66 protein-coding genes are annotated in these 81,834 nt (G+C 69.0%); 32 read left to right on the forward strand and 34 right to left on the reverse strand.

Features of this window, described 5'->3' with window-relative positions:
* Positions 1–410 precede the first annotated feature (410 nt).
* The 8 genes from AC0IZJ_RS25650 to AC0IZJ_RS25685 all read right to left on the reverse strand — a co-directional run bounded on the left by AC0IZJ_RS25650 (position 411) and on the right by AC0IZJ_RS25685 (position 13,918).
* Complete coding sequence (locus AC0IZJ_RS25650; RefSeq protein ID WP_471854639.1) at positions 411–1,076, reverse strand: hypothetical protein; 666 nt, start codon at positions 1,074–1,076, stop codon at positions 411–413.
* Between the two features lie 8 nt (positions 1,077–1,084).
* Positions 1,085–2,908, reverse strand: coding sequence for a rhamnogalacturonan lyase B N-terminal domain-containing protein (locus AC0IZJ_RS25655; protein WP_471854641.1), 1,824 nt, complete (start codon positions 2,906–2,908; stop codon positions 1,085–1,087).
* A gap of 208 nt (positions 2,909–3,116) precedes the next feature.
* A complete protein-coding gene (locus tag AC0IZJ_RS25660) occupies positions 3,117–4,364 on the reverse strand; it encodes a serine hydrolase domain-containing protein (RefSeq protein WP_471854643.1) in 1,248 nt (415 codons plus the stop codon).
* 7 nt (positions 4,365–4,371) lie between these two features.
* Positions 4,372–5,625, reverse strand: coding sequence for a rhamnogalacturonan acetylesterase (locus AC0IZJ_RS25665; RefSeq protein ID WP_471854645.1), 1,254 nt, complete (start codon positions 5,623–5,625; stop codon positions 4,372–4,374).
* Between the two features lie 34 nt (positions 5,626–5,659).
* Positions 5,660–7,324, reverse strand: a complete 1,665-nt coding sequence (locus tag AC0IZJ_RS25670; protein WP_471854647.1) for an MFS transporter — start codon at positions 7,322–7,324, stop codon at positions 5,660–5,662.
* 637 nt (positions 7,325–7,961) lie between these two features.
* The gene (bglB, locus tag AC0IZJ_RS25675; protein ID WP_471854649.1) at positions 7,962–9,125 is read right to left on the reverse strand and encodes a beta-galactosidase BglB; all 1,164 of its coding nucleotides are present in this window, start codon (positions 9,123–9,125) and stop codon (positions 7,962–7,964) included.
* 21 nt (positions 9,126–9,146) lie between these two features.
* Complete coding sequence (locus AC0IZJ_RS25680) at positions 9,147–9,995, reverse strand: alpha/beta hydrolase (RefSeq protein WP_471854651.1); 849 nt, start codon at positions 9,993–9,995, stop codon at positions 9,147–9,149.
* An 11-nt stretch (positions 9,996–10,006) separates the two neighbouring features.
* Positions 10,007–13,918: a beta-galactosidase gene (locus AC0IZJ_RS25685; protein WP_471854652.1), complete on the reverse strand. Its 3,912-nt coding sequence runs from the start codon at positions 13,916–13,918 to the stop codon at positions 10,007–10,009.
* A gap of 124 nt (positions 13,919–14,042) precedes the next feature.
* On the opposite strand from AC0IZJ_RS25685, the gene ftsY reads away from it, so the two are divergent.
* A complete protein-coding gene (gene ftsY / locus AC0IZJ_RS25690) occupies positions 14,043–15,188 on the forward strand; it encodes a signal recognition particle-docking protein FtsY (protein ID WP_471854653.1) in 1,146 nt (381 codons plus the stop codon).
* 69 nt (positions 15,189–15,257) lie between these two features.
* Positions 15,258–17,309: a S9 family peptidase gene (locus AC0IZJ_RS25695; RefSeq protein ID WP_471854654.1), complete on the forward strand. Its 2,052-nt coding sequence runs from the start codon at positions 15,258–15,260 to the stop codon at positions 17,307–17,309.
* Between the two features lie 49 nt (positions 17,310–17,358).
* Here the strand turns inward: AC0IZJ_RS25695 and AC0IZJ_RS25700 are convergent, their stop codons facing one another.
* Positions 17,359–17,892, reverse strand: a complete 534-nt coding sequence (locus AC0IZJ_RS25700; RefSeq protein WP_471854656.1) for a hypothetical protein — start codon at positions 17,890–17,892, stop codon at positions 17,359–17,361.
* 95 nt (positions 17,893–17,987) lie between these two features.
* Entirely contained in the window at positions 17,988–19,367 is a 1,380-nt protein-coding gene (gene ffh / locus AC0IZJ_RS25705) for a signal recognition particle protein (protein ID WP_471854658.1), read from the reverse strand.
* A gap of 57 nt (positions 19,368–19,424) precedes the next feature.
* Between ffh and AC0IZJ_RS25710 the strand changes: the two genes are divergently transcribed.
* The 7 genes from AC0IZJ_RS25710 to AC0IZJ_RS25740 all read left to right on the forward strand — a co-directional run bounded on the left by AC0IZJ_RS25710 (position 19,425) and on the right by AC0IZJ_RS25740 (position 29,304).
* Entirely contained in the window at positions 19,425–20,288 is an 864-nt protein-coding gene (locus AC0IZJ_RS25710) for a cytochrome C assembly family protein (RefSeq protein WP_471854660.1), read from the forward strand.
* Positions 20,285–20,530, forward strand: coding sequence for a PP0621 family protein (locus AC0IZJ_RS25715; protein WP_471854661.1), 246 nt, complete (start codon positions 20,285–20,287; stop codon positions 20,528–20,530). The genes AC0IZJ_RS25710 and AC0IZJ_RS25715 overlap by 4 nt, the downstream gene beginning before the upstream one ends.
* Positions 20,523–22,187 carry a sensor histidine kinase gene (locus tag AC0IZJ_RS25720; protein WP_471854663.1) on the forward strand — a complete coding sequence of 555 codons (1,665 nt, stop codon included), beginning with the start codon at positions 20,523–20,525 and terminating at the stop codon, positions 22,185–22,187. The genes AC0IZJ_RS25715 and AC0IZJ_RS25720 overlap by 8 nt, the downstream gene beginning before the upstream one ends.
* Entirely contained in the window at positions 22,184–23,629 is a 1,446-nt protein-coding gene (locus tag AC0IZJ_RS25725) for a sigma-54-dependent transcriptional regulator (protein WP_471854664.1), read from the forward strand. The genes AC0IZJ_RS25720 and AC0IZJ_RS25725 overlap by 4 nt, the downstream gene beginning before the upstream one ends.
* Positions 23,630–24,264: 635 nt before the next feature.
* Entirely contained in the window at positions 24,265–27,183 is a 2,919-nt protein-coding gene (locus AC0IZJ_RS25730) for a ribonucleoside-diphosphate reductase subunit alpha (RefSeq protein ID WP_471854666.1), read from the forward strand.
* Positions 27,184–27,340: 157 nt separating this feature from the next.
* Positions 27,341–28,513 carry a ribonucleotide-diphosphate reductase subunit beta gene (locus AC0IZJ_RS25735; RefSeq protein ID WP_471854667.1) on the forward strand — a complete coding sequence of 391 codons (1,173 nt, stop codon included), beginning with the start codon at positions 27,341–27,343 and terminating at the stop codon, positions 28,511–28,513.
* Between the two features lie 191 nt (positions 28,514–28,704).
* Entirely contained in the window at positions 28,705–29,304 is a 600-nt protein-coding gene (locus tag AC0IZJ_RS25740) for a histone (RefSeq protein ID WP_471854669.1), read from the forward strand.
* Positions 29,305–29,414: 110 nt separating this feature from the next.
* On the opposite strand, the gene AC0IZJ_RS25745 is transcribed toward AC0IZJ_RS25740, so the two are convergent.
* From AC0IZJ_RS25745 to AC0IZJ_RS25800, 12 genes are all read right to left on the reverse strand, one after another.
* On the reverse strand, positions 29,415–30,359 hold the full coding sequence (locus AC0IZJ_RS25745; protein WP_471854671.1) for a zinc-ribbon and DUF3426 domain-containing protein: 945 nt from the start codon (positions 30,357–30,359) through the stop codon (positions 29,415–29,417).
* Complete coding sequence (gene prmA, locus AC0IZJ_RS25750; protein ID WP_471854673.1) at positions 30,356–31,252, reverse strand: 50S ribosomal protein L11 methyltransferase; 897 nt, start codon at positions 31,250–31,252, stop codon at positions 30,356–30,358. Before prmA ends, AC0IZJ_RS25745 begins: the two co-directional genes overlap by 4 nt.
* A complete protein-coding gene (gene accC / locus AC0IZJ_RS25755; RefSeq protein WP_471854674.1) occupies positions 31,249–32,598 on the reverse strand; it encodes an acetyl-CoA carboxylase biotin carboxylase subunit in 1,350 nt (449 codons plus the stop codon). Before accC ends, prmA begins: the two co-directional genes overlap by 4 nt.
* 9 nt (positions 32,599–32,607) lie before the next feature.
* Complete coding sequence (accB, locus tag AC0IZJ_RS25760; protein ID WP_471854754.1) at positions 32,608–33,066, reverse strand: acetyl-CoA carboxylase biotin carboxyl carrier protein; 459 nt, start codon at positions 33,064–33,066, stop codon at positions 32,608–32,610.
* Positions 33,067–33,123: 57 nt separating this feature from the next.
* A complete protein-coding gene (gene aroQ, locus AC0IZJ_RS25765) occupies positions 33,124–33,573 on the reverse strand; it encodes a type II 3-dehydroquinate dehydratase (protein ID WP_471854676.1) in 450 nt (149 codons plus the stop codon).
* A gap of 108 nt (positions 33,574–33,681) precedes the next feature.
* Positions 33,682–34,203, reverse strand: a complete 522-nt coding sequence (locus AC0IZJ_RS25770) for a TlpA family protein disulfide reductase (protein WP_471854677.1) — start codon at positions 34,201–34,203, stop codon at positions 33,682–33,684.
* Entirely contained in the window at positions 34,200–34,787 is a 588-nt protein-coding gene (locus tag AC0IZJ_RS25775; RefSeq protein ID WP_471854679.1) for a hypothetical protein, read from the reverse strand. Before AC0IZJ_RS25775 ends, AC0IZJ_RS25770 begins: the two co-directional genes overlap by 4 nt.
* On the reverse strand, positions 34,784–35,497 hold the full coding sequence (gene mtgA, locus AC0IZJ_RS25780; protein WP_471854681.1) for a monofunctional biosynthetic peptidoglycan transglycosylase: 714 nt from the start codon (positions 35,495–35,497) through the stop codon (positions 34,784–34,786). Before mtgA ends, AC0IZJ_RS25775 begins: the two co-directional genes overlap by 4 nt.
* Entirely contained in the window at positions 35,497–36,312 is an 816-nt protein-coding gene (gene aroE / locus AC0IZJ_RS25785) for a shikimate dehydrogenase (protein WP_471854683.1), read from the reverse strand. Before aroE ends, mtgA begins: the two co-directional genes overlap by 1 nt.
* Before the next feature lie 75 nt (positions 36,313–36,387).
* The gene (locus AC0IZJ_RS25790; protein ID WP_471854684.1) at positions 36,388–37,242 is read right to left on the reverse strand and encodes a cell envelope integrity TolA family protein; all 855 of its coding nucleotides are present in this window, start codon (positions 37,240–37,242) and stop codon (positions 36,388–36,390) included.
* Position 37,243: 1 nt separating this feature from the next.
* Complete coding sequence (locus AC0IZJ_RS25795; protein WP_471854686.1) at positions 37,244–39,277, reverse strand: ribonuclease catalytic domain-containing protein; 2,034 nt, start codon at positions 39,275–39,277, stop codon at positions 37,244–37,246.
* Positions 39,278–39,295: 18 nt separating this feature from the next.
* Positions 39,296–39,886 (reverse strand): YqiA/YcfP family alpha/beta fold hydrolase, encoded by a 591-nt coding sequence (locus tag AC0IZJ_RS25800; RefSeq protein WP_471854688.1) that lies wholly within the window; start codon positions 39,884–39,886, stop codon positions 39,296–39,298.
* A 123-nt stretch (positions 39,887–40,009) separates the two neighbouring features.
* On the opposite strand from AC0IZJ_RS25800, the gene AC0IZJ_RS25805 reads away from it, so the two are divergent.
* The 6 genes from AC0IZJ_RS25805 to clsB all read left to right on the forward strand — a co-directional run bounded on the left by AC0IZJ_RS25805 (position 40,010) and on the right by clsB (position 46,798).
* The gene (locus AC0IZJ_RS25805; protein WP_471854689.1) at positions 40,010–42,697 is read left to right on the forward strand and encodes a zinc-dependent metalloprotease; all 2,688 of its coding nucleotides are present in this window, start codon (positions 40,010–40,012) and stop codon (positions 42,695–42,697) included.
* A gap of 84 nt (positions 42,698–42,781) precedes the next feature.
* Positions 42,782–43,192, forward strand: a complete 411-nt coding sequence (locus AC0IZJ_RS25810) for a PaaI family thioesterase (protein ID WP_471854691.1) — start codon at positions 42,782–42,784, stop codon at positions 43,190–43,192.
* 70 nt (positions 43,193–43,262) lie between these two features.
* Positions 43,263–44,063, forward strand: a complete 801-nt coding sequence (locus AC0IZJ_RS25815; RefSeq protein ID WP_471854693.1) for a CsgG/HfaB family protein — start codon at positions 43,263–43,265, stop codon at positions 44,061–44,063.
* A gap of 30 nt (positions 44,064–44,093) precedes the next feature.
* A complete protein-coding gene (gene nudB / locus AC0IZJ_RS25820; protein WP_471854695.1) occupies positions 44,094–44,567 on the forward strand; it encodes a dihydroneopterin triphosphate diphosphatase in 474 nt (157 codons plus the stop codon).
* 5 nt (positions 44,568–44,572) lie between these two features.
* Positions 44,573–45,364, forward strand: coding sequence for an endonuclease/exonuclease/phosphatase family protein (locus AC0IZJ_RS25825; protein WP_471854697.1), 792 nt, complete (start codon positions 44,573–44,575; stop codon positions 45,362–45,364).
* A gap of 174 nt (positions 45,365–45,538) precedes the next feature.
* The gene (clsB, locus tag AC0IZJ_RS25830) at positions 45,539–46,798 is read left to right on the forward strand and encodes a cardiolipin synthase ClsB (protein WP_471854699.1); all 1,260 of its coding nucleotides are present in this window, start codon (positions 45,539–45,541) and stop codon (positions 46,796–46,798) included.
* Here clsB and hutH read toward each other — a convergent pair.
* Together hutH and hutU are read right to left on the reverse strand one after the other, a co-directional pair.
* Positions 46,795–48,294 (reverse strand): histidine ammonia-lyase, encoded by a 1,500-nt coding sequence (gene hutH, locus AC0IZJ_RS25835; protein WP_471854701.1) that lies wholly within the window; start codon positions 48,292–48,294, stop codon positions 46,795–46,797. The two genes, clsB and hutH, sit on opposite strands and share 4 nt — an antisense overlap.
* Positions 48,291–49,952, reverse strand: a complete 1,662-nt coding sequence (hutU, locus tag AC0IZJ_RS25840; protein ID WP_471854703.1) for a urocanate hydratase — start codon at positions 49,950–49,952, stop codon at positions 48,291–48,293. Before hutU ends, hutH begins: the two co-directional genes overlap by 4 nt.
* 66 nt (positions 49,953–50,018) lie before the next feature.
* Between hutU and hutC the strand changes: the two genes are divergently transcribed.
* From hutC to AC0IZJ_RS25885, 9 genes are all read left to right on the forward strand, one after another.
* Positions 50,019–50,738 carry a histidine utilization repressor gene (gene hutC / locus AC0IZJ_RS25845; RefSeq protein WP_471854704.1) on the forward strand — a complete coding sequence of 240 codons (720 nt, stop codon included), beginning with the start codon at positions 50,019–50,021 and terminating at the stop codon, positions 50,736–50,738.
* A 60-nt stretch (positions 50,739–50,798) separates the two neighbouring features.
* Positions 50,799–51,347 carry a HutD/Ves family protein gene (locus AC0IZJ_RS25850; protein ID WP_471854705.1) on the forward strand — a complete coding sequence of 183 codons (549 nt, stop codon included), beginning with the start codon at positions 50,799–50,801 and terminating at the stop codon, positions 51,345–51,347.
* Entirely contained in the window at positions 51,332–52,540 is a 1,209-nt protein-coding gene (gene hutI / locus AC0IZJ_RS25855; protein WP_471854707.1) for an imidazolonepropionase, read from the forward strand. The genes AC0IZJ_RS25850 and hutI overlap by 16 nt, the downstream gene beginning before the upstream one ends.
* A complete protein-coding gene (hutG, locus tag AC0IZJ_RS25860; protein WP_471854709.1) occupies positions 52,537–53,337 on the forward strand; it encodes an N-formylglutamate deformylase in 801 nt (266 codons plus the stop codon). The genes hutI and hutG overlap by 4 nt, the downstream gene beginning before the upstream one ends.
* Positions 53,325–54,707 carry a formimidoylglutamate deiminase gene (gene hutF / locus AC0IZJ_RS25865; protein WP_471854711.1) on the forward strand — a complete coding sequence of 461 codons (1,383 nt, stop codon included), beginning with the start codon at positions 53,325–53,327 and terminating at the stop codon, positions 54,705–54,707. The genes hutG and hutF overlap by 13 nt, the downstream gene beginning before the upstream one ends.
* A gap of 63 nt (positions 54,708–54,770) precedes the next feature.
* Positions 54,771–56,324, forward strand: a complete 1,554-nt coding sequence (locus AC0IZJ_RS25870) for a methyl-accepting chemotaxis protein (protein ID WP_471854713.1) — start codon at positions 54,771–54,773, stop codon at positions 56,322–56,324.
* Positions 56,325–56,432: 108 nt separating this feature from the next.
* Entirely contained in the window at positions 56,433–57,461 is a 1,029-nt protein-coding gene (locus tag AC0IZJ_RS25875; RefSeq protein WP_471854715.1) for a L,D-transpeptidase family protein, read from the forward strand.
* A gap of 256 nt (positions 57,462–57,717) precedes the next feature.
* A complete protein-coding gene (locus tag AC0IZJ_RS25880; protein WP_471854716.1) occupies positions 57,718–58,209 on the forward strand; it encodes a M23 family metallopeptidase in 492 nt (163 codons plus the stop codon).
* A 60-nt stretch (positions 58,210–58,269) separates the two neighbouring features.
* Positions 58,270–58,545 carry a hypothetical protein gene (locus AC0IZJ_RS25885; protein ID WP_471854718.1) on the forward strand — a complete coding sequence of 92 codons (276 nt, stop codon included), beginning with the start codon at positions 58,270–58,272 and terminating at the stop codon, positions 58,543–58,545.
* 3 nt (positions 58,546–58,548) lie between these two features.
* Here the strand turns inward: AC0IZJ_RS25885 and AC0IZJ_RS25890 are convergent, their stop codons facing one another.
* Genes AC0IZJ_RS25890 through AC0IZJ_RS25905 form a run of 4 tightly spaced genes read right to left on the reverse strand, consistent with a single transcriptional unit; the run spans position 58,549 to position 64,858 of the window.
* Positions 58,549–61,665 carry an efflux RND transporter permease subunit gene (locus AC0IZJ_RS25890; RefSeq protein ID WP_471854720.1) on the reverse strand — a complete coding sequence of 1,039 codons (3,117 nt, stop codon included), beginning with the start codon at positions 61,663–61,665 and terminating at the stop codon, positions 58,549–58,551.
* 9 nt (positions 61,666–61,674) lie between these two features.
* Entirely contained in the window at positions 61,675–62,766 is a 1,092-nt protein-coding gene (locus AC0IZJ_RS25895; protein ID WP_471854721.1) for an efflux RND transporter periplasmic adaptor subunit, read from the reverse strand.
* Positions 62,767–62,771: 5 nt separating this feature from the next.
* Positions 62,772–64,214, reverse strand: coding sequence for an efflux transporter outer membrane subunit (locus AC0IZJ_RS25900; protein ID WP_471854722.1), 1,443 nt, complete (start codon positions 64,212–64,214; stop codon positions 62,772–62,774).
* Positions 64,211–64,858 carry a TetR/AcrR family transcriptional regulator gene (locus AC0IZJ_RS25905; RefSeq protein WP_471854723.1) on the reverse strand — a complete coding sequence of 216 codons (648 nt, stop codon included), beginning with the start codon at positions 64,856–64,858 and terminating at the stop codon, positions 64,211–64,213. Before AC0IZJ_RS25905 ends, AC0IZJ_RS25900 begins: the two co-directional genes overlap by 4 nt.
* 162 nt (positions 64,859–65,020) lie before the next feature.
* Between AC0IZJ_RS25905 and AC0IZJ_RS25910 the strand changes: the two genes are divergently transcribed.
* Entirely contained in the window at positions 65,021–65,641 is a 621-nt protein-coding gene (locus AC0IZJ_RS25910) for a hypothetical protein (RefSeq protein ID WP_471854724.1), read from the forward strand.
* A 109-nt stretch (positions 65,642–65,750) separates the two neighbouring features.
* Here the strand turns inward: AC0IZJ_RS25910 and AC0IZJ_RS25915 are convergent, their stop codons facing one another.
* The 3 genes from AC0IZJ_RS25915 to AC0IZJ_RS25925 all read right to left on the reverse strand — a co-directional run bounded on the left by AC0IZJ_RS25915 (position 65,751) and on the right by AC0IZJ_RS25925 (position 68,763).
* On the reverse strand, positions 65,751–66,335 hold the full coding sequence (locus AC0IZJ_RS25915) for an alpha-ketoglutarate-dependent dioxygenase AlkB (RefSeq protein ID WP_471854726.1): 585 nt from the start codon (positions 66,333–66,335) through the stop codon (positions 65,751–65,753).
* A complete protein-coding gene (locus AC0IZJ_RS25920; protein ID WP_471854728.1) occupies positions 66,313–67,347 on the reverse strand; it encodes an asparaginase in 1,035 nt (344 codons plus the stop codon). The genes AC0IZJ_RS25915 and AC0IZJ_RS25920 overlap by 23 nt, the downstream gene beginning before the upstream one ends.
* A gap of 204 nt (positions 67,348–67,551) precedes the next feature.
* Positions 67,552–68,763 (reverse strand): glycosyltransferase, encoded by a 1,212-nt coding sequence (locus AC0IZJ_RS25925; protein ID WP_471854730.1) that lies wholly within the window; start codon positions 68,761–68,763, stop codon positions 67,552–67,554.
* 149 nt (positions 68,764–68,912) lie between these two features.
* Between AC0IZJ_RS25925 and AC0IZJ_RS25930 the strand changes: the two genes are divergently transcribed.
* Positions 68,913–69,860, forward strand: coding sequence for a PEP-CTERM sorting domain-containing protein (locus AC0IZJ_RS25930; RefSeq protein ID WP_471854732.1), 948 nt, complete (start codon positions 68,913–68,915; stop codon positions 69,858–69,860).
* A gap of 46 nt (positions 69,861–69,906) precedes the next feature.
* On the opposite strand, the gene AC0IZJ_RS25935 is transcribed toward AC0IZJ_RS25930, so the two are convergent.
* Positions 69,907–70,980 (reverse strand): glycosyltransferase, encoded by a 1,074-nt coding sequence (locus AC0IZJ_RS25935; protein WP_471854734.1) that lies wholly within the window; start codon positions 70,978–70,980, stop codon positions 69,907–69,909.
* A complete protein-coding gene (locus AC0IZJ_RS25940) occupies positions 70,977–72,818 on the reverse strand; it encodes a glycosyltransferase family 2 protein (protein WP_471854736.1) in 1,842 nt (613 codons plus the stop codon). The genes AC0IZJ_RS25935 and AC0IZJ_RS25940 overlap by 4 nt, the downstream gene beginning before the upstream one ends.
* A gap of 85 nt (positions 72,819–72,903) precedes the next feature.
* Here AC0IZJ_RS25940 and AC0IZJ_RS25945 point away from each other — a divergent pair, with 85 nt between their 5' ends.
* Entirely contained in the window at positions 72,904–75,543 is a 2,640-nt protein-coding gene (locus AC0IZJ_RS25945; RefSeq protein ID WP_471854738.1) for a winged helix-turn-helix domain-containing protein, read from the forward strand.
* Here AC0IZJ_RS25945 and AC0IZJ_RS25950 read toward each other — a convergent pair.
* Positions 75,510–76,187, reverse strand: coding sequence for a hemerythrin domain-containing protein (locus AC0IZJ_RS25950; protein ID WP_471854740.1), 678 nt, complete (start codon positions 76,185–76,187; stop codon positions 75,510–75,512). The two genes, AC0IZJ_RS25945 and AC0IZJ_RS25950, sit on opposite strands and share 34 nt — an antisense overlap.
* Before the next feature lie 227 nt (positions 76,188–76,414).
* On the opposite strand from AC0IZJ_RS25950, the gene AC0IZJ_RS25955 reads away from it, so the two are divergent.
* From AC0IZJ_RS25955 to AC0IZJ_RS25975, 5 genes are read left to right on the forward strand one after another with little or no spacing between them, the layout of a single operon-like run.
* Positions 76,415–78,148, forward strand: coding sequence for a hypothetical protein (locus AC0IZJ_RS25955; RefSeq protein ID WP_471854742.1), 1,734 nt, complete (start codon positions 76,415–76,417; stop codon positions 78,146–78,148).
* A gap of 37 nt (positions 78,149–78,185) precedes the next feature.
* Positions 78,186–79,886, forward strand: coding sequence for a hypothetical protein (locus AC0IZJ_RS25960; RefSeq protein ID WP_471854744.1), 1,701 nt, complete (start codon positions 78,186–78,188; stop codon positions 79,884–79,886).
* Entirely contained in the window at positions 79,883–80,710 is an 828-nt protein-coding gene (locus tag AC0IZJ_RS25965) for an SRPBCC family protein (protein WP_471854747.1), read from the forward strand. The genes AC0IZJ_RS25960 and AC0IZJ_RS25965 overlap by 4 nt, the downstream gene beginning before the upstream one ends.
* Entirely contained in the window at positions 80,707–81,237 is a 531-nt protein-coding gene (locus AC0IZJ_RS25970; protein WP_471854750.1) for a c-type cytochrome, read from the forward strand. Before AC0IZJ_RS25965 ends, AC0IZJ_RS25970 begins: the two co-directional genes overlap by 4 nt.
* A gap of 29 nt (positions 81,238–81,266) precedes the next feature.
* Complete coding sequence (locus AC0IZJ_RS25975) at positions 81,267–81,710, forward strand: hypothetical protein (RefSeq protein WP_471854752.1); 444 nt, start codon at positions 81,267–81,269, stop codon at positions 81,708–81,710.
* Positions 81,711–81,834: the final 124 nt, after the last annotated feature.

Consider the following 81,834-nt stretch of genomic DNA (forward strand, 5'->3'; position numbering starts at 1 on the left):
TGCGGAGTCAGTTCTTGAAGCGTGCTGCGCACGCGGCCTCAAGCCTTTCCGTTCCTCGGCGGGGCTAAAGGGGGTAAGAGAAATACATCCACCGAACGGCTTCCGGGCTTGGCTGTTGGCTGTTGGGCTGTTCGGAGCCTCCCCTTCTAAACCGCCGAGAAGCGCAGAAGCCGGGGGCCCGAGCGAAGCGAGGTTCAAGCTCTGACTTCGCACCCCTTTGTCTGAACGCAGCGTAGCGAAGTGAGTTGGGTGCCGCCCCGGGGTTCGAGCATCGCAGGGCACCCACCCGCCTTTGGGGTGGGCGGTTTCGCAGGGGAGAGCTTTTTGCCTACTTTTTGGCGGCGCAAAAAGTAGGTCGGCCGCGGGACGAAACCCCGGCTGGGCCTTCCCTCAAACCAGCCGCTGGCTAATCAACCCCGCCGCCGACGGCGAACAACCGCCATGCTCAGGCCAGCCAGCGACGCCAGCAACAACGACCCCGGCTCCGACACCGTGAACGCCCTCACGCTGTCAATCGCCGGCGCGCTGTAGCCACTGTTGTCGCTGGCGCTGTCGAAGGCGTAGACACGCACTTCGCTGAAGCCCGCTGCATCGCTCAGGCCCAGCACGCCACCGATGCCGGTGGCACCCAGCGATACCTTGCCACTGCCGGTCAGCACACCATCCAGCAGCGTCTGCCACAGCACGTTGATGCCCAGATAGCCGGAGTCCATCGCGAACTCGATGCCGTGCAGCCTGGCGCCAGTGCCCTTGATGGACAGGTAGGCGTTGGTGCCCGCCGTCGCGAAGTAGTTGCCCGAGAAGGACTCGCTGTAGGCCTGGCCGGCCGGCACATCGACGCAGAACTCGCCGGCATAGCCGCAGCCGCCATTGTCATTGGCGAAACCGGTGTGCGTGAACAGCAGGCCGCCTTCGGCCCAGGGACTGACGAGGCCGGTGTTGGCCTCGAAGTCGGCTGCGTAGGTCAGGTGCGTCGCACCGGGCGTGGCACTGCCCGCGCCGGTGGTCTGCACGACGCCGGCGATGGCGGGGGCCGCGAGCAGCGCGGTCAGCAGGGGAATGAGCTTGTTCTTCATGATCTTGTTCAGTTCGCGGACACGAGGTCGATGGCGTCGAAGGACAGGGCCGGGCTGAGAAAGCCGGCGCCCGCCGTGCCGCTGACGGCGTTGATGGTCAGCACATTGGTGCCGACGACGAGCTGCGCGGCCGGGATATCGAAGGTGTAGGTGCGGTTGAAGCCGCGATACGTGCCCACTGTGAAGTTGCGCGAGACCTTGGGCGGCGCGGGCGGAATGGCCGAGCTCCAGCTGTTGACGGTCACCTGCGGGCGGGCGGCGGCGAAGTCGCCCGAGATGCCCACGCGCAGCCGCAGCGGCGCCGTGTTCTGGCCGCGCCTGAGCGTGAAACGCACCTGCTGGCCGTTGTTCACGTCCTTCCACAGATAGGACGGGAAGCTGGCCGCCGTGGACGTGCCGACGACGTAGGGTGCGCCCAGCCACGAGGCCATGCGCACGTCGGACGGGTGCATGAAGGTCAGCTTGTCGCCGTTGATGAACTCCTGCGGCGTGCCGTCCCAGCGGCCGATGCGCCAGAGGGCCGGCGTGGCTTCGGGGTCGGCCGTGATGGCCACCGGGTTCAGTGCGTAGTTGGCGTTGGCGGTGACCGTCACCGAGCCCGTCTGCACGGCCAGCTCGCCCTTGTAGACGGTCATCGTGTAGACGCCCGGGAGCATGCCGCTGGCCGTGGCGTGGCCGTCGACAGGGTCAGCGTCGGCCCAGTACTGCGCCTGCGCGTTGGCGAAACCCACCGTGTAGGGCAGGCCGGCAACGCGACCCGTCAGGCCGGCGACGCTGACCGAGCCGCGGCCCACCGGCGGCACGTAGCCGACCAAGCCCACCTGGCCATACCAGCTGGTGTCAGGCCTTGCCGTCGGCGCGCTGCCGTCGTTGAAGATCATCGTGTACGTGTTCAGCACGTTCAGGCGGAAGGGCTCCGTCTGCGCCTCGCCGTAGTTGACGATGTAGGTCAGCTCGTTGTTCGTGCTGGTGATCTGCTGCAGCAGGCTGCGATAGAACGGGCCGCTGGAGCCGCCCTCGTTGTTGTCGCGCCAGAACCAGATGCCTGCGGCGGGGCCGCTGCCGCCGACGAACTCCCAGTCCTTCAGGCGGCGGTTGGCGTAGTGCTTGGAGCGTGTCTGGCCATAGCGCGCGTCGGTGGCCGGGAAGCCGAACACGTCGCTGGCCTCAATGGCGCCGCTGGTGCCGCGCAGGTCCTCGGCCCAGAAGCTCTCGCCGTTGTAGGTGACCAGGCCGCCGGCCGCATGGGCCGGGCCGCCGTTGGGCAGCTTGCCGACGGGGATGCGGGCGATGAAGCGCACCAGGCCATGCACGTCGGGCTGCTCGGTGAAGTGCGTGCCCATGTGGATGTTGGACTCGCCCCGCTTCACCACGTAGTAGTGCGTCAACACGCCGCCCTTTGTGCTGGTGCTGGTGAGGGTGACGCGGATGTAGTCGGTCGCGTTGACGACGCCGCCGTTGTTGCTGGCGGCCGGGGTCACGGTGCCGTTGGCGCTGACCGCCTCGACCTTCAGGCCGACGGCGCTGACGCCGTTGTAGAGCCAGTCGGCACCGGAGTTGAGCTGCGTGCCGCGGCTGGCGTCGGCGTACTCCACGCCCTTGTAGACCATGCTGGACAAGTCGCCGATGGCCGTGGTGCTGCTGGCGTCCCAGCCCCGCACCTTGAACACGAGGCCGCCATCGGTGTCGATGACGTACTGCGGTCGCGCCGCGTTGTTGTTGTCGTGGACGGTGGTGATGCTGAATGCGGCCATTGCGGCCGGTGCCGTTGCGGCGAGAAGGCCTGCGGCCAGCCAGCGCGCCAGAGGCAGGCGCGTGCTTGTCGTGTTCATGAAGTCTCCTGGTCTTGTGTCTTTGTTCACGGTCTGCGAACCGCAAACCGGAGCGGAATGTAGGCAGTGCCTGCCTCCGCATGTACTCAACCAGATGAGCGTTTGGACAAGGCCGTACCCGCGGCCTCAGTGCCCTTGTATAGACAGCGCTGACAATGGATTTGCGATACCGAATGCGACATAGCGCGCGGGCTCGCAGCGCCTCAGATCACTTGATCAGCGCTTGATACGTGAGGCTGCGCACGCGCAGGTGCAGCGTCGAATTGCCGGCCGGCCGCAGCTGCGTCATGAACAGGATGACGAGGCGTTCCTTCGGGTCCACGGTGTACTGAGGGAAGTAGGCGCTGCCCCAGCCGAAGGCACCTTCGCTGCCCAGCTCCTTGAAGCCGCCGCGCTTCACGTTGACCCAGAAGCCCAGGCCGAAGCCATCGGCGTCGCCGCCCGACTTGGCGCCCAGGTGATCGGCCGTCATGAGCGCCACCGTGTGCGGCGCGAGGATGCGCGCGCCGTCGAGCTCGCCCTTGTTGAGCAACATCTGCAGGAAGCGCGTGTAGTCGCCCGCAGTCGACACCATGCCGGCGCCGCCGGACATCAGCTTGTGCGGGCCGTTGACGAAATCGCTCCTGGCCGACGTTTCCATCAGCTTGAGCTGGCCGCCCTCCAGGCCATAGACGTTGGCCAGGCGCTCGACCTTCTCGGGCGGCACGGCAAAGCCGGTGTCTGCCATGCGCAGCGGGTCGGTGATGCGGGCCTTGATGAATGCGTCCAGCGGCTGGCCGGACACGACCTCGACGAGGCGGCCCAGCACATCGGTGGCGTAGCCATAGATGAACTGCTCGCCCGGCTGGCTCTGCAAGGGCAGGGCGGCGAAGCGGTCGGTCCATTGCGCCAGGGTCTCGTCGTTGCCGACGAGATACCAATCCTTCATGCCGGCGGCGTCGTAGGCCGCCTTGGCCGGGCCGCCGCCGTAGCTCATGCCGGCGGTGTGCGTCAGCAGGTCGTGGATGGTCAGCGGGCGGCGCAGCTTCTCGGTGCCGCCGCCGGGCAGCGCCACCTGCTGGTTGGCAAAGGCCGGCAGGTAGCGCGAGACGGGGTCCTTCAGCAGGAAGCGGCCTTCCTCGTAGAGGATCATGGCCGCCACGGTGGTCAGCGCCTTGGTCATGGAGGCGATGCGGAAGATCGTGTCCGTGCGCATGGCCTTGGCGTTCTCGATGTCGCGCTGGCCGTAGGCCTTGAAGACGACCGGCTTGCCATCGCGCAGCACAGCCATCACGCCGCCGGCCAGTTGCTGCTTCGCGATCTGCTCGTCGATGGCGGCGTCCAGGCGCTTCAAGCGCTCGGGCGAGAAGCCTTGTGCGTTGACGGCCTCGGCCGGCTTGGGTGGCGCGGCGCTGGTGACGGGCGCGTGGGTCAGCGCGGCGCAGGCCAGCGCCAAGGCGAGAACGGTGGATTTCATGAGGAGGTCAGTCGCCGAGCGGTCGTTGCTGCGTGAAACCCGGACTGGCGGCCACGCGGTATTGCTCCGGCGGCTGCGGCGTGCTCGGGTCGATCGGGCCGAGATCATCGCGCAGCTGTGCGGCCAACGGAACGCGGGCTTGCCGCATGCCCAGCGCCACCAAACGCGCCAACTGCATGGCGCCGTAGTTGTTGTGGTGGGTGTTGTCGATCTTGCCGGCGTTGATCGGATGCGCCGCCTTGGAGCGCTCGACCCCGAGGGCCGCGTAGAACTGCTGGCTCATCGCGTTGAGGTCGATGAAGGCCAGCTTCATGTCCGTGGCCACGGCGCGTGCGGCGTCGGCGTACTCCAGCAGGCTGGGCCTCAAGCGGCCCTGCTCGTCGAAGTTGCGTCGCTCCATCGACGACAGCACGACCGGCACGCCGCCCCGCGCCAGGATGCGCTCGGCATGCGTGCGCAGCTCGGCCTTGTAGGTCTCGGCGTTGCCGCTGCCGTCCTTTTGCTGTTTCTGGTCGTTGTGGCCGAACTGCAGCAGCACCGTGTCGCCGGGCTGCAGCTGCGACAGGATCTTGTCGATGCGGCGGCGACCCAGCGAATCGCGGAAGGTCTCGCCCGACTGAGCGTGGTTGGCCACGGCCACGGTCGGCTTGAAGAGGGCGGTGAACATCTGGCCCCAGCTGCTGTAGGGCTCGCGCATCTGGTCGGCCACGGTGGAGTCGCCGAGCAGGAAGATGGTGGGCACCTGCACCGGCTCGATGACCAGCTTGCGCAGAGCGGGCTGGCTGCCGTTGATCTCCAGCGTGATGCGCTGGTCCCAGGCCCAGCTCTCGTCCTTGCTCTCGCGCGGCTCCTTGAGCTTGACGACGCCGGCCTCAATGCCGGGCACTGCGGCGATGCGCGCGGTGCGCACGTTGACGATGAAGCTGCGCGTCTGCGTGGCGCCTGCGGGCACCTGCACGCCGTCCAGCATCAGCCGGCGCAGCTCGGCCTTGATCGTCGTGTCGCTGTCTTTGGTCCCACCCAGCGTGGCGGTGACGCGGTAGTTGCCCTCGGCGGGCACGTCGACCGTGAAGAAGCTCGGCTGGCCGGCCGCGTTGCGCGGCGCACCGGGCTCGAAACCGCTGCCGCGTTCACGGCTGTAAGTGGGCTCGGGCGTGGCGGTGAGGTCGAAGCTGAGCGCGTTGGCGGCGGGCGGTGGCGGCGAAGCGCAGCCGCTGAGGCACAGAGGCGCGCAGAGGAGCAAGGGGAGAAGAAAGCGCATGTGTCAGTCCGTCAGGTGTTGCCCGCAGCGACGCTCAAGGGCGGGCTTGCAGCGGTTGCAGCGACGAGTCGGCCGCATGGCCGCTGCCACGGCCCCACAGGCGGTCATAGGACCAGCCGGTCAGGTCTTCGACGATGCGGCCGCTTTCGGGGGTCTCGGCTTCGGTCGCGCCATTGCGCAGGCGCTCGACCTCGTTGACGAGCACGGCATGCGTGCGCGCGTTGAGGCGGAAGGACCACGAGGCCACCAGGCCGAACAGCATCATCAGCAGCGGCCCGCCCACCATCAGCGCGGTGATGGTCTGGATGGCCTCGGCGCTCTGCACGATGACCTCGCCCGGCCGCGTCTTGGGCGAGATGTAGCCGCCCAGGTCGATGATCCAGCCGGTGGCGATGATGGCGGCGCTCTGGGCGACCTTGCGCACCAGCGTCATCACGCCGGCAAAGATGCCCTCGCGGCGCTGGCCGGTGACGGCCTCGTCGATGTCGGGCAGGTAGTTGTAGACCGACCAGGGCACGAAGTTCAGCGTGCCGCGGCCCAGGCCCGCCAGCACGATGGGCAGGAAGAGCCAGAAGATCAGGGCCGGGCTGAAGCTGTCGCGCGACGGGTCCAGCGCGGTGAACAGGTTGGCGCCCAATGCCTTGAAGCCTTCCTGGAAGCCTTCTGGCGTTGTCAGGAAGAAGCCGAAGTACAGCAGCAGTGCCGCGCCGAACAGGCTGATGGCGATGCGGTAGGCCAGCACGGGCCCGGTGCGGATGACGATCTGGATGGCCACCATCACCGAGATCAGCTGGGCCACATACATGACCGTCATCAGCTGCGAGATGACGAGGGTCGCGCCCATCAGCACGGTGGCGACGAAGATCGGGAACGCGGTGTTGAAGATGTCCTGCGACAGGTAGCCGCCCAGGTAGATGGACAGGTGCTGGCGGAAGGCGCGGATCTTCAGCGTGGAGAACAGGTCGCGGAACATCTTGGCGGGTATGGCCAGCGCCGCCTTGAGGTTGAAGCCGCCATAGGTCTGCGACAGCACGGCCTGCTCGCGCGGGCCATAGGGCCGCTCCCAGCTCGTCAGCACGACGATGGTGACGACGATGGAGAAGATGATGCCGAAGATGGCGGCCATCCAGAAGAAGGTGTCGGGCGAGTCCTTGCCGCCGAAGTGGCTGATGAGCAGCGTGGGCAGGTAGGAGGCCAGGATGGCCGAGCTTTGCGCCACGATCATGCGGGCGCCGGCGAACTTGGCCTTGGCCTTGTAGTCCTTGGTCATCTCGGCGGCCAGCGTTTCCCAGGGGATGAGAAACATCGTGTACAGCAGCTCGAAGAAGATGAAGGTGAGCAGGTAGTAGGTGAAGCTGTGGCCGGTGCGGAAGATCAGCGCGAAGCTGGGCAGCAGCGGGATGGTGATCAGCAGGAACAGCTTGCGCCGGCCGATCTTGCGGCCGACCCAGGTGTGGCGCAGGTTGTCCGACACGTAGCCGATCAGCGGGCAGGTGATGGCTTCTAAGAGTCTGGGTAGTCCCAGGATCAGGCCGGCTTCGACGGCGCTGAGGCCGCAGAAGGTGGTGAAGAAATAGAACAGCCAGCCCGTGATGACGGCCTGGGCGCCGGCGCCGAGCATGTCGCCACTGCCCCAACCCCAGTAGTTGATCCAGGTGGGTTCTTTGGCGGCGGGGTGGAGGTTTCGGGTGGGAGTCATGTCGGTGCTCTTTGAGCGCTTGTCTCAGCTGCTCTTGTTTTCTGCGGACAGTGGTGCCGGGATTTCGCCCCGGCGGGCGAGTCACTTTCTGGTCCGCCAGAAAGTAACCAAAGAGCTCCCCCCGACCGCGCCGCCCTACGCTGCGCTTCGGGTGCCCTGCGCTGCTCAGTCCTTGAGGGCCCGCGCGGAACTCCCTTCGCTACGCTGCGGTCAGACAACCGCGCGGAGTCAGTTCTTGAAGTGCGCTTCGCGCACGCCCTCAAGGCCTTGCGCTGCTCGGCGGTGCTAAAGGGGGTAAGAGGAATACCTCGTGGCAAACGGCTTCCGGGCTTGGCTGCTGGCTGTTGGGGCTGTTCGGGAACCTCCCCTTCTAAACCGCCGAGAAGCGCAGAAGCCCGGGGCGCGAGCGCAGCGAGCTTCGACATCTGACTTCGCACCCCTTTGTTTGAACGGAGCGTAGCGAAGTGAGTTGGGTGCGGCCCCGGGTTTCGAGCATCGCAGGGGACCCCGCAAGGGGCGGTTTCGCAGGGGAGAGCTTTTTGCCTACTTTTTGGCGGCGCAAAAAGTAGGTCGCCCGCGGGGGCGAAATCCCCGCTGGGCCTGGCCAAGAACCAACCGCAACGCATAGCCAACCAAATCAGATGAAGCGAACCAGCAATTCGCCCATTGCGAGCAAAGCCATCGCCTGCCCAAACGGCATCGACGTCAGCGGAATGTCCTTGTATTCCTGCAGCGTGTTGAACACCGGCGTCCCGAAGCTGACCTGCGTCAGCTCCCCCGCCTCGTTGATCTTCGACCGCACCGCCAGCGCCGCCTTCACGCCGAAGGCTTCGTAGTCACGAGAGATGTAGCCCTTGCGCACCGCCTTCAGGATGCCGTACGCGAACCCAGCCGAAGCCGCCGCCTCGTCATACGAGGTGGGGTCATCCAGCAGCGTCGGCCACAAGCCGGACGGCGACTGGAACTGAGCTAGCGCCTTCACCTGCGCCTCCAGCGTCGACACCAGGAACTGTCGGAACGCATCGCCCTCAGGCAGGTTCAGCAACTCGATGAATTCGGGAATGACGATGGTCACCCACGAATTTCCGCGCGCCCACAAGGCATTCGCAAAGTTGTGCCGCCCCTCAAACGTCCAGCCGTGGAACCACAGCCCCGTCTTGCGGTCCGCCAGGTATTTGATGTGAACCAGAAACTGCCGCTTCGCCTCTTCCACGTAATGCGGACGCCCAAGCAGCAGGCCGAACTTGGCCAGCGGCAGCACGGACATCATCAGCGTGTCGTCCCACAGTTGCTGGTGGTTCACGCTGTTGTAGACGATGTGCTGGAAGCCGCCTTCCTCGGTGCGCGGCAGCTCGTTGTAGACCCACTCGGCCCAGCGGTCGATGTAGGGCAGGAAGCGGCGGTCGCCGGTGCGGTCGAACAGGTAGGCCAGCGTCAGGAAGGGGGCCACCGTGTTGATGTTGCGGCTGGGCATGCCTTCCTTGAAGCGCGCCTCGAACCAACTGGTCATGATGTCCCAGGCCTTGGGGTCGCCCGTCAGCTCCCAGACCTTGTAGACGCCGTACAGGCCCACGCCGTGCGTCCACTCAAAGCCGTTCCAGCCCTTGGTGTCCAGCACGCGGCCGTCGTCCAGGCGCAGCAGGAACTTGCCGTCGGTGTCCTCGATGTTGATCAGGTTGTGGATCAGCCGGTCGATGGCGCCGCGGATGTCGTCGCGGTCCGCGCCGAGGTGTGCCGTGTGGTGGGCCAGCAGCGGGTGGATCTTGGACGAATCGACGGGCTTGAGGATCTGGTTGGACATGGTGTTGTCTCTATTCACTATTCAGAGGGACAGCGCAGCCGGGAAAAGGCCGGGAGCTGCGACGCGCAGACGCGCGAATTGGGTGGAGCCGGGCTGGCCATCGCCGAGCGCCTTGAACAGCGCGGCGCGGGTCAGCCGCTGCTGTTCGTCGCGGGAGACGGTGGCCTCGCCGTCAAGGAACTGATGGCCATAGTGGCCAAACTGCGAATGATTGCCACCCGGGATCGTGATCCATTCGGTACCGGCGGGCAGCAGGCGCTTGTTGGCAAGCACTTTGCTCGCCGCTGCGACCTCGTCATGTTCGGCATAGACCTTGGTGACCGGCAGTGCCAGCGCCGACAGGTCGTGCGACTTGGGATGCGTGGTGCCCACCAGCACCAGCGCCGCCACGCCAGGTTGCGCGGTTTGCAGCCACCGGGCGGCGATGGCCCCGCCCAGCGAATGCCCTGCCGCGACCCAGGCCGCGGTGTCGGGCTGGCCGGCCATCAGCGCGCGAGCGTGGGCGATGGCCTCGTCGCGTTGCGAGTCCAGCGGCGCAAACCGCCAGGGCAGGCGGACGATGAACACGCGGTGGCCGGCCTCGGCCAGCGGGCGCAGCAGCGGCACATAGGCCTCGGCAGCGACGCCGGAACCGCAAAAGAAAACCAGCCCACGCGGCTTCGGGCCAGCGGTGGGCTGCAGGGCCAGCGCCGTGCCGGTATCGAGCACCTGCACGCGGGCATCGCTTTGCAGCATCTCTGCGGGCACGCCCTGGGTGCGCAGCGAGTTCGCCAGCCACAGGCTGAAGCCAAGCGCCCAGACCAGCATGGCGGCACGCAACCAGCGGCGCAGCGGGCGTCGCGGATTCGTGTCGGCTGGGAGCTGGGCCATGGCTACGCCGATCAACGCTGCAAGGTGCGCGGCTGGGCCACGGCTTCCAGCGGCACGCCACCGCGCGCCACGGCCAGCGGCACCAGGCGAACGGCCTCCAGCGCGTTCGCCGCCAGGCCATCGGTCGTGACGGCCAGTGTCAGCGTGTTCTCGCCGTTCGGGTTCAGGATGCCGGGCGGCAGCACGAAGACGCGCTGCGGGCCGATGTGGGCAATGAACTGGCCCAGGTTCCAGCCGTTGACGAAGATCAGCGCGCGGTTCTCGACCTCGGAGCGCGGCTTGCTCGTGTCGCCAAAGGCCAGGCCCAGCTGCACGTCATGGCCTTGCGGCATGTCCAGCTTGAAGCTCGTGCGCAGCCAGTAGCTGCCGGGGGCGGAAGGCGCTGCGCCGGGCGTCGTGGCTTCCCAGCCGGCCTGGGGCTTTGCCGGGTCGACGGGCAAGTGCCAGCCCATGCGCTCGCCGTGCAGGCCGCCACTGTTCATCGGGCCGCGCACGAGGTCGGCGATGTCCTCGCCGCCCTTGTTGCCCTGGATCTTCCAGGCGATGGGCGTGCCGAAGCGCTGGCCGCCCCTGGGCGTGATGGACGCCGAGATCAGGCCGCGCGCCTCCTTGTGCACGTCGTCGGCGAACAGGTCCCAGTTGTGCGAGTTGTTGCGCACGACGACGGCCAGCACATGCTCGCCCGCAGGCAGGTCCTTCAGCAATTGCCGGAAGGTGTCGGTCGTCTCGGGGAAGGGCCGGCCGGTGTCGTGCTCCTGCTGACCGATGAACTTGCCGTCCAGCCAGACCTGGATCAGACCCGCGCCGCCGCCGCCGAAGAAGAGTTCGAGCTGCTGCGGCTTGGTGTCGGCGGTCGTGAAGCGGCCGCGATACCAGACGTCGCCGTGATGGAAGCCGTAGTCGCTCATCGCCAGCACCGGCTGGCCCTTGTCGGGCGCGGTGTAGACGTTGGCGGCCGAAGCGCCCGCATCGGTCTTGCGCCAGGCGCTGTCGTCGAAGCCCGGTGCGGCTTCGAGTGAATCGAAGCGGCGCGTCCAGGTCAGCTCCATCAGGTCGGGCAACTTGATGGCATCGGGGCCGGGCAGGGCGGCGCGGGCGGCGAGGCTGAAGTCCTGCGCCGCCGCGGCGACGGCCTGGCCGTTGAAGCTCAGCGCGCTGATGCCCTCCGGCGCCCAGGCGCGCAGCGTGCTCGGCTGCGTCGTGTCACCGCTCAGTTGCAGGGTTTTGCCTGCGATGGCTGCGGTGCGGACGAGGCCGGGGCTGCGCACCAGCACAGGCTGGTCGCCGGCCTGCAAGCGCCAGAACTCCCAGCCGGTCTTCTCGTCGGCCAGCAGCAGCAACAGCGGTGCGCGGCCGCCGCCGCTGATCAGCACCTCGATCAGCCCTTGATGGGCATAGTTCAGGCGCAGGTCGCCGCTCTTCGCGTCCCAGTTCACCTGGGCCTGGCCCCGCAGCAGCTTCACGGTCGGCTTGGCGGCGTAGCGCAGCACGGTCTCGCCGTCGTCGCCATTGCGGCCGTAGAGCAGCGCCACGTCACGCGCACCCTGCTGCAGCTGGGCCTGCAGTTCGCTGGTGCTGTAGACCAGGTGCTGGCGCTCCAGCGCGTAGGACGCGAGCAGCAGCTTGGCGTCCTGGCCTGTCAGCGTCAGTTTGCCGGCCTGCGGAACTTGGTAGCTGCCGTCGCGCGTCTGCAGCTTGAAGCCGAAGACCTCGCTGCCCGACAGGTGGTTGTGCTGGGCCAGCAGGACATGGCTGCCCAGTGCCTTGTTGACGTTGTGATACAGCCTGATCCTGGCGTTGCCCGCGTCGATGACGTCGCCCTTGTCCATCTGCGCCAACACCGGCGTGGCCGCCTGAACGAAGCCGCCCATCTGCTTGAGCACCAGCGCCTTGTCGCGCATCACGCGGGCTTCGCTGATGGGCGAGCCGTAGTCGTAGCTCGTGTAGACGATGGGCCCCGGCTGCCAGCCCCAGCTGGTGCCGCCAAACGCCATGTAGATGGAGTGGATGGTCAGCGAGTTGATGAGGCTGCTGCCGTAGAACACGCGCTGGTAGCCCGGGCCCTGGCGCTCCGCCGTGCATTCATAAGTGCCGTTAGAGCCCCAGTAGTCAAACCAGCCCGCGCCGATCTCGGCGACGAAGCCCGGCGTGTTGGGCGAGGCCAGCGAGCCGACCTTGGGGAAGTTCTTGCCGTAGATGCCCCAGTCCGGCGCCGGTGCGGGCGTGCCGGGCTTGGCGTCGACGCCGCAGACACCGCCTGGGTAGCCGTCAAAGGCATAGAGGTCGGTCGGGCCGGGGTTGGCAAACGGCGCGGTGGAGTTCTTGGGCGTCCAGTCCGGCAGGCGCGAGGCGGCGTTGTGGAACAGCGGCACGGTGATGCCGTCGGCCCGCGCCTTGTCCGCCAGGTTCTGCATGTGGCGGATGTTCTTGGGGTTCACCGCGAACAGCTCGTTTTCCAGCTGGTAGGCAATGACCTTGCCGCTGCCGTTGGTGATCTGGTGCCGAGCCAGGATGGCGTTGATCTGCGTCAGCCATTCATCGGCCGCAGCCTGGTATTCGGCGGCATCGGTGCGCGCCTCCGCGCGCTGGCGCAGCAGCCAGCCAGGGAAGCCGCCCGCCGTCAGCTCGGCGTTGACGTAGGGCCCCATGCGGGCGATGACGTAGAGGCCTTCCTCCTCGGCCATCTGGATGGCGCGCTCGATGTTGCGCACGCCGGTGAAGTCGTAGTGGCCCGGCTTGGCCGAGTGGTAGCCCCAGCTGAAGTAGAAGGACACGGCGTTCAGGCCGGACGCCTTCATCTTTTGCAGCACGTCGCGCCACAGGCTGGGCGAGGGCAGCCGGAAGGGGTGGAACTCGCCCGCGAAGATCATCTCCCGCTTGCCGTCGATGATGAGCGAGTGACGGTCCCAGGCAATCGCCTTGGGCTTGCCCTTGGGGGCCGTCACACGCGCCAGCTGTGCGGTGTCTTCCGAGATGACGGTGAAGTGGCGCACGGTCCCCGACACGCCGCCCAGCTCCTTCTTGGCCGTCCAGGTCTGCAGGCCGTCGAAGCTGTCGGAGTACCAGTAGCGCTTCGTCATGTAGTCGTCGAAGTAGATGCGCCAGCCATTGCGGCCGTCTGCACTCTTCACCGGCACCAGGGCCTGGCCTTCCGACGGGCCGCCCCAGCCGGCCCAATCGCCGGTCTTCTGGAAGGTCCATGGGCCGTCCAGCGACGGCGCGGTGGCCAGCTCGATGAACTTGGTCGTCTCGTTCTTCGTGAACGCGACGTAACGGCCTTCGTGCTGGATGACGAAGGTGTCGATGTAGTTCTTCTCCAGCCCCTGCATGGGCACCGGGTCGCCAAACTTCGTGAAGCTCGCGTCCAGCGCCTTCACGGTGTAGGCGCCGAACGGGCCTTGCGTACCGGTCGTCGACAGGCTGACGATGAGCTTCAGGCTGCCGTCGCTGTCACGGAACCATTCAGGCGCCCAGACGTTCTTGACCCCGGCCAGCTTCACCGGCACATCGGCTACATGCGTCCAGGTCTTCAGGTCGGCCGACTTGGCGATGCCGAACGTCGAGCCGTTCCAGTTGGTCGTGTAGGCGATGTAGTAGATGCCGTCCGCCGCGCGGATGATGGACGGGTCGCGCAGCAGCTCCTTGGCCGGCGTGTAGACCTCCGAACCCAGCGACGTGAAGTTGATACCGTCGTTGGAGCTGAACAGGCTCAGCGTGTTCTGCGACGTGGCCATGAAGGCCGACATCAGATAGGTGCGTTCGGTCTTGATGACCGGCTTTGTCGCCGGCGCCGGCGTGCTGACGGCAGTGGGCGCCTGCTGGCCGGGCAGGTCCTGCGCCTGCGCGGCTGCACACAGCAGCAGCGAAGCCAGCGAGACCATCCGGAGGGCGGGGCGGGGCGACAAAGCGGAAGCAGCGGGCATGAGCGGACCGGGAGTGCGGGGAGCCTCGGGCAGTTTCACCCGGTTCCATGCCGGAAAAAATCAAGCGCGTGCGAGAAGCGGTCAGGTCAGGGTTATCGCGACAGCAGGCGAAAATGCCCGCCATATGTTCAGTTTCTTCAAGAAGACGACTTCCGCTCCCGCCGAAGACGAAGCGCCCATCCTGCTGCCCGAAGGGTGGGTCACCAAGCCGGCCAGCCCGCCACCCCCGCCTGCTGCGGTTGCTGCGCCTGCACCCGCGCCTGTCGCGGTCCCGGTCGCGCCGGTTTCCGCTCCCGTCGCGCCAGCGCCTGTCCGGCTCAGCGCCCCGCCGCCGCCCGCGCCGGCTCCAGCGCCGGAACCCGTCGAGGCCCCGCGCCAGGGCTGGCTCGACCGCCTGCGCGCCGGCCTGCGCAAGACCGGCAGCAGCATTGCCGGCGTCTTCACCGGTACGCAGATCGACGACCAGCTCTACGAGGAGCTGGAAGAGGCCCTGCTGATGGCGGATGCCGGTGTCAGGGCCACGCAGTTCCTGCTCGACGACCTGAAGCGCCGCGTCAAGGACGCCAGGGCGAGCGACCCGCAGGCCGTCCGCGCGCTGCTGATCGACGCGCTGGCCGAGCTGCTGGCGCCGCTGGAAAAGGGCCTGGAAGTGGGGCGCCATTCGCCCACCGTCATGATGGTCGTAGGTGTCAACGGCGCCGGCAAGACGACCAGCATCGGCAAGCTGACCCGCCACTTGGCCGAGGCCGACCAGAAAGTGCTGCTAGCGGCGGCCGACACCTTCCGCGCGGCGGCGCGAGAGCAGCTCGGCGTGTGGGCCGACCGGGCCAAGGTCGAGATCATCAGCCAGGAGGGCGGCGACCCGGCGGCGGTGAGCTTTGACGCCGTCACCGCTGGCCGCGCACGCGGCGCCGATGTCGTCATTGCCGACACCGCCGGCCGCCTGCCGACGCAGGTCCACCTGATGGAGGAGCTGAAGAAGATCAAGCGCGTCATCAACAAGGCCCAGGAAGGCGCGCCGCACGAGGTGCTGCTGGTGGTGGACGGCAACACCGGCCAGAACGCGCTGAACCAGGTCAAGGCCTTTGACGAGGCGCTGGGCCTGACGGGGCTGATCGTCACCAAGCTCGACGGCACGGCCAAGGGCGGCGTGCTGGCGGCCATCGCGCGCGAGCGGCCCGTGCCGGTCTACTTCATCGGCGTGGGTGAGAAGCTGGAAGACCTGGAGACCTTCAGCGCACGGGAGTTCGCGCGAGCGCTGCTGGAGTAGGACCCTGACCGATGGCATGGGCCGTCGGACTGCCTATGCTGCCGGCTCGTCCAACCGTTAGAGGTCCGCATGTCCCGTACCCAGCTTCTGCTTCCGCTGACCCTGGCGCTCGCCGCCGCGCTGCCCATGAGCGCGCTCGCTGCCGACGCCCGCAAGACCGCCATCACCGTGGGCGACACGCCGTTGATCCCGCGCGCCGCGCTGTTCGGCAACCCGGTCAAGGCCGGCGCGCAGCTGAGCCCCGACGGCCAATGGCTGTCGTGGATGGCGCCGGTGAACGGCGTGATGAATGTCTGGGTCGCGCCGGCCGACAAACCGGAAGCCGCCAAGGCCGTCACCGATTCCAAGGACCGCCCCATCCCCGGCCATTTCTGGTCGGGCAACAGCGAGCAATTGCTGTTCGTCAAGGACACCGCCGGCGACGAGAACTTCCGCCTCTACGGCGTGGACGTGAAGACCGGCGCGCAGCGCGACTACACGCCCTTCGACAAGGTGCGCGTGCGCATGATGGGCGGCTCGCGCAAGCGCGTGGACGAAGTGCTGGTCGGCATCAACAACCGCGACCCGCGCTGGCACGATGTGCACCTGCTCAACCTGAAGACCGGCGAGCTGAAGCTGGTCATGAAGGGCGACGGCTTTGCCGGCTTCGAAACCGACGACGACCTGCAGGTGCGCCTGGGCGCCCGCCCCAACGCCGCTGGCGGCACGGACTACTTTCAGGTCAAGGACGGCGTGGTCGCCGACAAGGCCTTCCTGAGCACCAGCCTGGAAGACAACGCCACCGGCCCGATCGGCTACACCGCCGACGGCAAGACCTTGTACTGGCGGGATTCGCGCGACCGCGACACCACAGCCGTGTTCGCCGAGGACACCGCCACCGGCCAGCGCAAGCTGATCGCCCAGGACGCCCGAGCGGACCTCGGGCAGACGCTGCGCAACACCGTCACCGGCGAGGTGCAGGCCTATGCGGTCGACTACCTGACCACCGAATGGCACTTCGTCGACAAGGGGCTCAAGGCCGATTTCGACTGGCTGCAGCAGCAACTCGGCAAGGGCGAGGTCTTCGTCGCCAGCCGCACGCGCGCCGACGACAAGTGGATCGTCGGCATCGACCCGGTCTCCAAGGTGTCCGCCACCTACCTGTACGACCGCAAGGCGAAAAAGCTGACGGCGCTGTACATCGCCCGCCCCGAGCTGCAGAACGCGCCGCTGGTGGCCATGCATCCGGTCGAGATCAAGGCCCGCGACGGCCTGACGCTGCCCAGCTACCTGACGCTGCCGCAGGGTGCCGACAAGAACGGCGACGGCAAACCCGAACAGGCCGTGCCCATGGTGCTGCTCGTGCACGGCGGCCCCTGGGGCCGTGACGGCCATGGCTACAACGGCACCCATCAGTGGCTGGCCAACCGGGGCTATGCGGTGTTGTCGGTGAACTTCCGAGCCTCCACCGGCTTCGGCAAGAAGTTCCTGAACGCCGGCAACAAGCAATGGGGCCTGGCCATGCACGACGACCTGATCGACGCCGTGAACTGGGCTGTCAAACAGGGCGTCACGAGCAGCGACAAGGTGGCCATCATGGGCGGCAGCTATGGCGGCTATGCGGCGCTCGCCGGCGTGGCCTTCACGCCGACAACGTTCGCCTGCGCGGTGGACATCGTCGGGCCGTCCAATCTCGAAACCCTGCTGGGCACCATTCCGGCCTACTGGGAAGCCGGCAAGAAGCAGATGTACAGCCGCATGGGCGACCCGACGACCGACGAGGGCAAGGCCATCCTGCGCGCTGCGTCGCCGCTGTACAAGGCCGACCAGATCGTGCGTCCGCTGCTCATCGGCCAGGGCGCCAACGACCCTCGCGTGAAGCAGGCGGAGTCGGACCAGATCGTCCAGGCGATGCAGGCCAAGAACATCCCGGTCACCTATGTGGTCTACCCGGACGAGGGCCACGGCTTCGCCAAGCCCAACAACCGCATCGGCTTCAATGCGATTGCCGAGACCTTCCTGGGCAACTGCCTGGGCGGCCGCGTCGAGCCGCTGGGCGAGACGGTGCGCCAGTCGACCGCGCAGATCGCGCACGGCGCCGACTTCCTGCCGGGCCTGAAGGCGGCTTCGGAGAAGAAATAGGTCCGAGTTTGCGGGCCGCGCGCCGAGCCGGCCCGCCTTGGACGGGGCTTCAGTGCCCGGCGTGCGGCGTGTCGGCGTAGTAGCCGGCGCCGCGCAGTTTGGGGAACAGCGTTTCTCTCAACTGCTCGGCCTCGCCGCTCTGCCATTCGCGCTGCCACTGCGTGACTGTCAGCTCGGTGGCCGCCAGCACGCGCAGCAGGCGCTCGCGCTTGCGTGCGTGCCGGGCCTGCTCGTCGGCAGCCGGCATGAGCACGACCGAGCGCACGACACCATGCTCGTCGCAGAGCGCAAAGTCCACCGTCAGCAGCCCCGTGCGTGACAGCCACTCGCGATAGGAATGCGCCGGTACGCGCACCAGCTTGTGCAGCGGCACATGCGCGAGCAGGAAGCCTTTCGGGTGCTCCATCGCCAAGGCATGAGCGATGCATTTGTGGGCATGCCGCTCCGCGCTCGCCAGTACTCGCGCGGCGGTGGGCGGCCAGCGCACGACGGTGTCGCCAAGGTCGACCCCGCGGGTGCCGACGGGTTTGGTGAAGCGGCTCAGCCAGGCGCCGACGGCGCTGGGAAGATGGAGGTTCAGCATGGCGCGCGACGGTAGCGGCGTTGCCACGGCTTGACCATGCGCAACCAGCCTTCAAGCGTGGGGGTCAGGTGTTTCCACCAGGACCCGGCTGGGCGTCACATGCCCGGCAGGCCCTTCATGCCGCCCATGCGCTTCATCATCTTCATGAGGCCGCCGCCCTTCATCTTCTTCATCATCTGCTGCATCTGGTCGAACTGGTTCAGCAGGCGGTTGACGTCCTGGATCTGCACGCCGGCACCCGCCGCGATGCGGCGCTTGCGGCTGGCCTTGCTCTTGCCGTCCATCAGCAGCGTGGGGTGGGAGCGCTCCTTGGCGCTCATCGCGCGCAGGATGCCTTCCATGCGCTTCATGTCGCGCTCGGCGCGGTCCATGTCGGCCTGGCCGGGCTGCTTGTTGCCCATCATGTTCTGCGGCAGCTTGTCCATCAGGCCGCCCAGGCCGCCCATCTTCTTCATCTGCGCGATCTGCGTCAGGAAGTCGTTCAGGTCGAAGCCGCTGCCGCTCTTGAGCTTCTCGGCCATGGCCTGCGCCGAAGCCATGTCGACATTGGCGGTGACCTGCTCGACCAGGGCGACGATGTCGCCCATGCCGAGCACGCGGCCGGCATGGCGGTCGGCGTCGAAGACCTCCAGGCCGTCGATCTTTTCCGAGACACCCGCGAACTTGATCGGCGCGCCGGTGATCTGGCGCACCGACAGCGCCGCGCCACCGCGCGAGTCGCCGTCCAGCTTGGTCAGGATGACGCCGGTCAGCGGCAGCGCTTCCTTGAAGGCCTTGGCCGTGTTGACCGCATCCTGGCCCTGCATCGCGTCGACGACGAACAGCGTCTCGACCGGGTTCAGCACCGCGTGCAGCTCCTTGATCTCGGCCATCAGCACGTCGTCGATGGCGAGGCGGCCGGCCGTGTCGACGAGCAGCACGTCGAAGTAGTGGCGCCTCGCGTGGTCCAACGCGGCAAGGGCAATGTCGCGCGGCTTCTGGTTCGGTTCGGACGGGAACCATTCGCCGCCGGCCTGCCGGGTCACCGTCTTCAGCTGCTCGATGGCGGCTGGGCGGTAGACGTCGGCGGAGACCGTCAGCACCTTCTTCTTGCGCTTCTCGATCAGGTGCTTGGTGAGCTTGGCCGTCGTCGTCGTCTTGCCGGCGCCCTGCAGGCCGGCCATCAGGATGACCGCAGGCGGCTGGGCGGCGAGGTTGATGTCGGCCACGCCCTCGCCCATCGTCGCGGCCAGTTCCTTGTGGACGACCGACACCAGCACCTGGCCGGGGTTCAGCGAGCCGACGACCTCCTGGCCGAGCGCCTTCTCCTTCACGCGGGCGATGAAGTCGCGCACGACCGGCAGGGCCACGTCGGCCTCCAGCAGGGCCATGCGCACCTCGCGCAGCATGTCCTGCACATTGGTCTCGGTGATGCGGGCCTGCCCGCGCATCGTCTTGACGAGGCGACTCAGGCGGTCGGTGAGGTTGGAAGCCATGGGATAGGAGAGGGCCGGTCCGCCAGAACGGTGGAGGCCAAAAGTACACTGCGACCCATGAGTTTATCGCCCGCTCCCCTGGGAGGCGCCGCCGTGGGGCCGGGCGTCGCGCTGGCCGTCGCCAGCGGCCTGGCGCTGCTGGGCTATGTCTGGGTCGGCCTGCTGCGCGCCCGCGCCGGCGAGACAGAGACGTCGACGCGCCCGCCGCTGCGCTCGGTGCCGCCCATGGCCCTGGCCTGGACGGCGCAGTTCGTCGCCCTTTTCATCGATATCAGCGGCTTCGGCCTGGCCACGCCGGGCGCGCGCTTCGGCTTCGCGCCGGCGCTGTCGATGACGACCTGGCTGGTGCTGACGGTGTATCTGATCGAAAGCCGCTTCCTGCCGCTGCACAGCGTGCGCCGTGTGCTGGCCTGGTTGGCGGCAGCTGCCGTGCTGCTGGCCTGGAGCTTCCCCGGCGAGAGCCGGCCGCTGGCCGCTTCGCCCTGGGCGCCGCTGCACTGGGTGCTGGGGCTGGCGTCGTACGGCCTCTTCGGCGTGGCCGTGCTGCATGCGGCGCTGATGAACCGTGCCGAGAGCCGCCTGCGCCACAAGCAGGCGACGCCGGGTGGCCTGCCGCTGCTGCAGCTGGAGCGGCTGACCTTCAATTTCGTCGCCGCCGGCGTGGGCGTGCTGTCATTGGCCATCCTGCTCGGCTGGTGGTTCACGCCGACCTGGCGCTGGGACCACAAGAACCTGCTCGCCGTGCTGGGCTGGCTGGTGCTGACCGGCCTGCTCGTGGGCCGGCGCATCTACGGCTGGCGCGGCCGCCGCGCCACGCGCTGGTTGTATGCCGGCGCGGGGCTGTTGCTGCTGTCCTATGCCGGCTCGCGCTTCGTGTTCGAGGTCATCCTGCAGCGCGGCCTGAACGGGGGGGGCGCATGAAGTATGTGCTGCTGCTGGCCGTGCTGGCGCTGCTCATTTTCATGATCGGCTTCAAGCGAGGACGGCCGCGCGAGCCCGAGGCGCGCAAACCGCCGCCGCCCGCGCAGCCCACGCCGCAGTCCATGCTGCGCTGCGCGGAATGCGGCATGCATCTGCCTGCCGACGAAGCCCTGCCGGGCAAGGGCGGCGTGTTCTGCAGCACGGCCCACCGCAACAGTCACGAGGCCCGGCTGGGTGGCTGACGCCAGCTGGTTCGTCGAGTCCCCGCCGGCCGAGCCGGCCGAGAGCAGCGTCAGCTTCGACCGCCTCTACCGCGCATTCCTCGCCGCGCGCGCTGCTCTCGGCCTAGCGCTGATCGGCGCGCAGCTGATCGCCTCTGTGCTGGCGGCGCCGCCGGCGCGCTCGACGATGGGACTGAGCGCCTCCTATGCCGTCGCTGCGATCGCGCTGTGGCTGCTGCCTCAGTTGCGGCGCGGCGCGTCGGCGCGCAGCCTGGCGCGCATCAGCAGCCCGCACTGGTGGGGCGCCATCGGCGTCGATCTGATCCTGTTTGGCGTGCTGCATGCGCTGGACCCGAGCGGCGTGAACTACGGCGCCCTCTTCGTCATGCCGGTGTTGATGGCGGCCGTGCTGAGCCCGCGCCGGCTGGCGCTGGCGACTGCGGCGATGGCGACGCTGGGCCTGCTGGGCGCAGCGGCCTGGTCGATGTTGCTGGGCGTCGACGTGGGCCTGAAGACGACGCAGGCCGGGCTGGTGGGCGGCGGCCTGTTCGCTGTCAGCCTGCTGGCCGGCGAGCTGAGTGCGCGCCTGGCCCGCGAAGAGAAGGCGGCGCGCGGCAGCCTGGCGCTGGCCCGCCAGCAGGAGCTGTTGAACCGCCTGGTCATCGACGAGATGCAGGAGGGCGTGCTGGTCGTCGACCGGCGCGGCCGCGTGCGGGCGATGAACCCGGCGGCGCGCACGCTGCTGGGTGCGGCCAGCGGCGAGCTGAGCTGGCAGCTGCGCGGCCGTGGCGACTGGCAGCCGCTGGTGCTGGCCCTGGAGCGCGCCTACGCCGGCGGTAGCGGAGTCGAGATCGACGTCGCGCTGTCGCTGGAGAACGGCGTCAATCGCAGCCTGAGATTGCGTCTTCGCTTCACGCGCCAGCGCGAGGGCAGCGAGGAGCTGTGCGTGCTGTTCGTCGAGGACAACCGCGAGTTGCTCGCCCGCACGCGGCAGGAGAAACTGGCCGCCATGGGCCGCGTGTCGGCGGGCATCGCGCATGAGATCCGCAACCCGCTGGCGGCCATCGCCCAGGCCAATGCGTTGATCTCGGAGGACGTGGTCGGCACGCGCGCCGAGCAGCTGAGCAAGATGGTGGCGTCCAACGTGCAGCGGCTCAAGCGCCTCGTCGACGACGTCACCGAAGTGGCGCCCGGCGTGCAGCCGGACACGCAGGCGCTGGACGCCAGTGAGCTCGTGCACGAGACCTGCGTGGACTGGGTCGTCGTCAACGGCCTGGATGGGGGAGCGCAAAGCCGCTTCCAGCTACAGATCGCGGCGCCCGGGCTGCTGGCACTGTTCGACCCCGAGCATCTGCGCCGCGTGCTGGTCAACCTGCTGGACAACGCGCTGCGCCATGCCGACGACGGTGCCGGTGCGGTGCGCGTCAGCTTGGCAGCCGACGGCGATGTGCTGGACCTGGTCGTGCGCAGCGCCGGCCCGCCGGTGCCGCCGGACGTGGAGCGCCATCTCTTCGAACCCTTCTTCTCGACGCGCAGCCGCGGCTCGGGCCTGGGCCTCTATATTTGCCGGGAGCTGTGCGAGCGCCATGGCGCCCGCATCGAGTACCGCCGCGCTGGCGACGCGGCGGCCAACGAGTTCTGCCTGCGTCTGTGCACGCCCACCTCCAAGGTCATATGAACGCTGCCACGCCTGCGCGCCTGCTGGTCGTCGACGACGAGCCCGACCTGCGCACGCTCTACGAGCTGACCTTGCTGCGCGAGGGCTATGAGATCGACAGCGCCGGCTCGGTGGCAGAGGCGCTGGCCCACCTGCAGGCGGAGCAGTACAGCGCGGTCATCACCGACATGCGCCTGCCCGACGGCTCCGGCCTGTCCGTGCTGCGCTGGCTGGAGCAGGCAGCGCGGCCGGAGAAGGCCATCGTCATCACGGCCTTTGGCTCGGCCGAGAACGCCGTCGAGGCGCTGAAGGCCGGCGCCTTCGACTACCTGACCAAACCGGTGGACCTGCGCCAGTTCCGCCTCGTCGTCGCGTCGGCACTGGGACGCGTGGCGCCTGAGCCCTCGCCGGCGGCTGCCGAGTCGGGCGCTGCGGCGGCGACTGCACTGCGTCTGGTGGGCGAGTCGCCCGCCATCCGCGCGGTGCGCTCGCTGATCGACAAGGTGGCGCGCAGCATGGCGCCAGTGCTGGTGCAGGGCGAGTCGGGTACCGGCAAGGAGTTGGTGGCGCGCGCCATCCACGACCATGGCGCGCGCGTCGGCGGGCGCTTCGTCGCGGTGAACTGCGGCGCCATTCCCGAGAACCTGCTGGAGGCCGAGTTCTTCGGCTACCGCAAGGGCGCCTTCACCGGCGCGAACGAGGACCGCGAGGGTTTCTTCCAGGCGGCGGATGGCGGCACGCTTTTCCTCGACGAGATCGGCGACCTGCCGCTGGCCATGCAGAGCAAGCTGCTGCGTGTCATCCAGGAGCGCTCGGTGCGCCCGGTCGGCGCGACGGCCGAGACGGCGATCAACGTGCGCATCCTCAGCGCGACGCACAAGGACCTGGGTGCGGAAGTGGCCGCCGGCCGCTTCCGCCAGGACTTGTTCTATCGCCTCAACGTCATCCAGATCCGCGTACCGCCCTTGCGTGAGCGGCTGGAGGACCTGGCCCTGATCGGTGCCCGCGTGCTGGCCCGCATCGCCCAGGATGCGGGCGTGTCGCCCACGCCTCGGCTCACCAGCGACGCGCTGCAGACCCTGTCCCGCTATGCCTTCCCCGGCAATGTGCGCGAGCTGGAGAACCTGTTGCACCGCGCGCTGGCCCTGGCCGGCGGCGAGTGGATCGACGCTGGCGACCTCGGCCTGCCCGACACGCTGCTGGATGAGGACCGCAGCGAGTCGCAGTTTGCGGCGCTGGCGACGCCCATCGCTGGCGCGCCGGTGGCCGAAGGGCTGTCGCTGCCCGAGCAGTTGCCCAGCGACCTGGCGCGCTATCTCGACGAGGTCGAGCGAGCCATCCTGCTGCGCGCGCTGGAACTGCACCGCTTCAACCGTACGGCGGCTGCGGCCAGCCTGGGCTTGTCGCTGCGGCAGATCCGGTACCGCATGGCTCGGTTGGCGATCTCAGCCGGGGATAACTAGCCCCTCGCCCAGTCTTGCGCCGGCTGAACGCCGACAAGCCTGGTCGGTCCCCCGAGGGGACGGCGATGCTTGCGGCATTGAGCCGCGCACATCGCCAGGCGGGCCGGCTTGGGAGCGGCCCGGCGCTCGGCCCGCGAACTCATACGCTTCGTGACACCTCGGGATTTGCCCTGCTTGAATCCTTCGCGATGTGCGCGGCGCCGCGTGAAACCCCAGCATCGGCGCGGCTTTGCGGGCAGGTTCGGCCCGCCAGCCCAGTGCTCATGCGGGCCTAGCGCAAGCACCCCCGATGTGATCGGGCAACGGCGCGCATAGGGCGTTTGTCCAGTGAAATCGCGGCCAGGGTTTGACACTAGGGGTAGTGGTTGAGAGGGGCGCAAGCCATAGATATAGTGTCCCTTCGTGATATCCTGCTAACCCAGTCGCACCCATGACCTTCCCCTCGGATTCGCTGTTTGACGTGGCCCGCCGCCCGCAGCAACGAACCCGTGGACCCAGCCGGAATGCCGGTCGGGCAATGGACCGGCAGGGACGAAATACCCCCATTGACGCAACGCAATATGCGCCGGCCCTCCCAAGGGTTGCTGCCGCGCATTTGCCCGCTATTTCCAGATTTTCTCGATAAGGATTCCCTCATGCTGCATGAAGCCGTCACGGGCCAGGCAACCGCCACTCCCGCGCTTTCCTCGGTATCCCCGGTTGCGTTTGGATCCGACGCGCAAGCCCTCATCGCCCCCACGGCGTCGAGCTACCAGGCCTACCAGATCATTCGCCGCAACGGCGCCGTGGTCTCGTTCGAACCGAGCAAGATCGCAGTCGCACTCATGAAGGCCTTCCTGGCCGTGCACGGCACCAGCGGCGCGGCGTCGGCCAGCGTGCGCGAGACGGTCGAGCAGCTGACGCAGAACGTCGTGCGCGCCCTGCTGCGCTCGCGCCCGAGCGGCGGCACCTTCCACATTGAAGACGTGCAGGACCAGGTCGAACTTGGCCTGATGCGCAGCAGCAACCACGAGGTGGCCCGCGCCTACGTGCTCTACCGCGAACGCCGCACGCAGGAGCGTGCCGCCCAAGGTGAAGCCAGCCGTGCCGCCGAGCCGGCGCTGATGGTGGTGGACCGTGGCGAGCGCCGCCCGCTGGATCTGGCCCAGCTGAAGTCGCTGATCACCTCGGCCTGCGAGAACCTCGGCGCCGATGTGAAGCCTGACCCGGTGCTGGCCGAGACCCAGCGCAACCTGTACGACGGCGTCGCCATCGACGAGGTCTACAAGGCCGCCATCTTGGCTGCGCGCACGCTGATCGAGAAGGACCCCGGCTACAGCCGCGCGACGGCCCGGCTGCTGCTGCACACCATCCGCCGCGAGATCCTGGGCGGCGAAGTGCTGCACGGCGAGATGACCACGCGCTACGCCGAGTACTTCCCTGGCTATATCAAGAAGGGCATCAAGGCCGAGTTGCTGGACGAGAAGCTGGGCCAGTACGACCTGGCTCGTCTGGGTGCCGCGCTGAAGGCTGAACGCGATCTGCAATTTGACTACCTCGGCCTGCAGACGTTGTATGACCGCTACTTCCTGCACATCGCCGACGAGCGCATCGAGATGCCGCAGGCTTTCTTCATGCGCGTGGCCATGGGCCTGGCGCTTGGCGAGATCGACCGCGAAGCGCGCGCCATCGAGTTCTATGAAGTGCTGTCCAGCTTCGACTTCATGTCCAGCACGCCGACGCTGTTCAACGCCGGCACGCGCCGCTCGCAGCTGTCGAGCTGCTACCTGACGACGGTGGCCGACGACCTGGACGGCATTTACGAGGCGCTGAAGGAGAACGCGCTGTTGAGCAAGTTCGCCGGCGGTTTGGGCAACGACTGGACGCCGGTGCGGGCGCTCGGCTCGCACATCAAGGGCACCAACGGCAAGTCGCAAGGCGTCGTGCCTTTCCTGAAGGTCGTCAACGACACGGCCGTCGCCGTGAACCAGGGCGGCAAGCGCAAGGGCGCCGTCTGCGCGTATCTTGAGACCTGGCATCTGGACATCGAAGAGTTCCTGGACCTGCGCAAGAACACCGGCGACGACCGCCGCCGCACGCACGACATGAACACGGCGAACTGGATTCCCGACCTGTTCATGCGCCGCGTGCTCGAAGGTGGCGACTGGACGCTGTTCAGCCCCTCCACATGCCCGGACCTCCACGACCTGTTCGGCAAGCCCTTCGAAGTCGCCTACACGGCCTATGAAGCCAAGGCCGATCGCGGCGAGATCAAGCTCTTCAAGCGCATGCCCGCCAAGGACCTCTGGCGCAAGATGCTGTCGATGCTGTTCGAGACGGGCCATCCCTGGATCACGTTCAAGGACGCGTGCAATGTGCGCAGCCCGCAGCAGCATGTGGGCGTCGTGCACTCGTCCAACCTGTGCACCGAGATCACGCTGAACACCAACGATAGCGAGATTGCCGTCTGCAACCTCGGCTCCGTCAACCTGGCCCAGCACATCAAGGATGGCCAGATCGACCACGCCAAGCTGAAGAAGACGACGCGCACGGCGATGCGCATGCTCGACAACGTCATCGACATCAACTACTACGCCGTCAAGAAGGCGCGTGACTCCAACCTGCGCCACCGGCCGGTCGGTCTGGGCATCATGGGCTTCCAGGATGCGCTGTACCAACTGCGCACGCCTTATGCGTCGCAAGCGGCCGTCGATTTCGCCGACCGCTCGATGGAAGCGGTCTGCTATCACGCCTACTGGGCCTCGACCGAACTGGCCGAAGAGCGCGGCCGCTACTCCTCGTACAAGGGCTCCCTGTGGGACCGCGGCATCCTGCCGATCGACTCGCTCGACCTGCTGGCTGAGGCCCGTGGCGGCTATGTCGACGTGGACCGCTCGATGACGCTGGACTGGGACGCGCTGCGCGGCCGCATCGCCACCTTCGGCATGCGCAACAGCAACTGCGTGGCCATCGCCCCGACGGCGACCATCTCCAACATCATCGGCGTGGACGCGTCCATCGAGCCCTGCTTCGGCAACCTGTCGGTGAAGTCCAACCTGTCGGGCGAGTTCACCGTCATCAACGAATCGCTGGTGCGCGACCTGAAGGCACTGGGCCTGTGGGACGACGTGATGGTCATGGACCTCAAGCACTTCGACGGCTCGCTGCGCCGCATCGACCGCGTGCCCGAGGAGATCAAGGCGCTGTACGCCACGGCCTTCGAGGTCGACACCGTGTGGCTGATCGAAGCCGGCGCACGCCGCCAGAAGTGGATCGACCAGGCGCAGAGCCTGAACATCTACATGGCCGGCGCATCGGGCAAGAAGCTCGACGAGACCTACAAGCTTGCATGGCAGCGCGGTTTGAAGACGACCTACTACCTTCGCACCACCAGCGCGACCCAGGCCGAGAAGAGCACGGTCACGCGCTCGGGTCAGCTGAACTCGGTGTCCAACAGCACCGCAGCGATGGCGGCAACGCCAGTCGCGCCGGTCGCCGTCGTCGAGCCCGAACTGCCGGCGACAGACATGAAGTTCTGCTCGATCGACAACCCCGATTGCGAAGCCTGTCAGTGAGTTGAGGCAGCGGCGCCAACTTGTATAGACAAGTTGGTGCATCGTGTTTCGATGCCCACGCGCAACAAACATTGCGCGATAGACGCAAATAGCTGTAGCCAGACCTTGTTGATTTGCTCAAGGGCTACCGATAATTCGAAGTGATAGGAAAGACACCATGCTGGATTGGGACGAAGACCTGAAGTCCACTGATACCCACACTGCGAAGCCTCTCGCGGCCATGCCTTCGGCGACGCCAGCATCGGCGTCTTTGCACGGAGCTGCCAGCGTCTCTGTCCCCGCTCCCCAACTGTCTGGCGAACCCGTTACCGCACGCCGGGTGAAGGCTGCCGACAAGCGCATCATCAACGGCCAGACTGATGTGAATCAGCTGGTGCCGTTCAAGTACAAGTGGGCTTGGGAGAAGTACCTCGCCACCTGCGCCAATCACTGGATGCCGCAGGAAGTGAACATGAGCCGCGACATCGCGCTCTGGAAGGACCCCAACGGCCTGACCGAAGACGAGCGCCGCATCATCAAGCGCAACCTTGGCTTCTTTGTCACCGCCGACTCGCTGGCTGCCAACAACATCGTGCTGGGCACCTACCGCCACATCACGGCGCCCGAAGCCCGCCAGTTCCTGCTGCGTCAGGCCTTCGAGGAAGCGATCCACACGCACGCCTACCAGTACATCGTCGAGTCGCTGGGACTGGATGAAAGCGAGATCTTCAACGCCTACAACGAAGTCCAGTCCATCCGTGACAAGGACGAGTTCCTGATCCCCTTCATCGGCGCGATCATGGACCCGCACTTCCACACCGGCACGCCGGAGAACGACCAGACGCTGCTGAAGAGCCTGATCGTTTTTGCCTGCCTGATGGAAGGCCTGTTCTTCTACGTCGGCTTCACGCAGATCCTGGCGATGGGCCGCCAGAACAAAATGACAGGTGCTGCCGAGCAGTACCAGTACATCTTGCGCGACGAGTCCATGCACTGCAACTTCGGCATTGACCTGATCAACCAGATCAAGCTCGAGAACCCGCACCTGTGGACGAGCGAGTTCAAGGCCGAGATCAAGGCGCTGTTTCTGAAGGCGGTCGAGCTGGAATACCGCTACGCCGAGGACACGATGCCGCGCGGCGTGCTCGGCCTCAACGCCTCGATGTTCAAGGGCTATCTGCGCTTCATTGCGAATCGTCGTGCGGTGCAGATCGGCCTCGAAGCGCTGTTCCCCAACGAAGAAAACCCCTTCCCCTGGATGAGCGAGATGATCGACTTGAAGAAGGAACGCAACTTCTTCGAGACCCGCGTCATCGAGTATCAATCAGGCGGGGCACTGAGCTGGGACTGACCTCCCAGCCATCACAAGATCAAGACCTGGCCAATGCAGTCACCGAGCGAAACCCGCATCAACACGCTAGACGTGGCGGGGCTGCATGGCGATCCCATTCACCGTATCGAGGCGCTCCTCCTGGGCGACTCTCGGGCGGTGAATAGCCGTATCCGCACGGACCGGTCCGTGCGGGACGGTGACTTTTCCACTTGATCAAGGAGAAAACCATGGCAACTGCGAAGAAGGCTCCGGCCAAGAAGGCCGCCGCTACCCCGGTGAAGACTGCTGCGAAGAAGGCCGCTCCGGCCAAGAAGGCTGCTGCTCCGGCCAAGAAGGCCGCTGCTCCGGCCAAGAAGGCTGCTCCGGCCAAGAAGGCTGCCGCTCCGGCCAAGAAGGCCGCTCCGGCCAAGAAGGCTGCTGCTCCGGCTAAGAAGGCCGCTCCGGCTAAGAAGGCCGCTCCGGCCAAGAAGGCTGCTCCGGCCAAGAAGGCTGCTGCTCCGGCAAAGAAGGCTGCTCCGGCCAAGAAGGCTGCTCCGGCCAAGAAGGCTGCCGCTCCGGCCAAGAAGGCTGCTGCTCCGGCGAAGAAGGCCGCTCCAGCCAAGAAGGCTACTGCTCCGGCCAAGAAGGCTGCCGCTCCGGCCAAGAAGGCCGCTGCCAAGCCTGTTGCCAAGAAGGCCGCTGCACCGAAGAAGGCGGCAGCCAAGCCTGCCCCTGCGGCCAAGCCTGCTGCTGCTGCGACCGCTCCTGCGGCCAAGACAGCGCTGAGCCCCCAAGCTGCGTGGCCCTTCCCCACGGGCAACAAGCCCTAAGCGCTTGTCTGAGCGGGTGGTTCGCCGCCCGTTCCTGCACTCGCGAAACCCGGCCCGCTCTGCGGTGCCGGGTTTTTTATTGGCGGGTCGCGATGCGACGTCGCCCGGGTTCAGGGATAAAAGGCGTCCACTTGGTAGCCGCTCACTTGGCCGGCTGCGCGGAAGGTGAAAGACAGGGATTGCTCCGACAGAGCGGGAATTTCTTGCAGTTGGGGGTTCAAGGCACTGGGCTCGAACGCCCGACGGGCGAGCAACGCGCCGCTTGCGTCGGTCAGTCGCAGGTCGATCCATGGTGCGGCGACGGCGACATTCGCGAGGTTGCTGAGAGTCAAGGTCAACTTGTAGCTGTTGCTGCCATCAATTGGCGTCAGTGAAGTCGACTCGACCTTGAGCGCTTCCGGGCGCAGCCAGGGCCGGACCTCGCAGCGGAACAGGCCGCACAGACCTCGAAGCGTGTCACGCAACGGCGGGTGCAGCGCTGAAAGCGCGTCGCGGAAATGCAGCGTGACCTGCAGGGCGAGCAGCAGGGCCAGCAGCGCGGCCCCACCGCTCAGCGCCATACGGACTTGCGGCCGGTTCCAGCGCGCCGTGCTTTGCGCGCGGCGCATGAATTCCGGCACGACCGCCGGCGCCGGGGCGGCCAAGGGTTCGGCAATGAGAGGCGCCGGTTCGGGAAGCGGCGTCGGCGGGGCTGCCGGGACGGACGGTCGTTCCTGAGGTTCATCAACCCAGCGCGGTTCTTGCCGGGCAATCTCGCTGGGCCAGCCGGTCGGTAGCGCCTCGGCGCGCGGCTCGGGTTCCGGTTCGGGCGGCGGCATCCACAGCGGTTCATGTGGCGGCGGTGGTGGCGCAGGCGGCGGCTCGATGACCGGCTCAGGCGTAAAGGCAGCAGGCCAGGGCGGCGGCGCTTCCTGTTCAATGTCGAACAGCAATTCGCGCGCATCGAAGATCTCGGCGCATCGACCGCAGCGTACCCAGCCGTCCGAGACGCGTAGTTGGTCCTCGACGACCCGGAAGATCGTGCCGCAGGCCGTGCAGCGCGTCGCCAGGCTCATTCGGGGCGCCGGGCCGTCATCAAGATCCAGCCGTCCTCTTCATCGCTGACGTCCAGCGCCAGCCACGGGGCGTAAGCTGCCTTCAACTCGTCCGCTTGGCGGCTCAATATGCCCGCGAGGATCAAATGGCCGCCCGGCGCGACGTGGGCGCTGAGCAGCGGCGCGAGCAGCTTCAGCGGTATGGCGAGGATATTGGCGATGACCAGCGGGTACTCGCCTTTCGCCAGATCAGGCAACCCAGGATTCAACGCCACGCCATTGGCCGTCGCGTTGTCGCGCGACGAAGTGACGGCCGCACGGTCGATGTCGACCGCGTCGATGTTCGTCGCGCCATGCAAGGCCGCGCCGATGGCCAGGATGCCGGAGCCGCAACCGTAGTCCAGTACTCGATTCCAGGCCTCGCCGCGCGTTGCAATCCACCGCAAACACATCCGCGTCGTCGGATGCGTGCCTGTGCCGAAGGCCAGGCCAGGGTCCAGTCGCATGACACGTAGCGCTTGCGGCGGCGCCTGGTGCCAGCTCGGCACGATCCAGAACTCGGGCGTGATCTCGACTGGCGCGAATTGGCTTTGGGTGAGTCGCACCCAGTCCTGCTCGGGCACGGCCTGGATGGCTTGCACGTGGATGTCTGCTGCCCAGTCCTGCGCCAGGATCAGCGTCGCCGCCTCGGTGGCCTCGGGCTCCGACGGGAAGAGCGCCTTGACGACCGAGCGCTCCCAACCGGCGGCTGGAGCCGGCATGCCGGGTTCGCCGAACAAGGCGTGTTCGGCGTCGGTGTCCGCGTCGGCATCCTCGACCGACACCGCGAGCGCGTCGATCTCCATCAGCGCATCGCTGACGATTTCGACGTCGGCCTCGCGGCAGACCAGGGCCAGTTCGAAGAGATTGCTCATCGCTTGTGGGCAGCCATCCAGCCTTCGAGGTAATGGATGGACGTGCCGCCCTCGATGAACTTCGCGTCCGCCATCAGCTCGCGGTGCAGCGGGATGTTGGTCTGGATGCCTTCGACCACCGTCTCGCTCAGCGCGATGCGCATGCGGGCCAGCGCCTGCTCGCGCGTGTCGCCGTGGACGATGATCTTGCCGATCATGCTGTCGTAGTTCGGCGGCACGAAGTAATTCGTGTAGGCATGCGAATCCACGCGCACGCCGGGGCCGCCGGGCGCGTGCCACATCGTGATGCGGCCGGGCGAGGGGATGAACTTGACCGGGTCTTCCGCGTTGATGCGGCACTCGATCGCGTGGCCGCGCAACTCGATCTGGCGCTGCGTGAACGGCAGCTTCTCGCCGGCGGCAATTTTGATCTGCTGCTGCACGATGTCGATGCCAGTCACCATCTCGGTGACCGGATGCTCCACCTGCACGCGCGTGTTCATCTCGATAAAGAAGAACTCGCCGTTCTCGTACAGGAACTCGAAGGTACCGGCGCCGCGATAGCCCATCTTCTTGCAGGCGGCGGCGCAGCGGTCGCCCACCTTCTCGATCGTGCGGCGGGGGATGCCGGGTGCCGGCGCCTCTTCGATGATTTTCTGGTGACGGCGCTGCATGGAGCAGTCGCGCTCGCCCAGCCAGACGGCGTTCTTGAAGGTGTCAGCCAGGATCTGGATCTCCACATGGCGTGGGTTCTCCAGGAACTTCTCCATGTAGACCTCGGGGTTGCCGAAGGCCGCACCGGCTTCGGCGCGCGTCGTCTGCACCGCATGCACCAGGGCCGCCTCGGTGTGCACGACACGCATGCCGCGCCCGCCACCGCCGCCGGCCGCCTTAATGATGACGGGGTAGCCCACGGAGCGGGCGATCTTGATGATTTCCTTCGGGTCCTCGGGCAGCGCGCCCTCGGAGCCCGGCACGCAGGGCACGCCGGCGCGGATCATGGCCTGCTTGGCGGAGACCTTGTCGCCCATCATGCGGATGGACTCAGGCGTCGGGCCGATGAAGGTGAAGCCGCTGCGCTCGACGCGCTCGGCGAAGTCGGCGTTCTCGCTGAGGAAGCCGTAGCCGGGGTGGATGGCCTCGGCGTCGGTGACCTCGGCCGTGGCGATGATGGCCGGCATGCTCAAGTAGCTTTGGGCCGACGGCGCCGGTCCGATGCAGACGGCTTCGTCGGCCAGCTTCACATACTTGGCGTCGCGGTCGGCTTCCGAGTAGACGACGACCGACTTGATGCCGAGTTCACGGCACGCTCGTTGAATCCGGAGAGCGATCTCGCCCCGGTTGGCGATGAGGACCTTCTTGAACATCAGAAGTCCTTACTCGATCACGAACAGCGGCTGTCCGAACTCGACCGCCTGCCCGTTCTCGCACAGGATTTTGGTGATCGTGCCGCTCTTGTCGGCTTCGATCTCGTTCATGATCTTCATCGCTTCAATGATGCAGATCGGCTCGCCTTCCTTGATCTGCTGACCGACCTCGCCAAAGGGCTTGGCGTTCGGGCCGGAGGCGCGATAGAAGGTGCCGACCATCGGTGACTTGACGATGTGGCCGGTTTCGACCGGTGCAGCGGCCGGAGCGGCGGCGGCGGCCGGTGCGGGCGCTGGCGCGGCGGCAACTGGCGCGGCCGGGGCGGCGGCGTAGACCGGCTGGGCGGCGACGGCAGCGGGGTCAGCCTTGACGATGCGGACCTTCCCGTCGGCCTCGGTGATTTCCAATTCGGAGATGTTCGATTCCGAGACCAGGTCGATCAGGGTCTTGAGCTTGCGCAGGTCCATCATGGCTCCAGGCTATGTTGTTGTTGTGGGGGAAGAAAGGAAAGCCACCGACTGCTCTCAGGCGCCGGTGGCTCCCAACGATTCGAGGGCGTGGCGCAGCGCCAGGCGGTAGCCGTTGGCGCCCAACCCACAAATGACACCGACCGCCAGGTCGCTGAGGTAGCTGTGATGGCGGAAGGGCTCACGGCGGTGGATGTTGGACAGGTGGACTTCGATGAAGGGCAGGGCAACGCCGGCCAACGCGTCGCGGATGGCCACGCTGGTGTGCGTGTAGGCGGCCGGGTTGATGACGATGAAGCGCGTGCCATCGCCACGCGCGGCCTGGATGCGGTCAACCAGGCTCCCCTCATGGTTGCTCTGGAAGCTCACCAGCTTGGCGCCGGCATCGGCGGCGATCGCGCTCAGTTCAGCGTCGATCTCGGCCAGGGTCTGCGCGCCATACACCTCCGGCTCGCGGGTGCCGAGCAGATTGAGGTTGGGGCCGTGCAGGACAAGAATTTGCATCAAACACGTGGCGGGCGCTGGGCCTGATCGGTCTAGAGAACCGCCACTAAATTGAGGAAGGGCGAACTTTACGCTTTTTGCCGCCGGTTTCCGCTTCGGATAGGGTAATTCTCAAGAAGTTAGCAGCGCTTGAAGATCTTCCAGCCGCGTAACGCCGAGCCGGCGCCAACTGATCTCCCCGGTCTCGTCAAAGACGACGGTGAAGGGCAGGCCACCGGCCGGATTGCCCAGTTCTCGCACCAGTCCCAGGCCTTCAGGGCCAGCCAGGGCGACGGCGAAGTCCAGCGGCTGCCTCTTCAGGAAGGCCTTCACCGGCTCGGCCTGGTCCACTGCCAGAGCCAGTACCTGCCAGCCCTTGGCTTTGGCCTGGTTGTAGAACTGGTTGATCTCCGGCAGCTCCTTGACGCAGGGCGGGCACCAGGTGGCCCAGAAGTTGACGAGCAGCGGTTTGCCGCGCCAGCGGGCGACGTCCAACTCCGCGCCGTCCAAGCCCGCAAAGCGACGCGCCCAAAAGGCCTGGGCGACGGGCGAGGCGACGGGAGGGTTCAGCTTGCGCCAGGCAACGGAGGCGCCGAGCGCTGCGGCGCCGATGCCAGCGCCCGCGAGGATGAGGCGGCGGGTGACGGGTTTCATTCGGCGGCTTCCAGCAGGTTTTGCAGTGCGGCGAGGTCGCCGCGTTCGGTCAGCCCGCGCGCATCCGGCTTGAGCGCGCCGCGCAGGTCGTCGAAATCCAGGATGCTCAGGCAGATCGTGACCCGTTCCTGCAGCGCCGGGCAGGGGGCGTCCAGCACAAGCATGTCGACGGATCGGCCTCGCGGGCCTTTGGTTTCGGCCACGTCGAAGTCCACGCCGCGGTCCAGCAGTGCGATCTCGGCGGCCTTGCTGTCGTCGCAGTAGAGCTGCAGGTGGATGTTGGACAGACGCGTGGCCGTGCCGCGCCAGACGGCGCCGGCCAGGTGCGGGCGGAACTCCGCCAGCCGCGCCATCCACTGCGCGGCCAGCTCGCGCAGTGCGCGCAGCTCGGCCGGCTGGGTTTCGGCGTGGAAGATGGCGATGTGCTCGCGCACGGCGGCCTCCACCTCGTCGTTGCTGGGCAGGGCGGCGCGGGGGGCGTCCAGGTCACGCGCAGCGCGCTGCTTGGCAGGGCCCCAGTCCATGCCCTCGTCGACGATCAGGCGTGCGGCGGCGGCGGCGATTTCCTCGGTCAGGTCTGTCATGGCACTTGGGCGCTGTTCATGCGGCCGACGATGAGGCTGGCGCGATTGATGACGTAGGCCGAGCCCGGCTGGCGCTCGAAGCGCTTGGGCGCCGGCAGCATGACGGCCAGCCGTGCGGCTTCGAAGGCGCCGAGACGGGACACGTCCATGCGGAAGTAGTGGCGTGCCGCTGCCTGGGCGCCGAACAGGCCTTCGCCCCACTCGACGCTGTTCAGGTAGATCTCCAGGATGCGTTGCTTGCTCAGCAGCGCTTCCAGCATCAGCGTGAGGATGAGTTCCTGGCCCTTGCGCAGCAGCGTGCGCTCGCCGGACAGGAAGAGGTTCTTGGCCAGTTGCTGCGTGATCGTCGAGCCACCGATGACCTTGGCCACGCCCTTGCCGCGTGCCTCGGCGCGGGCCTGCGCCTTCTCGTTCTTCTTGCGGGCCTTCTTCAGCGCGTCCCAGTCGACGCCGCCATGCTCGGCAAAGCCGTCGTCCTCGCTGGCGATGACGGCGCGCTTGAGCGTCCTGGGCAACTGGTCATCGTTCACCCAGGCCTGAGCCCAGGCGACCTGCTGCTTCTCGCTCATCAGCCGGATGGCCTCGCTGCGCTGGAAGCTGGTGGACTGCGGTGCGAGCACATTCATCAGCGCGATGCGGCCGGCAAACCAGAGCTGCAGGCACAGCACGGCCAAGGCCAGTACCGCGATCAATCGGCCGGCGTGGCGCATCACGGCAACGTCCTCATCGCCTTGAGCACCGGTGCCGTGTCGGGCCGTACGCCGCGCCAGAAGAAGAAGGCCTCGGCCGCCTGCTCGATGAGCATGCCCAGGCCGTCACGCGGCTCGGCACCGTGGGCGGCGGCCCAGTCGAGGAAGCCCTGCGCCTTGGGGCCGTACATCATGTCCAGCGCCAGGCTGCCGGGCTTCAGCACGCGGGCGTCGACCGGCGAGGCCGCGCCGGCCAGGCTGGTGCTGGTGGCGTTGACGACGATGTCCTGGGCGCCTGGTGCATTGGCCAGGGTTTCGGCAGCAAGGACCACACCGAGGTGGGCGTGACTGGCAACCAGCGCCTGTGCCTTGTCGACGGTGCGATTCACGATGGTGATCTGCGCCGGCCCGGCTGCGATCAGACTGCCCAGAACGCCCGCCGCCGCGCCGCCGGCGCCCACCAGCAGCACATGAAGGCCGGCCAGCGAGCGGCCGGCGTTGCGCTGGATGTCGTTGACGAGGCCGGCGCCGTCGGTGTTGTCGCCCGTCCAACCGCCAGCGTCGAAGCGCAGCGCGTTCACGGCGCCGCCGAGTTGCGCGCGCTCGGTGCGCACAGCGGCCAGTGCGTAGGCGTCGAACTTGAAGGGCACGGTGATGTTGCAGCCCTTGGCTCCTGCGGCAACGAACTCGCGCAAGGTCGCCTCGAAGCCGTCGAGCGGCGCCAGCAGGCGTTCGTAGGTCAGCGCCTGCCCCGTCTGCTCCGCAAACATCGCGTGGATGGCCGGCGAGCGGCTGTGCGCCACGGGGTTGCCGACGACGGCATATCGATCAGTCATCCTGGTGCACCCTTCGCGCTTCGCGCTGTCCCGCCAAGCGGGAGATGAGCCCCTTCGGGCGCCGCGGTGCGTGACTCATTGCGCTTGTCCCTGCAAAGTCGTTTCCAGTCCATCTTCACGCGTGAACCTGAAACGCGACGTGATGACCAGCACCTCGGCGCCCTTGAGCATCTCCCTGCTGAAGTTGCCGAATGGCGAGGCCGCCTCCACGATGGCGATGGCGCGGCGGTCCAGCGTCGCGTTGCCGCTGGAGGCCACCACGTCGGTCTCGATGACACGGCCCTTGTGGTCGATGTGGATGTTCATGGTCAGCTCGCCATAGAGTTTCTTGCCGCGGGCCTCGGGAAAGTCGCGCGTGCCGCGTTCCTCGATGCGCTTGCGCAGGCCGTCGTAATACTGCGCGTAGACGACCTCGCGGGTGGCCGGGCTGATGTAGCGCTTGCGCGGCCGGGCGCTTTCCTCGTTGACGCGCTTCTCGATCTCGGCGAGCAGGTCGACGAGCTGTCGGCGCTTCTCGGCCTGGGCGCGCTCGGCTGAGTCGGTCTTCTCGCGCCTCGGGTCGGGCGGCGGCAGCAGGGCGATGTCCCGCCGCAGCTGGGTCAGCAGTTGCTGCTGCTGTTGCTGCAGCTGGGAAATCTGCGAACTCTGCGCCTCGGCGGCGTCGCCGGTCTCGCTGTGGCGCGCAGGCGGCAGCGGCGACGTGGCCCGGCCCACTTCGGTATTGCCGCCGCCGGCCAGGTTGGCCTGCGCCAGCGCGGCGGCCTTGGTCGGCATCTCGTTGGAACGCGTGTTGACGAGCACCACCTCCAGCGGCGTGTCCTGGAAGACACGGTTGAAGGACTCGGGCGAACCCATGCGCCAGCCGAGCAGAACACCATGCGCGCCAAGCGAGCATGCGAGGGCGATCTGCAGGGTGCTCAGCCGGCGCATTTCAGCTTTGCGCCGCCGGTTCTGCTTCGCTCGGGCTGTCGTTCAGGTCGATGGCCAGCGCGATGGGCGCTGCGGCGGCTTCGAGGTCGTCGTCCTCGCCTTCCGGCTCCTCGGCGGCGGCCGGTGTCTCATCCAGCCGCTCGATCAGCGTGGCATGCACGTCCAGCGTCATCTCGTCCAGGCCTGTGATACGTACCTTCACATGGCTGCCACGCGGCAGGTTCTCGCAGCCGAGCGCCTTGAACACCAGCGGCAGGTCGTCCGCGCGGACGAGGCCTTCCTTCATGACCGTGGCGGTCAGCTCGGTCGTGCCGTTCTGCTGGAGGTAGCGCAGCGTCCAGAAGCGCTCGATGCCGTTCTGGAAGCCGTTGTAGGCCGCGTAGGCAGACTCGAAGCCCGAGATGATGGAGAACAGCGCCGCGTCCTTGGGCTTGAACGGTGCGGCCAGTGCCGCCGTGCGGCCATGGCGGGCGCAGGCAATGATCTGCCACTGGTTGACCAGGTCGACATAACGGCGCAGTGGTGAGGTGGCCCAGGTGTATTGCGCCACGCCCATGCCGGCGTGCGGCAGTGCCTTGGTGCCCATGCGCACCTTGATGCCAGGCGCCAGGCTGGCCTGGCTGCGGTAGATGCCCGGCAGGCCCAGTTCGGCCAGCCAGCCGCCCCAGGCGGAGTTGGCCAGGATCATGGCTTCGGCCACGATCAGGTCCAGCGAGCTGCCGCGGGCGCGCACGCCGATCTCGACGGACTCCGTGCCGTTGGGCGGCTCCATGCGCTCGCCGACGAGGCGGAAGTTGTAGTCCGGCCGGTTGAAGTTCTCCGGCTTGCCGCGCACCACCTCGCGCTGCGCCTTCAGGTGCCTGGCCAGGCGCCAGGTGAAGGCGAGTTCGGGCGCAAAGGCGTAGTCGGCCGGCGCTTCGCCCGACAGCGTGGCGTCGGTGACGATGCCGTCCAGCTTGTCGTGGCGCAGGTTGGCGGCGATATGCACGCGCTCCAGCTTCGTCTCGCGCGTCTTGATCTCCAACGTCGCTTCGTCGAGCGTGAAGTAGATGGACACGGCCGGGCAGTCGCGGCCCTCGATCAGCGTATAGGCCTGCACGACGTCGTCGGGCAGCATGGTGAGCTTCCAGCCCGGCATGTACACAGTGGACAGGCGCTCGCGGGCGACCTTGTCGACGGGCGAGTCCGGCGTGATGGCGAGACCCGGCGCAGCGATGTGCACGCCGAAGGTGACGGTGCCCGTGCCCAGGCCCTGCACCGACAGCGCATCGTCGATCTCGGTCGTCTGCGAGTCGTCGATGGAGAAGGCCTGCGCGGTCGACAGCGCCAGCTCGTCCTTGATCTCCGGCGCAGTGAGCGCGGGGAAGCCCGCCCCCTTGGGGAAGTTCTCGAACAGGAAGCGCTTCCAGTGGAACTGGTAGGCGCTGGTGATGGCGCCGGCGCCCTGCAGCAGGTCCAGCGGCGCCTTGTGCGACCGCTTGGCCGCCTCGACGACGGCCTTGTATTCAGGCCCGTTCTTGTCGGGCTTGAAGAGAATCTTGTAGATCTGGTCGTGGATGGGCGCCGGGCAGGTGCCGGCGGCCAACTCGTCGGCCCAGGTCTCGATCTGCAGCGCCTGCTGGCGCTTGCGCTCGATACCCAGCAGCGCGGCCTTGACCGTCTCCTCGGGCGCCTTCCTGAACTGGCCCTTGCCGGCACGGCGGAAGTAATGCGGCGCGTCGAACAGGCCCAGCAGCGCGGCGGCCTGCTGCACGGTGCCGGCCTTGGCATCGAAATAGTCCCGTGCCAGGTCGGCAAAGCCGAACTCGCCTTCGGGCGCGAACTCCCAGGCCAGATCAAGGTCGATGGTATCGGCCAGCGCGCGCGCTTCGCTCAGCAGCACGGCAGGCGCCGGCTTGTCGAACTTCAGCAGCACATTGGCGGACTTGACCTTGACCCGCTTGCCCGAGTCCAGCTCGACCTGCAGCGAGGCATCGGCCTCCGACATCACCCGGCCGGCGTGAAATTTCCCGGCATCATCAAACAGCGCAAACATATGGGGCGGATTGTCGCTTCAGGCTTGCAGGTGCTTCAGAAGTCCTGGCAGATGGTCTTCGAAATCGGTCAGCCCATGGTCGCTGCCTTCCAGCAGCTTGCCGTCGCAGCCGGCATAGCGGGCCAGCATCTCGCGCCAGTCCAGCAGCTCGTCGCCCTTGGCGATCAGCGCGTAGTAGCGCAGTGGTCGCGTCAGCGTGACCGGCGGCGTCAGCGCGGCGAGTTCGGCCACGTGCCGGGCGGTGAAGTCGAACTTCAGCGTCGGATCGTGCCAGGCGGTCAGCTCACCGATGTGGTGGGCCAGGTCGCGCGCCGGGTTCACGGCCGGGTTCAGCACCACCGCGCGCCAGCCGCGATGGGCCCGCTGCTCGGCCAGCGCAGTGGCATAAAAGCCGCCCAGCGAGCTGCCGATGACCGCGGCGCCGGTTTCGGGCCAGCCGGCCACGATGTCGGCGACGAGCGCCATCGCGTCCAGCGGGGAGGGTGGCAGCTGCGGGCAGGCGAAGGTCAGGCCGGTCTGCTCGGCGGCCCAGGCGGCCATGCGCATCGCTTTGGCCGAGCCGGGCGAGGAACGGAAGCCGTGTAAATAAATGAGATGCGTGAGTTCCATGACGGAAGTTTTGTTCGGAAGCTTTGTTACGACGCGACGGTGACGTCACCCAATTGACGCCAGTGTCGCCGCCGTCCACAGTGATCGTTTTTCTTCATTTTTCGGACGCTTCGCATGATTCGGATGCCCCGTACTGCCCTTGCAACCGCCGCGCTGATCGCGCTGGCCACCGCAGCCCAGGCCCAGACCGCGCCCACCGGCGCGGCCTCGGCGCCTGCTGGCGCCGCTTCCGCCCCGGCCACGCCGGCCGCGCGCCCGCCCGCCGATCCCACCGCCCCCAAGCCTTTCGCCGAGATCATCCGCGGTGCCAAGGAGCAGCCGGGGCTCTATCCCATCTGGCGCAAGGACGAGAAGACCTGGATCGAGATTCCCAAGGAGGCCTTCAACAAGCCCTTCCTGTTCAGCGTCAACGTCGCCAACTCCATCGGCGAGCGTGGCCTATATGCCAGCCAGATGATCGGCGAAGAGCTGGCCGAGTGGCGCCGCATCGGCAACCACGTCCAGCTGATCGCGCTGAACACCAAGTTCCGCACCGACAACGCCGGCACCAAGCTGTCGCTGGACCAGGCCTTCTCGCCCAGCCTGATCACTTCGGGCCCGGTGGCCAGTGCCGATCACCCTGACCGTAAGTCCGTGCTGGTGGACGCCAGCGGCTTCTTCCTGGGGGACATCCCCGGCTACTCCACGCGCCTGGAGTCCGCCTACCGCCTGCCCTATGCGCCCGACCGCCCCAACTCCTTCATCGAGGCCACGCGCGCCGACACGCAGATCACGACGCTGACCGCCCGCGTTCACTTTGCCACGCCCCGCATCCCGGCACCGCCGCTGGTGCCGGTGCCGGTACCCGTGCCCACGCCGCCCCAGGCGACGCCGGACCCGCGCTCGATGTTCTTCAGCTTCGTCTACAGCCTGCGTGCGCTGCCCGAACAGCCCGCCGCCGTGCGCAGTGCCGACCCTCGCCTGGGTCATTTCATGGAGAGCTACAGCAACCTCGGCGACGACCTCAAGATCAATCCGCGCGTGCACATGGTGACCCGCTGGCGCCTGGAGAAGAAGGACCCGGCCGCCGCGCTGTCCGAGCCCGTCCAGCCCATCGTCTACTGGATGGACAAGAACATCCCGGCCAAATACCGCGAATCCGTCAAGGCCGGCATCCTGGAATGGAACAAGGCCTTCGAGAAGATCGGCTTCAAGGATGCCGTGGTCGCCAAGCAGCAGCCCGATGACGCCGACTGGGACAACATGGATTCGACCCATGCGTCCATCCGCTGGTTCACGGGCTCCGATGTCGGCTTCGCCATCGGCCCCAGCCACAAGGACCCGCGCACCGGCGAGATCCTGGATGCCGACATCGGCATGAGCGACGTCTTCGGCCGCGGCACCCGCCGCCTGGCCACCGACGACGTGCGCCCGGGCGCCCACGCGCATGGCCACGACCATGCCGGCTGGACCGGCGAGCGCAGCCAGCATGTGCTGACCGAGCAGCTGTGCACCTACATGGCCGACCAGGCCAACGAGTTCGGCTTCGCGCTGGACCTGCTGGCGCTTCGCGATGGCATGGACATGAACGGCCCCGAAGCGGAGGCGCTGGCACAGGCCGTCATGAAGGACGTCATCATGCATGAGGTGGGCCACACGCTCGGCCTCAAGCACAACTTCCGCTCGTCCACCACCATCACCCAGGCCCAGCTCCAGGACAAGGCCTTCACCGAGGCCAACGGCATCTCCAACTCGGTGATGGACTACAACGCCTACAACCTGCCGCTCAAGGGCGAGGCCAGGGCCAGCTTGACCAACACCACGCTGGGCGCCTACGACTACTGGGCCGTGGAGTACGCCTACAAACAGTTCCCGGCCGAGCAGGAAGCCGGCGAGCTGGCCCGCATCGCCGCCCGCTCGACCGAGCCGCAGCTGGCCTACGGCGACGACTTCGACCAGGGCATCGGCGGCGTCTACGACGGCTTCGACCCGCGCAGCAACCAGCGCGACCTCGGCGACGACCCGCTGGCCTATGCCCGCAAGCGCCTCAAGCTCAGCCAGGAGCTGTGGGAGCGCGTGCAGGCCCGCAAGCCCGAGGCCGGGGAGGACCCGTTCCGCGCCCGCCGCTCGGTGGCTGACGCCTTCCGCCAGCTCGGCATGACGGCCCACAACGTCAGCAAGTACGTGGGCGGCGTCCAGGCCGAGCGCATCGTGCCGGGCGTCACGCCGGGCCAAGCCTTCAAGCCGGTGGACAACGCGCAGCAGCGCGAGGCCTTGCGCTTCATCGCCACCGGCCTGCTGTCCAGCAACGCGTTCAAGTTCAGCCCCGAGTTCATCGCCGCGCAGACGCTGGACTACAACGAATGGGCGGACCGCGGCCAGCCGCTGTCCATCCCGGACGCCGTCGCCAGCCTGCAGGGCCGCGTGCTGGACCGCCTGATGTCGCCCGCGACGGCGCGCCGCCTCATCGAGCAAAGCAGCTTCCTGCCCGAGGCGCAGCGCAAGAGCGCCGTGTCGCTCAGCGAGGTCTACGGCACGCTGCAGACGGCCATCTTCAGCGAGCTCAAGACGGGCAGCGAGATCGACCGCATGCGCCGCAGCTTGCAGCGCGAATACCTGCGCCGCCTGCAGGCCCAGCTGAACCGCGCCACCAACGGCGCCACGGTCTACGCCGATGCGTTCTCGCTGGCCCGCTACCACGCCAGCCAGCTCGCCAGGGACCTGCGCGTGGCGTCGGCCAAGCCGGGTCTGTCCGTCGAGACGCGCGCTCATCTGGTCGAGACGCAGGACATGCTCGACAGCATGCTCAAGGCGACGCTGACGCGCAGCTGATCCCACGCGCTTCAAGCGACAAGGCCGGCAGTGATGCCGGCCTTTTTCGTTGTCACTACGATGGCCGCCTCACCAGGAGGCCCCATGCCCGACAGGACGAAGTTCAACGAGTTCGGCGCGAACTACCTGCCGGGCTATCTCGGCATCAACATCACCCACGTCGAGGGCAGCGAAGTTCACGCCGAGCTGGCCGTCCGCCCCAAACTGATGGCGCCCAACGGCTTCCTGCATGCCGGCAGCATCGTCACGCTGGCCGACACTTGCGCCGGCTATGGCTGCGTGGCGAGCCTGCCGGAAGGCGCCGTCGGCTTCACGACCGTCGAGCTGAAGTCCAACCACCTCGGCACGGCGCGTGACGGCACGGTGGCCTGCGTGGCCAAGGCCGTGCACCTGGGCCGCACGACCCAGGTCTGGGACGCCGTCGTCACGCACAAGGACACCGGAAAGACGATGGCGCTGTTCCGTTGCACGCAGATGGTGCTCTACCCCAAGTGAGGGGGCGGCCGTGGCGTTGTCCCTTGTTCTAGGGCCGGTGGGGCGCGGGCGGGGAGGCAGACTCGCGGCCATGAAAAAACTGCGCCTGCTCGCCCTTCCCGCCGCCGCCCTGCTGCTCACCGCCTGCGGCAAGTCGTCCACCACCCTGGGTGAGGGCGGGTCGGTCATCAGTGGCTCGGCCGGCCCGGCCGGCGCCCACAACGCCAGCCGCGAACTCGTCAAATGCTCGGCGCCGGTCGCCACGCTGGCGCTGGTCGAGAACCCCAACGGCTACAGCTATTCCAGCAGCTACCAGCTGCCTGCCAGCCCCGTTCCGTTGGTGCGCCTGCTGGCCCAGCAGAGCGGCTGCTTTCGCGTCGTCGACCGCGCGGCCGGCCTCAAGGCCACGGTGCGCGAGCAGGAGCTGAAGGACGCCGGCATCCTGCGCCAGCAGGGCAACACGGTCAGCAAGGGCAAGGGCTACGAGGCCCAGTTCAGCCTGACGCCCAGCCTCACCTTCAGCGAGCAGGACGCAGGCCGCCAGATCGGCGGCATCCTGCAGGCCATTCCTTACCTGAACAAGCTCGTCGGCGCGGCCGAGCAGGTCAAGCTCAAGCAGGCCCAGGCCGCGCTGCTGCTGACCGACAACGAGACCACCGAGCAGGTCGCGGCGTCCACCGGGTCCGTTGAGGTGACCGACCTCGGCATGGGCGGCGCCATCGTCGGCAAGCTCGGCGGCGCGGCCGGCGCCGGCTGGAGCAATACCAACGAGGGCAAGGTCATTGCCGCCGCCTTCATGGATGCGCACAACCAGCTCGTGGCCCAGGTGCGCGAATTGCAAGCGAGGGAGCTGCCCCCGGAGGTCGCCCGGCGCAAGGCGCAAGGCGGCTGACAGCGCCAGAGCCAGGGCTATGCTGGCAGCATGCCCTCGGCCAAACCCTTCAAGATCCCCGAATCGGTCCTCGTCGTCATCCACACGCCCGATCTTCAGGTGCTGCTGATCGAACGGGCCGACCACCCCGGCTTCTGGCAGAGCGTGACCGGCTCCAAGGACAGCCCGGACGAGCCGGCCGCCGAGACCGCGCGGCGTGAGGTGCTGGAGGAAACCGGCTTCGACATCGCCGCCATCGGCGCGGAGCTGCGCGACTGGCAGCTGGCAAACGTCTACGACATCTACCCCCACTGGCGTCATCGCTACGCGCCCGGCGTCACTCGCAACACGGAACACGTCTTTGGCCTACAGCTGCCGTCGGCGTTGACACCGACGCTGGCGCCTCGCGAGCACCTATCGTGGGCATGGTTGCCTTGGCGAGAGGCGGCAGACCGCTGCTTCTCGCCCTCCAACGCCGAGGCGGTGCTGCAGTTGCCTCGCGTCACCGCCGCCACGATGCCTTGATGGTCATGAGATCCACCGCACGCCCCACCCCCCATCCTCCCGGCGACGTGTTGCGCGTGGCCACCTACAACATCCACAAGGGCGTGCGCGGCCTCGGCCCCGCCAAGCGGCTGGAGATCCACAACCTGCAGATGGGCGTTGAGGCGCTGGACGCCGACCTCGTCTGCCTGCAGGAGGTGCGCCTTTTCCACCACCGCGAGGCGGCGCAGTTCGACCGCACTTGGTTCGGCTGGCCCGAGAAGGGGCAGGCGGAGTTCCTGGCACCCGAGGGCTACGAGGTGGCCTACCGCACCAATGCCATCACCAAGGGCGGCGAGCACGGCAACGCCCTGCTGTCGCGCTGGCCCATGGGCGACATCGGCCACCACGATGTGTCCGACCATTCCTTCGAGCAGCGCGGCCTGCTGCATGTGCCGGTGCACTGGCAGGGCACGTTCGTACACGTCGTCGTCGCCCATTTCGGGCTGATCCATGCCAGCCGCATGCGCCAGGTCGACCGCCTGGCGGCCTTCGTGAGCGAGCATGTGCCGGAGGGCGCCCCCGTGCTGGTGGCCGGCGACTTCAACGACTGGGGCGAGCGCCTGGATGCGGCGATGCGCCTGCACGGGCTGCGCCGCGCGTCGCCGCCACACGGCCGGCCGCGCGCGGCCACCTTCCCGTCGCGCCTGCCGGTGTTTGCGCTGGACCGCGTCTACACGCGCGGCCTGCGCTGCACCGGCGTGCAGGTGCCGCGCGGGCCGAGCTGGGCCCGCATGTCCGACCACCTGCCACTCATCGTCGAACTGGCACTGGAATGAAGGGTGTGAGACCCCTCGCCCGGTCTTGCCGCGCTGAACGCCGACAAGCCCGGTCGGTCCCCCGAGGGGACGGCGATGCTTGCGGCATTGAGCCGCAAGCACATCGCCTGCGGGCCGGCTTGGGGCGGCCCGGCGCCAGCGCGCTTGCGGTGCGAAGCACCACGAGAAATTGATATGCGACGCTTAGGGTCGAGGCGCAGGCGGCATTCGGCCACCGACACCGGGTTCGTCGGCGGCAACATGATCGAACTGCTGCGCGGCGGCGATCAGCTCTTCCCGGCCATGCAGGCGGCTATCCACCGTGCGCGCCATGAGGTGTGGGTGGCGACCTACATCTTTCATCACGACGACACCTCGCTCGCCCTCGTCGACACGCTGCTGGCGGCCGACCGGCGCGGCGTGCGCGTTCGTGTGGTGGTGGATGGTTTTGGCAGCGCGGCCAGCCTGGCGGTGCTGCGCGAGCGATTTGCCGGCAGCGGTGTCGCGCTGGCCGTGTTCCGCCCCATGGACCGCTGGTGGGACTGGTTCAAGCGCGGCCAGCTGCGCCGCCTGCATCAGAAGCTCTGCGTCGTCGACAACGACCTGGCCTTCGTCGGCGGCATCAATGTCATCGACGACCGCCTGGACATGCGCCACGGCATCAGCGAGCTGCCGCGCCTGGACTTCGCCGTGCAGATCGGCGGAGGCCTGGTGGACCTGGTGGCCCACAGCGTCCGGTCGATCTGGTCACGCGCCTGGCTCGGTCGGGACTTTGACGATGCGCTGCTGGACTACGTGCCCCTGCGCCGCCGCTTCAGCCTGTGGCTGACCCAGCTCTGGCGCGGCCCGCAGCGCCTGCCCGAGCCGTCGTCGCGCCTGCCGCCTGTCTGCGCCGCGTTCGTGTTGCGCGACAACCTGCGGCGCCGCCGCACCATCGAGCATGCCTATGCCGACGCCATCCGCAACGCGCGCCACAGCGTCGACATCGTCTGCCCGTATTTCTATCCCGGCCAGCGCATACGCCACGCGCTGCGCGGCGCCGCCGACCGCGGCGTGCGCGTGCGCTTGCTGCTGCAAGGCAAGCTGGATTACCGCATCGCCGGCTGGGCCGCCGAGGCGCTGTATGCCGACCTGCTGCGCCACGGCATCGAGATCTACGAATACATGCCGGCCTTCCTGCATGCCAAGGTCGCAGTCGTTGACGATGAATGGGCCACGGTCGGCAGCTCCAACATCGACCCGTTGTCCTTGCTCGTCAACCTGGAGGCCAACGTCGTCGTGCTGGACCGGGGCTTTGCGACCCAACTCGCGGCCGAGATCGAGGCCGCGCTGGCCGTGTCCGACCGTGTCGGCGCAGCCGCAGGCAAAGGGTTGCGTGCGTGGCTGCACCGCGCGGTGGTGGTGTGGTTCGCCTATGTCTTCCTGCGTGTGGCTGGAGCGGCCGGCAGGTACTAGAACGCGGGTGCGTGCGGAGACATCAGCACGCCCGCCTGCACCAGTGCCGCCGCCCGCTCGATGTCCGGCGCGAGGTAGTGGTCGGCCGGGCTGCTGGCGCAGTCTGCGCGCAGCCGGGCGTGCAGGGCCTCCACCGGTGCGGAGCTGGTCAGCGGCCGCAGAAAGTCGATGCCCTGGGCGGCGGCCAACATCTCGATGGCGATGATGTGGGCCGTGTTGTCCAGCATCGCGTGCAGGCGGCGCGCAGCGAAGGTGGCCATGGAGACATGGTCTTCCTGGTTGGCGCTGGTCGGCAGGCTGTCGACGCTGGCCGGGTGGGCCAGGCTCTTGTTCTCGCTGGCCAGCGCGGCGGCTGTCACATGCGCAATCATGAACCCGCTGTGCAGGCCGGCGTCGGCCGTCAGGAAGGGCGGCAGGCGCGAGATGCCGGGGTCGATGAGCATGGCGATGCGGCGCTCGGCAATGGCGCCGACTTCGGCGATGGCCAGGGCCAGGTTGTCGGCCGCAAACGCGACCGGCTCGGCGTGGAAGTTGCCGCCGCTGATCATCGTGTCGTCGAAGACCAGCGGGTTGTCGGTCACCGCGTTCGCTTCGCAGACGAGCACCCGTGCCGTGTGCCGCGCCTGGTCCAGGCAGGCGCCCATGACCTGGGGCTGGCAACGCAGGCAATACGGGTCCTGCACGCGCTCATCACCCTCCCGGTGCGACGCGCGGATGGCGCTGCCGGCGAGCAGTTCGCGGTAGACACCGGCCACTTCGATCTGGCCGGGTTGGCCGCGCACGTCGTGGATGCGGGCGTCGAAGGGACCGTCGCTGCCGCGCGCGGCGTCCAGCGTCATCGCGCCGCTGGCCAGCGCCGTGGCGAACAGGCCCTCGAAGCGCAGCAGCGCATGCAGCGCGAGCGCCGTGCTGGCCTGCGTGCCGTTGATCAGGGCCAGGCCTTCCTTGGCGGCGAGCGTCAGCGGCGGCAGCTTCAGCCGCGCCAGCTCCTCGCGCGCCGGCACGCGCTGGCCTTTCACCAGCGCCTCGCCTTCGCCCATCAGCGCCAGCGTCAGGTGGGCCAGCGGCGCCAGATCGCCGCTGGCACCCACCGAGCCCTGGCAGGGCACATAGGGAATGAAGCCGGCGTTGAAGGCATTCAGCAACGCGGTGATGACGACGCGGCGCACGCCGCTGAAGCCGCGCGCCAGGCTGCCGGCCTTGGTGGCCAGCATCAGCCGCACCACCTCGGGCGACATTGGCGCGCCGACGCCCACCGCGTGGCTGCGGATCAGGTTGAGCTGCAGCTGCGCGAGCTGGTCCTTGGCGATGCGTGTGCTGGCCAGCTTGCCGAAGCCGGTGTTGACGCCGTAGACCGGCGCGTCGCCCGCGGCAGCAGCGGCGACGAGGGCGGCGCTCTTGTCCACCGGCGCCCAGTCGTCGAGCTGCAGCTCGGTGCGGCCGGCTGCGATGTCGGCCAGCTGGGCCAGCGTGAGTTGTCCGGGGACGAGTTTCATAGTGAGGGCAGATTCAGGTTGTTCTTGCTGGCGCAGGCGACGGCCGACTCGTAGCCGGCGTCGGCATGGCGCATGACGCCGGTGGCCGGGTCATTCCACAGCACACGCGAGAGGCGCCTGGCCGCCGCGTCCGTGCCGTCGGCAACGATGACGACGCCCGAGTGCTGCGAGTAGCCCATGCCCACGCCGCCGCCATGGTGCAGGCTCACCCAGGTGGCGCCGCCGGCGGTGTTGAGCAGCGCGTTCAGCAGCGGCCAGTCGGAAACCGCATCGGAGCCGTCTTTCATGCCCTCGGTTTCGCGATTGGGGCTGGCGACGGAGCCGCTGTCCAGGTGGTCGCGGCCGATGACGATGGGCGCCTTCAGCTCGCCGCTCTTCACCATGTCGTTGAATGCCAGGCTGGCAAGGTGGCGCTCGCCCAGTCCCAGCCAGCAGATGCGCGCCGGCAGGCCCTGGAAGGCGATGCGCTCGGCGGCCATGTCCAGCCAACGGTGCAGCGCTTCATGCTGGGGGAAGAGTTGCTTCAGCTTCGCATCGGTCTTGCGGATGTCCTCCGGGTCGCCCGACAGCGCCACCCAGCGGAACGGCCCCTTGCCCTCGCAGAACAATGGCCGCACATAGGCGGGTACGAAACCGGGGAAGTCGAAGGCGTTGGTCACCCCCTGGTCCAGCGCGACCTGGCGGATGTTGTTGCCGTAGTCCACCGTCGGGATGCCCTGGGCCTTGAAGGCCAGCATCGCTTGCACGTGCGTCGCACAGCCGGCAGCGGCGGCGGCCTTCAGCTCGGCGTGTTGAGCCGCGTCAGCCGAGGCGGCCTTCCATTGCTCGACGGACCAGCCCGGCGGACAGTAGCCGTTGATGAGGTCGTGGGCGCTGGTCTGGTCGGTGACGAGGTCGGGTTTCACACCGCGGCTGACCAGCTCCGGCAACACCTCCGCCGCATTCCCCAGCAGCGCAACCGACACCGCGCGGCCGGCTGCGGTGTGGGCCTGGATGCGGACCAGCGCGTCGTCGAGGTCCGTCGCCTGCTCGTCCACGTAGCGCGTCTTCAGGCGGAAGTCGATGCGGCTCTGCTGGCACTCGATGTTCAGCGAGCAGAAGCCCGCGAAGGTCGCCGCCAGCGGCTGCGCACCGCCCATGCCACCTAGCCCGGCGGTCAGCACCCATCGGCCCCTGGCCACGCCGCCGTAGTGTTGGCGCGCAGCCTCGACAAAGGTCTCGTAGGTGCCCTGGACGATGCCCTGGCTGCCGATGTAGATCCAGCTGCCAGCGGTCATCTGGCCGTACATCATCAGGCCCTTGCGGTCCAGCTCGTGGAAGTGCTCCCACGTCGCCCAGGCGGGCACCAGATTGGAGTTGGCCAGCAGCACCCGCGGTGCATCGGCATGCGTGCGGAACACGCCGACCGGCTTGCCGGACTGGATCAGCAGCGTCTCGTCGTCGTTCAATTCGCGCAGGCTGCTCAGGATGGCGTCGAACGCCTCCCAGTTGCGCGCCGCCTTGCCGATGCCGCCGTAGACGACCAGCGCGTCCGGGTTCTCGGCGACGGCCGGGTCGAGATTGTTCTGCAGCATGCGGTAGGCGGCCTCGGTCAGCCAGCTCTTGCAGCTGATCTGAGTGCCCGTGGGGGCGCTGACGGGACGGGGCAGGGCGGTCATCTGGAACTCCTTCAAGGCGGCCGAACTCTAGTTGTCTATACAAGTCGAGTCAACTAGGATGCTGGCATGCCCAGAAGCCCCGCCAGCCCCGAGCCGCAATACCTCAAGGTCAAGAACCATCTGCGCGAAGGCATCGCCAGCAGCCACTGGGTGGCTGGCGACCTGCTGCCCAGCGAAGGCGCACTGGTGGCGCTGTTCGAGGTCAGCCGCATGACCGTCAACCGTGCGCTGCGAGAGCTGGTGCAGGAGGGGCTGATCGAGCGCGTGCAGGGGGTGGGCAGCTTTGTCGCGCAGCTGCACCGCATCTCGTCGACGCTGAACGTGCGCGACGTGCATGAAGAGATCCTGGAGCGCGGCGGCCAGCACGAGGCCCGCGTGCATGCGCTCACCAAGGGCAAGGCCACGCCGCAGCAGGCCGCCGAGCTGGGGTTGAAGCGCGGCGCGCCGGTGTTCCTCAGCCTCATCGTGCACCTGGAGAACGGCCACGCCATCCAGTGCGAGGAGCGCGCCGTCAACCCGGCATGCGCGCCTGACTATCTGTCGCAGGACTTCACCCGCATCACGCCGACGCACTACCTGCTGGAGGTGGCGCCGCTGTCGGAAGCGCGCTACATGATCGAGGCGGCGCTGACCGGCGAGGTCGAGGCCAAGCTGCTCGGTATCAGCCGCCGTGACCCCTGCCTGGTCGTCAAGCGCATCACCTACAGCCGTGGCGTGGCGGTCACTTCCGTGAAATTGACCCATCCGGGCGCACGTTACCAATTGCAAGGGAGCTTCTCGGCGTAAGCCGGGCCACGCTGAGCTGCGGAAAATGCGCGGCAGTGGCCTGAGTACAAGGACAAGAACATGAGTTGGAGCAAGGTCAGCGCGGCCGACGTCGAGCCGCAGGCCTGGATGAACAAGGGCGGCACGACGCGTGAGCTGCTCGCCTGGCCGCATGCGCATGACTGGGCGCTGCGAATCAGCGTGGGCCGGGTGGACCGCGACGGTCCGTTCTCGGCCTTTCCAGGCGTGCATCGCTGGCTGGCCGTCGTGGGCGGCGAGGGCCTGCGCCTGTTCGACTGGCCGCAGAGCATGGGCGACGAGCCGCTGCGTTTCGACGGCGGCTTGGCGCCCGACGCGGAGCTGATCAAGGGCCCGACCGACGTCTTCAACGTGATGGAGCGGCGCGGCAACCTGGAGGTCGAGCCGGCCAGCCATGTGCTGCTGCCACGCACGCCTTGGGTGGGCCTCTTCACCGTCGAGGGCGGCCTGCTGGAGCATGGCCACCGCGCCATGCCCATGGCGCCGCTGACCTTGGCCTGGTGCGAGGCGCCGGTCGCGCAGAGCTGCGTCTTCACCGGGCCGGATGCCACCAGCAGCCATGCCTGGTGGCTGACATGGAGCGCCGAGTGAGGTTGTGGACTGGCGGGCGCTTGGCGACGCTGGCGGGCGACAGCGGTTGGGGCCTGATCGACGATGGCGCCCTGCTCGTCGACGGCGGCCTGCTGCGCTGGGTCGGGCCCAGTGCCGAGGCGCCCGCGGCCGATGAGGTCGTCGAGCTGCATGGCGCCCTCGTCACGCCGGGCCTGGTGGACTGCCACACCCACCTGGTCTACGGCGGCAATCGCGCCAACGAGTTCGAGCAGCGCCTGCATGGTGCGAGCTATGCCGACATCGCCAGGGCCGGCGGCGGCATCCGCTCGACGGTGGCCGCCACACGCGCCGCCACCGAAGGCCAGCTGCTGGCCGACGCCACGAAACGCGCCCGGGCGCTGATGCGCGAGGGCGTCACGACGCTGGAGGTCAAATCCGGCTACGGCCTGGACGCCGCCACCGAGGCTCGCATGCTGCGCGTCGCCCGCCAGCTCGCCGGCCTGGGCCTGGATGTGCGCACCACCTACCTCGCCGCCCACGCGCTGCCGCCGGAGTTCAGCGATGCCGACGACTACATCGCCGCCGTCTGCCGCTGGCTGCCCGAGCTGCACGCCGCCGGCCTCGTCGACGCGGTGGACGCCTTCTGCGAGCACATCGCCTTCAGCCCGGCCCAGGTCGCTCGCGTGTTCGACGCGGCCCGGCGACTGGACCTGCCCGTCAAGCTCCATGCCGAGCAATTGAGTGACCAGGGCGGCGCCCAGCTCGCGGCGAGCCACCAGGCGCTGAGCTGCGACCACCTCGAATTCCTCAGCCCGCAAGGCGTGCAGGCGCTGGCCGCCGCCGGCACCGTGGCCGTGCTGCTGCCCGGCGCCTTCTACGCGCTGCGTGAAACGCAGCTGCCCCCCATTGCGGCGCTGCGCGAAGCCGGCGTGCCCATCGCCATCGCCACCGACCACAACCCCGGCAGCTCGCCCACGCTCTCACCGCTGCTGACGCTGAACATGGCCTGCGTGCTGTTCCGGCTGACGCCCGAGGAAGCCTTGCGCGGCCTGACCGTCAACGGCGCCCGCGCGCTGGGCCTGCGCGACCGGGGCCAACTTGTGGCTGGCCAGCGCGCCGACTTCTGTGTCTGGGATGGCGCCCACCCGCGCGAGCTGGCAGCATGCTTCGGACATAACCCGCTGATAGAACGGGTGCATCACGGAATCCGGGGAACCCAGGGAGGGTCATGAGCGTTTTTCAACTGCAGCAGGGCCACACGCCGCTGCTGATCAGCCTGCCGCATGTCGGCACCGAGATCCCCGCCGAGCTGGCCACGCGCCTGGTGCCGCGTGCGCTCGCCAGCGAGGACAGCGACTGGCATCTGGAGCGCCTGTACCGGCCGCTCGCCGAGCGTTTGGGCGCCAGCCTCATCGTGCCGCGCTACAGCCGCTACGTCGTCGACCTGAACCGCCCGCCGGACGACCAGCCGCTCTACCCCGAGGCCACGGGTGGCACCGGCCTGGTGCCCACCCGCTTCTTCACCGACGACCCGCTCTATCTGCCCGGCGCCTGGCCCGACGCTGCCGCCATCGCCGCGCGCCGCGAGGCCTACTGGCAGCCCTATCACGACGCGCTGGCGGCAGAGCTGGCGCGGCTGCGCGCCGAGCACGGCCACGCGCTGCTGTTCGACGGCCACAGCATCCGTTCCGAGCTGCCCTGGCTGTTCGAGGGCACGCTGCCGGCGCTCAACCTCGGCACGGCGGATGGCGCCTCCTGCGCCTGGGCCATCACCGAGCGGCTCGGCGCGCTGCTGGCTGGTCAGCAGGGGTTCAGCCACGTCGTCAACGGCCGCTTCAAGGGCGGCTACATCACGCGCCACTACGGCCAGCCGGCCCAGGGCGTGCATGCCGTGCAGCTGGAGATGTGCCAGCGCTGCTACATGGACGAGGCGCAGGACCCGCGCCAGGCCTACGACGAAGCCGCCGCCAACGAGGTGGCGCCGCTGATTGAAAAAATGTTGAGGGAGATGCTGGCATGCCAGCCTTGAAAAGACTGCACGCGCCCCTGGCCTGGATCCACGGCGCCTGGCAACGCGATGTGCTGCTGACGGTGGACAGCGGGCACTGGGCCGAGATCACCGTCAACACCGTCGCGCCGCCCGACGCCGAGCTGCTGGCCGGCCCGGTCATACCCAGCCTCGTCAACGCCCACAGCCACGCTTTCCAGCGCGCCTTCGTCGGCCTGGCGGAGCGCCGCGAGGCGGGGCAGGACGACTTCTGGAGCTGGCGCGACCGCATGTACGCACTGGCCCTGCGCATCTCGCCGCAGCAGCTGCGCGCGGTGGCTGGCCAGCTCTATGCCGAGCTGCTGCGCGGCGGCTACACCCAGGTCTGTGAGTTCCACTACCTGCACCATGCCGCCGAGGGTCAGGCCTATGACGACGAGCTGGACATGGCCTGGGCCCTGGCCGCAGCCGCCGAGGACACCGGCATCGGCCTGACGCTGCTGCCGGTCGTCTACACACGCAGCGGCTTCAACGCCAGCGGCCTGCGCCCCGAGCAGCACCGTTTTGCGGCCGATGCCGACTGGGCCTGGCGGGCCTGCCAGCGCATCAACGCCGCCGGCCTGGCGCGCGTCAGTGCCGGTGTGGCTCTGCATTCGCTGCGCGGCGCGTCGCCTGCCGACATCACCCGCCTGCGCGACCTTGTCGGCGGCGCCGACCTGCCGATCCACATCCACGTCGCCGAGCAGACGGCCGAGGTGGCCGACTGCCTCCAGGCCACCGGCATGCGTCCGCTGCAATGGCTGGCCGACGCGGGTCATCTCGACCCCCGCTGGCAACTGGTGCATGCCACGCACGCCGAGCCGGCCGAGATCGAGGCCGTGGCCCTGAGCGGCGCCGGCATCGTCATCTGCCCCGGCACCGAGGCCAATCTCGGCGACGGCCTGGCCGACCTGCCGCGCTGGTTGCAGAACAACGTGCCGCTGACCGTGGGCTCGGACAGCCAGGTCACTCGTGGCTGGGTGGAGGAGCTGCGCTGGCTGGAGTACGGCCAGCGCCTGCATCTGCGCCAGCGCAACATCGCGTCCGCGCCGGGCAGCCAGCCGTCCAGCGCGGCCCGCCTGTTCGACGCGGCGGTGGCCGGCGGCGCCCGCGCGGCCGGGTTCACCGCCTGGGGCCTGACGCCCGGCGCCCGTGCCGACGCCCTGGTGCTCAACCGCGAGGCCGACGCGCTGCGCGGCCTGCCCGACGAGGCGCTGCTGGACGCGGTGGTCTTCGGCAGCAACGGCTCGCCGTGGCAGTCGGTGTGGGTGGCCGGCCGCGCCCGGCCCTGGCGTGCGCCGCAGCGCGTGGGCGACGCCTTCGAGGCGGCCATGCATGAGTTGTGGCGCCCTGACGGCGGCCCGCAAGCGTGAGGCTTGGCGCCGGCACCGCGAAGGACTAGTCTCCCGCCACAGCCTCCAACGAGGGAGATGGCGATGAAGCTCAGCGATTTCACGATCAAGGCGCGGCTGCTCGCGCTCGCCGCCCTTGCCGTGGCGGGCATGCTGGTGGTGGGCTTGCAGGGGCTGTACAGCCTGTCGCAGTCCAAAGCCGCGTTCGTTCACTACGTGGACAACGACGTCGAATCGCTGACCCAGCTGGCCGGCGTCCGCGCCGGCGTCGGCAACCTGCGGCGCTACGAAAAAGACCTGCTCATCAACCTGGCGGACGCCAAGGCCGTGGAGCGCTACCGCAAGGACTGGACCGAGACGCTGGACAAGGTTTCCGCCAGCCTCGACAAGATCGCCCGGCTCGACGTGCCGGCCGACGTGAAGCGCATGCCCGCCGAGCTGCTGAAGGCGCTGCAGGACTACCGTGGCGGTTTCAGCGGCATCCTGGAGCGAGTGGCCAAGGGCGAGTTCGCTGATACGGCGGCGGCCAACCTGGCCATGGAGCCGGTCAAAGGCCCGGTGCGGGCCATGGACAAGCTGCTGAGCGACATGACCGACAGGATCGACCAGCATTCCACCCGCCAGGTGGCGCTGCTGGACGAGCATGAGCAAGACATCCGCCGCAACCTGACGCTGGTGGTGCTGGCTGCCGTGCTGCTGCTGGTTGGCTACACCGCGGTCAACATCCGCTCCATCCTGGCGCCGCTGGCCCTGGCCGTGAAGACGGCCGAGCGCATCGCTGGCCATGACCTGAGCCAGCCCGTGCGTGTCGACGGCCGCGACGAGACGGCCGCCGTCATGCGCGGCGTGCAGGGCATGCAGGAGTCGCTCGTCAAGGTGGTCACCGGCGTGCGCGAGGGCACGGACAACATTGCCAACGCCTCACGCGAGGTGGCGGTCGGCAGTCAGGACCTGAGCAACCGCACCGAGCAGGCGGCCTCCAATCTGCAGGAGACGGCCTCGGCGATGGAGGAGCTGACGGCCAGCGTCACCCACAACGCCGAGTCGGCCCGCCAGGCCAACCGGCTCGCCAGCGACGCCGCCGACGTGGCGCGGCGCGGCGGCGCGGTGGTGGACGAGGTGGTGCAGACCATGGGCCGCATCAGTGCCTCTTCAGCCAAGATCGCCGACATCATCTCGGTCATCGACGGCATCGCCTTCCAGACCAACATCCTGGCGCTGAATGCGGCGGTGGAGGCGGCGCGGGCCGGCGAACAGGGGCGCGGTTTTGCGGTGGTGGCCGGCGAGGTGCGCACGCTGGCCCAGCGCTCGGCTGAGGCCGCCAAGGAGATCAAGTCGCTGATCACGCAGAGCGGCGAGAACGTGCACAGTGGCGCAACACTGGTGGCCCAGGCCGGCGACACGATGAAGGACATCATCGAGTCCATCGCCCGCGTCAGCAGCATCGTCTCCGAGATCAGCCTTGCCACCGGCGAGCAGAGCACCGGCATCGGCCAGATCGGCCAGGCCATCGCCAGCCTCGACCAGATGACGCAGCAGAACGCCGCGCTGGTGGAGGAGTCCGCCGCCGCGGCGTCCAGCCTGCAACAGCAGGCCGATGAGTTGTCCCAGTCGGTGGCGGTGTTCAGGCTGGGCTGATCGCTTGCTCAGGCTGGCGTTGCCGCTGGCGTCGTTCCAGGCCTCGGCCTACATCTGCGGCGCCGTGACCTCGGCTACGGTGCGTTGTAGCCGCTTCGTGAGCCCTCCATGCCAACCTCGTCGCTTCGACCGCTGAAGATCGCCGCCGCGCTGCTGTGCTGCGCCGGCGTCGTTCTGCCAGGCGTTGCCGCCACGCACGGCGCCCGCGTCAGCGCGTTGGCGGCTTCGCCGACGCTGGAAGAGCTGAACGCTGCGTCGCTGCTGCCCGGGCACGGTCGCGCGGTGGGCGCGCACGCAGTCGCCCGCGCCCAGGTGCTGCTGGATCGGGCCTGGTTCTCGCCGGGCGAGATCGATGGCCGCCAGGGCCGCAACCTGCAACGCGCGCTGACCGCGTTCCAGCGATCCAACGGCCTGAAAACCACGGGCCGGCTCGACGCGGCCACCGCGAAGGCGCTGGAGCAGGGCGACAAGGGCGGCGCCTTCACGACCTACACCGTCACCGGCAAGGACGTGGCCGGCCCCTACACCCGCACACCCACCGACATGGCCGAGCGTGCCACGCTGAAGTCGCTGGACTATGAAACCCTCGGCGAGGCGCTGGCGGAGCGTTTTCATCTCAGCGAGTCGATGCTCGCGTCCCTCAATCGTGGCCGGTCCAAGGATTTCAAGGCAGGCGACCCCTTGATCGTGCCCGACGTCACTCCGCGCCCGCCGGTCGACGGCGCCGCGCGCAGTATCGAGATCGAGAAGAGGGCCAAGACCTTGTGGGTGCTCGGGGCGGATCGCAAGGTGCTGGGCGCGTTCCCGATCAGCATCGGCGGTCCGCGAGACCCGTTGCCACTCGGCGTGCTGAAGATCGTCAGCGAGGTGCCGAACCCGACCTTCACCTACAACCCCAAGCTGCTGAAGAACGCACCCGGGGACGCGCAGAAGGCCGAGATCGCGCCCGGCCCCAACAACCCCGTCGGCAGCACCTGGCTGGGGCTGAGCAAGCCGCACTGGGGCATCCACGGCACGCCGGACCCCGCGCAGTTGGGGCGGGAGGAAACCAACGGCTGCATCCACATGACGAACTGGGACGCGCAGCGTCTGGCCAGGCTGGTGAAACCGGGCTTCGAGGTCGACATTCGGCCCTAGTGCAGACCGCAGGCAGCGCCCGATGGCTCTCCCACCGTCCCTTCACCGCACGTCCCACGTGCCGTTGGCCTTGTTGCTGGCCTGCGCCTGCGCTTGCAGCGACCACCGCACGCCGGCGGCGCCGTCACCTCAACCTCAACCTCAACCTCAACCTCAACCTCAACCTCAGGCGAGCGCGCCGGCGGTGCAGGCCCAGGCGCCCGCGACGCCGCCTTCGTCCAGGCCCGGAACGGCAGCCACGCCCGCGTCGGGCCCGGTGGACGTCGCCGTCACGCCTGCCGACATCGCCGATCTGCAGGCCCGCCATCTGTCCATGCCGCTGCCCGACGTGCCGGCAGCCACGCTGACGGACAGCTTCGGCGACGGTCGCACGAAAGGCGCGCATGAGGCGCTGGACATCCCGGCCCCGATGCGCACGCCGGTGCTGGCGGTGGAAGACGGCATCGTCGCCAAGCTGTTCACCAGCCAGCGCGGCGGCCTCACGGTTTATCAGTTCGACCCCGCGTCGCGCTACGCCTACTACTACGCTCACCTCGACGCCTACGCGCCGGGCCTGGTGGAAGGCCAGCCGCTGCGCCGTTGCCAGTTGATCGGCTACGTGGGCCTGACCGGCAATTCACCGGCCGGCGCGCCGCACCTGCACCTGGCGATCTTCAAGCTCGAACCGCAGCCGCACTGGTGGCGCGGCGCACCGGTGAATCCCTACACCGTGCTGCGCGACTCGCGGCCTTGCTCCCCGGGCGGCTAAGGCAGCGCTGCCCGCGTAGTCGCGCCCCCCGGGGGCCGACCGAAGGCCTAGACTCGCCGCATGCCCGACTACTTCAACACCTACGTCGACGAAGAGCAGCTGCTCACCTACGAAGGCGCGGATTTCGATGAGGTGTGCCTTGCCGATCGGTCCGGAGAACTCGGCGCGCAGGTGTGGTGCTGGACGCGGCGCGACGGCGACCGGTCCAAAGCCTCCTGGCTTCGGCTCATCGTCGCCGTCGACGACAAGGATTCCGCCGCCATGGTCGAGCGCGTCCGGGAAGCCCTGAAGCCGCGGCCCGTGGCAGACCCTCATCGCCCGCCCCGGATGCATTGAGGCTCAGGCCGAAGCCGGCTCCCCCTGCGCCTTCGCCCGCTTGCGCGAGAAGCGCTGGATGACGTCATCCACCACCTCGTAGAGCACCGGGATCACCAGCAGGCTCAGGAAGGTGCTGGTGATCAGCCCGCCGATGACGACGATGGCCATCGGGGCGCGAAAGCTCGGGTCGGTGCCGAAGCCCAGCGCGATGGGCATCATGCCGGCGCCCATGGCCAGCGTCGTCATGACGATGGGCCGGGCGCGCTTGTGGCAGGCGTCCAGCAGCGCCTCCAGCCGCGTCAGGCCCTGCTCGCGCTGCGCGACGATGGCGTACTCCACCAGCAGGATGGAGTTCTTCGTCGCGATGCCCATCAGCATGATCATGCCGATCATGGCCGGCATGGAGAGGTCCGTGCCGGTCACGAACAGCGCCAGGATGGCGCCCGGGATGGACAGCACCAGCGCACCCAGGATGGTGATGGGCTGCACCCAGGCGTGGAAGAGCAGCACCAGCACGATGTAGATGCACGCCACGCCCGTGCCCATGGCCAGCGCAAAGCCCTGGCCCAGCTCGGCAAAGGCTTCGGCGTCGCCGATCTCGGCCTTGCTGACGCCCGGCGGCAGGTTGACGATGCTGGGCAGCGCATTGGCGGCGGCCTGCACCTCGCTGAGCGGCATGCCATTCAGTTCCAGCTCGAAGTTGACGTTGCGCAGCCGGTCATAACGGTCAATCTGCGCGGGGCCGCTGGTGAGCTGCAGGTCGGCCACCTGGCGCAGCGGCACGGGGCCGCGGGTGCCGGGCACCGTCAGTTCGCTCAGCAGGGCCAGGTCGGCGCGCGCCGCGTCCGGCAGGCGCACGACGATGGGCACCTGGCGCTGGCTCAGGTTGAGCTTGGGCAGCAGCTGGTCGTAGTCACCCGCGGTGGCGATGCGCAGCGTGTCGGCAATCGCTGCGGTCGACACGCCCAGATCAGCCGCGCGCGCTGCGTCGGGGCGCACGATGAGTTCGGGGCGCTGCAGGCTGGAGCTGCTCGTCACCTGGCCGATGCCCTTCAGGCCGCGCAGCTCCTGCTCGACCTTGGCGGCGTGGGCGGCCAGCTGTTCGCCGTCTTCGCCGGCCAGCACGAGCTGGTACTTCTCGTTGGAGCCGCCAAAGCTCACCTTGATGCGCGCGCCGGCAATGCCTTCGACTTGATCGCGCAGTTCGCGCTCGATCTGCTGCTTGGCGGTGCCGCGGCGGTCCTGGCGGGCGGTCAGGTTGAGCGTCAGCGTGGCCTTGCGCGACTCGGCCGCGCCGCTCATCGCGAACGGATCGCCACCGGCGCTGCCGCCGCCGACGGCCGTGTAGACCAGCTTCACATGCGCATGCTTGGCGGCCACGGCGCGGGCCTGCTCGGCGATGGCCGCCGTCTGCGCGTAGGTGCTGCCGGGCGGCAGCTCGATGCTGATCTGCGTCTGGCTCAGGTCGTCCGGCGGGATGAAGGCGCCGGGGATTTTGCCCATGAACAGCGGTGCGCAGGCGGCCAGGCCAAAGGCCGTGGCGATGGCCAGCGTCTTGCCCTTGTGCGTGAAGGCCCAGCGCGCGGCGCGGAGGTAGCGCGCCATCCAGAACGGCTCCTTGTGCGCGCGCTTCGGGGGCTTGAGGATGTAGGCCGCCATCATCGGCGTCAGCATGCGGGCGACGACGAGTGAGAAGAACACGGCGATGGCTGCCGTCCAGCCGAACTGCACGAAGAACTTGCCCACGACGCCGCTCATGAAGGCGGTGGGCAGGAAGACGGCGATCAGCGTGAAGGTGGTGGCGATGACGGCCAGGCCGATCTCGTCGGCCGCTTCACGAGCGGCCTCGAGCGGCGTCTTGCCCATCGTCAGGTGCCGCATGATGTTCTCGATCTCGACGATGGCGTCGTCCACCAGCACGCCGATGACGAGGGACAGCGACAGCAGCGTGACGACGTTGAGCGTGAAGCCCATCCAGTACATGACGAGGAAGGTTGGGATGGCCGACAGCGGCAGCGCCACGGCGCTGACGAAGGTCGCACGCCAGTCGCGCAGGAACAGGAAGACCACCAGCACGGCCAGCGCCGCGCCTTCCAGCAGCAGCTTCATGCTGCCGTCGTAGTTCTCGATGACGGGGTCGACGAAGTTGAAGGCCTCGGTGACGGTGATGTCGGGGTGGGCGGCCTTCAGCTCCTCCAGCGCCGCGCGGATGCGTTCGGCCACATCCACCTCGCCGGCGCCCTTGGCCCGGACGATCTCGAAGCCGACGACGGCCTTGCCATTCAGAAAGGCGCCGCTGCGGCGCTCGCCCAGTGTGTCGCTGACAGCGGCGACCTGGTCCAGGCGCACATGCCGACCGTTGCCCAGCGGGATGTCCATCGCAGCCAGCTCGCTGGCGCTCTGAACGGTGGCGATGGTGCGCAACGACTGCTCGGCGCCGCCCAGCTGCGCACGGCCGCCGGGGGCTTCCTGCTGCACCTGCTTCAGCTGGCGCGACACCTCGGCGGCGGTCACGCCCAGGGCGAGCATGCGCGACGGGTCCAGCTCCACGCGCAGTTCACGGTTGACACCGCCGACACGTGCCACCGAGCCCACGCCGCGCACCGACAGCAGGCGCTTGGCGACCTGGTTGTCGACGAACCAGGACAGCGCCTCGTCATCCATGCTGCTGCTGGAGACGGTGTAGGTCAGGATGGGCATGCCCGACAGGTTCATCTTGGTGATGACCGGGTCGCGCAGGTCGGCGGGCAGGTCGGCGCGGATGCGCGAGACCGCGTCGCGCGTGTCGTCCTGGGCCTCCTGCAGCGGCTTCTCCAGCCGGTACTCGACGGTGACCGTGGCCATGCCGTCCTGCACCTTGGTGTAGATGTGCTTGACGCCCTGGACGGCGGCCACCGAGTTCTCGATCTTGCGGGCGACCTCGGTTTCCATCTGCGCGGGCGCGGCGCCCGGCAGCGAGGCGCTGACGACGATGGTGGGCAGCTCGATGTCAGGGAACTGCTGCACCTTCATCTGCTTGAAGCCGTAGAGCCCGGCCGCCGTCAGCATGATGAACAGCATGATGGCCGGCACCGGGTTGGCGATGGACCAGCGGGAGACGTTGAACCCGGATCCGGCAGTGGACTGCTCGTTCTTCATCGCGTGTCCTTACTGCGCAACGCGAACGGTGTCGCCATCGGCCAGGAAGCCGACGCCAGACTCGACGACAGCAGCGCCGGCTGCCAGCCCCGAGCGCACCTCGACGCGGTCGGCTTCGCGGCGGCCGATCTGTACCTTGGTCTGGCGCACCTTGCTCCCGTCGATGCGGAAGACGTAGCTGAAGCCGTCGCGCAGCAGCACGGCGCTCTGCGGCAGTGACAGCGCGGCGCTGTCGCCCAGCACGAAGTCACCGCGTGCGAACAGGCCGGCGCGCAGCGGCTCCACCGCTTTCAGGTCCACGTAGACCAGGCCGTTGCGCGTCTGCGCGTCCACCTGGGGCGCAACGCGGCGGATGCGGCCTTCCACCGGCGGCGCGCCGCTGGGCTGCACGCGCACCTTCTGGCCCGTCTTCAGCTGCGCGAGCTCGGCGCCCGGCACCTCGGCGCGCCACTCCAGGCGGCCCTGGCGCTGCAGGCGGAACAACTCCTGCCCCGGCTGCACCAGCGCGCCCGGCGTGGCAATGCGGGCACTGATGACGCCGTCGTCCGGCGCGGTGATCTGCGTGTACGACAAGCGCAGCTGGTCGGCCTGAACGCGCGCCTTGGCGGCGGCGACGCGGGCCTGGCCGGCGGCGTCGGCAGCGAGCGCCTGGTCGATGGCCTGGGGCGACAGCGCCTCGCTGCCCTGCAGCGTCTTCACGCGCTCGGCAGTCAGGTGGGCCTCGCGGGCCGAGGCCTCGGCCTCCAGCAGCGCGGCGCGGCCGGCGGCCAGGTCGGCTTCCAGCGTGCCGGGCGACAGGCGGGCCAGCAGCTGCCCCTTCTTCACGCGGTCGCCCACGTCGACGTTGAGCACCGCCAAGCGCTGGCCGCCGAGCTCGGCGCCGATGACGACCTCCTGCCAGGCGGCGATGGAGCCGGTGCCCGACAGCGTCTGCGGCCAGTTGGCCTGGCTGGCCACGGCGCGCTTGACGGTCAACGCCGGCTTGGGCGCGGCGCTGGCGGCCTGCTGCGCGAATGCAGGGCCGCTTGATATGGCGACGACGAAGGCCGCGGCCAGCGCGAGGGTCAGGGCGGCGGTGATGAAGGGAAGGCGGGTCTTCATGGCGTTCAACGGTTGGATGCAGTGGTGTTCGTCGAGGTGTCAGCCGTCCAGCCGCCGCCGAGGCTGCGGTAGAGGCGTATCCAGGCCAGGGCGTGTTCGGCGCGCACGCTCAGCACGGCGTCGTAGGCGGCCAGTGCGTTGCGGTAGGTGGTGTTGCGCTGGGCGCCGCTCTGCAAGCCGGCTTGGGACTGAGCGCCGGAGCGCAGCGCAATGCCCAGCCATTCGCGACGTACGGCGTCCACCTCGCGCTCGCGTTCGGCGCCGGCCGTCACGCGTTGCAGCGACTCTTCCACCTCGGCCACTGCCGTCTGCCACCGGGCCTGCAGCGCGCTGGCGGCTTCATCAGCGGCGGCTTGAGCGCCCTCGCTGCGTGCGGCCCGCAGGCCGCCGTCGAACAGCGGCAGGCTCAGCGTCGGGCCGAAGGCCCACATGGAGGCATTGCTCGTCGCCCCGCCCACGCGCAGCCGCGTCTCGCCGGCCAGCGCGGTCAGGCTGAGCTGAGGCCAGCGCTGCGCCTCCACGCTGCGCTGCTGCTGCACGGCGGCCAGCCAGCGCTGATGGGCGGCGGCGAGGTCGGGGCGCTGGGCGAGCAGCTGGGCGGGCAGAGCAGTCACGTCGAAGGCGGGCGTGCTGGGCTGGCTGCGGCGCAGGTCGAAGCCGTCAGTGACGACGGCCGGCGGTGCCAGCTCTGCGGCCAGCGTGTCGCCACGCTCGCCGCAGAGCAGCGCCAGCGTCTGCAGCGCGATCTGTGCCTCGGCACGCCACAGGCTGCGGCTGGCCGACGCGGCGGCGCGCTCGGTGTTCAGGATGGCGGCATCGGTGGCGCTGAACAGGCCGGCCTGCTGCTGCTGGCGTGCCCAGCCGGCGATCTGCTCGGCAAACCGCGTGTCCAGCTCGGCGGACTCTTCACGCGCCTGCGCCAGCCGCAGCTGCACATAGGCCTGGGCCACGTCGGCGGCCAGGCTGACGCGGGCGGCATGCCAGTCGGCCGTGGCCGCGCTGGCATGCAGGCTTTCAGCGGCGGCGGCGGCGCGCTGGCTGCCGAACAGGTCGATCTCCCAGCTCGCATTGAACTGGGCGCTGGCCTGCGTGCTGGTGCCGGGCACCGCGCCGGCGTTGCGGCCGCGCTGGGCCTGCGCGCTGGCCGACAGCTGCGGCAGCAGCGCGGAGCGGGCCTGGGCGGCGCCGGCTTCGGCCTGGCGGCGGCGGGCGGCGGCCTGGGCCAGGGTCGGGCTCTGCGCCTGGGCGCGGTCGATGAGCCGGGCCAGTTGCGGGTCGCTGAAAGCCTGCCACCAGCTGCCGAGCGCCGCCGTGCTGCCGCCGTGGGGCAGGGGCGAGCGCCAGGCCTCAGGGATGGCCGTGGAGGCGGGCGGTGCGGCCGGCGGGGCCGTGGTGCAGGCAGCGAGCGCGGCCAGCAGGGGCGCGATGAGGAGTAGGCGTCGGTTCATGGAGCGTGGCGTTTGCGTTCGTAGTCGACCAGCGCGCAGCCCCAGTCCGCCAGGCGGCCGCAGGTCTGTTCCAGCAGCGGGTCGTCGGCCAGCAGTTCGGGGTGGAAGGCGTCCAGCATCGGCCGGGTCATGGAGTAGTCGTGGGCCATGGCCTGCAGGCCCATGGCCAGCTGGTGGATGGCGGCCGTGGGCTCGGCAAGCCCGGCGTGGCGGGCCAGCAGGCGTGCGAAGCGGTCGAAGATCGGGCCGACATCGCGCGCCACGGCTTCCATGAAGATGGGGCTGGGCGCCTGCATCTCGCGGAAGAACAGCTGCGCGCTGCAGGCGCTGTCGTCAAACAGGAAGGGTTGCAGGAAGCGGCAGATGGACTCGTGCAGGCTCAAGGCCGGCTCGTCGAACCCTGCCAGCTGCCGATGCAGTTCGTCCACGGGGAGCCGCAGCACCTCGCGGTACAGGCCGTCCTTGTCGCCGAAGTGGTAATGAATGGCGCCGGGGTTCACGCCGGCGGCAGCGCAGATCTCGCGCGTCGTCACGGCATCGAAACCGCGCTCGCCGAACAGCCGCATCGCCTCAGCCAACAGGCGGTCGCGGGCGGGCAGGGCGTCGGTACTTGCGGGTGATTGCGCGGTGGGTTGAGCGGGCATGGCGTGGAATGTAACAGCCAACCAAGCGCTTGCTTGGTTTCGTTTTGTATCGTTTTATGGCATCGCCGGCTCATCGCCGGCGCAACGCAGGAACGGCGGTTGCCGGGTATTTGGAGCGGCATCCGCCGCACTTGCCGTCCAAACCCACCTTGGAGAGTCACCATGAGCAAGAGATTCAACCCCCTGACCACCGGCGTTGCGATCGCGACTGCCAGCCTGATCGTCGGCATTGCCGGTTGCGCCGGAACGCGGACCGAAACGACCGACCAGACCGACAGCGCCGGCTTGTCGCGCGAGTCGACCAACAACTCGCAGGCGCCCGCAGCCCAGGCCGACACGTCGACCATGCCGATGGCCAGCAGCTCCACCGCCTCGACAGCGCCGGTCCAGTCGACCGATTCGACGGTCGCCACCACGACGATGCCCAGCGATACCGCAGCGGCCGTGCCGGCCGATCAGCCCGCCGCGAACAGCACCGCCGCCATTCCGAACAGCAGCTACCCGAGCACGAGCACGAGCAGCAGCAACAGCAGCAGCACGAGCAACATCGGCGGCAGCAGCGCGAGCAGCGGCACGAGCAGCGGCATGAACAGCGGCACGCCCAGCAACTCGAACAGCGGCACGACCAGCAGCATGAACAGCGGCACAAGCGGCAGCATGAACAGCGGCACAAACAGCAGCACGGACTACGGCAGCGCTGCCGGTGCGTCCAGCACGAGCAACGATGCTTCCTTGAGCACGGGCAGCGACCGCGCTCTGGCACCGCGCGCGGACCGCAACTGACCTTCGCGCGGCCTCTCGCCGCGTTTCCACCCTTGCTGTGCGGGCTCGGCCGCCAGCAAGGGCGGTGCTTTCGCGCCGTCAGGAACGGCACAGCGCTACCTAGCGCCCGCTAGCGCCGCTTCGTGCGGAACGTGATGGACCAGCGCAGGGCGTCCACTGGGGCAACGCTGTGTTGCCAATCCCAGCGCGCCGCGCCGCGAAGCGCGTAGACGGAGCGTGGTTGCGCGCGAAGCTTGACGATGTCTTCCCGCCTCGGCCGGTCCGGCGGGTAGGGCCGAAACCGAAGCACGGCCTCACTGCCCAGCGACACGCCAAAGACCTCCTCGAAATCCGGCACGTCGCGGTGCCAGCCCAGCGGCGTGCCGGGCGCGTATTCAGCCACCAGCGTGTGCACCAGCGCCTGCGACGCGATGCCGGCCCAGGCGGCGACACGGTCGCGCAGCGGGTGCAGCGCGTCGATCAGCGGGCCGGCGGGGAGCAGCTCGTTGCTGTCGTAGTCGAACCGCCCGCCATAGCTGACGACGCGCCGCCGTGCCGTGTAGCTCTTGTACTGCGCAGCCTGCAGAGGCAGTTGGCATACGAGCGCGATCAGCTCCGCTTCTTCGGCCGGCGTGACGAAACCAGGCTGGTAGATCAGCCCGTCGGGCAAAGCGCCCGGCGAGGGCGGCAGGTCATCGAACAGCGCGGATTGCATGCAGGGCTTGGGCCGGCCGCAGCGAGCCGACCTCGATGCCGCGCCAGTTGCGCAGCGCGAGATGGCTGTAGCCGCGCAGCAGGTCATCCTCGGTCTGGAGCAGGGCGCTGGCCACTGCGGCAAAAGCCGCCTCGGCCGCGCGCGCGGCGCCGTCGTCGATCTTGAGCGCCACGCCCAGGCCCAGCTCCGGCAACGCCGCACAGTAGACGCCCTCGGCGCCGATTTTGCAGAACAGGCGCTCGCCGAAGGCCTGCATGACGCGGGTGTCGAAGCGGTCGGTGCCGCCCACCATGAAGGGCGCCCGGGCGACGGCCTGGCGCAGGCGAAGTGCGGCGCGGGCGTTGGCGGCGGTCAGGCCCTGGCCGGTGCCGGCGCGCGCAAAGGCCAACGCGAGTGAGCGCAGCGGCAGCGCAAAGGTCGGGATGGAGCAGCCATCGATGCCGCGCGGCGCCTGCTCCACATCGACGCCAGCGACAGCCGACAGCGCCGCCGACACCTCGCGCATGACCGGGTGTTCGGCCGCCACATAGCCGCGTGCGAATTCGGCTGGGTCTGTGCCCGCATTGCGTGCCATCAGGCAGGCGACGCAGACGAAGCCGCTGTGCTTGCCCGAGCAGTTGTTGTGCAACGCCGTGGCCTGCTCGCCGCGCGCCACCATGCCGCGCAGCACCGGCTCGCGGCCCGGCCACTGGGTGCCGCATTCCAGCGCGTTTTCGTCCAGGCCCAGCTTGGCGAGTACAGCGGCGGCCGTGGCCACATGCTCGGGCTCGCCGCTGTGCGAGGCGCAGGCCAGGGCGAGTTCTTCGTCGGTCAGGTCGAAGGCCTCGGCCGCACCGCTGGCCACCAGCGGCAACGCCTGCAGCAGCTTGACCGCAGAGCGCGGAAAGATCGGTCGGTCGACATCGCCCAGGGCCGTGTGCACGGCGCCCGAGGTGTCGACGATGGCCAAGGCGCCGGCGTGAAGCGATTCGACGGCGCTGCCGCGCAGGACTTCGATGAGGACGGGGTTCATCTGCGCATCATCCACAAAAGAAAAGGCCCGGTGCGTTTCGCATCGGGCCTTTATGTCGGTCATTGCCTGTAGAGCAACTCTTCAGCTGCAACTCTGGCTCTCGACGATTCAAATTTAGCTGGCTTGGCCCAGCACCGACACGTGAGCAGCGCCGCATGCGGGCGTAGGAGAAGGCCTGGCCAGTGCCACGCATCCGCTTGCACTTCATGGCTGAACAAATCGTTCGCTGAGCGACGCCTCGATGCGGCATGCCAGCCGCTCGGCCGTGCCCGCCGCACTCTCGCCGCGATGGCGCTCGGCCACCGCGCGGGCGGCAGCGGCGAAACGGGGTTCATGCAGCAACTGCCCCATCAGCCGTCGCCAGTCGGGGCTGGGTGCGCCCGGCGGCACGGTCAGGCCCAGGCCTTGGTCCACAAGGCGCCGGCCGGTCATCAACTGCTCCATGTGATTGGCCACCACCAGTTGGGGCTTGCCGGCCAGCAACGCTGCAGTGGCCGTGCCCAGGCCGCCGTGCGAGACGATGAGGTCCGCCGCTGCCAGGGTTGCATCGAGCTTGACGGGCTGCGCCTCGAAGCGCAGCTGCGGCCCGGCCAGCCGTTGCGAGGCCTCGGCCGACAGGCCCTTGGCGTGGACAAGCGCACGCACGCCCAGTTCGCGCAGTGCCTGCATCAGCCGCGCGAACTCGGGATGCCCCGGGCTCAGATAGGCAAACACCTTGGGGCCTTTACCGCCGGGCCAGACCGGCTCGACGCCGCTGTCGCCGACGTAGGTCGGGCCGCAGAAGGGCATGTCCGCCGGGTAGCCGCCATAGTGCGCCAGCTCGGGCAGTGAGGCGATGGCCTGATGGCAGCCGTCGAAGAGGTCGGTCAGGCGCGCCAGCGGCGCCAGGCTCAGCATCGCCAGCGCCTGGTTGGCCACCGGCAGCAGCATGGCGTCGTCGGCGGCGCAGCGTGCGGCGGCGCCCGGGTCCCAATGCGCCATGGGTGGAAAGTGCTCGCCGCCCGGTGGCACCTCAAAGCTGGTGCCGATGGTCCAGACGTTCATGCCGAAGGCCCGGGACGCCAGCAATGCGGTCGGCGCGTGGTCGCAGATCAGCACCTCGGGCTGCAGAACCTCGTACCAGCGCCGCCAGCCGCCGATCAGGCCGGCCAGCCCGGGAGCGTCCAGCCAGCCCGCGGCTGCCAGCACGCTGGTGTAGTTGGACAGCCGCGGCGGGTTGGCGAGCTGCGGCAGCCAGACCGGGGCCTGGCCCATGGCAAAGCCCTCGGCTGCGATGCGCCCATGGGCGCGAGACAGGTCGCGCAGCACGAAGCTGATCTCGTGACCGCGTGCGCGCAGCGCGCGAGCCGTGAGCAGCAAGCGGTCGATGTGGCCCATGTTGGCGCCCATCTCCCAGACGGCGAGGATGCGGGTCATAGACGATGTCGGGGATCTTTACAAATCATGACCTAGGGGTGCCGGCCCGCGAGCTTAAGTGATTGAGCCCATTAGGAATTCGCGTTTGGCTCGAACTTTGCAGCGTTCAGCTGTCATCGTTTGCCACAACTACAACGGAGCACCTGAACATGATCTTGCCCCAATCACGACTTTCGCGGCTGAGTCTCGCCGCGCTGGCCACGCTGCTGGGCCAGGCCGGCATCGCCTACGCCGATCCGGTCGTCAGTGCCAGTTCGCTGGCGGCCGTCGCCACTGGCACGGCCACGCCGGTTCCGTATGCCACCGTCGGCTATGTCAACAGCCAGTCGTCCATCGGCGACACCACCGGCAACGCCTACGGCTACTCGTTTGCCAACGCCAGCGGTGCCTATGCGGTCAGCTCCAACAGCTCCGGTATTGGCAACAGCGCTGCGCATGCGCAGTTCGCCCACCGCTTCGAGAACCTGACCGGCGTCGCCCAGCACTACACGTTGAGCTTCCACATCTACGGCGGCAGCATTGCCACGAGCGCCTACTACCGGCCCCTGACCAGCGGTGAACTGCTGACCTCGAGCTACGCCGCGTCGGTGAAGACCAGCGTGAACGGCGCCTCCTGGACGTCGGTGTTCAACACCGCCGCCACCGTCACGACCGACGCGAGCGGCAGCACCGGTTCGCGCAGCGGCGTCAGTCTGACCGGCAGCGATGCCGATTTCAGCGACGGCAACTACTACTGGAGCAACGACTACTACAGCGTCGACCTCGGCATCGTCGCCGCTGGCGGCTATGTCGACGTGCTGTCCGAAGTGGAGAACAGCGCGATGGCCAACGTCGGCGTCTACAACTTCACCGGCGGCGATTGCGGCGGCTATGGCTACGGCTACGGTGGCTACGGCCAGAACTGCGGCGACCGCGAGGTGTTTGCCGGCACGGCTTACTCCTTCTACGGCGACCCGGCCGAGCTGAACGGCGACCCGCAGCTGGACTTCGCGCTCACCGCCGCCGTCGCGCAGGACCTGCCCGAGCCGGCCAGCCTGGCCCTTGTCGGCCTGGGCATTGCCGCCGCGGGTGTGGCCCGACGCCGCCGCAAGGACTGAGTGCTTCCCCGCTCATCGAAGGCGCCCTCGGGCGCCTTTTTTGTTTTCAGAGCGTCGCGATCAGCTCGCCAAAGCAGGCCGCCGGGCTGAAGCGCTCGCCGGCCAGGCGAAACCCGGCCTGGGCGACGCTGCAGCGCCGGGCGGGTGCATCGGCCAGCGCGGCAATCGCGTCAGCGAAGGCGGCGGCGCCATCGGCCACGACGAAAGCATCCCCGGCGTTGTCCAGCCCGCGCACCGCATGCGGGCTCGCTACCAGCGCCACGCCGTGGGCCAGGGCCTCGACGGTCTTGATCTTCAGCCCCGAGCCGCTGACGACCGGGTTGATGCAGAGGTCCGCTGCCGCGTAGGCCGCGTCCAGGTCATCGACCATGCCGTGCACATGAACGCCGTGGACAGAGCGCAGCCGCATCGCCGGCCCGATCTGCCCGACGACATCCAGCTGCAGGCCGCGCCCGGCCAGCCGTGGCCAGGCCTCGTGCAGGAAGGCGTGCAAGCCTTGCTGGTTGGGCAGGTAGCCGCTGGCGACGAAAAGCAGGCGCTGCAGCGGCTCACGCCAGGGCGAAGGGCGAAGCGGCACCGCATGCGGCGCCAGGACGACTCGCCTGCTGCCCAGCCAGCCGCGGAACACCTCGGCATCGGGTTCGCTGATGGCGATGACGCGGTCAAAGGCGCGCAGCTGGGCTTCTTCCTGGGCGGCGCTCAGCAGCGGCCGGTCCAGGCGCTCGCCCATGGCGACGAGCTCGGCATCCCGACGGTGCACGACGTCGTGCGTGTCCACCAGCGCCTGCACACCCGGCGGGATGGCCGCGCGCAGCCAGCCGAGCGACAGGTATTCGACGATGCAGCTGTGTTGCGGCGTGGCGCGGAAGAAGGCGGCCAGCGCGACCAGCGCGTCGCGCTGCTGGCCGCTGGGCGGCAGGTCCAGCGTGTGCAGGCGCGCGCCGGGCACGGCGGCAGCGATGGCAGCACGAACACTGTCGGGCACGGCGGTCGGCAAGACCAGCGTCAGCTCGACGGCCTCGGCCAGTGCCGCAGCCAGCGCTCGGATGCGCGCCCGGTGGCCTGCGCCGACATGCCAGAAATCGACCGCCGTCAGCAGCGCGACGCGGCGCCGCGTCATGGGTTTGGGTTTGGGTCTGTGCCTGGGCCTGGACGCGGCAGCAACGCGCGCAGCTGGCCCAGCACGCGTTGGCCCCAGGCGGCGTCCTCGGCGGCGCGAGCTTGACGCTCCAGCCGTGCCGCTGTGTCGCCACCCCCAGACTGCAGCAGCCAGCGCAGCCAGCGAGCCTCCCAGCCGTCTGAGAAAAAGGCGCGCTCCGCCGTGCGGGCGCGGGTGTAGGCGGCGAACAGGGCCTCCGCTGCGACGGCCAGGTCGATGCCCGGCAGCGGGCCGTCGCGGTCGACGAACTGCGACAGCCATGACGCGTTCGGCGTTGCCGTCGCCGGCAGGCGCAGGTCCATCAGGTTCTCAGCCAAGCGGCTGGCCCCGCCCATCTGCAGCAGGTAGTGGGCGAGCAGCCAGCCGGCGGCGCGCGACGGTATCGCCAACGTTTCTGCCGCGAAGAAGCCGGCCAGCAGCGGCGTGCGGCGCAGCACCATCGCCGGCAGCGGCGCCAGGGGCCAGTCGCGCAGCGGGTGGGCGAAGGCGTTGACGGTGCCGCCGCCCCAGCCGTTGGCGGTCAGCAGGATGCCGTGATGCACCAACACCCCGTTGGCGTCGATGAGGCGCAGGTCGCTGGCCGTCAGCATCGGCAGGTTGCCGAAGCGGTGGGCGTGCAGGTGCTTGGCGGCGAACAGCGGGTCGGGCCGGTCGCCCGCGCCCAGGAAGCACAGGTAGCCGCCACGCGCAGCCTGCCAGCCGGCGCGCATGCGGGCATAGGCGTCGGCGCCATCGGCCGTGGCGGCGCGCGCGCCCGGGCAGGCAGGCGGCAGCGCGGCCAGCGTGGCCGCATCGCCCACCCAGATGAGCTCGTGGTGGCTGTCGCGCTGGGTGGCTGCGGCCTCGGCGGTGGCGAGTGCCCAGTCGGGCGGCGCGCCCTGCGTGTCGACGATGAGGCTCAGCAGTGGCTGCGGGTAGCGGCGGCTGGCCGGTGCAGCGCGCACGACGTGTTCAAGGCGGCCGATGTAGCCGAGCCGTTCGGCGCGCTCGGCGTCGCTAAAGGTCAGCGTGTCGACCAGCAGCTCCAGCCAGCGCAGCTTGCGCGGCCAACGGTCGTGCCAGATCGGCTTGGCGCGGAACTGGCCGTTCACGATGCTGGCCAGGTTGTTGTCGCCATGTACGACATAGCTGCCCAGGCGCTGGCACAGGTAGTGCACCTCGCCGGTGAAGATCATGGCGCCGTGGCCGAGCACCGCATCCGACCCCATCGGCCATTCCCAGGTGGGCACCTCGGCCATCACGCGCCGTAGCAGCTCGCGGCCGAAGACCATGCCCGACGTGACGGCGAACGGAAAGAAGTGGTGCGCTGCGGTGATCGTCAGATGCGGCCCGAAGCGCTGCTGGTTGATGACCTCGAACCAGCTTGCCGCAATGGCGCTGCCGTCGGCGCCGTCGAGGATGTCCAGGTCGTGGCAGAGGAAGAGGTTGGCGCTGTCGACCTGCAGCGTGCCGAGGTGGCGGGCGATCTCGGCGAGCTTGTGCGGGTGGCAGCGGTCGTCGGCATCCAGCAGGCAGACGTAGTCGCCGCTGGCCTGGGCCAGCCCGGCCGCGAAGGCCGCCGTCTGGCCGCGGTTCTGCTGGAAGACCAGCTTCACACCGTCGCTGCCGGCCCACGCCTGCAGCCGTTCGCGCGAGTCGTCGGTCGAGCCGTCATCGACGACGATGACCTCGCGCAATTCGGGCGGGTAGTCCTGGCCCAGCACGCTGTCGACCGCCCGGCCGACGAGGGCAGCATGGTTGTAGTTGGCGACGATGACGCTGAAGCTGAAGCGGGGGGACGACGACGCGGACTCGACCATTCACGGACCTCGGCAGCTGGCACAAGGGCCGGATCGTAGAGCCGGGCCCCGTGGGCCCCGACCGACGCCGCCTATCATTTCCGGCATGGCCCTTGCCCACACCAAGACCCGCGCCCCACGCCCCCGCGAAGGCATGTTGCTGCCCCGCCCGGCCCTGCTGGCCGATGTCGCGCGAGCACTGGACACCCAGCGCGTGCTGCTCATCTGCGCACCCGCCGGCTACGGCAAGACGGCCCTGCTGACACAGGCCCTGGCCGCGCAGCCGGCCGAGACGGCGGTTGCCTGGGTGGCGCTGGACGAGGGCGACGACCTGGGCCGGCTGCTGGACTGCCTGTTCGCCGCCTTCGAGCCCTTTGACCCGCCCTGGCGCACGGCGCCCGAGGGCCTGCGCGACGCGGCGCTGCGCGGCGGCGCCGAGATCGTCACGGTGGCCGACGCGATGCTGAATGCGCTGGAGGCCTGTGAGGTGGCGCACGGCCTCATCGTGCTGGACGACGCCCATCACCTCGCCGACCCGGCCTCGTTGCAGTTCCTCGACCGCTGGCTGGCCCGCATGGGCGAGCGCTGGCGCCTCGTGCTCAGCGCCCGCCACGAGCCGGCGCTGCGCCTGGCGCGGCTGCGCGCCACCGGCGAGCTGGCCGACCTGGGCGCGACCGAGCTGGCGCTGGCGCGCGGCGAGGTCGAGCAGCTGGCGCAGGCGGCGGGCCTGGACGACAGCGCCGCAGCCGGGCTTTACGAGCGCTGCCAGGGCTGGCCCGCCGGGCTGCGCCTGGCCCTGGGCATGAGCCAGGGCCAGCGCCTGCCGGCGGCCATCGACCGCGCCACCTTCGACTACCTCGCCGCCGAGGTGCTGGACCGGCTGGAGGCCGGCCTGCGCGGCTTCCTGCTGCGCACCAGCGTGCTGCATGAGCTGGACGCTGCGCGCTGCCAGGCCTTGGGCGAAGACGCGAATGCCGCCGGCTGGCTGGCGGAGATGGAACGGCTGTCGCTGTTCGTCACCGTCGTCGACCTGGCGCCGCACACGCTGCGCCTGCACCAGCTCTTCCGCGACATGCTGCAGCAGCGGCTGCGCCAGGAGCAGCCCGAGTTGCACCGCCAGATGCTCGAGCGCGCCGCCGTGCTGGAGACCGACGCGCTGCGCCGCCAGAGTCTGCTGCTGGCCGCCGGCCGGCCGGAGCGCGCGGCCGAGCTGCTGCTGGGCGACGGCGCGCTGCTGATGAACCAGCTCGGCGCGCAGGGGCTGCTGGACCTGACGCGCCGCTTCGATCCGGCCTTCGCCGAAGCAAGCCCCGAGCTCCACCGCGTCAAGGCGCTGAGCCTGTGGGTGCTGTGGGAGGCGCAGCAGGCCGAGTGGCATCTGGGCCGCGCCGAAGGCCTGTTCGAAGCCCGCGGCGACGAGGCCGGCCTGCGCGCGTCGCGAGCGCATCGCAGCATCCTGCTCATCGCTCAGGGCCGGCTGGGCGAGGCCGAGGCGCTGCTGCGCGACCTCGACCCCTTTGCGCTCAGCGGCGAACTGCGCAGCATGACGTTGCTGGGCCGTGCCTGGCATGCGCTCGAGAGCTGCCGCTTCGACGCCGTTGCGCCGCTGTTCGACGCCCTCGTCACCGAGCTGCGGCAGACCGCTTCGCTGGAGGCCTGGTACACCGGCTCGCCGCCGCCGCGCCAGATCAGCTGCGCGGGCATGGCGCCCGTGGTGGACCGCTGGTACCTGGGCGCGATGCAGGTGCTGGGCGACCGGCCGCTGCCCTTCGGCGTCAACGCCCACATGGCCCAGGCCTGGAACCTGTTCTGGCAGGGGCGGGTGGCGGAGTCTCGGCAGCTGCTGGCGCGCGCCGAGGCCGATGCGGCCTGGTTCGGCCGCCTGGTCATCGCCCGCAACCATGGCCAGGCCCTGCACGCGATGCTGGACCTGCTGGCCGGCCGGCACGAGTCGGCGCTGAGCCTGATGCGGCTGCGCCTGGCCGAGCATGTGCCGGGCTATGGCGCCTGGGGGCAGTGGCATGCCAGTTTCTTCATGGCCCGCATGGCGGCGGCCTGCGGCAACCGCGAGGCGCTCGCCGAGGGCCTGGAGCGCCTGGTGCGCCTGGGCGCCGACCTGCCCGACCTGCTGATGCCGCATCGGCCTCGGCCGCTGCTGGGCCTGCAGGCCCGGCTCGCCGCGCTGGACGGGCGGCGCGACGAGGCGATCGCCGGCTGGCGTGGCTTGCTGACCGATGGCGAAAGCGGCGACCTGCTCGGCCAGCTGAATGAAACACGACTGCGCCTGGCCACCGCGCTGCTGGATCGCGGCGACCGTGCCGGCGCCGCGCAAGCTCTGGCCCCGGCGCTGGCGCGGCGCGAGCCCGGCGGGCTGATGTGGGCGGCGCCCGAGCTGCTGCGCATGGCCGCGCAGGACTGGGGCGGCCTGCTGGACGCCGCCGACCTGGCCCGCCTGCGCGGCTGGGCCGATGCCGTGCGGCCCGCCACCGTGGCGGTCACCGTGGAAGAGGTGCCGAACGCGCCGGTCGACGAGCGCCTGTCGCAGCGCGAGGCCGAGGTCATCGCCCAGATCGCCGCCGGCGCCAGCAACAAGCACATCGCCCGCGCGCTGGACCTGAGCCCGCACACCGTCAAGCGGCATGTGGCCAACATCCTCGACAAGCTGGGCCTGAACTCGCGCGGCGAGGCGGCCGCGTGGTGGAACCAGCGCAACTACGCTTCGATCAAGCCGGGCACGCTCGGCTGACCGACAGCCCGGCACAGCTTGCTCCAGGCTGTGTCGTCGAGCGCCGCGCGTGCCGAGGCCAGCACCGGGCCCTGCGCTTGCGGCGGCAGGCTGCCGATCACCATCGCGCGCTCGGCCGGCGTCAGGGCCGGGATCATCCAGCGCAGTGTCTGAGCCATCTCCCGAGGGTCGATGCTGGCCATGATGCGGCCGTGCAGCTCGAACAGTTCATCGTCGCTGTAGGCGGCCCACAGCGCCTGGTTGTGGCGGCTTTCCTCGACGGCCATGTGCTCGAAGTTGTGAGCCACGAAGGCCGCGAACCGGCGGTACAGGCGTTGCGCTGCGGCGGCTGACGGCATCGCGCGCAACGCGGCGCCTTCGGCTCGCAGCGCGGCGATGGCGTCGAGGTGTTCCTCATGTTCGGTCTCGATGGCGGCGCTCGCGCCGGCGCGGCGGGCCTCGATGGCGGGGTGCACGTAGGTGTTCTCCTTCTCGACGTGCTGGCGCGCTGCGTCGAGCAGGGCGTCAAGCTGGCCGAGGCTCGTGGCCAGCTCGAGCGGGTCGTCCGCGTCCAGGCGGCTCAGGCGCTGCAGCGTATCCGTCATGAACAGGCGCAGGGCCTTGTGGATGTGGGCGTAGAGGTCGAGGCGGGGCGGGGTGTTCATGGCAGCTGGGTGGTGGAGTTGGGAGCCGCCAGTGTTGCGACGCCCGCAAGGCGCCGCATCGCCCCGATGGGCCATCGGCAGGCCGGTGAGCGATGGCTCTTCGCCGCCCGTGGCGATGGCCCGTCCAGCCGATGGCAGCAGGGGGGCCGCTCGGCACAGTGCCGTCATCCCGGAACAGCGGCTTTCCCGCTCCGGGCATCACGCCACCGTCCCACCGAGTCCACATCATGTCCATCCGTTCGCTCAAGCGCCTCCCTTCCCGTGCACTGATCCTCAGCGTCACCCTCACCGCCGCCCTGGCCGCCTGCGGCGGCGGCGGCAGCGCCGCGGGCACGTCGGCCGACCCCGCACCGCCGCCGGCCGGCAGCGGCGGCGGCACGCCCACGCCCACCCCCACACCCGGTTTCAGCTTCACGCTGGACACGTCCAAGGCCATCGTCTGGCAGGGCCAGCAGGCGACCGTCGCCGTCACCGTGCAACGGGACGCCGGCTTCACCGACGCCATCCAGTTCAGCGCCGACAGCCTGCCCACCGGCGCCACGGCCGCCGCCGTCAACGTCGCCGCCAGCAGCACCACCGGCACGCTGACGCTGCAGGCCACGCTGGTCGCACCGCATTCGCTGCCGACCGCGGTGACCGTCAAGGGCACCGCGGGCACGGTCACGGCCACCAAGCCGTTGACCGTCACCGTGCGCGGCGCCGCAGGCGACATCGACACCAGCTTTGGCGGCGGCACGCTCGTGACCGCCGGTGGCATCACCGACGACTATGTGCGCGGCGTCGCCGTGCAGGCCGACGGCAAGGCCGTGGTGGCCGGCTTCGGCGCCTTCACGGCCGCCAGCGGCACCGACTTCATGCTCGTGCGCCACCTGCGCGATGGTGGCCTGGACACGAGCTTCGGCGCGGGCGGCAAGGTCGCCACCGCCTTCAACAACGGCAGCCGCAGCGACGAAGCCCAGGCCGTGGCCGTGCAGCCCGACGGCAAGATCCTCGTTGCCGGCAGCAGCGACCAGGGCGCCAGCGGCTACGACTTCGCACTGGCCCGCTACAACGCCGATGGCACGCTGGACACCACCTTCGGTACGGGCGGCCGCGTCATCACTTCGTTCGGCAACGGCGCCGACAAGGCCTATGCGTTGCTGCTGCAGCCCGACGGCAGGATCGTGCTGGCCGGCGACAGCGATCAGGGTGCCAGCGGCGCCGATTTCGCGCTGGCCCGCTACAACGCCGACGGCACGCCGGACGCCAGCTTCGGCACCGCCGGCAGGGTGCTGACCGCCATCGGCAGCGGCAGCGCAAGAGAGACCGTCTACGGCCTGGCGCTGCAGACCGTGGGCGGCGTGCAGCGCCTCGTCGCCGTGGGCGGCGAGGGTGACTTCATCGCCGCCGGCTACCGCGCCGACGGCACGCTGGACGCGAGCTTCGGCACCGCCGGCATCGTGCGCAGCCTGTTCGGCAGCGTCACGGGTGCGGCGCGCGGCGTCGTCGTCACGCCGGACAACCAGCTCGTGCTGGCCGGCCACCGCGACCATGACTTCGCCGCCGTGCGCCTGCTGCCCAACGGCGGCCTGGACGCCGCCTTCGGCACCGGTGGCCGCGCCGTCGTGGCCGTCAGCGCCACCAACTGGGACGAAGCCACCGCGCTGGTCCGCCAGGCCGACGGCCGGCTGCTGCTGGGCGGCTGGGTCTACACGGGCAACAGCTCCAGCGCCGACACGGTGCTCGTGCGCCTGAAAGCCGACGGCAGCGTCGACACCGACTTCGGCCCGGGCGGCACGCGCACCACGGCCGTGGCCACCGGCACCAAGACCGACGCCGGCCGCGCGCTGGCCCTGCAGCCCGACGCCGGCCGCGCGCTGGCCCTGCAGCCCGACGACCGCGTGCCCACGGTGCGCGTGCTGCAGGCCGGCGAGGCCAACGGCAGCGACCTCGACGTCGTGCTGATGCGCCACTGGCTGTGAGCTGAGCGCGCGTTTCAACCTTCTTCGAGCCACTCCCATGCTGATGACTCCCCGTCTGCTGGCGCCGCTGTGCGCCGGCCTGTTGTTCCTCGCCGGTTGCGGCGGCGGTGGTACCGACACCGCCGCAACCGCCACGCCCAGCGCGCCGGCCACGCCCTCGGCACCGCCGCCGTCCTCGCCGGCCGTCACGATGGCCGCGCAGTCCGGATCGGCGGCGCATGCCACCGTCACCTGGCGCGGCGGCAGCGCCGACACGGCCTGGCGCCTGGAGCGCCGCGCGGGTGATGCCGGCGCCTATGCCGTCGTCGCCGACGTGGGCAGCGGAGCTGGCCTGTGGCTCGATGCCGGCCTCGCTGCAGACACCCCTTACGCCTACCGACTCAGTCGGGCCGACGGCAGCGTCGTCGCCACGGCCAATGCACGCACCGGCAGTGAAGCTGTGCTGACGACGGCCGCGCCGGAACCCGTGGGCGCCAGCACCGCGCTGCCGTTCACGCCCGCGACCGCCCGCCTGGTGGCGGCCGACGGCAGCCTGCAACTGGAATTGCCGGCGGGCAGCTTCAGCCAGGCGGGCACGGCCGCGCTGCAGGCGACCAGCAATCCGCTGCCCGACGGCGTCGGCCCCGGCCTCACGCTGACGCTGCCCGAGCGCCCGGCGCGCACGCTGACGCTCTCGCTGCGCTACGGCGCCGACGAGAGCGCCGACGACGTCTCGCAGGACCGCCTCGCGCTGCGCCAGGCCGACGGCAGCTGGTGGGTGCTGCCACTGTCGGGCCACGACGAAGGCCAGCGCCTGCTTCAGGTGAGCCTGCCGCCCGGCTTGTGGCCCGCGCAGCCCACCGCTGCGGCATTGCAGGCGCGCCCCCTCGCGGCGGCCCCGGTGCTGAAGGCGGAGTTCGTGCGCGTGAAGGCGCACAAGCTGGTGCCCGCCACGGCCACGGTGCGCACGCTCGGCAGCCAGCGCTTCGTGCCGGTCAGCATCTATGCGACGCGCGACGTCGCCTGCGAAGCCGACAGCCCCGACGAGCTGTGCATTCCGATGCCGGTGGTGCGCGACGTCACGGTGCCGGTGCTCAACGTCAAGCCGGGCTTCCAGCGCGAGTGGACGCTCGAAGGCAGCAGCACGCCCGATGCGACCTTGGGCACGCTGGCGTCCGAGCCGCGGGCCGGCGTCGTGTACACCGCGCCGGCCCAGGTGCCGTCTACCAACCCGCTCACGTTGCGCTTTCGCAGCGTCAACGTGGCGAACGGCCGCCGGCTGGTGCTGAGTGCCCGCATCCGTGTCGCCGAAGACGCGTGGGTCGGTTCACTGGAGGGCATCGTCGGCGACCTCGAAGCCGGCCACGCCTTCAGGCTCGACACCCGCTGGGCGCTGGACGCCGCGCAAAGCACCGCAACGCGCCGTGTCTACCGGCCCACCGGCATGGCCGACCATCTCTACACGATGTTCGACCCGGTCTGCACGCACACCGTGTCGCCGACCCGGCTCTCGCTGGCCGAGGCCGACACGGCGGGCCAGCTCGTCGTGGACGAGTCCGTCAGCCCGGCGCGCTACGCGCTGACGCTCAGCACGCGCTGGGCGTCGACGATGACCGTCCAATGCCCGCGCGGCACCACGACCGCGCCGTTCGTCGGCGGCCATGTGTGGTCGGCCGAGGGCGTGGTGGCCGCCGGCCGCATCCAGGGCTCGGATGCGGGGTTCGGCGACCGGAGCTGGTCGCTGGGGCGGCCGCAATGAAAGCTGGGATCGGCCTGTTGCTGCTTGCCGTGTTGGCGGCATCGGCGCGGGGCGAGCTGCCCGAGCGCCTGAGCGCGACCGGCCTGGGCGAGCCCGGTGTGCGCGCCTTCGAGCCGCGCTTCGCGCTGTGGTCCGACGGCGCGGCCAAGCGACGCTGGATCGCGCTGCCGCCTGGCGCGCAGGTGGATGTGAGCCAGCCAGACGCCTGGCAGTTCCCGGCCGGCACGCGGCTGTGGAAGGAGTTCAGCGTGGACGGCCGGCGGGTCGAGACGCGCCACTTCGTCCTTGGCAGCGACGGGCGATGGGCATACGCAAGCTACGTCTGGAGCGGTGACGACGCGGTGCGCGCCCCAGCCCGCGGTCAGGTGCTGACGCTGCCCGGCGGCAGGCGCTACGACGTTCCCTCGACTGGCGACTGCATCGCCTGCCACGCCGGCGCGCGCAGCCCGGTGCTGGGCTTCGCGGCCTTGCAACTGGGCCCGGCCTTACCGGCGCTGCTGCGCGACGGCCTGCTGAAGAACGCGCCCGCCGCCTGGGCTACGCAGGCGCCCGACTTCATTGCCAGCAACCGCGCCGAGCACGCGGCACGCGGCTATCTGCACGGCAACTGCGGCCATTGCCATTTCGACGGCGGCGTGCCGGTGCCGCTGCGCCTGGCGCTGGACGTGGGCCAGCCACCCGCACCCGTCGACGCGGCCCAGGTGCTCAGGCGCGCCGGCACGCGCAACCCCTATCAGCAGATGCCGCCCCTGGGCACCCGCGACCTCGACCCGCAGGGCCTGGCCCTGCTGCAACGCCACTTCATCCAGGAGACCCGTCCATGAAAGCACTCATTCCCGTCCTCATCCTGCTGGCCGGCACCGCCCAGGCCGCCGACCGCATCGAGCGCGGTCAGTACCTCGTCAACACCAGCGGCTGCAGGGACTGCCACACGCCGTTGAAGATGGGTGCCCACGGCCCGGAGCCCGACATCGTGCGATCACTGTCCGGGCACCCGCAGGACTTCGTCATCACGGCGCCGGTCGCGCCGCCACCGGGGCCGTGGATGGTGGTCACCGCCGCCACCGCAACGGCCTACTCCGGCCCATGGGGTGTGAGCTTCTCGGCCAACCTGACGCCGGATATCGAGACCGGCCTGGGTCGCTGGAGCGAGAACGACTTCGTGCAGACCATCCGCACCGGCCGCCACCTTGGCCGCGGCCGGCCGGTGCTGCCACCCATGCCCATCCCGGTCTACAGCCAGATGACGGACGACGACCTCAAGGCCGTGTTCGCCTACCTGAAGAGCCTGCCGCCCATCCGCAACAAGGTGCCGGAGCCCGTTGCTCCGATGGCGCCCACCCGTCCCTGACCCTTCCAACTGATCCCAAGGAGAATTCCATGAAACGTTCTATTTCTTCCGCCCCGCTGGGCCTGTTCACCGCCCTCGTGTCGGCCCTCGGCATCGTTGCCGCTGGCGTTCTGAGCCTGCCGTCCGAGGCCTTTGCGGCCGCATCGCCCTGCGACGACAAGGCCGCGCTGCAGCGCCGCCTGGACGACTTCGATGCGCGCTGGAACGCCAGCGACGCCTGGGGCCTGACAGCGCAGTTCGCCATGGACGGCAGCCTCGGTGCTTCGGGTGGTGTGGGCCGGCAGGCGGTGTACGGTGAGCTGATCGAACGGCTGGGTCGTCCTTCGCCGGCGAGGCAGACGAAGATGGTGCGTGCGGTGGACGCCGGGCGCGCCTGCCTGGTGGATGTGATGGTGAGCAGTGGGGAGCGCAGCGAGGCGGGGGTGTTCTTGCTGGCGCATGGAAGGGTGGGGGGGGTTGTGGCGGTGCGGTGAATGGGGGTTTGGGGTAGTGGGTTGGATTGCGCTTGCAAAGAGCGCGTCTGCTCGCTGCATTGCCGGGAGTCCGTCCCGGCGGCCGGGTAACTTTCTTCTGCGGGGCCAGAAGAAAGTCACCAAA

It is taken from the genome of Roseateles sp. AC306, from assembly GCF_979253795.1.

Bases quoted from the DNA above. Each gene is read 5' to 3' on its own strand.
- AC0IZJ_RS25650 (WP_471854639.1), bottom strand. From the start codon at position 1,076: ATGAAGAACAAGCTCATTCCCCTGCTGACCGCGCTGCTCGCGGCCCCC.
- AC0IZJ_RS25655 (WP_471854641.1), bottom strand. From the start codon at position 2,908: ATGAACACGACAAGCACGCGCCTGCCTCTGGCGCGCTGGCTGGCCGCA.
- AC0IZJ_RS25660 (WP_471854643.1), bottom strand. From the start codon at position 4,364: ATGAAATCCACCGTTCTCGCCTTGGCGCTGGCCTGCGCCGCGCTGACC.
- AC0IZJ_RS25665 (WP_471854645.1), bottom strand. From the start codon at position 5,625: ATGCGCTTTCTTCTCCCCTTGCTCCTCTGCGCGCCTCTGTGCCTCAGC.
- AC0IZJ_RS25670 (WP_471854647.1), bottom strand. From the start codon at position 7,324: ATGACTCCCACCCGAAACCTCCACCCCGCCGCCAAAGAACCCACCTGG.
- bglB (WP_471854649.1), bottom strand. From the start codon at position 9,125: ATGTCCAACCAGATCCTCAAGCCCGTCGATTCGTCCAAGATCCACCCG.
- AC0IZJ_RS25680 (WP_471854651.1), bottom strand. From the start codon at position 9,995: ATGGCCCAGCTCCCAGCCGACACGAATCCGCGACGCCCGCTGCGCCGC.
- AC0IZJ_RS25685 (WP_471854652.1), bottom strand. From the start codon at position 13,918: ATGCCCGCTGCTTCCGCTTTGTCGCCCCGCCCCGCCCTCCGGATGGTC.
- ftsY (WP_471854653.1), top strand. From the start codon at position 14,043: ATGTTCAGTTTCTTCAAGAAGACGACTTCCGCTCCCGCCGAAGACGAA.
- AC0IZJ_RS25695 (WP_471854654.1), top strand. From the start codon at position 15,258: ATGTCCCGTACCCAGCTTCTGCTTCCGCTGACCCTGGCGCTCGCCGCC.
- AC0IZJ_RS25700 (WP_471854656.1), bottom strand. From the start codon at position 17,892: ATGCTGAACCTCCATCTTCCCAGCGCCGTCGGCGCCTGGCTGAGCCGC.
- ffh (WP_471854658.1), bottom strand. From the start codon at position 19,367: ATGGCTTCCAACCTCACCGACCGCCTGAGTCGCCTCGTCAAGACGATG.
- AC0IZJ_RS25710 (WP_471854660.1), top strand. From the start codon at position 19,425: ATGAGTTTATCGCCCGCTCCCCTGGGAGGCGCCGCCGTGGGGCCGGGC.
- AC0IZJ_RS25715 (WP_471854661.1), top strand. From the start codon at position 20,285: ATGAAGTATGTGCTGCTGCTGGCCGTGCTGGCGCTGCTCATTTTCATG.
- AC0IZJ_RS25725 (WP_471854664.1), top strand. From the start codon at position 22,184: ATGAACGCTGCCACGCCTGCGCGCCTGCTGGTCGTCGACGACGAGCCC.
- AC0IZJ_RS25730 (WP_471854666.1), top strand. From the start codon at position 24,265: ATGCTGCATGAAGCCGTCACGGGCCAGGCAACCGCCACTCCCGCGCTT.
- AC0IZJ_RS25735 (WP_471854667.1), top strand. From the start codon at position 27,341: ATGCTGGATTGGGACGAAGACCTGAAGTCCACTGATACCCACACTGCG.
- AC0IZJ_RS25745 (WP_471854671.1), bottom strand. From the start codon at position 30,359: ATGAGCCTGGCGACGCGCTGCACGGCCTGCGGCACGATCTTCCGGGTC.
- prmA (WP_471854673.1), bottom strand. From the start codon at position 31,252: ATGAGCAATCTCTTCGAACTGGCCCTGGTCTGCCGCGAGGCCGACGTC.
- accC (WP_471854674.1), bottom strand. From the start codon at position 32,598: ATGTTCAAGAAGGTCCTCATCGCCAACCGGGGCGAGATCGCTCTCCGG.
- accB (WP_471854754.1), bottom strand. From the start codon at position 33,066: ATGGACCTGCGCAAGCTCAAGACCCTGATCGACCTGGTCTCGGAATCG.
- AC0IZJ_RS25770 (WP_471854677.1), bottom strand. From the start codon at position 34,203: ATGAAACCCGTCACCCGCCGCCTCATCCTCGCGGGCGCTGGCATCGGC.
- AC0IZJ_RS25775 (WP_471854679.1), bottom strand. From the start codon at position 34,787: ATGACAGACCTGACCGAGGAAATCGCCGCCGCCGCCGCACGCCTGATC.
- mtgA (WP_471854681.1), bottom strand. From the start codon at position 35,497: ATGCGCCACGCCGGCCGATTGATCGCGGTACTGGCCTTGGCCGTGCTG.
- aroE (WP_471854683.1), bottom strand. From the start codon at position 36,312: ATGACTGATCGATATGCCGTCGTCGGCAACCCCGTGGCGCACAGCCGC.
- AC0IZJ_RS25790 (WP_471854684.1), bottom strand. From the start codon at position 37,242: ATGCGCCGGCTGAGCACCCTGCAGATCGCCCTCGCATGCTCGCTTGGC.
- AC0IZJ_RS25795 (WP_471854686.1), bottom strand. From the start codon at position 39,277: ATGTTTGCGCTGTTTGATGATGCCGGGAAATTTCACGCCGGCCGGGTG.
- AC0IZJ_RS25800 (WP_471854688.1), bottom strand. From the start codon at position 39,886: ATGGAACTCACGCATCTCATTTATTTACACGGCTTCCGTTCCTCGCCC.
- AC0IZJ_RS25805 (WP_471854689.1), top strand. From the start codon at position 40,010: ATGCCCCGTACTGCCCTTGCAACCGCCGCGCTGATCGCGCTGGCCACC.
- AC0IZJ_RS25810 (WP_471854691.1), top strand. From the start codon at position 42,782: ATGCCCGACAGGACGAAGTTCAACGAGTTCGGCGCGAACTACCTGCCG.
- AC0IZJ_RS25815 (WP_471854693.1), top strand. From the start codon at position 43,263: ATGAAAAAACTGCGCCTGCTCGCCCTTCCCGCCGCCGCCCTGCTGCTC.
- nudB (WP_471854695.1), top strand. From the start codon at position 44,094: ATGCCCTCGGCCAAACCCTTCAAGATCCCCGAATCGGTCCTCGTCGTC.
- AC0IZJ_RS25825 (WP_471854697.1), top strand. From the start codon at position 44,573: ATGAGATCCACCGCACGCCCCACCCCCCATCCTCCCGGCGACGTGTTG.
- clsB (WP_471854699.1), top strand. From the start codon at position 45,539: ATGCGACGCTTAGGGTCGAGGCGCAGGCGGCATTCGGCCACCGACACC.
- hutH (WP_471854701.1), bottom strand. From the start codon at position 48,294: ATGAAACTCGTCCCCGGACAACTCACGCTGGCCCAGCTGGCCGACATC.
- hutU (WP_471854703.1), bottom strand. From the start codon at position 49,952: ATGACCGCCCTGCCCCGTCCCGTCAGCGCCCCCACGGGCACTCAGATC.
- hutC (WP_471854704.1), top strand. From the start codon at position 50,019: ATGCCCAGAAGCCCCGCCAGCCCCGAGCCGCAATACCTCAAGGTCAAG.
- AC0IZJ_RS25850 (WP_471854705.1), top strand. From the start codon at position 50,799: ATGAGTTGGAGCAAGGTCAGCGCGGCCGACGTCGAGCCGCAGGCCTGG.
- hutI (WP_471854707.1), top strand. From the start codon at position 51,332: ATGGAGCGCCGAGTGAGGTTGTGGACTGGCGGGCGCTTGGCGACGCTG.
- hutG (WP_471854709.1), top strand. From the start codon at position 52,537: ATGAGCGTTTTTCAACTGCAGCAGGGCCACACGCCGCTGCTGATCAGC.
- hutF (WP_471854711.1), top strand. From the start codon at position 53,325: ATGCCAGCCTTGAAAAGACTGCACGCGCCCCTGGCCTGGATCCACGGC.
- AC0IZJ_RS25870 (WP_471854713.1), top strand. From the start codon at position 54,771: ATGAAGCTCAGCGATTTCACGATCAAGGCGCGGCTGCTCGCGCTCGCC.
- AC0IZJ_RS25875 (WP_471854715.1), top strand. From the start codon at position 56,433: ATGCCAACCTCGTCGCTTCGACCGCTGAAGATCGCCGCCGCGCTGCTG.
- AC0IZJ_RS25885 (WP_471854718.1), top strand. From the start codon at position 58,270: ATGCCCGACTACTTCAACACCTACGTCGACGAAGAGCAGCTGCTCACC.
- AC0IZJ_RS25890 (WP_471854720.1), bottom strand. From the start codon at position 61,665: ATGAAGAACGAGCAGTCCACTGCCGGATCCGGGTTCAACGTCTCCCGC.
- AC0IZJ_RS25895 (WP_471854721.1), bottom strand. From the start codon at position 62,766: ATGAAGACCCGCCTTCCCTTCATCACCGCCGCCCTGACCCTCGCGCTG.
- AC0IZJ_RS25900 (WP_471854722.1), bottom strand. From the start codon at position 64,214: ATGAACCGACGCCTACTCCTCATCGCGCCCCTGCTGGCCGCGCTCGCT.
- AC0IZJ_RS25905 (WP_471854723.1), bottom strand. From the start codon at position 64,858: ATGCCCGCTCAACCCACCGCGCAATCACCCGCAAGTACCGACGCCCTG.
- AC0IZJ_RS25910 (WP_471854724.1), top strand. From the start codon at position 65,021: ATGAGCAAGAGATTCAACCCCCTGACCACCGGCGTTGCGATCGCGACT.
- AC0IZJ_RS25915 (WP_471854726.1), bottom strand. From the start codon at position 66,335: ATGCAATCCGCGCTGTTCGATGACCTGCCGCCCTCGCCGGGCGCTTTG.
- AC0IZJ_RS25920 (WP_471854728.1), bottom strand. From the start codon at position 67,347: ATGAACCCCGTCCTCATCGAAGTCCTGCGCGGCAGCGCCGTCGAATCG.
- AC0IZJ_RS25925 (WP_471854730.1), bottom strand. From the start codon at position 68,763: ATGACCCGCATCCTCGCCGTCTGGGAGATGGGCGCCAACATGGGCCAC.
- AC0IZJ_RS25930 (WP_471854732.1), top strand. From the start codon at position 68,913: ATGATCTTGCCCCAATCACGACTTTCGCGGCTGAGTCTCGCCGCGCTG.
- AC0IZJ_RS25935 (WP_471854734.1), bottom strand. From the start codon at position 70,980: ATGACGCGGCGCCGCGTCGCGCTGCTGACGGCGGTCGATTTCTGGCAT.
- AC0IZJ_RS25940 (WP_471854736.1), bottom strand. From the start codon at position 72,818: ATGGTCGAGTCCGCGTCGTCGTCCCCCCGCTTCAGCTTCAGCGTCATC.
- AC0IZJ_RS25945 (WP_471854738.1), top strand. From the start codon at position 72,904: ATGGCCCTTGCCCACACCAAGACCCGCGCCCCACGCCCCCGCGAAGGC.
- AC0IZJ_RS25950 (WP_471854740.1), bottom strand. From the start codon at position 76,187: ATGAACACCCCGCCCCGCCTCGACCTCTACGCCCACATCCACAAGGCC.
- AC0IZJ_RS25955 (WP_471854742.1), top strand. From the start codon at position 76,415: ATGTCCATCCGTTCGCTCAAGCGCCTCCCTTCCCGTGCACTGATCCTC.
- AC0IZJ_RS25960 (WP_471854744.1), top strand. From the start codon at position 78,186: ATGCTGATGACTCCCCGTCTGCTGGCGCCGCTGTGCGCCGGCCTGTTG.
- AC0IZJ_RS25965 (WP_471854747.1), top strand. From the start codon at position 79,883: ATGAAAGCTGGGATCGGCCTGTTGCTGCTTGCCGTGTTGGCGGCATCG.
- AC0IZJ_RS25970 (WP_471854750.1), top strand. From the start codon at position 80,707: ATGAAAGCACTCATTCCCGTCCTCATCCTGCTGGCCGGCACCGCCCAG.
- AC0IZJ_RS25975 (WP_471854752.1), top strand. From the start codon at position 81,267: ATGAAACGTTCTATTTCTTCCGCCCCGCTGGGCCTGTTCACCGCCCTC.